This is a genomic window from Streptomyces sp. RLA123, from assembly GCF_056270165.1.
The window spans coordinates 8,061,359-8,176,701 of the sequence record NZ_JBWDOR010000003.1; the positions used below are offsets into that span (position 1 = coordinate 8,061,359).

General features: G+C 69.9%; 98 protein-coding genes and 5 pseudogenes (1 of these 103 cut by a window edge). 63 read left to right on the plus strand and 40 right to left on the minus strand.

Annotation, left to right across the window (positions count from 1 at the left end; genetic code table 11):
- Window positions 1-113 precede the first annotated feature (113 nt).
- Entirely contained in the window at window positions 114-977 is an 864-nt protein-coding gene (locus tag RV983_RS36915) for an LLM class flavin-dependent oxidoreductase (protein ID WP_475990067.1), read from the plus strand.
- A 35-nt stretch (window positions 978-1,012) separates the two neighbouring features.
- Here the strand turns inward: RV983_RS36915 and RV983_RS36920 are convergent, their stop codons facing one another.
- The gene (locus tag RV983_RS36920; RefSeq protein ID WP_475990068.1) at window positions 1,013-2,056 is read right to left on the minus strand and encodes a LacI family DNA-binding transcriptional regulator; all 1,044 of its coding nucleotides are present in this window, start codon (window positions 2,054-2,056) and stop codon (window positions 1,013-1,015) included.
- Between the two features lie 235 nt (window positions 2,057-2,291).
- Entirely contained in the window at window positions 2,292-3,416 is a 1,125-nt protein-coding gene (locus tag RV983_RS36925; RefSeq protein ID WP_475990570.1) for a Gfo/Idh/MocA family protein, read from the minus strand.
- Between the two features lie 394 nt (window positions 3,417-3,810).
- On the opposite strand from RV983_RS36925, the gene RV983_RS36930 reads away from it, so the two are divergent.
- The 6 genes from RV983_RS36930 to RV983_RS36955 all read left to right on the plus strand — a co-directional run bounded on the left by RV983_RS36930 (window position 3,811) and on the right by RV983_RS36955 (window position 10,182).
- The gene (locus RV983_RS36930) at window positions 3,811-5,244 is read left to right on the plus strand and encodes an aldehyde dehydrogenase family protein (RefSeq protein ID WP_475990069.1); all 1,434 of its coding nucleotides are present in this window, start codon (window positions 3,811-3,813) and stop codon (window positions 5,242-5,244) included.
- Between the two features lie 77 nt (window positions 5,245-5,321).
- A complete protein-coding gene (locus RV983_RS36935) occupies window positions 5,322-6,638 on the plus strand; it encodes an ABC transporter substrate-binding protein (protein WP_475990070.1) in 1,317 nt (438 codons plus the stop codon).
- A 37-nt stretch (window positions 6,639-6,675) separates the two neighbouring features.
- Window positions 6,676-7,671, plus strand: coding sequence for a carbohydrate ABC transporter permease (locus RV983_RS36940; protein WP_475990071.1), 996 nt, complete (start codon window positions 6,676-6,678; stop codon window positions 7,669-7,671).
- Window positions 7,668-8,564, plus strand: coding sequence for a carbohydrate ABC transporter permease (locus RV983_RS36945; RefSeq protein WP_475990072.1), 897 nt, complete (start codon window positions 7,668-7,670; stop codon window positions 8,562-8,564). The genes RV983_RS36940 and RV983_RS36945 overlap by 4 nt, the downstream gene beginning before the upstream one ends.
- On the plus strand, window positions 8,564-9,541 hold the full coding sequence (locus RV983_RS36950) for an aldo/keto reductase (protein WP_475990073.1): 978 nt from the start codon (window positions 8,564-8,566) through the stop codon (window positions 9,539-9,541). The genes RV983_RS36945 and RV983_RS36950 overlap by 1 nt, the downstream gene beginning before the upstream one ends.
- Window positions 9,538-10,182 carry a ThuA domain-containing protein gene (locus tag RV983_RS36955; RefSeq protein WP_475990074.1) on the plus strand — a complete coding sequence of 215 codons (645 nt, stop codon included), beginning with the start codon at window positions 9,538-9,540 and terminating at the stop codon, window positions 10,180-10,182. The genes RV983_RS36950 and RV983_RS36955 overlap by 4 nt, the downstream gene beginning before the upstream one ends.
- Before the next feature lie 171 nt (window positions 10,183-10,353).
- Here the strand turns inward: RV983_RS36955 and RV983_RS36960 are convergent, their stop codons facing one another.
- Together RV983_RS36960 and RV983_RS36965 are read right to left on the minus strand one after the other, a co-directional pair.
- The gene (locus RV983_RS36960) at window positions 10,354-11,238 is read right to left on the minus strand and encodes an SDR family oxidoreductase (protein ID WP_475990075.1); all 885 of its coding nucleotides are present in this window, start codon (window positions 11,236-11,238) and stop codon (window positions 10,354-10,356) included.
- A 135-nt stretch (window positions 11,239-11,373) separates the two neighbouring features.
- Complete coding sequence (locus tag RV983_RS36965) at window positions 11,374-12,243, minus strand: winged helix-turn-helix transcriptional regulator (RefSeq protein WP_475990076.1); 870 nt, start codon at window positions 12,241-12,243, stop codon at window positions 11,374-11,376.
- Window positions 12,244-12,332: 89 nt separating this feature from the next.
- Between RV983_RS36965 and eno the strand changes: the two genes are divergently transcribed.
- The 4 genes from eno to RV983_RS36985 all read left to right on the plus strand — a co-directional run bounded on the left by eno (window position 12,333) and on the right by RV983_RS36985 (window position 16,975).
- Entirely contained in the window at window positions 12,333-13,616 is a 1,284-nt protein-coding gene (eno, locus tag RV983_RS36970) for a phosphopyruvate hydratase (protein WP_475990077.1), read from the plus strand.
- A gap of 148 nt (window positions 13,617-13,764) precedes the next feature.
- Window positions 13,765-14,721: an NAD(P)-dependent oxidoreductase gene (locus RV983_RS36975; protein ID WP_475990078.1), complete on the plus strand. Its 957-nt coding sequence runs from the start codon at window positions 13,765-13,767 to the stop codon at window positions 14,719-14,721.
- 16 nt (window positions 14,722-14,737) lie between these two features.
- On the plus strand, window positions 14,738-14,866 hold the full coding sequence (locus RV983_RS36980; RefSeq protein ID WP_475990079.1) for a hypothetical protein: 129 nt from the start codon (window positions 14,738-14,740) through the stop codon (window positions 14,864-14,866).
- A gap of 1,257 nt (window positions 14,867-16,123) precedes the next feature.
- Entirely contained in the window at window positions 16,124-16,975 is an 852-nt protein-coding gene (locus RV983_RS36985) for a D-alanyl-D-alanine carboxypeptidase family protein (protein ID WP_475990080.1), read from the plus strand.
- Between the two features lie 63 nt (window positions 16,976-17,038).
- Here the strand turns inward: RV983_RS36985 and RV983_RS36990 are convergent, their stop codons facing one another.
- The 3 genes from RV983_RS36990 to RV983_RS37000 all read right to left on the minus strand — a co-directional run bounded on the left by RV983_RS36990 (window position 17,039) and on the right by RV983_RS37000 (window position 20,125).
- On the minus strand, window positions 17,039-18,202 hold the full coding sequence (locus tag RV983_RS36990) for an XdhC family protein (RefSeq protein ID WP_475990081.1): 1,164 nt from the start codon (window positions 18,200-18,202) through the stop codon (window positions 17,039-17,041).
- 8 nt (window positions 18,203-18,210) lie between these two features.
- Window positions 18,211-18,960: an SRPBCC family protein gene (locus tag RV983_RS36995; protein WP_475990082.1), complete on the minus strand. Its 750-nt coding sequence runs from the start codon at window positions 18,958-18,960 to the stop codon at window positions 18,211-18,213.
- 205 nt (window positions 18,961-19,165) lie between these two features.
- On the minus strand, window positions 19,166-20,125 hold the full coding sequence (locus tag RV983_RS37000; RefSeq protein WP_475990083.1) for a LysR family transcriptional regulator: 960 nt from the start codon (window positions 20,123-20,125) through the stop codon (window positions 19,166-19,168).
- Between the two features lie 171 nt (window positions 20,126-20,296).
- Here RV983_RS37000 and RV983_RS37005 point away from each other — a divergent pair, with 171 nt between their 5' ends.
- The 6 genes from RV983_RS37005 to RV983_RS37030 are packed head-to-tail and all read left to right on the plus strand — an operon-like array spanning window position 20,297 to window position 27,118.
- Window positions 20,297-21,184, plus strand: coding sequence for an FAD binding domain-containing protein (locus RV983_RS37005; RefSeq protein ID WP_475990084.1), 888 nt, complete (start codon window positions 20,297-20,299; stop codon window positions 21,182-21,184).
- Between the two features lie 5 nt (window positions 21,185-21,189).
- Entirely contained in the window at window positions 21,190-21,681 is a 492-nt protein-coding gene (locus RV983_RS37010) for a (2Fe-2S)-binding protein (protein ID WP_475990571.1), read from the plus strand.
- The gene (locus RV983_RS37015; protein ID WP_475990085.1) at window positions 21,678-24,053 is read left to right on the plus strand and encodes an aerobic carbon-monoxide dehydrogenase large subunit; all 2,376 of its coding nucleotides are present in this window, start codon (window positions 21,678-21,680) and stop codon (window positions 24,051-24,053) included. The genes RV983_RS37010 and RV983_RS37015 overlap by 4 nt, the downstream gene beginning before the upstream one ends.
- The gene (locus RV983_RS37020) at window positions 24,050-24,988 is read left to right on the plus strand and encodes an XdhC family protein (RefSeq protein ID WP_475990086.1); all 939 of its coding nucleotides are present in this window, start codon (window positions 24,050-24,052) and stop codon (window positions 24,986-24,988) included. Before RV983_RS37015 ends, RV983_RS37020 begins: the two co-directional genes overlap by 4 nt.
- Complete coding sequence (locus RV983_RS37025) at window positions 24,985-25,887, plus strand: AAA family ATPase (RefSeq protein WP_475990087.1); 903 nt, start codon at window positions 24,985-24,987, stop codon at window positions 25,885-25,887. The genes RV983_RS37020 and RV983_RS37025 overlap by 4 nt, the downstream gene beginning before the upstream one ends.
- The gene (locus RV983_RS37030) at window positions 25,877-27,118 is read left to right on the plus strand and encodes a vWA domain-containing protein (RefSeq protein ID WP_475990088.1); all 1,242 of its coding nucleotides are present in this window, start codon (window positions 25,877-25,879) and stop codon (window positions 27,116-27,118) included. Before RV983_RS37025 ends, RV983_RS37030 begins: the two co-directional genes overlap by 11 nt.
- A gap of 158 nt (window positions 27,119-27,276) precedes the next feature.
- Here the strand turns inward: RV983_RS37030 and RV983_RS37035 are convergent, their stop codons facing one another.
- A complete protein-coding gene (locus RV983_RS37035; protein ID WP_475990089.1) occupies window positions 27,277-29,499 on the minus strand; it encodes a M48 family metallopeptidase in 2,223 nt (740 codons plus the stop codon).
- A 98-nt stretch (window positions 29,500-29,597) separates the two neighbouring features.
- Window positions 29,598-30,209, minus strand: coding sequence for a hypothetical protein (locus tag RV983_RS37040; RefSeq protein ID WP_475990090.1), 612 nt, complete (start codon window positions 30,207-30,209; stop codon window positions 29,598-29,600).
- A 396-nt stretch (window positions 30,210-30,605) separates the two neighbouring features.
- On the opposite strand from RV983_RS37040, the gene RV983_RS37045 reads away from it, so the two are divergent.
- Window positions 30,606-34,361, plus strand: a complete 3,756-nt coding sequence (locus tag RV983_RS37045; RefSeq protein WP_475990091.1) for a S8 family serine peptidase — start codon at window positions 30,606-30,608, stop codon at window positions 34,359-34,361.
- 232 nt (window positions 34,362-34,593) lie between these two features.
- On the opposite strand, the gene RV983_RS37050 is transcribed toward RV983_RS37045, so the two are convergent.
- The gene (locus RV983_RS37050) at window positions 34,594-37,485 is read right to left on the minus strand and encodes a S8 family serine peptidase (RefSeq protein WP_475990092.1); all 2,892 of its coding nucleotides are present in this window, start codon (window positions 37,483-37,485) and stop codon (window positions 34,594-34,596) included.
- A gap of 270 nt (window positions 37,486-37,755) precedes the next feature.
- A complete protein-coding gene (locus RV983_RS37055; RefSeq protein ID WP_475990093.1) occupies window positions 37,756-40,116 on the minus strand; it encodes a M4 family metallopeptidase in 2,361 nt (786 codons plus the stop codon).
- Between the two features lie 631 nt (window positions 40,117-40,747).
- Between RV983_RS37055 and RV983_RS37060 the strand changes: the two genes are divergently transcribed.
- Window positions 40,748-41,839, plus strand: coding sequence for a MerR family transcriptional regulator (locus RV983_RS37060; protein WP_475990094.1), 1,092 nt, complete (start codon window positions 40,748-40,750; stop codon window positions 41,837-41,839).
- 130 nt (window positions 41,840-41,969) lie between these two features.
- On the opposite strand, the gene phoU is transcribed toward RV983_RS37060, so the two are convergent.
- Entirely contained in the window at window positions 41,970-42,653 is a 684-nt protein-coding gene (gene phoU / locus RV983_RS37065; RefSeq protein WP_475990095.1) for a phosphate signaling complex protein PhoU, read from the minus strand.
- A gap of 582 nt (window positions 42,654-43,235) precedes the next feature.
- Between phoU and RV983_RS37070 the strand changes: the two genes are divergently transcribed.
- Both RV983_RS37070 and RV983_RS37075 read left to right on the plus strand, forming a co-directional pair.
- A complete protein-coding gene (locus RV983_RS37070; RefSeq protein WP_475990096.1) occupies window positions 43,236-43,769 on the plus strand; it encodes a DinB family protein in 534 nt (177 codons plus the stop codon).
- 204 nt (window positions 43,770-43,973) lie between these two features.
- Window positions 43,974-44,618 carry a dihydrofolate reductase family protein gene (locus RV983_RS37075; RefSeq protein WP_475990097.1) on the plus strand — a complete coding sequence of 215 codons (645 nt, stop codon included), beginning with the start codon at window positions 43,974-43,976 and terminating at the stop codon, window positions 44,616-44,618.
- 209 nt (window positions 44,619-44,827) lie between these two features.
- Here RV983_RS37075 and RV983_RS37080 read toward each other — a convergent pair whose 3' ends face one another.
- Window positions 44,828-45,349 (minus strand): LUD domain-containing protein, encoded by a 522-nt coding sequence (locus tag RV983_RS37080; RefSeq protein ID WP_475990098.1) that lies wholly within the window; start codon window positions 45,347-45,349, stop codon window positions 44,828-44,830.
- Between the two features lie 77 nt (window positions 45,350-45,426).
- Here RV983_RS37080 and RV983_RS37085 point away from each other — a divergent pair.
- Together RV983_RS37085 and RV983_RS37090 are read left to right on the plus strand one after the other, a co-directional pair.
- Window positions 45,427-46,288: pseudogene (locus RV983_RS37085) on the plus strand (sigma-70 family RNA polymerase sigma factor); the annotation flags it as partial.
- 298 nt (window positions 46,289-46,586) lie between these two features.
- Entirely contained in the window at window positions 46,587-47,375 is a 789-nt protein-coding gene (locus RV983_RS37090; protein WP_475990099.1) for a hypothetical protein, read from the plus strand.
- A 28-nt stretch (window positions 47,376-47,403) separates the two neighbouring features.
- On the opposite strand, the gene RV983_RS37095 is transcribed toward RV983_RS37090, so the two are convergent.
- A complete protein-coding gene (locus RV983_RS37095) occupies window positions 47,404-48,282 on the minus strand; it encodes a GNAT family N-acetyltransferase (RefSeq protein ID WP_475990100.1) in 879 nt (292 codons plus the stop codon).
- 187 nt (window positions 48,283-48,469) lie between these two features.
- Window positions 48,470-49,345, minus strand: coding sequence for an IS5 family transposase (locus RV983_RS37100; RefSeq protein WP_475990101.1), 876 nt, complete (start codon window positions 49,343-49,345; stop codon window positions 48,470-48,472).
- Window positions 49,346-49,619: 274 nt separating this feature from the next.
- On the opposite strand from RV983_RS37100, the gene RV983_RS37105 reads away from it, so the two are divergent.
- The 4 genes from RV983_RS37105 (at window position 49,620) to RV983_RS37120 (ending at window position 52,092) form a co-directional block, all read left to right on the plus strand.
- Window positions 49,620-50,045 (plus strand): hypothetical protein, encoded by a 426-nt coding sequence (locus RV983_RS37105; RefSeq protein WP_475990102.1) that lies wholly within the window; start codon window positions 49,620-49,622, stop codon window positions 50,043-50,045.
- Window positions 50,042-50,938, plus strand: coding sequence for a hypothetical protein (locus tag RV983_RS37110; protein ID WP_475990103.1), 897 nt, complete (start codon window positions 50,042-50,044; stop codon window positions 50,936-50,938). Before RV983_RS37105 ends, RV983_RS37110 begins: the two co-directional genes overlap by 4 nt.
- A 108-nt stretch (window positions 50,939-51,046) precedes the next feature.
- Window positions 51,047-51,904 carry a hypothetical protein gene (locus tag RV983_RS37115; RefSeq protein WP_475990104.1) on the plus strand — a complete coding sequence of 286 codons (858 nt, stop codon included), beginning with the start codon at window positions 51,047-51,049 and terminating at the stop codon, window positions 51,902-51,904.
- Between the two features lie 20 nt (window positions 51,905-51,924).
- Window positions 51,925-52,092 (plus strand): hypothetical protein, encoded by a 168-nt coding sequence (locus tag RV983_RS37120; protein WP_475990105.1) that lies wholly within the window; start codon window positions 51,925-51,927, stop codon window positions 52,090-52,092.
- Window positions 52,093-52,309: 217 nt separating this feature from the next.
- Here the strand turns inward: RV983_RS37120 and RV983_RS37125 are convergent, their stop codons facing one another.
- Both RV983_RS37125 and RV983_RS37130 read right to left on the minus strand, forming a co-directional pair.
- On the minus strand, window positions 52,310-52,636 hold the full coding sequence (locus tag RV983_RS37125) for a hypothetical protein (protein WP_475990590.1): 327 nt from the start codon (window positions 52,634-52,636) through the stop codon (window positions 52,310-52,312).
- Between the two features lie 103 nt (window positions 52,637-52,739).
- A pseudogene (locus RV983_RS37130) lies at window positions 52,740-53,189 on the minus strand (S8 family serine peptidase); the annotation flags it as partial.
- Between the two features lie 797 nt (window positions 53,190-53,986).
- On the opposite strand from RV983_RS37130, the gene RV983_RS37135 reads away from it, so the two are divergent.
- Complete coding sequence (locus tag RV983_RS37135; RefSeq protein WP_475990106.1) at window positions 53,987-58,114, plus strand: carboxypeptidase regulatory-like domain-containing protein; 4,128 nt, start codon at window positions 53,987-53,989, stop codon at window positions 58,112-58,114.
- A 558-nt stretch (window positions 58,115-58,672) separates the two neighbouring features.
- Window positions 58,673-59,164, plus strand: coding sequence for a hypothetical protein (locus tag RV983_RS37140; RefSeq protein ID WP_475990107.1), 492 nt, complete (start codon window positions 58,673-58,675; stop codon window positions 59,162-59,164).
- Window positions 59,165-59,455: 291 nt separating this feature from the next.
- Here the strand turns inward: RV983_RS37140 and RV983_RS37145 are convergent, their stop codons facing one another.
- Complete coding sequence (locus RV983_RS37145; protein WP_475990108.1) at window positions 59,456-60,772, minus strand: XRE family transcriptional regulator; 1,317 nt, start codon at window positions 60,770-60,772, stop codon at window positions 59,456-59,458.
- A gap of 408 nt (window positions 60,773-61,180) precedes the next feature.
- Between RV983_RS37145 and RV983_RS37150 the strand changes: the two genes are divergently transcribed.
- Window positions 61,181-61,945: a 2-keto-4-pentenoate hydratase gene (locus RV983_RS37150; protein ID WP_475990109.1), complete on the plus strand. Its 765-nt coding sequence runs from the start codon at window positions 61,181-61,183 to the stop codon at window positions 61,943-61,945.
- Window positions 61,946-62,013: 68 nt separating this feature from the next.
- Here the strand turns inward: RV983_RS37150 and RV983_RS37155 are convergent, their stop codons facing one another.
- On the minus strand, window positions 62,014-63,252 hold the full coding sequence (locus tag RV983_RS37155) for a hypothetical protein (RefSeq protein ID WP_475990110.1): 1,239 nt from the start codon (window positions 63,250-63,252) through the stop codon (window positions 62,014-62,016).
- 1,116 nt (window positions 63,253-64,368) lie between these two features.
- Here RV983_RS37155 and RV983_RS37160 point away from each other — a divergent pair.
- The 3 genes and pseudogenes from RV983_RS37160 to RV983_RS37170 all read left to right on the plus strand — a co-directional run bounded on the left by RV983_RS37160 (window position 64,369) and on the right by RV983_RS37170 (window position 67,276).
- Window positions 64,369-65,218, plus strand: a pseudogene (locus RV983_RS37160) (IS5 family transposase).
- Window positions 65,215-65,619, plus strand: a complete 405-nt coding sequence (locus RV983_RS37165) for a hypothetical protein (protein ID WP_475990111.1) — start codon at window positions 65,215-65,217, stop codon at window positions 65,617-65,619. The pseudogene RV983_RS37160 and the gene RV983_RS37165 overlap by 4 nt, the downstream one beginning before the upstream one ends.
- 124 nt (window positions 65,620-65,743) lie before the next feature.
- Window positions 65,744-67,276 (plus strand): ISL3 family transposase, encoded by a 1,533-nt coding sequence (locus RV983_RS37170; RefSeq protein ID WP_475990112.1) that lies wholly within the window; start codon window positions 65,744-65,746, stop codon window positions 67,274-67,276.
- 211 nt (window positions 67,277-67,487) lie between these two features.
- On the opposite strand, the gene RV983_RS37175 is transcribed toward RV983_RS37170, so the two are convergent.
- Entirely contained in the window at window positions 67,488-68,252 is a 765-nt protein-coding gene (locus RV983_RS37175; RefSeq protein WP_475990113.1) for an alpha/beta fold hydrolase, read from the minus strand.
- A gap of 636 nt (window positions 68,253-68,888) precedes the next feature.
- Between RV983_RS37175 and RV983_RS37180 the strand changes: the two genes are divergently transcribed.
- Window positions 68,889-69,380, plus strand: coding sequence for a DUF4265 domain-containing protein (locus RV983_RS37180; RefSeq protein ID WP_475990114.1), 492 nt, complete (start codon window positions 68,889-68,891; stop codon window positions 69,378-69,380).
- Window positions 69,381-69,411: 31 nt separating this feature from the next.
- Here the strand turns inward: RV983_RS37180 and RV983_RS37185 are convergent, their stop codons facing one another.
- The 3 genes from RV983_RS37185 to RV983_RS37195 form a co-directional block, all read right to left on the minus strand.
- Window positions 69,412-71,043, minus strand: a complete 1,632-nt coding sequence (locus RV983_RS37185; protein ID WP_475990115.1) for an ISL3 family transposase — start codon at window positions 71,041-71,043, stop codon at window positions 69,412-69,414.
- A gap of 169 nt (window positions 71,044-71,212) precedes the next feature.
- The gene (locus tag RV983_RS37190) at window positions 71,213-71,539 is read right to left on the minus strand and encodes a hypothetical protein (RefSeq protein WP_475990116.1); all 327 of its coding nucleotides are present in this window, start codon (window positions 71,537-71,539) and stop codon (window positions 71,213-71,215) included.
- 396 nt (window positions 71,540-71,935) lie between these two features.
- Complete coding sequence (locus RV983_RS37195) at window positions 71,936-72,058, minus strand: hypothetical protein (protein ID WP_475990117.1); 123 nt, start codon at window positions 72,056-72,058, stop codon at window positions 71,936-71,938.
- A 186-nt stretch (window positions 72,059-72,244) separates the two neighbouring features.
- Between RV983_RS37195 and RV983_RS37200 the strand changes: the two genes are divergently transcribed.
- A complete protein-coding gene (locus RV983_RS37200; RefSeq protein ID WP_475990572.1) occupies window positions 72,245-72,496 on the plus strand; it encodes an ATP-binding protein in 252 nt (83 codons plus the stop codon).
- Between the two features lie 17 nt (window positions 72,497-72,513).
- On the opposite strand, the gene RV983_RS37205 is transcribed toward RV983_RS37200, so the two are convergent.
- Window positions 72,514-73,119 carry a hypothetical protein gene (locus RV983_RS37205; RefSeq protein WP_475990118.1) on the minus strand — a complete coding sequence of 202 codons (606 nt, stop codon included), beginning with the start codon at window positions 73,117-73,119 and terminating at the stop codon, window positions 72,514-72,516.
- A gap of 115 nt (window positions 73,120-73,234) precedes the next feature.
- Here RV983_RS37205 and RV983_RS37210 point away from each other — a divergent pair.
- Both RV983_RS37210 and RV983_RS37215 read left to right on the plus strand, forming a co-directional pair.
- Window positions 73,235-74,487, plus strand: a protein-coding gene (locus tag RV983_RS37210) for an IS3 family transposase (protein ID WP_475985030.1) whose coding sequence is annotated in 2 segments (ribosomal slippage) — window positions 73,235-73,517 and window positions 73,517-74,487 — 1,254 coding nt in all. Because the reading frame shifts where the segments join, the coding sequence is not laid out codon by codon here.
- Window positions 74,488-75,167: 680 nt separating this feature from the next.
- Complete coding sequence (locus RV983_RS37215) at window positions 75,168-75,320, plus strand: hypothetical protein (RefSeq protein ID WP_475990119.1); 153 nt, start codon at window positions 75,168-75,170, stop codon at window positions 75,318-75,320.
- Window positions 75,321-75,488: 168 nt separating this feature from the next.
- Here RV983_RS37215 and RV983_RS37220 read toward each other — a convergent pair whose 3' ends face one another.
- Both RV983_RS37220 and RV983_RS37225 read right to left on the minus strand, forming a co-directional pair.
- A complete protein-coding gene (locus tag RV983_RS37220) occupies window positions 75,489-75,686 on the minus strand; it encodes a hypothetical protein (RefSeq protein ID WP_475990120.1) in 198 nt (65 codons plus the stop codon).
- 95 nt (window positions 75,687-75,781) lie between these two features.
- Window positions 75,782-77,101, minus strand: coding sequence for a helix-turn-helix domain-containing protein (locus RV983_RS37225; protein WP_475990121.1), 1,320 nt, complete (start codon window positions 77,099-77,101; stop codon window positions 75,782-75,784).
- 237 nt (window positions 77,102-77,338) lie between these two features.
- Between RV983_RS37225 and RV983_RS37230 the strand changes: the two genes are divergently transcribed.
- The 3 genes from RV983_RS37230 (at window position 77,339) to RV983_RS37240 (ending at window position 79,505) form a co-directional block, all read left to right on the plus strand.
- Window positions 77,339-77,860, plus strand: a complete 522-nt coding sequence (locus tag RV983_RS37230; protein WP_475990122.1) for a hypothetical protein — start codon at window positions 77,339-77,341, stop codon at window positions 77,858-77,860.
- A gap of 132 nt (window positions 77,861-77,992) precedes the next feature.
- On the plus strand, window positions 77,993-79,093 hold the full coding sequence (locus RV983_RS37235; RefSeq protein WP_475990123.1) for a GMC family oxidoreductase: 1,101 nt from the start codon (window positions 77,993-77,995) through the stop codon (window positions 79,091-79,093).
- 139 nt (window positions 79,094-79,232) lie between these two features.
- A complete protein-coding gene (locus tag RV983_RS37240) occupies window positions 79,233-79,505 on the plus strand; it encodes a DUF3253 domain-containing protein (protein WP_475990124.1) in 273 nt (90 codons plus the stop codon).
- Window positions 79,506-79,712: 207 nt separating this feature from the next.
- On the opposite strand, the gene RV983_RS37245 is transcribed toward RV983_RS37240, so the two are convergent.
- Window positions 79,713-81,014 (minus strand): amidohydrolase family protein, encoded by a 1,302-nt coding sequence (locus RV983_RS37245; protein WP_475990125.1) that lies wholly within the window; start codon window positions 81,012-81,014, stop codon window positions 79,713-79,715.
- A gap of 341 nt (window positions 81,015-81,355) precedes the next feature.
- Between RV983_RS37245 and RV983_RS37250 the strand changes: the two genes are divergently transcribed.
- A complete protein-coding gene (locus tag RV983_RS37250; RefSeq protein WP_475990126.1) occupies window positions 81,356-81,544 on the plus strand; it encodes a hypothetical protein in 189 nt (62 codons plus the stop codon).
- Window positions 81,545-81,706: 162 nt separating this feature from the next.
- Here the strand turns inward: RV983_RS37250 and RV983_RS37255 are convergent, their stop codons facing one another.
- From RV983_RS37255 to RV983_RS37270, 4 genes are all read right to left on the minus strand, one after another.
- Window positions 81,707-82,267 (minus strand): hypothetical protein, encoded by a 561-nt coding sequence (locus RV983_RS37255; protein WP_475990127.1) that lies wholly within the window; start codon window positions 82,265-82,267, stop codon window positions 81,707-81,709.
- Between the two features lie 35 nt (window positions 82,268-82,302).
- The gene (locus RV983_RS37260; protein ID WP_475990128.1) at window positions 82,303-82,749 is read right to left on the minus strand and encodes a hypothetical protein; all 447 of its coding nucleotides are present in this window, start codon (window positions 82,747-82,749) and stop codon (window positions 82,303-82,305) included.
- A gap of 203 nt (window positions 82,750-82,952) precedes the next feature.
- Entirely contained in the window at window positions 82,953-83,462 is a 510-nt protein-coding gene (locus RV983_RS37265; protein WP_475990129.1) for a GNAT family N-acetyltransferase, read from the minus strand.
- Between the two features lie 293 nt (window positions 83,463-83,755).
- The gene (locus RV983_RS37270) at window positions 83,756-84,406 is read right to left on the minus strand and encodes a hemerythrin domain-containing protein (protein ID WP_475990130.1); all 651 of its coding nucleotides are present in this window, start codon (window positions 84,404-84,406) and stop codon (window positions 83,756-83,758) included.
- A gap of 73 nt (window positions 84,407-84,479) precedes the next feature.
- Between RV983_RS37270 and RV983_RS37275 the strand changes: the two genes are divergently transcribed.
- From RV983_RS37275 to RV983_RS37285, 3 genes are all read left to right on the plus strand, one after another.
- Window positions 84,480-85,103 (plus strand): TetR/AcrR family transcriptional regulator, encoded by a 624-nt coding sequence (locus RV983_RS37275; protein WP_475990131.1) that lies wholly within the window; start codon window positions 84,480-84,482, stop codon window positions 85,101-85,103.
- 594 nt (window positions 85,104-85,697) lie between these two features.
- On the plus strand, window positions 85,698-86,444 hold the full coding sequence (locus RV983_RS37280; RefSeq protein ID WP_475990132.1) for an SDR family oxidoreductase: 747 nt from the start codon (window positions 85,698-85,700) through the stop codon (window positions 86,442-86,444).
- Between the two features lie 23 nt (window positions 86,445-86,467).
- Window positions 86,468-86,704, plus strand: coding sequence for a hypothetical protein (locus RV983_RS37285; RefSeq protein ID WP_475990133.1), 237 nt, complete (start codon window positions 86,468-86,470; stop codon window positions 86,702-86,704).
- A gap of 554 nt (window positions 86,705-87,258) precedes the next feature.
- On the opposite strand, the gene RV983_RS37290 is transcribed toward RV983_RS37285, so the two are convergent.
- Both RV983_RS37290 and RV983_RS37295 read right to left on the minus strand, forming a co-directional pair.
- Complete coding sequence (locus RV983_RS37290) at window positions 87,259-87,972, minus strand: hypothetical protein (protein WP_475990134.1); 714 nt, start codon at window positions 87,970-87,972, stop codon at window positions 87,259-87,261.
- A gap of 166 nt (window positions 87,973-88,138) precedes the next feature.
- Window positions 88,139-88,939, minus strand: a complete 801-nt coding sequence (locus RV983_RS37295) for an alpha/beta fold hydrolase (protein ID WP_475990135.1) — start codon at window positions 88,937-88,939, stop codon at window positions 88,139-88,141.
- Between the two features lie 676 nt (window positions 88,940-89,615).
- Between RV983_RS37295 and RV983_RS37300 the strand changes: the two genes are divergently transcribed.
- Both RV983_RS37300 and RV983_RS37305 read left to right on the plus strand, forming a co-directional pair.
- The gene (locus RV983_RS37300; protein ID WP_475990136.1) at window positions 89,616-90,065 is read left to right on the plus strand and encodes a MarR family winged helix-turn-helix transcriptional regulator; all 450 of its coding nucleotides are present in this window, start codon (window positions 89,616-89,618) and stop codon (window positions 90,063-90,065) included.
- 475 nt (window positions 90,066-90,540) lie between these two features.
- Window positions 90,541-91,527 (plus strand): nitrilase-related carbon-nitrogen hydrolase, encoded by a 987-nt coding sequence (locus RV983_RS37305; RefSeq protein ID WP_475990137.1) that lies wholly within the window; start codon window positions 90,541-90,543, stop codon window positions 91,525-91,527.
- A 376-nt stretch (window positions 91,528-91,903) separates the two neighbouring features.
- On the opposite strand, the gene RV983_RS37310 is transcribed toward RV983_RS37305, so the two are convergent.
- A complete protein-coding gene (locus tag RV983_RS37310) occupies window positions 91,904-92,506 on the minus strand; it encodes a CGNR zinc finger domain-containing protein (RefSeq protein WP_475990138.1) in 603 nt (200 codons plus the stop codon).
- Between the two features lie 715 nt (window positions 92,507-93,221).
- Between RV983_RS37310 and RV983_RS37315 the strand changes: the two genes are divergently transcribed.
- The 5 genes from RV983_RS37315 to tatC all read left to right on the plus strand — a co-directional run bounded on the left by RV983_RS37315 (window position 93,222) and on the right by tatC (window position 96,936).
- Window positions 93,222-93,695 (plus strand): VOC family protein, encoded by a 474-nt coding sequence (locus RV983_RS37315; RefSeq protein ID WP_475990139.1) that lies wholly within the window; start codon window positions 93,222-93,224, stop codon window positions 93,693-93,695.
- A gap of 127 nt (window positions 93,696-93,822) precedes the next feature.
- Window positions 93,823-94,947: an alpha/beta fold hydrolase gene (locus RV983_RS37320; RefSeq protein WP_475990140.1), complete on the plus strand. Its 1,125-nt coding sequence runs from the start codon at window positions 93,823-93,825 to the stop codon at window positions 94,945-94,947.
- A gap of 280 nt (window positions 94,948-95,227) precedes the next feature.
- Window positions 95,228-95,644 (plus strand): Sec-independent protein translocase subunit TatB, encoded by a 417-nt coding sequence (locus RV983_RS37325; protein WP_475990141.1) that lies wholly within the window; start codon window positions 95,228-95,230, stop codon window positions 95,642-95,644.
- Window positions 95,645-95,783: 139 nt separating this feature from the next.
- Window positions 95,784-96,080 (plus strand): Sec-independent protein translocase subunit TatA, encoded by a 297-nt coding sequence (gene tatA, locus RV983_RS37330; RefSeq protein WP_475990142.1) that lies wholly within the window; start codon window positions 95,784-95,786, stop codon window positions 96,078-96,080.
- A 10-nt stretch (window positions 96,081-96,090) separates the two neighbouring features.
- On the plus strand, window positions 96,091-96,936 hold the full coding sequence (tatC, locus tag RV983_RS37335; protein ID WP_475990143.1) for a twin-arginine translocase subunit TatC: 846 nt from the start codon (window positions 96,091-96,093) through the stop codon (window positions 96,934-96,936).
- A 203-nt stretch (window positions 96,937-97,139) separates the two neighbouring features.
- On the opposite strand, the gene RV983_RS37340 is transcribed toward tatC, so the two are convergent.
- The 5 genes from RV983_RS37340 to RV983_RS37360 all read right to left on the minus strand — a co-directional run bounded on the left by RV983_RS37340 (window position 97,140) and on the right by RV983_RS37360 (window position 104,203).
- Complete coding sequence (locus RV983_RS37340) at window positions 97,140-100,511, minus strand: S8 family peptidase (RefSeq protein ID WP_475990144.1); 3,372 nt, start codon at window positions 100,509-100,511, stop codon at window positions 97,140-97,142.
- A gap of 534 nt (window positions 100,512-101,045) precedes the next feature.
- Entirely contained in the window at window positions 101,046-101,264 is a 219-nt protein-coding gene (locus RV983_RS37345; protein WP_475990145.1) for a hypothetical protein, read from the minus strand.
- Window positions 101,261-102,628, minus strand: a complete 1,368-nt coding sequence (locus RV983_RS37350) for a hypothetical protein (RefSeq protein ID WP_475990146.1) — start codon at window positions 102,626-102,628, stop codon at window positions 101,261-101,263. The genes RV983_RS37345 and RV983_RS37350 overlap by 4 nt, the downstream gene beginning before the upstream one ends.
- An 80-nt stretch (window positions 102,629-102,708) precedes the next feature.
- A complete protein-coding gene (locus RV983_RS37355) occupies window positions 102,709-103,167 on the minus strand; it encodes a hypothetical protein (RefSeq protein ID WP_475990147.1) in 459 nt (152 codons plus the stop codon).
- Window positions 103,168-103,627: 460 nt separating this feature from the next.
- Window positions 103,628-104,203 carry a DinB family protein gene (locus RV983_RS37360; protein ID WP_475990148.1) on the minus strand — a complete coding sequence of 192 codons (576 nt, stop codon included), beginning with the start codon at window positions 104,201-104,203 and terminating at the stop codon, window positions 103,628-103,630.
- A gap of 714 nt (window positions 104,204-104,917) precedes the next feature.
- Between RV983_RS37360 and RV983_RS37365 the strand changes: the two genes are divergently transcribed.
- The 8 genes and pseudogenes from RV983_RS37365 to RV983_RS37400 form a co-directional block, all read left to right on the plus strand.
- The gene (locus tag RV983_RS37365) at window positions 104,918-106,858 is read left to right on the plus strand and encodes a GTP-binding protein (protein ID WP_475990573.1); all 1,941 of its coding nucleotides are present in this window, start codon (window positions 104,918-104,920) and stop codon (window positions 106,856-106,858) included.
- Window positions 106,859-107,345: 487 nt separating this feature from the next.
- The gene (locus tag RV983_RS37370) at window positions 107,346-107,729 is read left to right on the plus strand and encodes a VOC family protein (RefSeq protein WP_475990149.1); all 384 of its coding nucleotides are present in this window, start codon (window positions 107,346-107,348) and stop codon (window positions 107,727-107,729) included.
- Between the two features lie 684 nt (window positions 107,730-108,413).
- Window positions 108,414-109,004, plus strand: a complete 591-nt coding sequence (locus RV983_RS37375) for an RNA polymerase sigma factor (protein WP_475990150.1) — start codon at window positions 108,414-108,416, stop codon at window positions 109,002-109,004.
- 26 nt (window positions 109,005-109,030) lie between these two features.
- A complete protein-coding gene (locus tag RV983_RS37380; RefSeq protein ID WP_475990151.1) occupies window positions 109,031-109,348 on the plus strand; it encodes a hypothetical protein in 318 nt (105 codons plus the stop codon).
- Between the two features lie 5 nt (window positions 109,349-109,353).
- A complete protein-coding gene (locus tag RV983_RS37385; protein ID WP_475990152.1) occupies window positions 109,354-109,806 on the plus strand; it encodes a hypothetical protein in 453 nt (150 codons plus the stop codon).
- 404 nt (window positions 109,807-110,210) lie between these two features.
- Window positions 110,211-110,528 (plus strand): hypothetical protein, encoded by a 318-nt coding sequence (locus RV983_RS37390; RefSeq protein WP_475990153.1) that lies wholly within the window; start codon window positions 110,211-110,213, stop codon window positions 110,526-110,528.
- Window positions 110,525-110,896, plus strand: a complete 372-nt coding sequence (locus RV983_RS37395; protein WP_475990154.1) for a fic family toxin-antitoxin system, toxin component — start codon at window positions 110,525-110,527, stop codon at window positions 110,894-110,896. The genes RV983_RS37390 and RV983_RS37395 overlap by 4 nt, the downstream gene beginning before the upstream one ends.
- Window positions 110,897-111,455: 559 nt before the next feature.
- Window positions 111,456-111,596 (plus strand): annotated as a pseudogene (locus tag RV983_RS37400) (MerR family transcriptional regulator); the annotation flags it as partial.
- 360 nt (window positions 111,597-111,956) lie between these two features.
- Here the strand turns inward: RV983_RS37400 and RV983_RS37405 are convergent.
- Entirely contained in the window at window positions 111,957-112,526 is a 570-nt protein-coding gene (locus tag RV983_RS37405; protein WP_475990155.1) for a TIGR03086 family metal-binding protein, read from the minus strand.
- Between the two features lie 76 nt (window positions 112,527-112,602).
- On the opposite strand from RV983_RS37405, the pseudogene RV983_RS37410 reads away from it, so the two are divergent.
- The 4 genes and pseudogenes from RV983_RS37410 to RV983_RS37425 all read left to right on the plus strand — a co-directional run.
- Window positions 112,603-112,794: pseudogene (locus RV983_RS37410) on the plus strand (hemolysin III family protein); the annotation flags it as partial.
- Between the two features lie 446 nt (window positions 112,795-113,240).
- Window positions 113,241-113,444, plus strand: coding sequence for a cold-shock protein (locus RV983_RS37415; RefSeq protein WP_475990156.1), 204 nt, complete (start codon window positions 113,241-113,243; stop codon window positions 113,442-113,444).
- 312 nt (window positions 113,445-113,756) lie between these two features.
- Window positions 113,757-115,271, plus strand: a complete 1,515-nt coding sequence (locus RV983_RS37420; RefSeq protein WP_475990157.1) for a DEAD/DEAH box helicase — start codon at window positions 113,757-113,759, stop codon at window positions 115,269-115,271.
- 46 nt (window positions 115,272-115,317) lie between these two features.
- Window positions 115,318-115,343, plus strand: partial view of a CBS domain-containing protein gene (locus tag RV983_RS37425; RefSeq protein WP_475990158.1) — the 5' portion only. Its footprint extends 379 nt past the window's final position; only the first 26 of its 405 coding nucleotides appear in the window; the start codon lies at window positions 115,318-115,320; its stop codon lies beyond the right edge, outside the window.

Below are 115,343 nucleotides of genomic sequence, written 5' to 3' on the forward strand. Positions count from 1 at the left end.
TGCTCACCCGTCAACAGCCGTACCGATGCGCAGGCCGTCGAGAGCGTCGACCGGAGCACACCCGGACCCAAATCCGATTGCCCCGTTCGCGGCCGCCTGGGCATCCTGCGGAGATGCGCTTCTCGATCAACATCCCCAACTTCGGTGACTTCGCCGACCCCCGCAACGTCGCGGCAGTGGCGGCTGCCGCCGAACAGGCGGGCTGGGACGGCCTCTTCGTGTGGGACCACGTACTGCACCGGCGGCATCAGGGGCATCCCTTCGGTGATCCCTGGATGCTTCTGACCGCCGCCGCGCTGGCGACCTCCCGGATCCGGCTGGGCGCGCTGCTGACGCCGGTCCCTCGGTATCGTCCGCAGCAGCTTGCCCGCCAGGTGGCGACCCTGGACCACCTCAGTGGGGGCCGGGTGATTTTCGCCGCCGGCCTGGGAGGCCCGGTCGAGGACGAATACGGCAGCTTCGGGGACGCCGCCGGGCCGCGCCTCCTTGCCGAGCGCCTTGATGAAGGGCTGGAGGTTCTGGGGCGCTTCTGGTCCGGTGAGCCGGTGGACCACCACGGCAGGCACTACGAGGTACGTGACGTGACGCTGCTGCCCGCCACCATGCAGCAGCCCGGTCCGCCGGTGTGGATCGGCGGGTTCTGGCCGCGCCGGGCGCCCATGCGGCGGGCGGCGCGGTGGGACGGTGCGGTGCCGCTGTTCGAGACGGCCCGGCACGGGCAGGTGCCGGATGTGGCGGACGTACAGGAACTGGTCAGCTTCGTGCGAAAGCACCGTACGGCCGGGCTCGAGCGCCCCTTCGAGTTCGTGATCGGCGGTGCCACGTCCCCGGACGCGGCGAAGGCCAGGGACGTGATCGGCCCACTGCACGACGCGGGTGTCACCTGGTGGGACGAGCGGATGATCCAGAGCGATCCGGACCTGCACCGCCTGCACCCGGTGCTGCGGCGCATCGAGGCCGGGCCCCCGATGGTCTGACACCGCCTTCACGGTCCTCACCCCCTTCACCGTCCTCACCCGCGCGGTCGCGGGGGCTTCGTGCTCGCCCGCAGGATCACCCGCCCCGCCACCCGGGTGACCGACTGATCCCGGGCGTCCGAAGCCAGAGTCATCTCGATCGCGCGCCGGCCCATCTCGCGCAGGGGCAGCCCGACCGTGGTCAGGCCGGGGTCGTGGTCACGCAGCGTCGGAATGTCGTCGAAGCCGGCGACCAGGACGTCGCGCGGTGTCCGCAGACCGGCGTCCCGGAAGGCGGCCATCGCGCCCAGCGCCATCACGTCGTTGACGGCGAAGACGCAGGCGCCCCACCGGCGCTCCGGGCGGATCGAGGCGATGACCTGCTGCGCCGCCTCGTAACCGCCGTCCCGGGTGAACTCGCCCGGCACCACCGCCACCGGTCTGTGGCCCGCGCGACGTAGTTCCCGGACGAAGCCATTGGTGCGCTCGACGGCCGTCGCCAGCTTCTGCGGGCCGGACAGGACGACGAAGGCGGTGGTGCCCTGCGCGAGGAGGGCCTGGGCCAGCGCCGCCGCCCCGGCGCGGTTCTCGGGTGTGACGGTGTGCGTGCCGGGCAGTCGTTGGCCGATGACGGAGATCCTCCCGCCGAGGCCCCGGTAGCGGTCGAGAAGGACCGTCAACCGCTGCTGGTCGCGCAGCCCGTCGTCGGTGTGCAGCCGCGAACCGGCCAGGATGATGGCATCGGTGCGGTGGCTGAGGAACGCCTCGACCGCCCGGATCTCCTGCTCGGTGCTGCGCAACGTGGTCGTGAGCAGCACTTGACGGTCGCGCTGCGAAGCCTCGGCCTGCACTCCCGAGGCGATGGTCGAGAAGTACGGGTCGGCGATGTCGTGGACGACCAGCCCCACCAGACCCGTCTGGGCGCCGGCCAGGGCCCGCGCCTGGGCGTTGGAGACGTAGCCGAGCTCCGCCGCCGCATGGCGGACCGCCTCGGCGACCGCGGGGGAGGGCCTGCGGCTGGAGCCGTTGAGCACGCGGGAGGCCGTCGCCTGCGAGACGCCCGCGCGGATGGCTACGTCGGTGAGGGTCACCCCGGCCACGAGTTCACCCTTTCGTGTTGGTCGTTCCACTGGTCGGTCGAGGTGGCGCCTCGACTGTCCGCATCCTGCCACCGTCCGCGGGTCCCACCGTCGTCGGTGGACCAGCCGGGCGGCGCCGGGTCAGGTCCCTGCGGCCAGTCGGCGGCTCGCGCAAGCCGTCAGGTCCCGGCCCCGCAGACCTGCCGCCCGGCGTGTCCTTCGCCGCCGGGCAGCACCGGCGGCGTCCGGTCCGTGGTCACAGGGCGACCTCCGGGACCTGCATCCGGCGCCCCTCGGTGGACGAACGCAAGGCCAGTTCGGCGAGCTGCACGCCCCGTGCCGCGGAGCGCAGGTCGTGGCGGTGCGGGCGGCCGGCCGACACGTCGCGCAGGAACTCCTCCCACTGCAGCTTGAACCCGTTGTCCAGTTCGGCGTTGGCCGGCACGTCGAGCCACTGGTCGCGGAACGGCTCGGTGACCGGGAGATCGGGGTTCCACACCGGCCTCGGGGTGTGCGAGCGGTGTTGTGCCACGCACCCGCGCAGGCCCGCGACCGCCGAGCCGTGGGTGCCGTCGATCTGGAACTCGACGAGTTCGTCCCGGTGCACGCGCACGGCCCAGGAGGAGTTGATCTGCGCGATGACGCCGCCGTCGATCTCGAAGATGCCGTACACCGCGTCATCGGCGGTGGCCCGGTATTCGCGGCCCTGCTCGTCCCAGCGGACCGGGATGTGCGTGGCGGTCCTGGCGGTGACCGACCGGACCGGTCCCAGCAGGTTCTCCAGGACGTAGCTCCAGTGGCAGTACATGTCGACGGTCACCCCGCCGCCGTCCTCGCCGCGGTAGTTCCACGACGGCCGCTGCGCCTCCTGCACGTCTCCCTCGAAGACCCAGTAGCCGAACTCGCCGCGCAACGACAGGATGCGCCCGAAGAAGCCCTCGTCGATCAGCCGGCGCAGCTTGACCAGGCCCGGCAGGTAGAGCTTGTCGTGCACCACGCCGGTCACGAGGCCGGAGTCACGGGCCAGCGCGGCCAGTTCGACCGCCTGCTCCAGTGTCGGGGCGAGCGGCTTCTCCACGAAGACGTGCTTGCCCGCGGCGATCGCGGCGCGCAGCGCCGCCGGGCGCTCCGCGGTCACCTGCGCGTCGAAGTAGACCTCGATGGAGGGGTCCTTGAGCACCTCCGCCAGGTCGGTGCTCCACCGCTGCACCTGGTGGCGCCGGGCGATCTCACGCAGGCGCCCCTCGTTGCGTCCGACGAGCACCGGCTCCACCTGACGGCGCCTGCCGTCGGGCAGCAACACGCCGCCCTGGTCCCGGATCTCCAGAATCGAGCGGGTGAGGTGCTGTCGGTAACCCATGCGGCCCGTCACGCCGTTCATGGCGATGTGCAGAGTGTCCGAGGCCGATGTCGATGCCACTGTGCCTCCGCGAGCGTTGGAATGCGTATTCCCACCGTAGATTTCCGGTGTTTCCACCGTCAAGGGAGGCCGCTCCCGACGGGGCGCAATCGACCCTGTGTTCGTCCCTCCGGTGATGCGTCGAGGCCGAGTCGGGCGGGAGTCGAGCCGGGGATCTCCCGCCCGGTCCCGATCGGGGCACCGAGAAGACAGCTTTCGTCGCTCTTGCGTCATTCGTTCCGTACCGGTTTCGCGGATCCCGATCCTGCCCTTGACACCGGCCGAAGGGGGCTCCTACTTTCGCCGGAAAGCGCATTCCCAACCCGCGAACGTAACGCCGGACCCACGCACGAAACACACGTACAGGGGTGCTCCGATGAGTCATGCGCAGACCACGGCGGTGGACTACACCGCCGAGGTGTTCATCGACGGCCGGTTCGAACCTCCCGCGTCCGACTGGCTTCCCGTCCTCGACAAGGGATCCGGAGCGGCGTTCGGCCGCTACGGCAACGCGTCCGCGGCGCAGGTCGACCGCGCGGTCGCCGCGGCGAAACGGGCGCAGCCGGCGTGGGCGGAGACCGACGCCAACACCCGGTGCGCCCTGCTCCGGGCGTTCGCCGCCGAGCTGGAGTACCGCCACGACGAGCTGATCGACCTCATCATCAGAGAGACGGGCGGCACGGCCGAGAAAGCCGACGAAGAGCTGGGCCAGGCCGTCAGCCAGCTCCTCAACTCCGCCACCCAGCTCACCGAGAACGCCGGCTCGATCCTTCCCCCGTACAAGGGCGGCAAGATCTCCCTGTCGCGCGCGGTGCCGCTGGGCGTCATCGGCCTCATCGTCCCGTGGAACTATCCGATGAGCCTGGCGATGCGGGCTCTGGCACCGGGCTTGGCCTACGGCAACGCGGTCGTTCTCAAGCCCGCGGAGCTCACCCCGGTCGCCGGCGGTCAGGTGCTCGCCGAGGCGGCCCGCGCCGCCGGCATACCGGAGGGCGTCCTCGCCGTGCTGCCCGGGGACGGGCCGGACACCGGCAGCGCGCTCTACCGGCACCCGGGGCTGGACCTGATCCACTTCACCGGATCCTTCGAGGTCGGCCGCGCGATCACGGACTTCGCCGCCCGGACGGGCACAGCGGTCGTGACCGAACTCGGCGGGGACAACGCCTTCGTCGTGCTCGACGACGCGGACATCGACCAGGCGGCCAGTTGCGCGGTCTGGACATCGCTGTGGTACCAGGGCCAGACGTGCATCAGCGCGGGGCGGCACATCGTGCACCGGGAGGTGGCCGACGCCTTCACCGAGGCGGTCGTGGAGCGGGTGCGCAAGCTCCGCGTCGGTGACCCGCTGCGCGACGAAGTCGACCTCGGTCCGGTCATCAGCGCCGTCCAACTGGCCCGTTTCCACGACGGGCTCGTCGAGCCGTCCGTCGCGGCCGGGGCGAAGGTCGCGGTGGGCGGCACCTACGACGGGCAGTTCTACCAGCCGACCGTGCTGACGGATGTCACACCGCAGATGCCCATCTTCCGCGAGGAGACCTTCGGGCCCGTCATGCCGATCACCGTGGTGGACTCCGAGGCCGAGGCCCTCGACCTCGTCAACCGCCACCGGACCCTGATGAACTCGGTCTTCACCGGCGACCCGCTGCGGGGTCTCGCCTTCGCCGAACGGGTCGCCTGCAACGAGGTACACGTCAACGACGGCTACGCCCGTCACGGTGGCGAGGGACAGCTCGCCGCGTTCACCCGCCGGCAGTGGGTCGGCCTGCAGACAGCACCGGTGTCCTACCCGGCCTGGGCGCAGGGCAGTTAGCCCCTGACCGGGGCACGGGACACCAGGACCACCAGGACACCGGACCAGGCAACCTCACCGTCAAAGGAGACACCGAAGTGCTCGGGGGCTATTTCAAGAGAGCGGCAGTACTCGGCCTGGCAGCCACCACGGCCCTGACCACCCTGGCCGCCTGCGGCTCGTCGAAGGACTCGTCCAACGGGAAGAGCGACGGGCCCGTCACGCTGACCTACGTCAACTGGGACGGCGGCATGCAGGACGTGGTGGACGAGTGGAACCGGCTGAACCCGAAGGTGCAGGTGAAGCTCAGCAAGCCGTCCGGCACGGGCTACACGCTGTACAACAAGCTGATCACGAACAACCGGGCCGGCACCAACCCGGACATCACCGAGGTCGAGTACCAGGCGCTGCCCGCCCTGATCGCGAACAAGGTGGTGGTGCCGATCGACGACTACGTGGGTGACATCTCGGGCGACTTCGACAAGGCCTCCCTCGCCCAGGTGCAGTTCGAGGGCAAGACCTACGGCGTTCCCCAGAACATCTGCCCGATGGTCTTCTTCTACCGCAAGGACATCTTCGACCGGCTCGGCCTCAAGGCGCCGGCCACCTGGGACGAGTACGCGGCCGCCGCCCAGACCATCCACAAGCACAACCCCAAGCAGTTCATCGGCAACTTCACGGCGGCCGACGCGGGTTGGTTCGCGGGCCTGGCCCAGCAGGCGGGGGCCGACTGGTGGACGGCCTCGGGCGGCAAGTGGACCGTCGCCATCGACGACGCGCCCACCAAGAAGGTCGCCGACTACTGGGGCGACCTGGTCCAAAAGGGCCTGGTCAGTCCGGAGCCGAACTGGTCCCCGCAGTGGAACACCGACATGAACAACGGCAGCCTGGTCGGCTGGGTCAGCGCGCAGTGGGCGCCCAACCAGTTCCCCGGGATCGCCAAGGCCACCGCAGGCAAGTGGGTCGCCGCGCCGCTGCCCGCCTGGGCACCGGGCGACAAGACCGTCGGCATCTGGGGCGGTGAGACCGAGGCGGTGACCGCGAACTCCAAGCACCCCGCCGAGGCCGCGAAGTTCGTCAAGTGGATGAACTCCTCCGCCGGCGGCGCGAAGATCCTCATCGACAAGGTCAACGCGTTCCCCGCCTCCAAGGCGAACCAGCAGTCGGACGCGCTCAAGACACCGCCGCCGTTCATGTCCGACCAGCCGGACTACTACACCCTGATGGCCGAGCAGGCGGCCAACGTGCGCACCTTCCAGATCTGGGGGCCGAACGCCAACGTCACCTTCGACAGCTACTCCAACGCCTTCGCCTCCGCGCTGCAGAACAAGACGTCGTTGTCCGCGGCGCTGACCGCGATGCAGAAGGCGACAGTCGACGACATGAAGCAACGCGGCTTCGACGTCACCGGCTGACCGGCCACCCAGCCCCACACGACAGGAGGACGGGTTCATGAGTGCCATCGAGGACCAGGCGGGTCCGCGGCCCACACCCGGCACACCGCCCCCGGGCACGGGTCCCCGCCGGCTCCCCGGTGGCCTCACCCCGGCGTTGCGCTCCCGGCCCCGGGGGCGACGGCGCACCCTGCTGCCGCAGTTCCTGCTCGCACCCGCGGTGGTGCTGTTCCTGCTGTTCACCGTCGCCCCCGGCGTCTACGCCCTCTACCTCAGCTTCCTCAAGCCGCAGATCGGCGGCGGCCTGCTCGGCAACGAGAACCCGCACGATGTCTTCGCGGGCCTGGAGAACTACCGGGCCACCCTCGCGGACTCCGAGTTCTGGCACAGCATCCTGCGGATGCTGATGGTCGCGGGCGTCGGCGTACCCGCCACGATCTTCTTCGCCACCCTGTTCGCCCTCTGCCTCGACGCGAAACGGGCCCGGCTGGTCGGCATCGCACGGCTGGCCATCTTCCTGCCGTACGCCGTACCGGGCGTCATCGCCTCGCTGCTGTGGGGCTTCATGTACCTGCCGGCGACCAGCCCGATCGGCGGCGACCACATCGACTACTTCGGCTCCGCGGAGGTGTTCTTCTCGGTCGCCAACGTGGCGGTGTGGGGCGTACTCGGCTTCAACATGGTGGTGCTGTACACCACGCTGCGCAGCCTGCCGCGCGAACTGTTCGAAGCCGCCGAGATCGACGGCGCGAGCGAGCTGCAGATCGCGCTGCGCATCAAGCTGCCGCTGCTCGCCCCCACCATGACACTGGTGACGGTGTTCTCGCTGATCGGCGCACTGCAGCTGTTCAACGAACCGACCACCCTGAAGCCCATCGCCAACGCGATCAGCTCGACCTGGGTGCCGCTGATGCGCGTCTACACCGACGCCTTCGTCAACAACGACATCCACCGCGGAGCGGCCACCTCGTTCCTGCTCATCATCATGACCGTCACGGCCACCGCCGTCGCCAGCCTGCTCCTGCGCAGGATGTCCCGAAGGAGTGAGCGATGACCGCCGTCACCACCGGGGCCGGGCCCGAATCGGCGGCAGCACGCCGGCGGACGCCCTCCGGTCCCGTCAACCTGGTCCCCACGATCATCCTGGCCCTCGGCGCCCTGTACTGCGTGCTGCCCGTGCTGTGGATCGTGATCGCGTCCACCAAGACCAACGACGAACTGTTCTCCACGCCGCCGTTCCAGCCCGCGTTCAACGGCGGCTTCGTCTCCAACGTCGAGGCGCTGTTCACGTACAACGACGGCATCTTCGCGCGCTGGGCACTCAACTCCGTGATCTACGCCTTCGGCGGTGCCGCGCTGTCGACGGCCATCTGCGGCTGCGCCGGGTACGCGCTGGGCAAGTACCGCTTCCGCGGCAGCGTCTGGACGTTCCGGATCATCGTGGCCGCGGTCCTGCTGCCCCAGATCATGCTGGCCATTCCCCAGTTCCTGATGCTGGCGAAGGTCGGACTGACCAACAACTACGCGGCGGTCATCCTTCCGCAGCTGGTCAGCCCGTTCGCCATCTACCTCTGCAAGATCTACGCGGAGGCCTCCGTCAGCGACGAGATCATCGAGGCGGCCCGCGTGGACGGGGGCTCGGAGTGGCGCATCTTCCTGTCCATCGGCACCCGTCTCATGGCCCCGGCCCTGGTGACCGTGTTCCTCCTGCAGTTCATCGCCATCTGGAACAACTTCCTGCTGCCGTTCGTCATGCTCAACACCGACCGCCTCTACCCGCTCACCGAGGGACTGTACGGACTGCTGATCATCACCGGAGGCCAGGCCGCGCAGTACTCCATCGTCATCATCGGGGTGCTGCTGTCGATCATTCCGCTGGCCCTGCTGTTCCTGTCGTTGCAGCGCTACTGGCGGGTCGACCTGCTCTCCGGGGGAGTGAAGGCCTGATGCGTCACGGTGCCGGCCCCCGGCCCGCGGTGGCGACACTGCCCCGCCTGGGCTTCGGAGCGGCGGCCATCGCACAGCCGCCCGTACCGACCGGTCAGGCCATGGAGTGTCTCGACGCGGCATGGGACAGCGGATTCCGCTACTACGACACCGCCCCGATGTACGGCGACGGGCGCTCGGAACTGCTCCTGGGCCAGATGCTCCGGGGCCGGCCGCGGGACGCGTACCTGCTGAGCACCAAGGTGGGCCGGCTGGTGCGGCCCGAACACCCGGACACGGCGCGCACCGGCGCGGGCTGGATCTTCGACTTCAGCCACGACGGAGTCCGCACCTCCCTCGAGGAGAGCCTGCGGCGGCTGGGCGTCGACCGGGTGGACCTGGTCTTCATCCACGATCCCGATCACCACTGGGAACAAGCCCTGGACGGCGCATGGCCCGCCCTCGCGCAGCTACGGGACGAAGGGGTGATCGGCGCGGTGGGCGTCGGCATGACCCAGGCACCCATGCTGGCCCGCTTCATCCGGGAAACCGACATCGACGTGGTGCTCGCGGCCGGCGTCTACACCCTGCTCGACACTCAGGCCCGCCTCGAACTGCTGCCCGCGGCCGAGCGCCGGGGCGTCAGGGTCGTCGCGGCCCAGGCCATGCACGGCGGACTGATCGACAAAGTGGCTCATCCGCAGTTCCGCTACCGGCCGGTGACCGAGGAGATCCGGGCGACGGTGGCGCGGATCGCGCGGATCTGCCACGAGCACGGGGTGCCGACCGCCGCCGCCGCTCTCCAGTTCCCGCTGGGACACCCGGAGGTGGCCTGCGTCCTCACCGGCCCCGCCTCGCAGGACCAGCTGCGGGACAACCTCGACTGGGCGACGACCGAGGTCCCGCCGGCCGTATGGAGACGGCTGCGCGAGGAAGGCCTGCTGCCGCCGGTCCCCGTTCCCGCCTCGGCCGCGCCAAGCCCCTGGAGCCTTCCGTGATCCGCATCGTCATCCTCTCCGGCGTGCCCGCGGTCGACGACCCCTGGCACGACTTCACGGCGACATCGCAGGCCATCGCGGACTGTCTGGACGAGCTGGGCCGGACGTGCAGGGTGGAGAGCACCGGCCGGTCCGACCGCGCGGGCCTGAGCGACGCCGACCTGCTGATCGTCAACAGCGGGCTGGGGTCGCCCCCTGGACCGGAGACCGAACCGCCGGCGGCGCTCCTCGACTACCTGGCCTCCGACCGCCCGGTCCTCGGCGTACACACCGCGGCCAACACCTTCGGCGCGGTGCCCGCGTGGACGGAGCGCCTCGGGGTGCGCTGGGTGGAGGGTGTGTCGATGCACCCGCCGATCGGCCGCGAGCGACTGACCCCGGCGGCCGGACCCGTGCTGGCAGGCCTCGGCGAGATCGCGGTCCATGACGAGCTCTACAGCCACCTGGACCTGCTGCGGCCGGCGCACGCGCTCCTGTCGCACACTCTCGACGGCCGCGCCCACCCCCTGGTGCTCGCCCGGGAGGAGGGCCGGCAGCGAACCGTCTACGACGCCCTCGGCCACGGCGCCGAGTCCTACGAGTCGCCCGCCCGCCGCGAACTGCTGCGCCGCGAGGTCCGCTGGCTGCTGGGCTCGGGCTGAGCCGCGCGGATCGGCCCAGCGGTTCGGCAGGTCGGCCCGGTCACGCCGGGTGCTCCGCGAGGCGGTCGACCAGGTGGAGCCGAAGTACGTACCGCTCGTGCAGCGTCTGGCATGCGCAGTGCCCGCATGCCACGCGGCGCCGGGCCGCGCGAAGCGGTGCGGCCCCCGTCGCTACGGCCCCATCGTGAGGGGCGCTGTGGACGCGACGGCGTCCGCGGACGCCGCCGGCGGCTGGTCCGTGCCGGTGATGAAAGCGCGTGCGGCCGCGAGTTCTTCGCGTGTGGCGTCCTCGATCATGTCGAGGAAGGCGTAGGCGTCGGGGCCGATCGGCACGCGCAGTGGCGTCGTGTCGGCTGCGACCAGCCGCAGGACGTGGGCGGCGAAGGTCTCGGGGTCGCTGAGGGTGGGGTTGTCGTCCATGCCGCGCAGGCCCGTTCGGGTCCCGTCCGTGCTCTGCGCGTACGCCGGGATGCAGGTGGCGGCGTCGGCCACGGATGTGCCGTAGCGGGTGGCGAACCCTCCCGGCTCCACCGCGGTCACCCGGATCCCGAACGGTGCCACCTCCGCGGCGAGTGCCTGGCTCATGCCCTCCAGCGCGTACTTGCCCGCCACGTACGCGGACAGGCCGGGAAATCCCATCCGGCCCGCCAAGGATGAGACGTTCACGATGTGGCCGGACCCCCGGCGGCGCATCTGTGGCAGGACCAGGCGCGTGAGGCGCCACGGGGCTACCGTCAGCACGTCGAGCTGGGCGCGCAGCTCGTCGTCGGAGATCTCCTCCAGCGCCCCGAGCAGGCCCGTTCCGGCGTTGTTGACGAGCACGTCGACCCCGCCGAAGTGCTCGACGGCGTGGGCCACCGCGGCTTCGCATTGCCCCGGGTCGCACACGTCGAGAACCGCGGTCGTCACCCGGTCCGGGTACCGGGCCGTCAGATCCTCCAGAGCGGCGGGCCGGCGGGCCGTTGCGACCACCAGGTCACCGGCTTCCGCGGCAGCGCCCGCCAGAGCCCGCCCAAGTCCCGAAGAACACCCCGTCACCAGCCATCGCCGCGTCATACGCCCCCCTTGTCACGGTCCTTGTCGCGGCCGGAACCGAGCCGCCCCCGCGTCGATCCTGACAGGCGAAGGCGGCTCGCAGCAGGAGCGCACGGAAGCGAAAGCGGCGCATGCCCGCGCGGCGCGGTCCGGCCTTCAGGCGTGATCGGCCGCGACCGCCGTGGCGAGGCGCCGGGCCTCGTCCACCGCGTGCGGGATGTCGTCGACGGGGAAGAGGACGTGCCGTACGGTCCGCTCCCGGTCCAGGACGAGGACGCTGCGCTTGAGGCGCGGCCTCCCGGCGGCGTGGAAGGTGGGCAGGCGCAGGGCCGCCGCCAGGTGCAGACGGGAGTCCGACAGGAGCGGATACGGCACCGATTCGGACCGGGCGAAGGCGGCCTGCTCGTGGGGGAGCTGGGTGCTGACGCCGTGGACGGCGGCGCCTGCCTCCCGGAAGGCGGGCCAGGCGTCGCGGAACAGCCGGTTCTCCAGGGTGCAGCCGGCCGCTCCGGGCAGCGGTTCCTCCCACTGCACCCCGGTGCCGGGGTAGGTGAACAGGACGGTCGCGGCGGCGTCGGGGGCGACCGCGTCGAGCGGTGCCCCGTCGCTGCCGGGCAGTTCCAGCCCAGCGGCCAGCCGGGTGCCGGTCAGGGAATGCACGCGGGCGTGCTCCGCGCTGTCCTCGGCCGCCGTCGCGGTGAGGCTTCCGTCACCCAGCACCCAGCGGTCGCCCCAGTCCTGCATCGCCACCAGCAGCGGGAGCAGCCCGAGGCCCGCGTCCGTCAGCAGGTACTCGTACCGGACCGGGCGGCGCTGGTAGAGGCTGCGACGCAGGACGCCGTTCGCGACGAGCCGTCCGAGCCGTTCGGTGAGGACCTTGCGGGACAGGCCCAGTTCCGCGGCGAGGGCGTCGAAACGTACGTGCCCGCGGGCGATCTCCCGCAGGACCAGGACGTTCCACCAGTCACCCATGACCACGGCGGCCTGGGCGATCCCGCAGGCCGCGTCGGCGTTGTGCATCTTCATGGCCCCATAGTAAGTTCCCTCCGGGAACTCACTTTGTTTCGGTGGGGAACTTATTAGGGATCGAACGATCGAACGTGAGGAGCTGCACCATGACCGCCATCACCCGCGTCCTCGGGCGCGAGATCATCGACAGCCGGGGCAACCCCACCGTCGAGGTGGACGTCGAACTGTCGGACGGATCGCTCGGCCGTGCCGCCGTACCCTCCGGGGCGTCGACCGGCGCCCGGGAGGCCGTGGAACTGCGGGACGAGGATCCCGGCCGCTTCCACGGCAAGGGAGTGCGCCGGGCCGTGGACGCCGTCAACGAGACGATCGCGGACACCGTGACGGGTCTCGACGCGGAGAACCAGGCCGCTGTCGACGCGGCGCTGATCGAACTGGACGGCACCCCCAACAAGGCCCGGCTCGGGGCGAATGCCACCCTCGGTGTCTCGCTCGCCGTGGCCAAGGCCGCCGCGGCCGCTCACCGCCTGCCGCTGTACCGGTACGTCGGCGGCGTGGACGCACGACTGCTGCCCGTGCCGATGATGAACATCATCAACGGCGGCGCGCACGCCGACAACCCGCTGGACTTCCAGGAGTTCATGATCGCCCCGATCGGAGCGGCCACCTTCGCCGAAGCCGTACGCATGGGCTCCGAGGTCTTCCACACCCTGCGCCGCGACCTCATCGCCGCCGGCCACAACACCGGCGTCGGTGACGAAGGCGGATTCGCCCCGAACCTGCGCTCCGCCGACGAAGCCCTGGACTTCGTCGTGCGTGCCGTCGAGCGCACCGGCTACAAGCCCGGCGAGGACATCACCGTCGTCATGGACCCCGCCACCTCGGAGTTCTACCGGGACGGGATCTACGACTACACGGGTGAGGGCCTGCGCCGCACGCGCGAGCAGCACGTGGACTACCTGGCCGGACTCGTCGCACGCCACCCGGTGGCCTCGATCGAGGACGCGATGGCCGAGGACGACCTCGACGGCTGGCGGCTGCTCATGGCCCGGCTCGGCGACCGCTGCCAGCTCACCGGCGACGACGTGTTCTGCACCAACGAGACCCTGCTGCGCGAGGGCATCGACAACGGGGTGGCCAACTCGATCCTGGTGAAGGTCAACCAGATCGGCACCCTCACCGAGACCCTGGCCACCGTCGGCACCGCACACCGGGCGGGCTACACGGTGGTGATGTCACACCGCTCGGGGGAGACCGAGGACACCACGATCGCCGACCTCGCCGTCGCCACCGGCTGCGGCCAGATCAAGACCGGATCGATGTCCCGCTCCGACCGGACCGCCAAGTACAACCAGCTCATCCGCATCGAGGAGGAACTGGGGTCCCAGGCCCGGTACGCGGGGCGGGAGGCCCTCGGTCTGCGCCGGTAGGGCCGGACCGGACGTCGCCGGGGCGGGACGTGTGTCGCTCGGTACCCCTGACCGTTCCGTGCACCGGCACCTCACGTTGCCGGCGGCCGGACCGCGGTGATGCCGACGCGCGAGCACGGTGCCGGTACGGCCGGGATAGCATCCGCCTGTGTCGACGGTCTGCCTTTTCGGTGTTGGGCGCATGGGCGCACCCATGTGCGGCAATCTCGTCCGCGCGGGACACGAGGTGCGGGCCTTCGACGTCCGGCCCGAACGCCGGGAAGCGGTCCTGACATGCGGGGCCGAGTGGCCCGGTTCCGCCCTCGCCGCGGCGAGGGGAGCGGATGTCCTTCTCACCGTGCTGCCAGGACCGGCCGAGGTCGCGGAGGCGATCGAGGACAGCGTGCTGGAGGTGTTGGCGCCGGGTGCCGTATGGATCGACATGAGCAGCAACACCCCGACAGCGGCGGCTCCTTGCCGGGAGCGGGCGGTTGCTCAGGGACTCGGATTTCTCGAGGCGCCCATCGGCGGATCCCCCGAGGACGCCGCGGCGGGACGGCTGCGGCTCTTCGTCGGCGGGGAGGCCGCGCTCCTCGACCGTCATCGCGCGGTGCTGTCCGCGGTGGCCGACCGCGTCACCCACATCGGTGGATTCGGCACCGGCTACACCGCCAAACTGCTGGTGAACCTCCTGTGGTTCGGCCAGGCGGCGGCCACCGCCGAGGCGCTTCTGCTGGGTGATCGTGCCGGCATAGACCTGGGCGTACTCACTGAGGTCCTGGCCGAGAGCCCGGCCTCGACCGCGTTCATCCGGAAGGATCTGCCGGCTCTTCTCGCCGGCGACTACCTCACCAGCTTCGGCCTGGACCACATCCGTGACCAACTCGCCGCGGTGACGGCCATGGCGGCGCGGTTCGGTACGCCGCACCCCATCGCCGAGACCGTTCGTCGCCTCCACGAGGAGGCACTTGACCACTACGGCCCCGCCGACGGCGAGCTGCTCGCGGTGGCGCTGCTCGAGGCGAAGGCCGGCACACTGCTGCGCCACCCGGCTCAGCAGCCCCAGGTCAGCGAACCCCCGGGTCACTCCTCCGTTGTCGGGGCAGAACGCGAAGTGCTCGGCTGACACCCGGAGGGCTTCCGTGACAGTCGCCGGAGGCGGCCGCCGCGCTGAGACACAGCTCGGCGAAACCGACGCCGACGACACGTGGTCCGTCGTGCGCAGTGGCCGCAAGACGCCCGGCCGCGTCGCGTTGTCGCCGTTCGCCTGATGGCGCTTGAACACGGCCTTGCGGATGGTGACCGTGTTTCCGTGGTCGTCCTTGCCGGTGCGGAGGAAGCAGTTCCGACCTCGCATGTGCGGGCGCTCGCCGGCATCGGCTATCGCTCTGTCAGGCGTCGGTGCCACCAGCCGGCCCCGAACCTGACGGGCGCCGTGGGATCCGGCAGTGTCCGCCGCTCGAATTCCTCGTCGAGTGGCGTGACGATCCGCCGAAGCTCACGGCGGGCGCGCGAAGGCAAGGCCTCCACGATCGCTTCGACGTTGTCCCGACCGGACAGCGGATCGTGGCACGGACAATTCGCGAGTGGCACATAGAGCCGGCGCCCTGGGCGCCGGAGGAACTGCTCGAACTCGTTGAGGGATTCATGCAGGAAACCTGGCCAGAACCGCTCTGCCTCCAGGCGCCGGACAGCACCCTGAGCGCTACGGCCAAGTCCCGATATCTGACTGAACCGGTGGGAATCACCCCGGCCCAACCGCTTCTGGGCGCGCACCGCGCCGGGCGACCTACGCGGCATCGCCCTTTCGGATCAGAGTCATAGAGTCATCATGCCACGCGGACAGACACTGCCCGACGTGAAGTCGGAGGCATGGGCTGACCAACGGCAGCCTCACCAGTAGACGCAGACATGGCGAGTGCTGACTCGCCACTGAATCCGTGGCGTCTGTGCGAACTCCCCATGGGCTAAACCGCACAGCGCCCCGCACCGGCCTGGAGCAACGCGCCGCGCGGCGCCACCACCGTCAGGCATTGCCGCCACACCCGCCAACGCCGGCGACGGCCTGGTAGCGCCATCGCCGGCATCAACTCCTTCGCTATGGCTCCACCGACGCATCTGGCATGGGCGGCGGCAACGTCGACACGCCCCGGCGGCGGCGACCAAGGGCCCCGCCCCCCTCGTGGGCTACGGCTTCCGGCGGCAGGCCACCCCGCGGATGTGCGCGCAGCCCGTCCTACGGCCCGTCGGCATCTGCTTTTCTGCCGGACCACCGCGGCCCGCCCGGGAGGAGCCGGATTGCGGGCCGGTATCGCGCCGCAGCCCGCGGACTCCCACCCCCTCGGAGGATGGATCCGCCAATGCGATGGAACCGCAGAGGACCGAAGAATTTTCGGCGGGACGTACATCTGTTTGCCCCTCTCGGGTGTCCTATGGGTCGGCGGCGTCGTCATGCCGTCAACCCGTAGGGAAATTTGGGGGTATACGCTTTGAAAAGCGGTATAAAAATTACATCTCGGGTGGCTGTGGTGGCCATCACCGCGGGAGGGGTGGTGTCCGCCGGAGCTCTCACGGCCCCGGCCCAGGCTGCGACTCTCCCGGTGCCCGCGATCACCGCCAAGGGCGGTTTCGTGATGAACAACGGGACAGGCAAGACCCTCTTCACGAAGTCCGCCGACACCCGTCGTTCCACCGGCTCGACGACCAAGATCATGACGGCGCGCGTCGTGCTCGCCCAGTCGCATCTGAATCTCGACGCCAAGGTCACGGTCCAGAAGGCGTACAGCGACTACATCGTCGCCAAGGGTGCCTCCTCGGCGCACCTGATCGTCGGCGACAAGCTGACCGTCCGTCAGCTGCTGTACGCGATGATGCTCCCGTCCGGCTGCGACGCGGCCTACGCCCTCGCCGACAAGTTCGGCACCGGCACCTCGCGGGCGGCACGGGTCAAGTCGTTCATCGGCAAGATGAACTCGACGGCCAAGACCCTGGGTCTGAAGAACACCCACTTCGACTCGTTCGACGGCATCGGGAACGGGGCGAACTACTCGACGCCCCGCGACCTGACCAAGCTCGCCAGCAACGCGATGAAGTACTCGACCTTCCGCGGCGTCGTGAAGACGAAGTCGACCAAGCAGAAGGTGACCACGAAGAGTGGCGGCTACCGCTACATGTCGTGGTCCAACACCAACACGCTGCTGGGCAGCTACGCCGGAGCCATCGGGGTCAAGACCGGCTCCGGCACCGCCGCCAAGTACTGCCTGGTCTTCGCCGCGACCCGGAACGGCAAGACGGTCATCGGTACCGTTCTCGCTTCCTCCTCGGCGACCACCCGTGCGACGGACGCGACGAAGATGATGAACTACGCCTTCAAGAAGTAGGCACGTCCGGTATGACGACGGGTCTGCCCACGGCCGCGCGGTCGTGGGCAGACCCGTCGTCGTTCACCGTTCGGCGGGCACTTCGCTCTCCGGCACCGGGCCCGGGAGCGGACCGCCGCCGGCCGCCACAGGGGCCCGGTGGGCGGCCGTGTGGATCGGCCCCTCGGTAGCGCGGAGCGGGCCGCCGCTGCCGCCGCGGCGCCCCGCGATGATCTCGGCGGCGATAGAGACGGCCGTCTCCTGCGGAGTCAGCGCACCGATGTCCAGGCCGATCGGCGAGGAGAGCCCGGCGAGTTCGTCCGGCGTCAGGCCCGCCCGGCGCAGGCGTTCGAGACGGTCCTCGTGCGTGCGGCGGGAGCCCATCGCCCCGACGAAGCCCAGCGCGGGCAGCCGGAGGGCCACCTCCAGCAGCGGTACGTCGAACTTCGGGTCGTGGGTGAGCACGGCGACCATGGTGCGGGTGTCGGTCCGCCCCGCTGCGGCCTCGGCGGCGAGGTAGCGGTGCGGCCAGTCGACGACCACCTCATGGGCGCCGGGGAAGCGGGCCGCCGTGGTGAACACCGGACGCGCGTCGCAGACCGTCACCCGGTGGCCGAGCAGGGCACCCTGGCGGGCGAGGGCGGCCGCGAAGTCCGTGGCGCCGAAGACGAGCAACCGCGGCGGCGGCGCGAACGACCGCACGAACACCCGCCGTTCCCCATACCTCCGCAGACCGTTGGCGCCGTGCGCCAGCAACGCGCGGACGTCCGCCGCGACGGCGGCATCGAGCTCCGCGTCACCGAGCCCGCCGGCCCGGTCCTCGGGACGTACGACCAGCCGGGCGCCGGTGCCCGGACCGGAGACGGTGGTGGCCACGGCGACGGGCCGGCCGGACGCCAGGTCGTCCATGATCCCGGGGAGTTCGGGGAAGGTGGCCGCGGAAACCGGCTCCACGAACACCTCGATCGTGCCGCCGCAGGTCAGCCCCACGGCGAACGCCTCGTCGTCGCTGATCCCGTACCGCTCCGACTGCGCGGTGCCCGTACGCAGCACCTCTCGCGCCACCTCGTACACCGCCGCCTCGACGCAACCGCCCGACACGCTCCCGGCGACCTCGCCGGAGGCCGACACGGCCATCACGGCACCCGGCGGCCGCGGGGCGCTGCGGTACGCGGCCACCACGGTGGCCAGCCCGATGGTGCCGCCCTCGGTGTACCACGCCCGCAGAGGGCCGATCAGCTCACGCATCGCGCTCCCTACCGGGTGAGCCAGACGACGAGGACGACGAGCACGGCGAGCCCCACGACCAGCGGCACGACGCGTTTGACCACCGCGCCCCGGGCGACGCCCAGCAGGTCCAGCGGCTCGGGTTCGGCGGCGGGCCGCTCCGGGGCGGCCTGTACGGCGGCGGGCGCGGCGGGTCCCTGCGGCGCGGCGGTGTCGCTCGCCCCGGAAGTGTCCGGGGAAGGTTCGGCGCCGCGCTCCACGACCGGGTCCTCGTCCGGTGCCCCGCCGGCCGCCGCGCCGGAGGCGGGCGCACCGACCGCTGCGGGCGACCGTTCCGCGGCCAGTTGCCGCTCCAGCGCGTCCACGAACTGTGCCAGCAGTCTCCGGCTGATCTCCTCGATCATCCCCTTGCCGAACTGGGCGACCTTGCCGGTGATGGTGAGCCGGGTCTCCACGGTGACGGCGGTCGCCGTCCCGCCGTCGGCGACCAGCCTGGCCGTGATCCGTGCGTCGGCGTTGCCCTGGCCCCGGGTGTCCCGGCCGCGGGCCCGCAGCACGGCGGTGCGGCCCTCCTCGTCCAGTTCCTCGAACTCGGCGACGCCCTTGTACTGGATGGTCATCGGGCCCACCTTCACCCTGACCACGCCGTTGTACGCGTCGCCGTCCCGGCCGGTCAGCTGGGCGCCGGGCATGCACGGCGCGATCCGCTCGACGTCGGTGAGCAGTTCCCACGCCTCGGCCGGCGGCAGACTCACTCGGAACGCGTTGGTGAAGTCCATCGCGGCAAGCCTCTCTTCCGGATCCTCTGGATTTTCCGGATCCTCCGGAGTTCGGGTGTCACGTATGCCGGTGGCCCGGCCGTCCGGTCGTCAGTCCTCGGCTGCTCCGCCCGGTCCGGCGACGGGTGCCCATACCTTCGGCCCGCGGCCCCGGTGCGTCAACGCGCAGTTCAGCGTTCACTTAAGAGCCCTGGGGCAGGTGGGCTCAGCTCCACAACGTGACGTGGACGGGCGGCCGGAACTCCGTCAGCGGCACGCCGATGGACCGGGCGAGCATGGCCTGGGTGGCGGCGGGCGTGGTGACGAAGCGGCACAGGGCGGCGGCGACCGCGGAACGGCGGTCGGCGGCCAGGGTGCTCGCGTACAGCATGCCGTTGACGGGCATCCCGACGACGTCGAGGACCACCAGATTGCCCCGCCTCAGGTCGTCGCGGACGGCGTGCAGCAGCGCGACCGTCACCCCGTCGCCCGCGGCCACGGCGTTGAGGGCGGCCGTGACGCTGGGAAACGCCGTCGCCCTGGCCGGATCGACGCCGATCCGCGCCAGGAACACGCCCGCGAGGGTGTCGGGATCCATGCCGGCCGGGCCGAAGAGCCACGGCTCCGGCGCGAGCAGGGTGGGCGGCAGCGCGCTCCGCCGGCTCAGAGGGTGGTCCGGCGCCGCCACGACGACGAGCTGGAAACGGAGGAACGGCACCGACTCGATCGAGGGGTGCGGTGCGGGCGCGGGCCCGATGGTGACGTCGGCCCTGCGGTCCCGGAGAAGTTCGCCGAACACCCCCACGGGTACGGCGAGGGTGTCGGCGTCCAGGTCGGGCTGCCGCCGCCCGAAGGCGGCGAGCAGGGCCGGGAGCACCTGCTCGGCCCCGGTCTCGGTGGAGGCGACCCGTAACTGGGCCGTACCCGTGCCGGCCTGCCGCACCCGGTGCCGGGTCTCCTCGGCCAGGCCGACGATCTCGGCGGCGCCCGCCGCGAGCCGCTGCCCTCCCGGGGTGAGGCTGATGCCGCCCGCCGCGCGGATGAAGAGGACGTCGCCCAGCTCCCGGCGGAGCGCCGCGACCGCGCCCGACACCGCCGGCTCGGTGACGTTCAGGGATGCGGCCGCGGCTTTGACCGAGCCCAGACGGGCCACCGCGACGAAGGCCCGGAGCTGCGTAAGCGTCATGGGAGGTATTACATCTGTTCGAGCGTCAACTGTTCCCCCTCCGGATTAACCATTCTCTTCAGACGCCGTTGACCGCTCTCCCGCGCGGGTCCAGGGTTCCCCCACATCGACCCGTCGTCGACCCACGAGACCGGTGACGACCCGGTCCGTCCGGCAGGGAGGGAGGGTGCCGTGCAGGTACCCGCTTCGTTCGAGTACCAACGGGCACGGAGCGTCGAAGAGGCCCTGGAGCTGCTGGGACGCCATGGCGAGGAGGCCAGGGTCCTCGCCGGGGGGCACAGCCTGCTCCCGATGATGAAGCTGCGTCTGGCCGGGCCGGAGGTGCTGGTCGACATCAACGACCTCACCGAACTCGACCACATCGACGAGGTCGGCGGCGAACTGCGGATCGGTGCCCTCACCCGGCACCGGACCCTGCTGGAGTCGCCGCTGATCGGCCGGTACTTCCCGATCGTCCACGACGCCGAGCGGGTGATCGCCGACCCGCCGGTGCGCAACCGGGGCACCATCGGCGGTTCGCTGTGCCAGGCCGACCCGTCGGAGGACCTGTCGGCGGTGTGCGCGGCCCTGCACGCGGTCGCCGTGATCCGCGGGCCCGGCGGCGAACGGACCGTCCCGATGGCCGAGTTCCACCGGGGGCCGTACGAGACCGCGGTCGGCGCGGGAGAGATGCTGACGCAGGTGCGGTTCCCGGTCCGGACCGGGGCCGGCAGCGCGTACGAGAAGCTGGAGCGCAAGTCCGGCGACTGGGCGGTGGCGGCCTCCGGCGTCGCGCTCACCCTGAGGGACGGGCGCATGACGCACGTGGGGGTGGGGCTGGCCGCCGTCGGAGCAGACGGGCTGCACGCGGTGGCCGTGCAGGACCTCCTGGAGGGCCGCGCGCCCTCGCCCGAGCTCTTCGAGGAGGCCGGACGCGTGGCGTCGGCGAACTGCTCGCCGGTCACCGACAGCCGCGGGGCGGCCGAGTACAAGCGGCATCTGGCCGGCGAACTGACCAGGCGGGCCCTGCGGCGCGCCGTCGAGCGGGCCGGCGCGCCCACGGCTCCCGAGGAGGGGTGACGCACGTGCGGATCACCGTCAACGTCAACGGCGAGGACCACACCCGGGACGTGGAGGCCCGCCACCTGCTGGTCCGCTTCCTCCGCGACGACCTGGAGCTGACCGGGACGCACTGGGGCTGCGACACCAGCAACTGCGGCACCTGCGTGGTGCTGATGGACGGCGAACCCGTCAAGAGCTGCACGGTCCTGGCCGCCATGGCGGAGGGACACGAGATCCGTACCGTCGAGGGCCTGGCGGACAAGGACGGGCTGGACCCCGTGCAGCAGGGATTCATCGAGGAGCACGGGCTGCAGTGCGGCTTCTGCACCCCGGGGATGATGCTCAGCGGCCGCGCGCTGCTGGACCGCAACCCCGACCCTTCCGAGCAGGAGATCCGCGAGGCCATCTCGGGGCAGCTGTGCCGCTGCACCGGATACCTCAACATCGTCAAGGCCATCAGGTGGGCCGCCGAGGACGAGTCCGGCCGGCGCGAGGAAGCGGGGACCCAGGCATGACCACCGTCGAGGAACCGGCCGCCGCCGCCGAGGAGCGGCCCATCGGCTACGGCAGGCTCAAGCGCAAGGAGGACCCGCGCTTCGTGCGCGGCAAGGGCCGGTACGTGGACGATGTGAAGCTGCCGGGCATGCTGCACGGCGCGGTGCTGCGCAGCCCGTTCGCGCACGCCCGGATCGTGTCGGTCGACACCTCCGCCGCCGAGGCGCACCCGAAGGTCCGGGCGGTGATCACCGGCGAGACGCTGGCCGGACTGGGGCTGGCGTGGATGCCGACGCTGTCGATGGACACCCAGGCCGTGCTGGCCACCGACAAGGTGCGCTTCCAGGGCCAGGAGGTCGCCTTCGTCGTCGCCGAGGACCACTACGCGGCGCGGGACGCGATCGAGCTGATCGACGTCGAGTACGAGCCGCTCGACCCCGTCATCGACGCCCGCCGCGCCCTCGACCCCGGCGCTCCGGTCATCCGCGACGACCTGGAGGGCCGCACCGGCAACCACATCTTCGACTGGGAGGCCGGCGACCGGGCCGCCACCGACGAGGTCTTCGCCCGGGCCGACGTGGTCGTCGAGCAGACCATGCTCTACCCGCGCGTGCATCCCGCGCCACTGGAGACCTGCGGCGCGGTGGCCTCGATGGACCCCGTCGACGGCAAGTTGACGCTCTGGACCACCACCCAGGCGCCGCACGCCCACCGCACGCTCTACGCGATGGTGGCGGGGCTGCCCGAGCACAAGATCCGGGTCATCGCCCCCGACATCGGCGGCGGCTTCGGCAACAAGGTCGGCATCTACCCCGGTTACGTGTGCGCGGTCGTCGGCTCGATCGTCACGGGCAAGCCGGTCAAGTGGGTGGAGGACCGCTCGGAGAACCTGATGAGCACGTCCTTCGCCCGTGACTACCACATGACGGGCGAGATCGCGGCGACGCGCGAGGGCCGCATCCTGGGCGTGCGGGTCAAGGTCCTCGCCGACCACGGCGCGTTCAACTCCACCGCCCAGCCGACGAAGTACCCGGCGGGTTTCTTCCACATCTTCACCGGTTCGTACGACATCGAGGCCGCGCACTGCGAGGTCACCGGCGTCTACACCAACAAGGCCCCGGGCGGCGTCGCCTACGCGTGCTCCTTCCGCGTCACCGAGGCGGTGTACCTGATCGAGCGCATGGTGGACTGCCTCGCGGCCGAACTGCGCACCGATCCCGCGGAGCTGCGGATGCGCAATCTGCTGCGGCCCGAGCAGTTCCCGTACCAGAACAGGACCGGGTGGGAGTACGACTCCGGCGACTACCCGGCGTGCCTGCGCAAGGCCATGGACATGGCCGGCTACGAGGAGCTGCGGCGCGAGCAGGCCGAGAAGCGCGAGCGCGGCGAACTCATGGGCATCGGGCTGTCCTTCTTCACCGAGACGGTCGGCGCCGGGCCGCGCAAGCACATGGACATCCTGGGCCTGGGCATGGCCGACGGCTGCGAACTGCGCGTCCACCCCACCGGGAAGGCGGTGGTGCGGCTCAGCGTGCAGACCCAGGGGCAGGGGCACGAGACGACGTTCGCGCAGATCGTCGCCGAGGAACTGGGCATCCCGCCCGAGGACATCGACGTCGTCCACGGCGACACCGACCAGACACCCTTCGGGCTGGGCACCTACGGTTCCCGCTCGACCCCGGTGTCGGGCGCCGCCGCTGCGCTGGTGGCGCGGAAGGTGCGGGACAAAGCGCGGATCATCGCCGGGGCGATGATGGAGGTGTCCCCAGACGACCTGGAGTGGGAGAAGGGCCACTGGTCGGTCAAGGGCGATCCGTCGATGACCCGGACGATCCAGGAGATCGCCCTGGCCGCGCACGGCGCGCTGGAGCTGCCGGAGGGGGTGGAGGGCCACCTGGAGGCGACCACCGTCTACAACCCGCCCAACCTGACGTTTCCGTTCGGCGCGTACATCTGCGTGGTGGACGTCGACCCGGGGACGGGCGCGGTGAAGGTGCGGCGCTTCGTCGCGGTGGACGACTGCGGAACGCGCATCAACCCCATGATCATCGAGGGGCAGGTGCACGGCGGCCTGGCGGACGGCGTCGGCATGGCGCTGATGGAGTTCATCGGCTTCGACGAGGACGGCAACTGCCTGTCGGGCTCCTTCATGGACTATCTGCTGCCGACCGCGCTGGAGGTCCCCGCCTGGGAACTGGGCCACACCGTCACCCCGTCGCCCCACCACCCCATCGGGGCCAAGGGAATCGGCGAGTCCGCCACCGTCGGCTCGCCCCCGGCGGTGGTCAACGCGGTGCTCGACGCCATCGGGGTGCGCCACGCCGACATGCCGCTGACCCCCGGCCGGGTCTGGCAGGCGATGCGGCACGGCGAGGTGGAGGCACCGCAGTGAGCGGCACAACGGTGCTCGAGGCGAGGATCGCCGAACTCACCACCCGGCACGTCCCGTTCGTCCGCGCGACCGTGGTGCGCGCCCGCCGCCCGGCGAGCGCGCGCCCCGGGGACACCGCGGTGGTGCTGGAGGACGGCCGCATCGAGGGCTTCGTCGGCGGCGTCTGCGCGGAGGCCACCGTCCGCGCGCAGGCGCTGCGCACCCTCGCCAGCGGCGAGGCACTCCTGCTGCGGATCTCCCCGGAGGCGCCGGAGGACGGCGCTTCGGGACAGCCGCAGGCCGACGAGGGCGCGCTGAGCCTGCGCAACCCGTGCCTGTCGGGTGGCGAACTGGAGATCTTCCTGGAGCCGAGACGCCCCGATCCGCGCGTCCTCGTGCTGGGCGCGACTCCGATCGCCCGCGCTCTCGTCGGGTTCGGACCGGCGCTGGGCTACGAGGTCGCCGGGCCGCCCGGCGACCGGTTCACCGAGGAGGCGCTCACCGGGGTGCGGGCGGTCGTGGTGGCCTCCCACGGCCGCGACGAGGACGCGGCGCTGGCGGCCGCCGTCCGCGCGGGAGTCCCGTACGTGGGGCTGGTGGCCAGCCCCCGGCGCGGGGCCGCGGTCGTGGCGGGCCTGGAACTGTCGCGGGAGGAGCGGGACCGGATCCGCACCCCCGCCGGCCTGTGGATCGGAGCGCGCACGCCGGGCGAGGTGGCGCTGTCGATCCTCGCCGAGATCGTCGCCTCGGTGCGCGGGCCGGCCGCCCCTCAGGAGGCTGCCGTGGCACCGGAACCCTCAGTGCCCACGGCCAAGGACCCGGTGTGCGGGATGACCGTGGCCGCCACCACGGACACCCCGCACACCGACCTCGGCGGGGTGCGCCGCTGGTTCTGCTGCGAGGGCTGCCGCACGGCGTTCGAGGCCGCGCCGGACCGCTACGCGGAGGCGCGGTGAACAATTTCACCGAGGCGCGCGTCCCGGACACCGGCAGTCTGCGGCGGGCCCTGGACGAGCGGGGATATCTCGCCGACCCCGGGCTCGTCACGGCGCTCTTCCTCGCACTGCGGCTGCCGCAGCCCCTGCTGCTGGAGGGCGAGGCGGGCGTCGGCAAGACCGAGGCGGCCAAGGCTCTCGCCGGGGTCCTGGGCGGACCACTGGTGCGCCTGCAGTGCCATGACGGCCTCGACGCGGCCGAGGCGCTGTACGAGTGGAATCACGCGCGCCAGCTGCTGGGCATCCGCCTCGCGGAGGCGCGCGGCGAACACCTCGCCGAGACCGACCTGTTCACCGAGGAGTACCTGCTCCGCCGTCCGGTGCTGACCGCGCTCACCCATCCGGGCCCGGAGCCCGCCGTACTGCTGATCGACGAGATCGACCGCGCCGACGACGACTTCGAGGCGTTCCTGCTGGAGGTGCTGGCCGAGGCCGCCGTCACCATCCCGGAGATCGGCACGATACGCGCCGCGGTGCCGCCCGTCGTGGTGCTCACCTCGAACCGGACCCGGGACCTGCACGACGCGCTCAAGCGGCGGTGCCTGTACCACTGGATCGACTACCCGGAGCCCGAGCGGCTGGTGCGGATCGTGCGCCGCCGCGTGCCCGGCACGTCCGCCGGTCTGGCGGACGCGGTGTCGGCGGCGGTGCGGCGGCTTCGCGCACCGGAGATCCAGAAACCGCCGGGCATCTCCGAGAGCATCGACTGGCTCTCGGCACTCGCCCTGCTCGGTGTGCGCACCTTGGACGCGCAGGCCGCGGGGGAGACCCTGGGCACGCTCCTGAAGTACCGGGAGGACCAGGACCTGGTGCGGACACGCGGACTGGACTGGCTGGTCGGCAGCGGCCGTGACGCCTGAGGCCCGCGCGACGGGACTCCCGGCCTTCGACAGCGCCGAGTTCGGCGGCCGGCTCGGCGCGGCCCTGCGGCGTGCCGGCGTCCCGGTCACCCCCGACCGGGCGGTGTGCTTCCTGCGGGCGCTGCGTCTGGTGCCGCCGGTCGACCGCGAGACGCTGTACTGGACGGCGCGACTGGCGTTCGTCACCGACCGGGAGCAGGTCCCGCCCTTCGAGCGGGTCTTCGGCACCGTCTTCGGCGGCCCCGGCAGGCCGGCCCCTGCCCAGCCCGACCGAGCCCCCTCCCTCCCGCCGCCCCACGCCGCGCAGGACGCGCGCGTCCCGTCCCGCGGCGTCCCTGCGACACCCGGCACGACACCCGCCGGTGCCTCCGGGGCCCGCGCGCACGGCACCGAGGGCGACGGCCGTACCGACCGGCCGACCGGAGTGCTGCCCACCCTCGGCAGCATCGCCGAGACCCTGGCCCACAAGGACTTCGCCGCCCTCGAGCCGGGCGAACTGGCCGCCTTGGACCGCCTGATGGAACTCATCGTGCTGCGCACTCCGCTGCGCCGCACCCGGCGCCGCGACGCCGACCCGCACGGCCCGCGCGTGGACCCGCGCCGCACGCTGCGGGCGATCCGCTCGACGGGCCTGGAGCCGGTACGACTCGCCCGGTCCCGCAACCGCTCCCGGCGCAGGCCGCTGGTGCTGCTGTGCGACATCTCCGGCTCGATGGAGCCGTACGCCCGCGCATACCTCCGGCTCTTCCCGCGAGCGGCGGCCGTGGGCGTGGCCGCCGAGGTCTTCGTCTTCGCCACCCGCCTGACCCGGCTCACCCCGACGCTCCGGCACGCCGGCCGGCACGGGGTGGACGCGGCGCTGCGCCGCGCCGGCACGGCCGCGCCCGACTGGTCGGGCGGCACACGCATCGGGCACGCGCTGGCCGAGTTCAACCGCCACTTCGGGCGCCGAGGGATGGCCCGCGGAGCGATCGTCGTGGTCTTCTCCGACGGCTGGGAGGGCGAGGACCCGGCCGCCGTGGGCCGCGAGACCGCGAGGCTGCGCAGGCTCGCCCACCGCGTCGTATGGGTCAACCCCCGTAAGGCGGCCCCTGGTTATCTCCCCCTGGCGGCCGGTATGGCCGCGGCCCTCCCGCATTGCGACGCCTTCGTGAGCGGCCACGACTTCACGGCCCTCGCCGAACTGGCGGAGGCGATCGGCGGGACGGACACCGGCCGGAAGCACGTATGACGCCCCGCATCACCGCCACGCTGCGGCACACCGCAAAAGGCAGGCGCACAGCGCGTCCGGGCGGCGTGCCACGCCGGGCGTGAGGCGGCGCACAGCGTCACTTGGACGGACGGGGCGACCAACCGTGTCCGCGGCAGGGTTCCGGCGCTGGGGGCCGGTCACCGCGTACGGGGCGGGCCCGGGTGGGCCGCGGGGCCGGGGTGGCGGACTGGGCCCGGTTTCCGGACGCTGTCGTGGAAGGCTGCCCAGGCGGGCAGGAGCAGAAGGGCGAGGGCAACCGTCCAGGCCGTGATCGTCGGCGTGATGAATGCCATCCCGGACAGGAGGTCCTCCTGGCATGCCGGGTGGCTGATGCCCCAGCGTACGCAGGCGAAGTGGTCGCGTGAGGTGAACGCGGCCAAGGGAACCAGCAGCCCGGCGCCGAGCACGGCGAGCACTCCGTGGAGGGCGCGCAGGTCGTTGAGTGCGGTGCGTCGTGCCACGAAGAATCCGGCGGCAAGTTGCAGCAGCATAGCGACGGGCACCGTGTAGAGGGTGAAGACCGAACCGAGCCACTGGATCGGCCACGGGAAGACCAGGGCACTGACCACGTGCACCGTCCAGAGCGCGAACCCCGCGCGCGCGCCGAACACGATACCGCTCACCAACGCGCGGACGGGACGCAGGCGCTGCGGGGCGAGGAGCGCCGCAGACGCCTCCGCGGTCGGGGACCACAGCAGGAACCGTCCGGGTCCCGCGGTGGGCGCGTCGTCCTTGCCGCGGTGGAGGATCCGTGCCCAGAACGGCGCGGCCAGAGGTATCGCGGCGATCGCGGCGACCACCGCGATGACCGCCGGCGGAGGTGGGAGGACGACGGCCATGGAGAACACGTAGCCGAGGTAGTCCAGCGGCGTCGGCAGCAAGTTCAGCGGACTCGGCATGGTCAGCAGCCAGAAGCCCGGTTCCCCCATGGGACGGACGCGTCCGAGCCAGATGCCCAGCAGAGCCACAGCGGCCGCGCAACAGCCCACGATCGGTGCGTACGGACGGCGGGCGGCCATCACGACCGGTGCCCACACGCGGGCGGTCACCGCGTTCCACCGTACGAATCCGTAACCGGAGGCGGCAAAGAGCACCCACAAGGCCACCTGCACCGCAAGGGAGTCGTCGATACCCAGGGCCAAGGCTGTGCGGTGTTCCTCGTCCCCGAACGTGCCCAGGGCGAGGCCGCAGCCCACGGCCAGCCCGGTGGAGTGGACTCCGGCCCACCTGGTGTGGTTCAGATGCGCGGCCAGCGTCGCGCGCCAGATGCCCGCGGCCACGCTGCCGCCCAGCAGGACGGCGGGGACGAGGGCGTGCAGTACGTTGTCGCGGTCGGTCAGACCGATCGCGTCGCCGGTCCACTGCGCCACCGGCAGATAGACCAGGGAGCAGGACAGCGCCAGCCCGAAGGCGTCCCAGGGGGAGAAGCGGAACAGCAGGCTGGTGTCGCTGAGCGCGGCCAGCCGTTTCGCGGCGGAAGGATGTGTGCGGCGGCGCAGCAGCCGTCGGCGGGGCGCGGTCCGTTCGTAGCCGTGCTGCGCGGCGAGCAGGCGCCGCAGGGAGTGGGCGCCACGCGTCCACATCGCGACCCGGGCGTCCGCGTACAGCTCGCGGCTGCGCAGTACCGCGCCGACGGCATGGGCGACCGTGACCGCGAGAGCGCACTGGGCGGTGATGAGCAGCGCCTGGAAGATCACACTGCTGGGCAGCAGCAGCCAGCCCACCAGCAGGGCGAAGGGCGCCGTCACAGCCATCGGGACCGCCACCGCGAAGAGGAACAGCCGGTGGCAGATGAGGGTGAGGAAAGCGATGTCGACATCGCGATTGCGCAAGTGCGCCAGTTCGTGCAGGACGATCGCGCGGAACCCTTCGGGATCGATCTCGTGCAGGCGCAGCAGGCCGCCGCTGAGCATCACGTATCGCCGGCCGACTCTTCCGAAGGCGAGTCCGTTGGGACGCTGGTCCCGCAGGTCGATGACGAACCGCATCGTGCACCGCAGTTCGGCGAGGGCTGTCAGTTCGGTGAGCGTGTGCTGGATGCCCGGGTACACGTCGGGCCGGAAGGGCCGCAGTCGGCGGCGGCGCAGCCGGTAGACCGGCAGCAACCAGTAGGTGATGCCGACGGCCAGCCACAACGCGGCGAAGGCCGCCAACTCCACGGTGCTTCCGCTGCCGCCGATGTCCGTCGTCTCGCAGTGGCGGGCGAACGCCTCCGGATCGGACGCGGCCTCGGGAAAGTTCTTCGACGCGCAGTCGAGAACCTTGCTGAGGGAGTCCGCACTGCCGCCGCCCAGCGTGAAATACGCCGTGGTAGTGGCGAGCGAGCCGAGCTCCGTCGCCATCGCCACCGACGTGCTCATGATCAGCAATGCGAAGCGCAGGGACGTGCCGGAGGGTAAACGGAACGGGTGCTGCACCCCCGCGGAGCGGTCGGCCCCCACCCCGCTCGAAACCCCTGTCACGAGGGGTCGTCCTCCGCCCCGCCACTGCTCCCGGACTGACCGGCGCCTCCCGGAGCCCTTGCCTCCCGGCCGGCGACGACCCCGCCCAGAACTGCGTCGGCGAGGAGTCGTGCCTGGTCCGGCGACAGGCCCAGCCTGACCGCGTTGTCGTAGGCGACGCTCCGCAGCAGTTCCGGGTCCCAGGGCTCCTGTCCCACCGGCGCCGCGGACCGGGCGGCGCCCGGTGCGGCGTACGGATTGTCCGCGGCGCCGGCCGGACCGCCGACGGCGTCATCGGCCGGGGCGCCGTCCGTCCGGTCCTCCTGCTGCTCCCCGCGCCTGCGCCACCAGCCCCGTCTGTGGGCCTCGCGCAAGCGGTCGGTGGCGATGCTTCCGACGACCGATGTCGCGACGGGCAAGGCGAAGAGCGTCCACGAGCCCACGGCGAGAGCGTCGATCCCGATGCCCAGCGGCTCAGCACGTGCCTCCCATGACGCCCGCACCGGATCCTCGAAGAAGGCGTCAGCCGTCTCCTCGAAGAACGCCAGTTCCTGTGGAGCCAGCCATCGCACGGCCTCACGGGCCAGCTCCCGAGTCCGCTCCCTCTCGCTGCCTTGCAACGCACTCACCAGCGGGCCCCGTCCCCTTCGTCGTCACTGCGTCAACGGGAGTATTCCCCCAACTCTCCCTGCTCGCCAGGCGTGGGGAGTTCGGGCGGATGCCCGGACGTGCCGTGGCGGAGTCAGGTTCGCGGGGAGCCTGCACGCAGTTGTCGGACGCCGCGGGAGGCTTCGTCGCCGGTGCGTGGTCCGACCCTCCCCGTTCCATGGGCCGACCGGCACGGCTTCCCGGACAGCGCGCGCCTCAGGCCACGCGAGGTGTTGAACACTGCAGCGTAATAGGAGAGTTGACAGAAATGAAAGATCTGTACATGAGTTTGTCGAAGGTGATCAAATCTCGGTCGACCATCAACTATGGGAGGTGTCGTGCGGCCACCAGTTGCGCGAAGAACGGGAATAGCGGTCATGGGCATCACAACTGCCCTCGTCGCCGCCTTGACAACGCCCACACAGGCGCTGGGGGCGCCGTCCGGACCGCCGTCCGGATCCGTACAACCGGCCGGCCGGCCGACGGAACATGCCGCGACGGTCACGCTGATCACGGGCGACAAGGTGACCGTGACGGCCGGGCCGGCCGGAGCGCCCGCCTCGGTGAGCGTGCAACGCCCGCCCGGGGCCGCGGGATCGGTCCGGGTGCTCGCCGACGGCGCCGACACCTATGTCTATCCCGATGAGGTCATGCCCTACGTCGCGTCGGACCGACTCGACAAACGGCTCTTCAACGTCACGCAACTGGTGGCCCAGGGATACGACGACGCCCACACCCGCGAACTCCCGCTCATCGTCAGTCACCTGAAGTCGGCGGCCGCCAAGCGGTCCCTCACCGGGCTGCCCGGGCTCACGACCAGAGCCGCCCTCCCGTCGGTCGACGGGGAAGCGGTACTCGCCGGACGGTCACGGGCGGCGGACTTCTGGTCGGCGCTCACCGGCACCGGCAGCAAGTCCGGTTCACCTCGGAAGGACCGCGCCTCCGCCGGGCAGGGCGCTTCGGGCGGGCCGTCCTTCGCGTTCGGCGTGGACAGGGTCTGGCTCGACGGCAAGGCCGAGGCGTTCCTCGCCGACACCACCGCGCACATCGGTGCCCCGAAGGCCTGGGCCGGGGGAACCACCGGCACCGGGGTCCGGGTGGCCGTGCTGGACACCGGCGCGGACACCGAACACCCCGATCTCGTGCACCGCGTGGTCGCCACCGAGAGTTTTGTCCCCGACGAGGACGTCACCGACCGGGAAGGCCACGGCACGCACACGGCCTCGACCGTGGCCGGCACCGGCGCCGCCTCGGGCGGCACGGAACGGGGTGTCGCCCCTTCCGCCGACCTGCTGGTGGGCAAGGTGCTCGACAACGGCGGCGTCGGACAGGAGTCCTGGATCATCGCCGGCATGGAGTGGGCGGCGCGGACCGAGCACGCCAAGGTCATCAACATGAGCCTCGGCAACCGGTACCTCACCGACCAGTCGGACCCGATGAGCCAGAGCCTGAACGCTCTCAGCGCCGAGACCGGCGCACTCTTCGTCGTCGCCGCCGGAAACGCGGGACCGACCCCGTACAGCCTGTCGGCACCGGGGACGGCCGACGCCGCTCTGACCGTGGGCGTGGTCGACACCTCCGACCGACTCGACCCGCGGTCCAGCTCCGGGCCACGCGGGCTCGACGACGGCCTCAAACCCGACCTCACCGGCCCGGGCATCAATGTGCTGGCGGCCCGCTCCCAGTACGCGGACACGGGCGAGGGCTACTACCAGACCATGAGCGGCACTTCCATGGCCGCCCCCCACGTGGCCGGCGCGGCCGTCCTGCTGGCGCAGAAGCACCCCGACTGGACGGGGCAGCAGATCAAGGACGCCCTGATGAGCTCCAGCGTGCGGACGCCCGCCTACACCCCGTACCGCGCGGGCACCGGCCGGGTCGACGTGGCAGCCGCCTACGACGCCGGGATCATCGCCACCGGGTCGGTGGACGCCGGACTCGTCCCGTGGTCGCGCTCCGGGACCCAGCCGGTCGAACGGCGGATCGTCTACACCAACTCCTCGGACCACCCGGTCGCGCTGGATCTGTCCGTCGATCCGGGCGACTCGGCGGCCGGGGTGTTCGCGCTCGCCGCGAACCGCCTCGAGGTGCCGGCGCACGGGTCCTCACAGATCGGCCTCGCCGCGGACCCGAAGGGCCTGGCCGCGGGCCAGTACTCCGGCCAGGTCCTCGCCCGTGACGACAGCGGCGCCGTCCTCGCGCACACAGCCGTGGGCGTCAGCGTCGAACCGGAGCGCTACAACCTCACCGTGCGCATGAAGGACCGCTCCGGCAAGCCCATGGGCGGCTTCGTCGAGATCCGCAGCACCAAGGGATCGTCCTTCGCCGAGGTGCCCGAGGACGGGACGCTGACCCAGCGCCTGGCCCCCGGCCCCTACACGGTCCTGACCTTCGCCGAGGTGGAAGGCACCCACGGCCCCCACTCCCTCGGGGTCGCGCTGCTCGCCGCGCCGGAGGTCGATCTCACGACGGACCGGGAGGTGCGACTCGACGCCTCGCGGGCACGCCAGGTACGGGCGATCACGCCCAAACCCAGCGCCATCGTCAGCAGCAGGCTAGAGATCTACCGGTCCTTCACCTCGGACAAGCCCACCGCCGGGGACGGCGGCCTGGTCGAGTCGGTCTTCCCCGACGCCCGGTTCGACAGCCTGTGGGTGCTTCCCACCGCCGACGACCCGGTGAAGAAGGGCAGCTTCGTCTTCACCACCAGGCTCCGCGCCCAGCAGACGCCGCTGACCATCGGCTACGACGACCGCACACTCGACGACGCCCTCGTGCAGCGCGGATCACAGCCGCTCCCGGAGGGCAACACGCGCTTCGACACCGTCTACGCAGGGACCGGCACCGCCTCCGAGTACGCGGGCCTGCAGGCCCGGGGCCGGGCCGTCGTTGTACGCGGCAGCAGCGAGGTGCCGCCCACCGAGCAGACGGCGGCGGCGCACGAGGCCGGCGCGGCTGTGCTCCTCGTCGTCAACGACGGCGTGGGCAGGAAGGACGACTGGTACGGCGACCCCGACAACGCCACAGCCGGGCCGCTCCCGGTGGCGTCGGTGACCCAGGATGAGGGCGAGGCCCTCATCCGGGACATCGCGGCCTCCCGCAAGCAGCGACTGAGGCTGGCGATCGAGGCCCATCCCGCGCCGGAGTACCTGTACGACCTCGTCGACTACCACTCCGGGAGTGTTCCCGAGGACCCGTCGCTCGTCGCCGACCAAAGTGCCCTCGCGCGCGTCGACCTCGACTTCGCCCAGCCGCCGGGGAAGCGCGCCACCGAGACGCGGGTCGACTACCCGCCGTACCTGTGGGGCGCCGCCAGCCAGACGTCCGGGGACTCGGTCGCCCCCGGCGAGCGCACCGACTGGGTGTCCGCCGGAGGCGGCGTCAGATGGCAGCAGTTCGCCTACCTGCCCGGCTGGATGGGGTCGGGCAACCTGCCGACGGCGTACCGGCCCGGCAGCAAGCAGGACGAGAGCTGGCTCGGCCCCGTCGTCCGCCCGCGCCTGCTCGACGGCGACGTCCCCGTCCGCGACGAGACGTCCCTCTCGCTTCATGTCGGCGGCTTCGGCGACTCCGGTACGGCGCACACCGGCAGCGCCGAGTACGGAACCGCGATGTCCCAGACCGTCGAGCTCTACCAGGGCGAACGGCAGCTGCTCCGTACCGACAGCTCCTACGTGTACGCCTACGACCTGGCACCCGAGACGCTCCCGTACCGGCTGGTCACCGACACCACCGGGGACACCGGGCTCAGCCCCTACTCCACCGCCACACACACCGAATGGAGATTCACCTCGGGCGCCACTGCCACCGGCACCGTTCCGCTGGCCCAACTGGACTACGCGGCGGACCTGGACGCCTCCGGCCGTGCGCAGCGCACGGCGGACCTCACCATCACCCCCACGCTGCCGGGCATCGCCACCGGTAACGACGCCGTCACCGGCGCCGGGCTGGAGGTCTCCTACGACGACGGCGCCACATGGCACCGACAGGACCTCAAGGAGAAGAAGGGGACCTGGCAGGCGTCCCTGCGTGCCCCCACCGGAGCCGCCTTCGTCTCGATCCGGGTGACCGCCGCACAGCGGACGGGCAACTCGGTGACGCAGACCGTCATCCGGGCCTTCGGCCTCACATGAGATGAGCGGAGGCCGGAGCCGGATGCACCGGCCCCGGCCTCGCGCTACGGGGAGCATGCCGACGACGGGGTGAGAACACACCTGATCCGCGCGCCCGCCGGTTCGTCACGAAGACGATCACCCGGTCCGGGCTGTCGGTAAGAGGACTGCGCGGGCTACGCGGCGGGGCCGGCCTTCTGTGGGAAGGCCGGCCCCGGCTCGGCGCGGGCTGGTCAGCCCGTTGTTCCGCGGATCAGCGGGAACTGATCAGCAGGCCGGGTACGACGGTTCGTCCGGTGGTGAACTCGGTGTACGCCCATTGCTCGACGTCGGGCTGCGGGCCCACCGGGTTCAGCGTCACCTGTGAGGAGCCGCCCCGCTTCACACGGGACGGCGTGGTCAACGTGGCGTTGCGCCGGTCGGCGTGCTGGGGCAGGACGGTCACCCCGAGCCGGTAGGGGACGTCGGAGGAGGTTGCCGTCTGGGCGTGCACGTAGGCGGTGTAGACGCCGGGTTCCGGGAAGAACCGGGCGCTGCGCTCGCTGCTGTGCCACGACGCCCAGCTGCGATCGATCAGTTTGCCGTCCTTGTAGAGGTAGAGGTCCAGGTTCGTGCCGGGGTCGTCCGAGGCCGTCTGCACGATCAGTCCCGCCGTGCCGCGCGGCACGACGATCCTCGTACCTTGTGTGCCCACCCCGCCGGGGGAGAAGACGCCGCCGCTGACGGAGGTCGTGAGCCTGTGGTCCGTCCAGTTCACCGGTGCGTATCCGGTGGTGCGGCCGGCGAGCGGCCCGGTGAAGCCCGGTTCGAGGAATGCCTGACCCTGGCCGCCGGTGCGGCCGAACTCTATCCCGGTGTCGTCGTACGGTCGCGGTGTGAAGCCCCACGGCCGGCCGGCGACGGTCAGCCGCACCCGGTGCCTGGCACTGGCGAAGGTGAGGGAACCGGTGGTGTAGCGGTCCCAGGTGGCGGTGCCACGCTCCAGCGTGATGGTCACCCTTGCGGTGGCGCCGGGCTTCACCGAGATCGTCCGCGGGCTGACGGTCACCCTCATCCCGGGGAGACCGTCGACGCGCGCCGTGTACGTCTCGGTGCGCGCGCCGACGTTGGTCAGCCGCCGCGTGAGCCGTACCGGCTTGGTTCCGTCGTACTCGCGCAACGCGATCGACGGCAGGTTGATGTCCTTCCCGTCCGGAGTCGCCGCGGATGCGAAGCCGGTCAGTTCGGCCGCTGACGGCTCGACCACCAGGCCGGGGTCGTCCGCGGACGAGGGGCGGGGCAGGCCGGAGCCCTGCTGCAGCGGGCTGGTCGTGCCCCGGGTGTCGGCGGCGGTGGTGCGCAAAGCCGAGGCGGTCGCGCCGGGTGACCACTTCGGGTGCCGGGCGCGCAGCACCGCGGCCATGCCGGCCACGTGCGGGGCCGCCATCGAGGTGCCCGAGTACGCGTCGAACAGCCGTCCGCCGGCCATCGGTGACACCGCGGCGACCACATCGATCCCGTCCGCGACGAGGTCGGGCTTCTGCAGTCCGGTGTGCACCTGGTCCGGGCCGTAGGACGAGAGGCCGGCCACGCTCGGCAGGCCCACGAGGCTGCTGCCGTCCCCGCCCGCGACCAGCGCCGCGGTGCCGTCAGTACGGTGCGCCCAGAGGTAGTTGAAGAGTTTTCCCGCCTGTTCCGCGCTCCACAGGTAGACGGTCGGGAAGTCGTAGATCACGTTGAGCCGCACATTGCCGGTCGACTGGAACAGCACCACGCCGACACCGCCGGCGGCCTTGACCGCGTCGACCGCGTCGACCGAGTTGATGAAGTCGCAGGCCACGATCCGGCCCTTGACCTTGGCGGGGTCGAGGCTACCGGGCCAGCAGTACTGCGCGCCGTCGTCGAGTGATCCGGCCTGGTCGGCGAAGACGACCGGTGTGCTGCGGCCTGACGGCAGCCCGTCCATCGACGTGCCGACGATGCGGGTGCCGTCGCCGAGGCGCACGGTCGCCTCGTGGGACCGCTCCACCGTCGCACCTACCGTGGTGACCCAGGGTTCGGCGTTGCTGATCATCCCGGACATGCCGTCATTGCCGGCCGATGCCGCAACGAAGACCCCGGCGAGGTACGCGTTGAGGAAGGCGTCCCCGATCGGGCTGTTCGGCTGATAGTCCCCCATCGCCGAGCCGATCGAGTAGTTGATCACCTGGACGCCGTCGGACACCGCCGCGTCGATCGCCGCGACAATGTCGGCGTCCGTGCCCGAGCCGCCCCAAAGTGCCTTGTACACGGCGATCCGTGCGTCGGGCGCCACCCCGGCGATCGCGCCGTAGTCGTGCCCGAGCACCATCGCGTGCTTGACGGGCAGACCGGCCGCGGTCGAGGCGGTGTGGGTGCCGTGTCCGTTCATGTCGCGCGCCGAGAGGACCTCGCCCTCGGGCAGCGAGCCGAAGGCGCCGAGCCACCCATCGGCGAAGTACCGAGCCCCGACGATCTTGCCGTTGCAGGCGGTGGCAGGGAAGCCCTCGCCGGTCTGGCAGGTGCCGTGCCAGCCCTTGGGCGGCGACATGCTGGCTGCGAAGGAGGCGCTCTCCGGCCAGATCCCGGTGTCGATCACGCCGACGACCACGTTGGAGCCCCGGACCGGTTTGGTCTGCGCGGCCACCTGCGTCGTCGCCTCTGCGGTGTGCTGCGCCTGCGGGGCCAGGGTCGTTGCGGCGTCGGCCTTCACAAGACGGGCCGGGGTCACCGCAGCAACTCGCGGGTCCTTGGCCAGCCTCCCGGCCAGAGCGTCGGTCAGCTTGGCGGCGAAACCGTTGAAGGCGGTCGTGTACGTCCGCTGCGCCTGCACCTTGAAGTCGGCGAGCACGTCGCGCTGCGCCGTACCCAGGTGCCGCCGGTACTTCTCGGCCGCGGCCGAATGAGGCTGGAGTTCCTGCCCGGCCGCCGGCCTCGTCGCCGCCAGACCCTCGACGCCGCCGGCGTACGAGGTGACGGGCGCTTCCCGCAGCCGTACGACGTACTGCCCGTCAATGGCCTTGGGCTGGGCATCGGAGTGCAGGGCCGCACCGCCCGTGAGGGTGGCCCGGGAGTGATCGTACTGACCCAGCCTCAGGTCCGGCAGAGGAGTGCCGGGCTGCGCCGCGGCGGGCCCGGTGCTTCCCAAGCCGGCGAATATGGTGGCGAAGACGGTGACTGCCGACGCCGCGGCCAGTCTGTGTCGGTGTCTTTGTCCAAGGCTCGTGCGCGTGGCCACGAGTCTCCTCTCATGGAGTGAACGGTGTGAAGGACCGTCACACCCGGCCCCGGCTGGTCAGGGCGAGATCACGCCGAGGGCCGTCCGGGGCGGATACGACGGGGAGCGAGCAGGCTCCCGGTACGGCAGCGCGGTACCCGGCGGACCGGACACCGCGCTGCCGTGACCGTGCGTGGGGCGTCAGAAGGTCAGGCTCCAGCGATCGAGGTAGCCGGGGTCGACGGTGAAGATGCCGGGAGTGTTGTCCGTGACGCGCAGCTTCCAGGTGCCGTTGGCGGGGACCGCCGAGGCGTCCACGGTGTACGTCACGTGCAGCTGGCCCTCACCGGTGTCCCAGTACCAGGGCTTCACCGGGATCTCCGTGCCGTTCTCGCTCACCAGGGTGACGACCTGGCCGCCGATCCAGGGGTGGTAGAGGTCGACGGTCACCTTCAGGTCGGCGGGTGCCTTGCCCTTGCGGCCGGAGACGATCAGCGGGGACTCGATCGTCTTCCAGTTGGGGATGTCGAAGCGTGCGGGGTTGACGAAGAAGCGACCGCCGGAGGCCAGGACGGGCCAGTCGAAGCGCACCGTGCGCTTGGCCTTGTGCTGGGCCGTGTTCTCGACGGTGACGGCCGTCTTGTAGGTGCCCGCCTTCTTCGGCGTGCCGCTGATCAGGCCGGTGCGCTCGTTGATGGACAGGCCCTTGGGCAACTTGTGCGCGGAGTAGGCCAGCCGCCCGGGACGGGAGCCCACCGCCTCGATCTGACGGCTCATCGGCTGTCCGACGGCCACGGGACGGGTCGAGGGCGTCACGATGGCGACGTGGTTGACGTAGCGGGCGCCGACGTTGACCGCCGCCCAGGCGTTGCCGACGGCCTCGTAGGTGTCGCTGCCCTGCCCGAAGAGGTCGGCAGCCGCCTGGAGGGTGGCGGTGCGGGCACCGGCGTAGTCCGTGCTGCTGGTCATGTACGTGGTCAGGGCCCGATACCAGACCGCGCTCGCATTGCCGATGCCGATCGGGGCGATCGGCAGGCCGTCGTAGGTGGGGCTGTCGTAGGCGACGCCGTTGATCGTCTTCTTCCCGCTGCCCTCGGAGAGCAGGTAGAAGAAGTGGTTCGCCACGCCGGAGCTGAAGTGCGGGTCGAGCTTCCTCGTCTCGGGGCTCCAGTAGTCCTGCGAGGTGCCCTTGGCGGAGGCGTCCTTGGAGGGCTGGTCCATGTAGCGCAGGGGCTTGCCGGTGCCACGGACGTCGGCGAGCTCGCCGAGCGTGTAGTCGGGCACGTCGGCGGGGTTGTCCGCGAAGAACTCGACGGCCGTGCCCATGATGTCGCTGGTCGCCTCGTTGAGGCCGCCGGACTCCCCGGTGTAGGTGAGGTTGGCGGTGGCGAAGGTGACGCCGTGGGTCATCTCGTGGGCGGCGATGTCGAGTTCGGTCAGCGGGTGGGTGTTCTCGCGTCCGTCGCCGTACGTCATGCAGAAGCAGCCGTCGTCCCAGAAGGCATTGGCGTAGTTGTCGCCGTAGTGCACCCGGGAGAAGGCTCCGACACCGTTGTCGGCGATGCCGTTACGGCCGAAGCGCTCCTTGTAGAAGTCCCAGGTCTCTCGCTGGCCGTAGGCGGCGTCCACGGCGGCCGTCTGGCGGTCGGCGGTCGTGCCGTCGCCCCAGATGTCGTCGTCGTCCGTGACCAGGTTGCCGATGCCGCCGACGCCGGTCAGGTCGTACGTCGTGTGCCCGCCGCGTTCCGGGTCGGTCAGTTCGAAGACGCCGCCGTTGTTCTTGGTCCCGATCTGCACCTGGCCGCTGTACTGGCTGTTGCCCGTGCCGGAGTGGATCTCTTCCGCGCGCTGCAACCGCGCCCCGGTCGCCGCGTCCGTGACGACGCTCAGCCGGCTCGGGGTCCCGTCGTCCTGCACGCCGGTGACGAAGGACTGCCAGGCCAGCGTCGGCTTGCCGGCGCCGGCCCATACGACGAGGCGGGGCGCGTTGTCGGCGGACGCGTCCCGGGTCCTCTCGCTCTTCGCGGCGGACAGGGCGGACTTCTTCGCGGCCGCCGCGGTGACGGTGGCCTTGGTGGTCGGCACGGCGATCGTCGCGTCCGACGCCTTGGTGACGGTGCGGGTGTCGCCGTTCTGATGGACGACCAGGTCGCCGCCGATGACGGGCAGGCCGGCGTAGGTCCGCTCGTACCGGGTGTGAACGGTCCCGTCGGCGTCCTTGGTCACGTTCCTGGGTATCAGCTGTTCCTGCTTGCCCAGGTGGAGTGAGCGAGCGGTCGCGGCGCGGGCGTTGTTCGCCGCCTTGAGCAGCTTGCCGCGCTGTGCGGAGGAGAGCGTGGCGGTGTGTGCCCCCGCCCGGGGTTCCGCGGCGATCCTCCGCGGCGCCGGCTCGTCGCCGGCGGGCGCGGCGGCGGCACCGGTGACGGGGAGCACGGGGAGGAGAACCGCGGCCAGGGCGAGGGCGGCGGTCGCCGCGACACGGCCGCGTATGCGGTGTGCGGGGCGGGAAGATGAGGGTCTCGGCGGCGAAGTGTCGCCGCTGACCGAGGGGTTGTTCGTCACTCGTCTGGCTCCTTGTGCACGGCCGCGTCAACGGCCGCGGGGAGTCGGGAACACGGGGGCCGGATGGGGCCCCGTGAGATGACGTGCGATAGGTGGTTCGCGCGACGTGGTGGATCGTTGCAGCAGGGACGTTCGATGTCACCACTGCGGAGATCAATGTCCGAAAGCCGGTCGGCTCTCCGCAGCGGCAGACGCCGGACTGTCGCCGGTCACAAGCGGGTTTACAGAGCAGTAACGCCGTGCCAATACTTGACGACGGCGAATTCCAGCCACGGCGGCGCGGGCCAGATATCGCTTGAATCCTGGGGTTCTGCCGTAAATTCCCTGATCAGGGCCATGAGGCGTACCGCACGGTACCGAAAGTTTCGCGCCAGGTGTTCCAGGGTCCCTGTCGACTGCGGTCATGGTGCGCATGCACTCCGACCCCGGTGTCGCCGCCCGCGGCGGCATGCTCGGCAGCAACGAGAGTGCACGAGGTGCAGCACCACTGCCGACCTGCGACGGGGAAGCAGCGCGACGCCGGAGCAGGACCCCGGACAGGATGAGCGGAACTCCTGGTTGACCTTGACCCTGGGGGAGCGCACAGCATCGGTGGGGCCGGGCGATGAGCCCGGCATGAGGAGGAGCGAACATGGGGTTGCAGACCATCGGGACGTTCGCGAAGGCGTCCCGGCTGTCGCCGAAGGCGTTGCGCCTCTACGACGAGCTCGGTCTGCTGCCCCCCGCACGCGTCGACCCGGTGACCGGTTACCGCCTCTACGCCCCCGAACAACTGGACCAGGCCCGGCTGGTCGCCTGGCTCCGGAGGCTCGGGATGCCTCTCGCCCGCATCCAGCGGGTCTGCACGCTGGAGGCAGGTGAAGCGGCTCAAGAGGTCCGTGCGTTCTGGGCCCAGGCCGAAGCCGACACCGCCGCGCGCCGGGACCTCGCTTCCTTCCTCATCGACCACCTGTCATGGAAGGACCCCGCCATGTCTTCTGCCGCCCAGCCCCTGGCAATCCGTTACGCCGCACTTTCCGACACGGGCCTGGTCCGTGAGAGCAACCAGGACATCGCCTATGCCGGGCCCCGCCTGCTCGCCGTCGCCGACGGCTTCGGCAGCGAAGGAGCCCCCGCAAGCGCTGCCGCGATCGACGCGCTCAAGCGCCTCGAAACCGGCAGTGTCCCGGCAGGCGATCTGCTCAACATCCTTGAGGACGCCGTCGAACAGGCCCAACAGGCCGTGAACGGCGTCACCGGACCCGACGCGTCTCCTGAAGAAGCCGGCACCACACTCACCGCGATGCTCTGGACCGGCGCACAACTGGCCCTCGTCCACATCGGCGACTCCCGCGTCTACCTTCTGCGTGACGGAGAGCTGTTCCAGATCACCCACGATCACACCATGGTGCAGTCGATGGTCGACGAAGGACGCCTCAGCCCGGAGGAGGCCGTCTCCCACCCCCAGCGGTCCCTGTTGATCCGGGCCATGGGCCGAGGCGCCGACGCAACCCCCGACATGCGCCTGCACGACGCCCGGCGGGAGGACCGCTACCTGCTGTGCTCCGACGGCCTGTCGACCGTCGTGCCGACCGACGAGATCCACCGGGTGCTCTCCGGGACCAGCGAACCCGAGCAGGCGGTCCGCGAACTCGTCGCGCTTGCCAACGGCCTTGGCGGGCCGGACAACGTCAGCTGCGTGGTCGCGGACGTCACGGCACCCGCCGGCGCGACATCGGGGTGAATCATCGTGCAGCCTGCGGTTGAGCGGGGGACCGACGGCCGGCCTGTCCCGCTCACCCGCAGGCACCGCACGTGACCTTCCGCGGGCACCCCGCCCCGTTCATGACGTTCGGGGCGGGGTGCCGCCGGAGTCAGGGCTGGTTGATGGGTGATACCTCGGGCGGGGTGAGGCTGTCGGCGTGTTCGCCGGTGACGAGATAGACGACGCGGTTGGCCACGGCGACGGCGTGGTCGGCGAAGCGTTCGTAGTAGCGGCCGGCGAGCGTGACGTCGACGGCGGTCTCCACGCCGTGCCTCCAGCGTTCGTCCAGCAGGTGCTGGAACAGCGTGCGGTGGAGGGTGTCGATGCGGTCGTCGTCCTGTTCCATGGTCAGGGCCGTGTCGACGTCCCGGGTGGCCAGGACGTCGGCGGTCTTGGCCATGAGGCGCTGTGCCAACTGGCCCATTTCCAGGATCGTGCTGTGCAGGTCGTCCGGGACGGCCCGCTCGGGAGCGCGGAGCTGGGCCAGTTTGGCCACGTGTTTGGCCAGGTCGCCGGAGCGCTCCAGGTCCGCGCTCATGCGCAGCGACGTCACGACGATCCGCAGGTCGGTCGCTACCGGTTGCTGGCGGGCGAGCAGAGCGATGGCCCGGTCCTCCAGCGCGTGCTGCAGGGCGTTGATCTCCTCGTCGCCCGCGATGACGCGCTGGGCGAGTGCCAGGTCGCCGTCCAGCAGGGCAGTTGTGGCCTGTCCCATGGCGGAACCGACCAGCTGGGCCATGTCGACCAGGCTCGTACCGATCGCGTCGAGTTCCTCGTGATAAGCGTCGCGCATTGCGTCCCCTCCCGTACCGGCAACCAGCCAATTCCCCCGTCGGCGGTCAGCTTTGCACAAGACGGTGAACGGCGCTCCGCCGGCGCGGTCGGCGGCCGCCGAGTGACCCGGTGTCGCGCGTACGGCTCGTGCCGCTCGTTCTCCTGCTGCGAGCGCGCCTTCGATGTGCCCCGCGTGGTCGGTCGACGTCTCGGTGGATGCCCAGGGGAGTCGGCCGTTGAGCGCCGGGTGCTCGAAAAGGATCCGCACCGCGGGCCTCGCTCGTCAGGGGGCGGTGGGGGACGTGGGCGAGGTCAGCGATCCCGCCGGGGAAGCCTACGGTGGCAGGCATGTCACGGTACCCATCGCCTGGGGTGCCCCTTCTGATCGGCTGGCGAGGCATCACCCTGACGTATCTTCACATCACTTCCAGGCGGGCCCGGCCCGGCCCGGCCCGCCGCCGCCGGCGCCGAGGCATGGCCGCCGAGCGGCCTGTGTCCGCTCCGCTCTGCACCGCCCCGCGCAATACCCGGGTGAACAGGGCGCGGGCAACCGAACGGTCCACGTCCCCCTACCCGCCCCTCCCGACCGACAGGTGGAGTCATGCGTGATCCCCAAGCCCTGCTCCGCGAGTACGACCGTGCCCGCGCCTACACCGACGACCTCTGGAAGGACCTCACCCCGGACGAGGTGACCTGGCGCCCGCACGAGAACTCCAGCGCCATCGGCTGGCATCTCGGCCACCAGGCCCACGTCGCCCACTTCATGATCCGCAACCTCACCGCCGCCGAGCCAGGCCCCGACCCGGAACTGGAAGGGCTCATGGACTCGGCCAACCCGGAGAAGTTCCGCGGCGCACTGCCCACCGTCGAGCGGCTCACCGCGTTCCGCGACACCGTCGCCGAACGGGTCCATGCCCGCATCGGCGACATCGCCGCGGGAAACGTCGGAGCCCCCGCCCAGCTGGCCATCGTCGCCCACCACCTGCTGACCGTGCTGATCAACCACGAATACCAGCACGACCAGTGGATCAGCGAGGTCCGTGCCGAGAACCTGGGCCACGCGCTCCCGCCGGACCCCGTCGCGGACTGCCTCAGCCGCGTCGACGGCTATCTCGTGTGCGACCCCTACGCCTGACCACCCACCGCGTCCGGGGACGACCCGATCAGGAGCACGACATGGCCGGCGCCACCCTCGACTTCATTGGTCGGGCGGGGCCGGCTCCCGACGCGTCGATGAAAAAAGTGCCGAGCCGATGTCGATCCGGGGACGTCCCGTTCGACGTGATGGTGTGCGGCGCTTCGCCGCACGGTGGCGCGACAGGACCTGGTGAGGAAAGACGTGGATCAACTGCTGAGAGTCATGAACTTCAACGTCTCGAGTGACGGAATCGGTGCCGGCGAGGACCAGAGTCTGGAGAGGCCCTTCGGTTGTGACCATGCCGAAAGGCTGTTCGGCTGGGCCGGAGCCACGGCCAGCTGGCCGAATCGCACAGACCCCGGTGGGAGCCGAGGCCTGGACGACTACTTCACGCGCGACTTCGCACGCAACATCGGTGCCGAGATCATGGGCCGTAACAAGTTCGGGCCGCAGCGCGGGCCCTGGCACGACCATCAGTGGCGCGGCTGGTGGGGAGAGGAGCCCCCGTTCCGCACGCCGGTGTTCGTCATGACCCACCACAAGCGTCCTTCGTTCACGCTGTCCGACACCACGTTCCACTTCGTCGACGGGGAGCCGGCCGCGATCCTGGAACAGGCGCGCGAGGCGGCGCAGGGCAAGGATGTACGGCTCGGCGGCGGGGTCACCACGGTCCGGCAGTTCCTTGATGCCGACCTCGTCGACACCCTCCATGTGGCCGTCGCGCCGGTGAGGCTCGGATCCGGGCTGCGGCTGTGGGAGTCCCCCGATGAGCTGCTGGACCGCTTCCACCTGGAGGTCGTGCCCAGTCCGAGCGGCGTGACGCACCACCTGTTCTGGCGAAGGTGACACCAGGGCCCGTCCGCTTCAGGCGGCGACTGCGCGAAGGGCATCCGCTCAGGGATGCCCTTCGCGCTGCGGTCGTGCCTCGCGCGGGCGGGCGCCGGGCGGGGGCGACCCGGTACGGCAAGCCCGCAGTCCACCGCGAAGCCACCGTCCGGATCACCGCCACCCATGCACGGCTGCGAGCCCATGAGCCGGACCGGCCCCGGGCCGGGTCAGTATCCGATGGCCTCGCGCAGCAGCAGCACCGTGCCGCGCCCTGGACGGGGCTCCGCGTTGAGGACGAGCAGGCGGTTGACGGCGCTGGGCATGCCGTACACCGCCTGGGCGCGGGCGCTCTCCAGCGGGAGGGCGTGCTCCTGAACGCGGCGCAGGGCTGTGTCCAGGTCGGGCACCACCTTCTGCGCGCCGACGATCCAGACCGCGTGGGCGGCGCCTCCCGCGTTGGCGGGGATCTGGCTGCCGCTGCCCGAGGCGAGAACGAGTGAACCGGTCTCGGTGACCGCGGCGACGCTGTTGACGACGAAGTCGGGGCAGGCGACCAGCCTTCGGATCTCGTCGGCTCCGGTGGCACGGTCCATGGCCAGGACGCGGGGCCTGATGGCGTCGTACCGGCCGCCGGCTCCGTTGATGTCCTCGTCGATACCGGAGAGCCGGAGGGTCTCGCTGTCCTCTCTCCGTCTTGCCGTCGTCCTTGCCGGTACGACAACGCGGCCCTTCGGAATGTGAGGCGGCACGTCGGCCTGACATTCCGGTGCGCTGTTCTGTCGTAGCGGGTAGGGGCACAGGAGCGAGCGAGGGAGACGGCCGGACGATGACCACCACAGCCGAGCCGGGCGACGATCGGAACGATCCGGGCCTCGGCGCGATCATGAGCGAGCGACGCCGGCTGATCAACCTCGCCTATCGACTCCTGGGGTCCCTTGCCGACGCCGAGGACGTCGTGCAGGAGACGTACACCCGTTGGTACGCCATGTCCGCACACGAGCAGCAGGCCATCGAGTCGCCCGGTGCGTGGCTGATGACCGTCGCCAGCCGCATCTGCCTGAATCTGCTCGGCTCGGCGCGGGTCAGGCGGGAGACGTACGTGGGCGACTGGATCCCGGAACCGCTGCCCGAGCCCACGGAGTGGATCACCGGGCGCTCCGGCACGGGCGGGATCGACCCGGCCGATCGGGTCACCCTCGATGAGTCGGTGACGATGGCCTTCCTGGTCGTCCTCGATGCGATGACCCCGGCCGAGCGCGTCGCGTTCGTCCTGCACGACGTCTTCCGCTACCCCTTCGGAGAGGTCGCCGAGATCGTCGGCCGGACTCCGGCGGCATGTCGCCAACTGGCCTCCTCCGCCCGGCGCCGCATCCGCACCGCGCAGACCCCGGCGGGCCCGAGCGCTGATCGGCCTGCTCGACCCCGACGCCACCGCGACCGCCGACGGCGGCGGGCTGGCCGTCACCCACGTGCACCCGATCGTCGGCGGTGAGCAGATCGCGCGCGCCTACGCGGAGATCGCCCGTGTGTCGGGCCACCGCACGACGTTCCTGGAGTACACGGTCAACGGCCTGCCCGGCCTGGTGGCGCAGCAGGACGGCGACATCGCGACCGTGTTCGCGTTCGAGATCGCGGGGGACCGGATCAGGCGCATCTGGGCGGTGCGAAACCCCGAGAAGCTCCTGCCGCCGGCTGGTCACCGGGCCGAGCCTGCCCTTTCGTCGGATGGACTGTTGGTGACGGTCGTCAACAAGGGCGGCTACACGAAGGAGTACGACTTTGCCGAGCTGCCGGTAGCCGGCCCGATGCGGGGTTCGCTGGCCATGGCGCTCGCCGCCCAGTCCCGTGGCTGGACTAGCCACAGATCGGCCGATACTTACTGGGGCAAGGTGAGGCTGTTCGCCGCGTTCGTCTCCGGGCTGGACTGCCCACCGGATGAACTGGACGGTCTGACCGTCGCCACAATGCAGAGCTGGCGGGGCGCACATGCGCACCGCCGGCGGCAAGAACACGCTGAGCCTGGTCCGATTGCTGCTGCTGCGTGATCTGCGGCTGGCCGATGGGCCGGTGGCGGAGGAACTGGCCCGCCGGATTCCCCAACCGAGGCCGGGCAAGGAGTCCTATGAGGAGGCCGAGCGGGACCGGGTGGTGCTGACCGCTCAGCGTCAGTTCCGGTCTGCTTGGTTGAGGATTCGGGAGAACACCGCTGCCCTGGAGCGCTGGCGGGCCGGTGACCTGGTCGAGGGCAGTCGTGAATGGCGGACAGGGGAGGTGCTTGATCACCTCGCCCGCACGGGGGACGTCCCCCGAACAGTCACATCGAGCGGGCGCAAAGCGGCGACGCATCGCCGCCTTCTGGGAGGAAGGAGGCCGGAGAAGACGTGGGGCAGGCTCTATCTGACCCGCAGTGAGCTCACTGCGCTGGGGGTTCTGCTGACGCTCCGGTTTGGGTGGAACTTGTCCGTCTACGACCGCATGCCGACGCCGGAGACGGCGCCGTCGGTCGGTGAGACGGCTTCGGTGACCTATCAGGTCCAGATCGAAAAGCGCAGGGCAGGTGGCGGGCGGTGGTTCTCTACGGAGAACATCACCGACTCCGGAGCCGATTCCCCCGGAAGGCTGATCACCCAGGCTTTGGAGGCCACCGCTCACGGGCGAGCGCTGGCCAGCCGTCTGGCACCCGGAACCGATCTACTGATGGTCCATCGTGCCTTCCGTCCCGTGCAAAAGCATCTAGGGCGTGTATCGAAAGCACGGACAGGCCGGGCGGGGTGATGCCCCGGTCCGGCCCGCCCGCTCTCTGCTAGAGGTCGAGCTGATGCTGATGCGTCGTGTGCGTGGGTGTGTAGCCGAGACCGTCGTTGATCCGTCGCATGTGCGCGTTGCTGTCGGCGGTGTCGGTCAGGAGGCCATCGAGGTTCGGATAGTCCCTATGGGCTTGCCGGATCGACTCGGCCTTCATCCATCGGCCGAGGCCGTGACCACGGTGCTGGGGCAGCACGCCCGTGCCGTAGTGCTGGCCGTCACCTGCGCCGTTGCCGGGGATGACGAGTTCGGTGAACCCGGCGATCGAGCTGTTTGAGGCGTCGATGGCGACGACGGTGTGCAGGTGGTCGCCGCGCTGTTCGACGGCCTTCGCCGCAGCCCGCACGCGGTCCACGTCCCAGGCCACCGTGCCGTACTCGGCGTCGTCCATGGGCATGTCGTCCATGGCGCGGCGTGAGGCGGCGAACGTCCGGGCGAGTTCGTCGGGGACGGTTCCCTGCCATGACGTCAGCCGGTAGCCGGGGTGCGGACGCTCGACGATTCCGGCGAGGACGGTGGTGTCCACGTCGGCCATCGCCAGGCGGGTGTACCTGAAGGTGAGGACCTTCCGGAAGCCGCGTGCCGCCAGGAAGTGGTCGCCGGGCGATCCGGCTTCGGCCTGCGCTACGACGCGGCGTCGGGCGTTGTCCCGGGCGGTGGCCACGGCGGTGTCGAGGAGCCGGGAGCCGACGCCCTTGCGGCGCTCCGCGGGATGAACGCGGAGGTCGAGCTCGGCGAGGTGCTCTTGTCCGCCGTCGAGCAGGCGCAAGAAGGCGGTCCCGGCAGGGATGGAGTCCGCGTCCGAGGCCAGCCAGGCGAGGCGCCGGCCGTGCGGCCCGTGAGCAGGGTCGGTCAGTGGGGTGATGCGAAGGGACAAGGTGTCTCCGTCGAGAGGAGGTGGCAAGGGTCAGTACGCGAGCTCAACTCCTGGGCACTCGTGCGCATGTGCTCCACACCTCCTGGTCGACAGCGCCAGCCTGCACCGATGCGGACGGCTGGGCGAACCTAGCTGGCCGCCGGCCCCCTGGGCAACGGATTAACGAATAGGCGGTGCGGGTTTGTCGTCACAGCCACTCGTTGATGGCCGCGACGAGGACGGTCGCCTCATAGCGGACCGCGAGCTTGTCGTATCTCGTGGCCACGGCACGATGCCTTTTGAGACGATTGATGCCACATTCGACCGCATGCCGAGCCTTGTAGTCCTCGGCGTCGAACTTGGGCGGCCGGCCGCCGCGAGCGCCGAGTCTCTTACGGTTGCGAGCCTGGTCGACCTTGCCCGGGATGGTGCAGCGAATGCCACGTCGGCGCAGGTAGGCGCGGTTTCTGCGGGAGGCGTACGCCTTGTCGGCCCGCACGCGATCGGGGCGGACGCGTGGCCGGCCCGGTCCGATGCGGGGCACGCGAACCTTCTCCAGTACCCGTTCGAACTGCGGCGAGTCTCCACGCTGCCCGGCCGTCACCACGATCGACATGGGCTTCTGCCCCTGCTCGACGGCCAGGTGCAGCTTGGTGGTGAACCCGCCGCGCGAACGCCCCAGCCCGTGATCACCAGGCTCGGCAAAGACACCACCCGGTGACTCCTTCTGCAGGTCACCCCGCTTCCGGGCCCCGGCCGCATGCTGATGGGCACGGCACACCGTGGAGTCGACGCTCAGGTCCCACGTGATCGCACCTTTCGCGTCAGCCAGGGACTGAAGCTGGGTGAGGACCCGGTGCCAGGTGCCATCCCGTTGCCACCGGCGGAACAGGTCGTAGATCCGGCCCCACGGCCCGCACTCGACGGGCACGTCCCGCCATGGAACACCGGTCCGGACCCGGAACCGTATGCCGTCGATCAACTGCCGCCGAGACCAGACAGGCGGCCGACCTGCCTTCACGCCCTTCGGTAGCAACGGCTCCAGCGCCGCCCACTGTTTGTCCGTGAGATCTCCCCGCCCCATGAACGGTGATCATGCACCGCCTCAAGATCCACTTTCGACACACGGCCTAGACCTGGACCGGCCCGCCCCGGTGGGCCCCCTGGCTTTCGGGGTCTCCGGTGGGATGGGCGGGCAGTGGGGCCTTCAGCATGGGCTGGGCGGCTCACCGTTTCAGCGTTCACGCCGCACGATGGTGACCGACGCTGGCCGTCCCCTGCAGCACACACAGGGCACCCACGAAAGCGTCTACGTGTTGCCCGACGGCCCGGTCCAGCGCGCTTCTCGGGACGTCTTCGTGGCTGGAGCACAAGAGGCCCTGGAACAGGCCCGCGCCACTGTTTTTGCCGGGAGGATCTCCAACGAGCCCGACCCACAGCATCAGGAGACCGCGACGGTGGCCTGCGAGGACGAGGAGAGCAGTCCCTGGCCGGCTCCCGAGGGCGGCTGCGGGACGGACTTCCTGCTTTGCCTGGCCTGCCCCAACGCTTACGTCCACCCCGGCCACCATCCCCGGCTCGCCCTTCTGCACCGGCAGGTCCTGAGCCTGCAATCCGTCTTGGACGGCCAGGCCTTCCGCGAACGCTGGAGCGACCACCTGCTGCGACTGGAGGATCTGCGCGACAAGGTCGGCCGGGCCGCCTGGAAGGCGGCCCTGGCCCGCGTCAGCGAGGCCGATCGTGCCATTGTCCAACTCCTCGTGAAGAAGGAACTCACCTCGTGACCAGCCTTGCCATCGAGCACGATCCGTACATCCTGCCCCTGCCCGGCCCGGATAGCCCCGTGGTGCTGCCGCAGTGGATCAGCTCCGGCAACAGGCATCCGAACTCCCGCTACCGAGATCCCATTTGGTCGCTGGCCCCGCTGATCGACAACCCTGGCTCCAGCCTCGCGGCCATCCGCTGGAAGCACTGCCCGGAGCCCTTGCTCGGGCAGATGAAACTGACGGCCTGGACAATGATCAACGGTCGGCTCCGGCCCACCTACCTGCAAAGCCGAGGGGCCGGAGCCCGAGGGCGGGGAGCCGCCTTGAGCATGCGCGACACTTTCCACGCATGGATGCATCTGGCCCGATGGCTGCACGAGCGCCGCATCACCGACTTCGCCGGCTGCACCGAGGATGTGTGGCGGGCATACATTTCCGAGCGCTGGGACCGCAGTGTCTCCCGGTCCCGTGCGGAGATGATCTGCTCCCATTTCTCGGACCTATGGGCTTTTGATCAACTCAGTGCCCACCCCGCGGGTGTCGTCCAGCCTCCGTGGACCACCGAGGGCATCGACGATTTCCTCCCCGCAGGCGACGGCTCGGCACGCGGAGAGAACAGCACCGAGCCGTTGGACCCGCAGGTCCTTGGCCCTCTGCTGGTCTGGGCGATCCGGTTCGTCGACGACTTCGCCGACGACATCCTGACGGCCTGGGCTGAGCAGGGCCGTCTGATGACCGTGGCCGCCGCGAACAAGGCCAGCCGCGAGAGCATGGCAGCCCTTGCGGACTTCCTCCTGCCTCGCATCCGGTCGGGCGCCCCGCTGCCCGCCGTCCGGACGCACGGCCGACTCGGGCTGGCCTGCACCTATGTCTCTGCCCTCACCGGCGCAAGCCTTAAGCAGGCCGACTAATTCAGCCGAAAGCACCAGCTCACGGCTATGGTCAACGAACGGCCGGGCCCGTGTCCTCTGCAAGTGCCGGTCACCGGGAGAATTGGAGGCAAGCCCTGGCGCGAGCACATGGACTTCGACGACGCTGCCGAGTTGATGCGGCATCTCGGCACGGCCGCAGCGATCGTATGTCTCTATCTGACAGGTATGCGTCCACAGGAGGTCCAGGGCCTGCGGACCGGCTGCTGCCCTGACCCCGAGCCCACTGCCGGCGGCTCGCCAGGCCGCCATCTGATCCGCAGCCGACATTACAAAAACGTGGCCGATGACGACGGCAACCACATCTCCGCAGGTGAAGAACGCGAGATTCCTTGGGTCGCCATCACCCCCGTCGTCCACGCCATCCGTGTCCTGGAACGCATGGTCCCTGCGGGGGAACTCCTCCTCAGCTCAACTCACCACGATCTCAGCGGTCATCGCAACAACCACGGAGCTTTGAAAGGCCGGAAGCTGAACCTTCGGATCGAAGACTTCGTGGCCTGGGCCAACCGCGAGGCCGAAGCCCTGCAGCTGCCCGGGCAGGTCATCCCTGAAGATCCACATGGCGCGATCGGGCTCGTCCGGTTCCGAAGGACTCTGGCCTGGCTTGTCGCACGCCGCCCGGGCGGACTGATCGCCCTCGCGATCCAGTACGGGCATATGAGAACCGTTCTGGACACGGGGACCTCCAGCGGCTACGGATCCCGCAGCCGTGGCGGGATCCACTCCGTTCTCGACATCGAGACCGCACTCGCAGCAGCCGACACCGCGGCGAAGCTCCGCGAGCGGGCCGCCGCCGGGGAGAAGGTCTCCGGCCCAGCCGCCCGCCGGGCCCTGGCCGCCGCCGCGACGACCCCGCGGTTCGGGGGCCGCATCGTCCCCATGACGTTCGCGAAGAAGGCCACCGCCTTCCTCGCGCGGGACGGCCTGGTTCTAACAGACAGATAGCGGCACGGCTCTTCGTGTCGGTGCGGACAGTCGAGACGCACGTGCAGAACATCCGCGTGACCCTGGGCCTGAAAACCCGCGCGCATGTTGCGGCGTGGGCGACTCACGCGGCCAAGCCGTACGGCAATCCGCGCTCCGAGCCGGCGAGGGGCCTGAGCGGCAAACGCTGGAACCTGGCCTTGGAGTGACCTCCGCCCGCCGAAGTCGTCGACGGCCGCCGGCCGGTGGCGGAGCCGGCCATCGGCGAGCTGCTGGAAGCCCTGCCATTCGACGTGGGCGGCCTGCCCGGCTACGCCGGAGCGCTCTTCGACCTCTACCAGCAGCGAGCACACCTCCCGCGCCGCGCCCGCGGCGCAGGCCGCCGGAAAGGTCGACGGGGGATGCCGCCGGCCGCCATGCTCGCACCTACCTGAACATCGCCGCCCCCTTGAGCAGGCCGAACGTGAACTTCCGATTCTCTGGCACCGAGTTGTCCCCATCGAGCCCCGCCATGTCGAAGCGCGTGTCGAGCAGCGGCAGCGGACGCTCGCCACCCGTGTGCTCCGAGCGGAACCGCAAGGTGTCCGTGACGTGCGTGCCCAGCGTCCGCTCCGGGGTGTCGCGGTGGGCGGACGCGGTGAGTTCGTACCACCGGCCACGCGCGGGCACGTCGAAGACACCCTGCCCCGGCTCGCCGTCGCGGGCGAGTACCTTGCCCGAGCCGTCGCGCAGGGACCCACCCCCGTCGAACACATTGCCGATCAGCGACTGGGCCCCGGGTGCTGCCCTTGTACCTGCCCTGTGAGGCGGCACCACTTCCGGCGACGGTCGAGGCGACGTGCGTGCCGTGGCCGTTGAGGTCGGTGGCGCTCTCGTCCCAGGAGAAGTTCTTCTCCGCGACCACCTTGTTCTTCAGGTCGGGATGGGTGGGGTCATACCCGGTGTCCAGCACCGCGACCTTCACACCCTTGCCGTCGAGACCCTTCCGGCAGGCGAAGGGCGCGCCGATCACGGCGGCGGACCGGTCCAGGCTCGCCTCGACCTTGGCGTCGAGCCAGAGCTTCCCGACCGCGGCAGTGCGTGACGTCCCGCCCGCGGCGGCGAGGAAACTGCGCCAGGCCGCGGCAGCCTCGGACTTGCGTACCGTACGGGCGGTCAATCCCAGGGAGGGAAACGTGTCCCGCTGCACGGAACCGCGCAGTGCGGGTCCGGCCTGCGCCGTCGTGATCAGGGGAATGGAGGACCGGGCCGCGTCGTCGTACCCCTGCGCGGCCAGCGCTGTGACGTCGACGAGCTGCCGGTCCACCCGATCGTCGGCGAGAGCCTGCGTGGCGTCGACCGGGATGACATATTCGTGGTCGTTGATCCTGGCCCGGGTGAAGGCGATGCGGCTTCCGGCCCTGTCCGGGGGTCACCCCGCTGACCTGAAAGGCCACTCCCGCTGCCGGTGAAGCCGACCCGGTCACCGTTGATCAGTGTGACGGCGTGCTGGGCGGGTGCCGCGGCAGGCGGCGCCGCGGAGTACTCGCGCCCCGGGCTCGGGGTCAGGATGGGCTGCCGCCGGCAGCCCGGTGGCGACCAGCGCCGCGGTGATGGCCGCGAGCACGGCCGCGGTCCTCGATTTGGATCTCGTCCCCTGTACCAACTCCCTAAAGGCCTTGCCATGAACGAGCAACAGCCTCTTCAAGTCAGGAGTTGATGTTGTGGCAGATGGTGGACCTGGCGAAAAGGTGCCATGGCACATCTGCGACAGCCGCTGCCACGGACTTCTCCACCCGATCATGGTCACATCGTCAGGCTGGCAGCGGCCGGCACGCCTCGTGCATCCCTACACCTGAGGCGCGAAGTGGCTTTTGTCTCGAACGGCAGACAGCCGTGTCCGCTGAGCGGACTCGGAATCTCGACTATGTGACGGGTACAGGGCCTTCCAAGCAGCGCGGGTAAGGCAGTTGAATACGCCAGCGGTCCGATCGGGCCGCGATCGGGCGGGGACGTCGTCATCCCCCGGTCATCTTCGGTTTCGGGAGAAACTCCTTGCGTACAGCCCGTCTCAGACCGAGCGGTGGACGTGCAGGGCGGGCCGCCACTGCGGTCGCCGGCCTCATGTCGGCAGCACTTGCCCTCATCGGACTCCAACTGCCCACCGCAGCCCCGGCGGTCGCCGCGCCCTCCGGAAAGGCAGCGGCCGCGGTCGTCCGGCAGTGCGGCGACCCCAAGCCCGGGGAGTTCGCCTGTATGGCGATGCGCCGCACGGACGTGGCCGCCCGCAAGGGTGTTCAGCCGCTCTCCGCCACGCCGGTCGGTTTCGGCGCCGGCGACCTGCAGAGCGCGTACGCACTGCCCGCTGACGGGGGCGCCGGCCAGACCGTCGCGATCGTGGACGCTTTCGACGCCCCGACCGTCGAAGCCGACCTGGCGGTCTACCGCCAGCAGTACGGTCTGCCCGCGTGCACCACGGCCAACGGCTGCTTCACCAAGGTCGACCAGCGCGGCGGCATGAACTACCCGGCCGCCGACCCCGGCTGGGCCGGCGAGATATCCCTCGACGTGGACATGGTGTCCGCCGCCGCCCCCAACGCCCACATCCTGCTGATCGAGGCGGACAGCCCGGGCTTCGCCGATCTTGGTGCCGCGGTGGACAAGGCGGTCGCGCTCGGCGCGAAATACGTCTCCAACTCCTACGGCACCTTCTACGACAGCACTCCGGGCAGCGGCGAGGACCCGTCGGAACTCACCGCCATGGACCCCTACTACAACCACCCGGGCGTCGCGGTCGTCGCGTCCTCCGGTGACAGCAGTTACGGCGTCTCCTATCCGGCGGCCTCTCAGTACGTCACTTCCGTCGGTGGTACCGCCCTGGCCAAGGACTCCGGTAGCAGCCGCGGCTGGAGCGAGTCGGTGTGGCACGGCCCCAGCGGCGGTGGCCCCGGTTCGGGCTGCTCGCTCTACGAGCCCAAGCCCGCATTCCAGACCGACACGGCATGCGCGAACCGCACCGTAGCCGACGTCTCCGCGGTCGCAGACCCGGCGACCGGCGTCTCGGTCTACCAGACCTACGGCGGCGACGGCTGGTCGGTCTTCGGCGGAACGAGCGCATCAGCCCCGCTCATCGCCGGCACCTACGCGGACGCCGGCACCCCGGCCGCGGGAACGTACCCCAATTCCTACCCGTACGCCCAGGCCGGCTCGCTCAACGACGTGACCGCAGGCAGCAACGGCACCTGCGCCCCCGCGCTGTTGTGCACCGCGGGGCCCGGCTACGACGGTCCCACCGGGCTCGGCACTCCCCACGGCATCAACGCCTTCCGCACCGGCCCGCACGGCGTGATCAGTGGCACGGTCACCGACCGTGTCACGGGCAGTCCGATCGCCGGAGCGACCGTCAAGGCCGGTGACAACACCGCCATCTCGAACGCGTCCGGCGCGTACCGGCTGGACATCCCGGCCGGCACCTACGACATGTCCGCGAGCGTGTACGGCTACGCCACCGGCCGTGCCGCCGGCGTCGTCCTGGCCGACGGCGGTACCATCGCCGAGTCCTTCAGCCTCGACGCCCTGCCCACGCAGACGGTCTCCGGCAAGGTCACGGACGGCTCCGGCCACGGCTGGCCGCTCTACGCGAAGATCACCGCCGACCGTGTGCCCGGCGGACCGGTCTTCACCGACCCCGCCACCGGCGCCTACTCCTTGAAGCTCCCGCAAGGTGCCTCGTACACCTTGCACGTCACCGCCAACTACCCCGGCTACCAGGCCGTCGACAAGACCATTGAGGTCGCGACCGCCGACAAGAAGCTGAACATCGCCGTACCCGTGGACTCGGACGCCGCCCGGGCGCCGGGCTACGCCGTGCACCTGCACGGGCCGACACAGGCCTTCGATTCCGCCACCGGGCCCACCGACGGCTGGAGCGTGGCCAACGCCGACGGCACCGACGGCGGCTGGACCTTCGACAACCCGGGCAGCCGCGACAACCACACCGGCGGCAGCGGCGGCTTCGCGATCGTCGACAGCGACTTCAGCGGCATCCAGACGCAGGACTCCTCGTTGGTGTCGCCGTCGTACGATCTCAGCTCGGCGACCACCCCCATCCTGGCCTTCGACACCGACTACGCGGGCTGGGCGGGCAACACGGCGGACGTGGACGTCTCGTCCGACGGCGGCACCACCTGGACCACGCTGTGGGAGAAGAGTTCGCTCTGGGTACCCGGTCCGGCTCACGTCCAACTGCCGCTCGACGCCTACGCGGGCAAGAGCGACGTCCGGGTGCGCTTCCACTACACGACCACTGACTGGGGGATGTGGTGGCAGCTCGACGACGTCTTCCTCGGGCAGCGCACCTACGACCCGGTGCCTGGCGCACTCCTCGTCGGCCACGTGACGGACGCCAACACCCACGCGGGCGTCAACGGCGCCACCGTCACCAGCACCGACGCACCGGTACCCGGTGACCACACCACCAGCACGGCCACGCCCGACGACCCGCAGGTCGGCGACGGCTTCTACTGGATGTTCTCGCACCTGACGGGCAAGCATCCGATGGCCGCCGCGCTGTCCCACTACACCACGGCCACCGACACCGTGGACATCACCCCGGACGCCACGGTCAAGCACGACCTCCCGCTCAAGGCGGGCCGGCTCAAGCTGACCCCGTCCTCCCTCGCCAAGAACGTGGCCTGGGGCAAGAGCGCCGGCCAGACCGTGACGGTCACCAACGACGGCACCGCACCGGCCACCCTCAACCTCACCGAGAAGAGCGGGGGATTCACCGTACAGCGGGCAGTCGCCCTGCGGCAGCGGACGGGTGCCCCGCTGCACCTGGTCAAGGGCTCCTACTCGCCACTGCGGCTCACCTCGTCCGCAGCCGAATCCAAGGCCGGCCAGGCCCACGCGACGGCCCGCGCCATGGGCACTCCGGGCACCGCCTGGCAGCCCGTCGCCGACCTGCCCACAGCGACCGGCGACAACGCGGTCGACACCTATCAGGGCACCGTCTACTCCGCGTTCGGCTCCACCGGAGGCCATGGCACCGCGGATCTGTACGCGTACAACGGCAGTTGGACCAAGCTCGCCTCCGCCGCCGACCCCCGCGACGCCCCGGTCCACGGCGTCATCGACGGCAAGATCTACGCGGCGGGTGGCTGGGGCTCCGCCGGCAGCCCGGACGGCAAGCTGGAGATCTACGACATCACCACCAACACCTGGAGCACGGGCGCCGGCATGCCCAAGCCGTACGCCGGCGCCGGCAGCGCGGTACTCGACGGGAAGCTGTACTCGGTCGGCGGCTGCTTCACCATCGGCTGCGGCTCCACGGACGTCTCCGTCTACGACCCGGACACCGACACCTGGTCGATGGCGGCCCCCTACCCACAGCCCGTGGCCTGGGAGTCCTGCGGCGCGGTTACGGACAAGCTCTACTGCTCCGGCGGCGAGGCCCAGCACGCGACCACCAAGCACGCCTACGTGTACGACCCCGCCACCGACACCTGGTCGCCCGTCGCGGACCAGCCGACCGACGCCTGGGGCGCGGCCTACGCCTCGGCCAACGGCATGCTCCTGATCCGGGGCGGCTCCGTCAACAACGGCACCGCGCTGACCAACCAGGTGTGGGCCTACGAGCCGAACGAGAACACCTGGACCGCCCTGCCCAACGCCAACACCTCGGTCTACCGCGGCGGTGGCAGCCTGGGCTTCTACGCGATCGGCGGTCTCACCAGCGCGGGCACTCCGGTCAAGACCTCCGAGGTCCTGCCCGGCTACGACCAGGAACGTGCCGCCGACGTCACTTGGCTCTCCGAGAGCGCGAACAAGGTGACCGTCCAGCCGGGCACCTCCACAACGGTCACGGTCACCCTCGACGCCTCCGTGCCCGAGATCACCCAGCCCGGCACGTACACCGCCTCGCTGATCCCGCGCAGCGACACCCCGTACCGGCTCGACCCGGTCGGCGTCGCACTGACCGTGAAGCCGCCCACCACCTGGGGCAAGATCGGCGGCACGGTGACGGCGGCCGGGGGCGGCCCGATCGCGGGCGCGACCGTGCAGGTCTCCACCTGGGCCACGCACTACACGCTCAAGACCGCCGCGGACGGCAGCTACGCGCTGTGGCTCGACGCTCGCAACAACCCGCTCCAGGTCATCGCCGCCAAGGACGGCTACCAGCCGCTCGCGGTCACGGTGAAGATCAAGAAGGGAGCGACGACGGTCCACAACTTCACCCTGCTGACGAGCTGACCGCGCCCGTGCTCTGACGCACACTCGAGACGTCCCCGCCACCGGTGCCACCCGGCGGCGGGGACGTTTCCTTCCCGCCGCCGGAACCTGCCTCTTCCAGCCGAAGGACGCGCATCAGGCCATCGGTGACGACCCGTACGTACCTTGCGCCCGGTGCGGACGACCACGCGCGGTGAGGGCGCCTGCGGGCGCGGGTCCTGGCCATGAGGCTGTCGGACAGCGAGGAGCTCCGCTCGGCGCACACCGCGCCGGCAGATCACCTCGGCTTCGGATGGAATTCCGGTGGATGCGGCGAGTCACGTCCATCATCGCCTCCGGGGCCGCTGACCCGCGGCCCGTCGGTCGACTTCCCGGCCCGGGTGGTGGGTGTGTGGTCCCGGGAGCAGACCGTGACCTCGAATGACATCACCACGGCAGACCTCCTCGCTGCTGCCGCTACGCTCCTCCAGGACTTCCGCGCAGGCAGCGGGCTGCTCACACCGGTTCCGAAGGACTCTGGCCTGGCTTGTCGCACGCCGCCCGGGCGGACTGATCGCCCTCGCGATCCAGTACGGGCATATGAGAACCGTTCTGGACACGCGGACCTCCAGCGGCTACGGATCCCGCAGCCGTGGCGGGATCCACTCCGTTCTCGACATCGAGACCGCACTCGCAGCAGCCGACACCGCGGCGAAGCTCCGCGAGCGGGCCGCCGCCGGGGAGAAGGTCTCCGGCCCAGCCGCCCGCCGGGCCCTGGCCGCCGCCGCGACGACCCCGCGGTTCGGGGGCCGCATCGTCCCCATGACGTTCGCGAAGAAGGCCACCGCCTTCCTCGCGCGGGACGGCCTGGTTCTGTTCGATAATCCGGACACATTCCTGATCTGCGTGTTCAAGCGCGAGAACGCGCTATGCGAACCGGACCCGGGCGCCACCGCTCCGCGGCAGTACGACTGCCGGCCCGGCTGCGGCAACACGGTCCGCACCGACACCCACGCCCGCCAGCTGCCGGAGCGGGCCGACGGCCGCCTCGCCGAGGCCCTCGCCGGGAAGGGAGTGGTCCCCCTGCACTGACCCCCACTCCCAGGAACACCGCTGGCCACAGGCATGGATTTCTGATGGCCACCAGCCGGGACACCCAACGACCACCCACCTGGGCATCTCAATGACCGTTGACACCACGCTGCTGGATATCGGCGGCTGCCTGGGCGTGATCCTCATGGGCGTCGCGGTAGCACTCGTAGCGGCGGCTCTGCAGACGACCGGCCCTGCTCCGTAGGCCCAAACACCCCCATGCGGCTGGCGATTGCCGACACGAGGAGACCGCGAGCACTGGAGCCCGCAGCAAACGGGCATGGCGTCGCATCAGCTTGCGGCAAGTTGGAGCAGTTCGGGTACGCCTTCGGCATCGCGGTAGGTGCGGAAAGCGGGGACGAGGTCTTGAACGAGCTGGACGCAGCGCGGCGCGCCGATGCGGCGGGCGAGCTGGAGGGATTCGCGGGCGGCGACCGCGGCAAGTTCGGGTTCGCGCAGGTTGAGGTGGCTCTCGGCCTGGTAGGCGAGGAAAACCCCATATGTCTTGGCTCTGGCGGCGGGCAGCAGCGCCTGCCCCTCGCCGATGAGGCGGTGGGCGCGGGCGGTATCGCCGAGGTCGAGCAACGTCTGCCCGGAGTCGACAGCGAGATCGGCCTCGGAGAGCCAGGCGCACCAGGCGGGCCGCTCACCTCCGGAAGCGGCGTCCAGCAGCCACTCGGCCGCGTTCAGGCACTGCAGGGCAGCGCGACGTTCGCCTTGCGCAGCATGCGTCCGGGCGAGGCGCAGGTTCAGCAAGGACCGGGCGGCGGGATGGTCGGTGCGGCTGATGGCGTGTTCGAGGATTCCGACCGCAGTGACGTGTTCCCGACGCCAGGCGGCCTGGTAGGCCAGGTCGCCAAGGAGGGCAGCGCCCATGTCGCGGTCGCCGCCGGCGTGGGCACTGTGCAGGCCGGCTACCCAGAATCGCGCAGCTGCCGGATGGTCGGCGGTGTCGAACCTGTGCCAGGCGACGGTCTGCGCCAAAGCCGCGGCCAAGGCATGCAGGCGCAGGCCCACCCGCTGGGGGTAGCGGCCGTTCTCGAGCAGGTTGGTCACGGTCGCCAAATGGGCGTGGAGCAGCGCGGGGATGTGCTGGCGCTGCTCGGTGGGCAGGGCGTTCAGCCCTGCGCTCGACTCCTCCAGCATGGCTACGAGTTCATCGCCGACGGGCTGCCCGGACGGCGCCTCACGCAGCGCGCGGGTGTCACCGGTTGCCCAGCTGGCCGCGAGGGCGGTGAGCGCGGCGCCGGAGACGGACAGGAAGATGCGTCGTTCCATGGCAGTACCCAAAGCCTCTCGGAGGGCGGGAACGGTGCTGTAGGGGCCGAGCGGAATCACGCCCGAACTGGTTCCGTGCAGCCAATCCGGCCAGGTTCCTGCGTCGATAACACTCGCGGGGATGCCCAGAGCTGCGGCGATGTAGGTCTGGGAGTCACGGTCCGGGATGACGTTGTTGACCTCCCACTTGCGAATGCGTTGCTTGTCCACGCCCGTCCGCAGGCCGCGCCGGCGGGCTTCCTCGTGCATCAGGCGCACCAGGTCGACGCGGGTCATGCCGCGTGCTGCCCGGGCGAAGGCCAGGGGGTGGTCGCAGGTGTGCTCGTCCACGACGAAATCCAATCACCGGACGTGACATCAGCGTAGGCGGGAGATAGGGCGGGACTTCCGGGGGACTCCCGGTAGTTCCTCGACGGACCCGCACAGTTGACCGAAAATCGAACTCAAAGTTGCAGGAGCGGTCTCAGTGACGAGGAAGAAAGACCCCGCTCCCGTTTCCCAACCCGGAAATTGACGACTCAACGAATTGCGTGTGGCAGGACATCTTTTTGCGTCCTTCACTTTAGACGACTCCCGCCAACTCGCCTGCTCGTCGCCGTTACAGACAGACCTCAACACTGGCTCGAAGCGCGGCTGAACAGCGACTCGCCCGACTGCGAGCGCTCGGCCGCTGTCTTCTCGACGGGGCCCCCCTTGACCCGCAGCCTTCCTCTTCACTCCAACATCCGGGAGGAATTCATGGACCGACCGCAACGACAGTGGGTCACCGATGCGGCGGACGCCCTGCTGGGCGCGGAGCGGCTGCGGCTGCCGCTGCCTCCTTTGACGAGCAGGCGCCCGGACTTGAGCCTTGAGGACGCCTACGCGATCCAGGCTGCTGCTGTGGCGCGCCGTGTCGCCTGCGGGGCCCGCGTGGTGGGCCACAAGGTCGGGGTGACGTCGCTGGCCATGCAGCAGCAGATGGGCGTCGATGAGCCGGATTCCGGGGTCCTGCTGGACCACATGATGCTGCCCGACGGGAGCTGTCTACTGCGGGAGGACTTCATGTCTCCGCGGGTGGAGGCAGAGATCGCGTTCCGTCTCGGCCGGGAGCTGCCGGGGCCGGAGGTCACCGTGCACGCCGTGCGCGATGCGGTGTCGGAGGCCTTCCTGGCTCTGGAGGTGATCGACACCCGTTACCCGGACTGGCGGATCTCCCTGGCCGACAGCATCGCAGACAACGCCTCCTGCGCGAGGGTCGTCACGGGAAGCATGATCGCTATCGACCCCCTCTGGGACCTGCGCGCTGAGCACCTGGTGGTGAGCATCGACGGTACGCCCGTCGCCGAAGGAGACGGCAGCGCCGTCCTCGGCGACCCGTTCCATCCGGTCATCTGGCTGGCCCAGAGGCTCCACGGCCTGGGTAACCGTTTGCGCGCAGGGGATGTGGTCCTGGCCGGCGCGGTCCACGCGAGTATCCCGCTGACCGCAGGCAGCGAAGTCACGGTCACCTCCCATCATTGACAAATCAGGGTGAAGATGGCATTTCTTCCCTGCTCCCTCGTACTGGCTGAGGGATGACACCTTGCCGATCACGGTCGGGGTAGGGAGGCAGCTGACTTCGAAGCTTGCCGAGCCGTGCCGCGAGAGCAGTTCCCGCACCCGGTACGGCCTCGCCTGATGCTGGTCAGGGTCAGCGTGATTTCCGTGCTGCAGGAGCAGCGGCAGCGCCACCGGTCGGTTGTTTTCCCCGGGTAGGGCTCCAGCGGTTCGTATCCGACTGCGCGCGCCTCCGCGGCGGCGCTTGAGGGCTCGGTGCGGCCACCGTTGCGGGGGCACTTCTTGCAGCCGACCGTTCCCGATCGGACGGAGGAGAGGCGCATCGTGACCTCGTTCCCGCACGAACATCGGCATCGCCACGGGTCCGTGGTGCGGCCGGGGTAGGGCTCCAGCGGTTCGAACCCTGCCTCGCGGATCTCGGCGGAGGCATGCTCGTCGATTGCGGAGTTGAAGGCGCAGAACCGGCAGCCGGTCGAGCCGCCGTTGACGTTGGAGTACGTGGGAGTGGTCTCGTGATTGCATGTTGTGCATCGGCACCGCCACGGCATTGCACTGCCGGGGTACGGCTCCAGCGGCTCGAGCCCGGCAGCCCGCATCACCTTGACGGCCTTGGGCGCGTTGACGGCAGCACGTTTGGCCTGGGTCTCTTTCGCCCGGCAGATGCGACAGCGTTGGCCCGCGTTGCGGACGGCGTTGAAGGTCGGCCGGCCCTCGTGGCCGCAGGTCGTGCAGCGTGAGGGCCAGGTCGCATTCGTGCGGCCGGGATAGGGTACGAGCGGTTCGTATCCGCAGGCCCGCATCTCCGCGACCGCGGCGTCCGCGTCAAACAGGACCGCGGCCCGGGGCCGGCTGCCGACTCGCGGAGCGTAGGGCGCAGCCGTACTGCGGGTTTCCTCTTCAACCATCACCCACACTTCTGCCGCCGTGACGCGGTCTGCAGGGCACGTCTCGCTCCAGCCGTTCGGCATGACCTCCTTGGTCAGGAAGGGGCATAGACCAGCCCCGCGCAGCCGGTCCAGTACCGCCTGCTCCACGTCGTAGGCGGCCGCGCCAGTGGCGTAGTCACGAGCCCGGTACAACTGCCAACCCTGCCGCTTGTGCTGAATGAGGCGAGAGTTGTAGCCGGTGCAGGCACCGATGCCGACCTTCATAGCGTTCCAGTCCTGATGCGTGATCACGTACACCTTCGCCGGCCCGGCCAGGTCGATGCCGTGGGTAGCGCACAACCGGCACCCCCTGCCGGTACGGACACCGGTCAGCCGCAGATGCACCTCGTGGCCGTTGGGCAGCGGCAGAGCCAGCGCTTGTCGCTACCCGGATAGGACTCCAGCGGTTCGAACCCGTGCCCGCGCATCTCGTCCGCGCACGTTTTCGGGTCCAGCGGTGCGCTTCCCGCACAGTGCCCGCACCGGTGTCCGCGCCCCTTCACACCCGAGTACGCGGGCGTGGACTCCTTCCCACACGCGCTGCAGCGGCAACGCCAGCCCACAGAGGACCCGAGGTAAGGCTCCAGCGGCTCGAAACCGTGCGCCAACATGAGGGCGACGGCCTCGTCCGAGTTCGTACGACGGGCGGCGGCCCGCTGCCGGTACCCCTCGGCCCGGCATCTGAGACACGGGTCGTAGCCCTGGCGCACGCTGGACGCCTTCACGCGGACTTCTTCGCCGCACGCCACATGACGGCAGTGCCAGGGCGCCGAAGCGGAGTCGTATGGCTCCAAAGGCTCGTAGCCGGCCGCGCGCATCAAGGCTTCGGCCTGGGCCGCCTGAGCCCGACGCTGCTGCTCGCCGCGGGCCTTGTGGTTGCACGCGGCGCAGCCCGACGCCGTCCCAGCCGTGATCAGTTTGCGAATGTACGACAGTCGAGGAGTGCCCAAATGCCCGCACGTGGTGCAGCGGCAGCGCCAGGGGGTCCCGCTGTTGGGGTACGGCTCGAGCGGTTCGAGCCCGACCGACCGCATGTCGGCCTCGGCTCGCTCGGCTCCGCCTGCACGCTCCTGGAAGATGACCCGACGGCTCTCCTTCGCGCACTCCTTGCACCCCACTCGGCCGCCACCGATGCACTCCGGCCTCGGCGTGACGATGTTCCCGCAAGCGAGGTGCCGGCAGCGCCACGGCATTCCGCTGCCGGGGTAGGGCTCCAGCGGGTCAAACCCTGCCGCCAGCATCGCGGCGGTGTGCTTCACCGCGGCGGCCTCGTGACGCCGACGCCCTGCTTCGGCATAGCCGCATGTGGGGCAGCCTGACGCCCCTGCGCGGAGCCGGTAAAGGATCACCTCGACCTCAGAGGGCGGTTCGTGAATGTTTGAGAGGTTCTGTCGTCGCCTGATGGTGTGGGTGCGAGCGGAATCCGCTGGTCCGCAGCCGGTCGCCTGCTGGGGTGGTGGGGTGAGTGAACGCACGCCGTACCTGAGCGACTTATCGGACGAGCAGTGGTCTCTGATCGAGCCGGTCATCACGGCCTGGAAGGACCGGCATCGCTCGGTCAGCGGCCACCAGGGCGCCTACGCGATGCGGGAGATCGTGAACGCGATCCTCTACCAGAGCCGGACCGGCTGCCAGTGGGCCTACCTACCGCACGATCTGCCGCCGAAGAGCGCGACGTACTACTACTTCGCCGCCTGGCGCGACGTCGGTACCGAACGCGTCATCCATGAACTCCTGCGCTGCCAGGTCCGTGAGAAAGCCCGCCGATTAGAGGACCCGACCCTGGTGGGTGCTGGACACGCAGAGCGTCCACGTCGCTGCAGGGGTCCCCGCCTCCACGACCGGCCGGGACGCCGCGAAACGGGTGGCGGGCCGCAAGCGAGGCCTGGCCGTGGACGTGCTCGGCCTGGTCATCGCCGTCACCGTCCTTGCCGCGAGCGCCCACGACAACGCCGCGGGCATCATCCTGCTGGACCAGGTCGCCGAGCACGCTGGCGGCACCGTCCGCAAAGCCCTGGTAGACCAGGGCTTCAAGAACCAGGTTGTTATGCACGGCGCCGGCCTGGGGATTGACGTCGAGATCGTCGAACGCAACCCGCAGGACAAGGGGTTCGTCCCGCAACCGAAGCGGTGGAGGGTCGAGCAGACCTACGGGATCCTGATATTGCACCGGCGCCTGGTCCGCGACTACGAGCACCGCCCGGCCTCGTCCGCATCCCGCGTGTACTGGGCCATGACCCACGTCATGGTCCGCCGCCTCACCAACGCGAACACCCTCACCTGGCGCGACCCACAGGATGTGACCACGTGAGCATCCAGCCCCTGCTCGAAGCACTGGATGTCCAGGAAGACGCGGCCCGGGCCATGGCCGACGACCTCCGCACCCAGATCGACGAACTGCAGGCCCGGCTACGGGAGGTCGACACCCACCTCGAACACCTCGCGATCACCCGGAAGACCGTCACCGCCCTCGCCGACCGGATCACCGCCCGAGCCGACTCGCCGGACCTGCCCGAGCACCCGGACTACCCCCGCATCCTCGCCGTCTTCAACGAGGCCACCGGCCCCCTTCGGGCCCGCGACGTCTGCGAAGCCCTCGACCACGAACTGCTGCCGAAGAACATCGAAGGCACCCGCGCCAAGCTGAAACGACTCGTCAAACTCGAACTCCTCACCGAGGTCGACACCGGCAGCTTCGCCAGGAAGCAGTAGTCGACTGAAGCCCTGCGACCAGCAGTCCTGCCCCATCCTCACCGGGAAAGGGAGTGTCTAATTAACGGCCCTGTCTCACATTCGGTGGTGACGGAGAGTTGTGAGGCTCGTTGACCTTCATGTGATGGATGTCAACGAGCTTGTGCAGTTGGTGTTTTCGGGTCTGTCTCCGCTGGTCATGGAGGATGTGGCCGACGAGGGTGAGCGGATCGTGGTGCGGGCCCGGACGCCGCTGGACACCGCGGTCTGCCAGGTGTGCGGGGCCTCGTCGGGGCGGGTGCACGGCTATCACTGGCGGACGGTGGCCGACGTTCCGGTCGACGGGCGACGGGTGGTGGTCCGTGTGCGGGTGCGGCGTCTGGTGTGTCCCACGCGAGGCTGCCGCCACACCTTCCGCGAACAGGTGCCCGGGGTGCTGGAGCGATACCAGCGACGCACCGCCCGGCTGACCAGGCAGGTCAAGGCCGTGGTCAAAGAGTTAGCGGGCCGGGCGGGATCACGTCTGCTGACGATACTCGCGGTGGGCCTGTCCCGTCACACGGCCCTGCGCACCCTGCTGCGCATCCCGTTGCCCACCGGGCGGACGCCTCGTGTGATCGGCATCGACGATTTCGCCCTGCGCCGGCGGCACCGCTACGCCACCGTGGTGATCGACGCCGAGACCCATGAGCGGATCGACGTACTCCCGGACCGCACGGCCGACACGCTGGAAGCATGGCTGCGCGAACATCCGGGCATCGAGGTCGTCTGCCGCGACGGCTCAGCCACCTACGCCGAGGCCATCCGCCGCGCACTGCCCGACGCGGTCCAAGTCGCGGACAGGTGGCATCTGTGGCACAACCTGTGCGAAGCCGCCCTCAGCGAGGTAAAGGCGCACAGCACCTGCTGGGCCACCGTACTGGACGCACCCATCTACGACGGGCCACGCGCCCGAACCACCCTGGAACGCTGGCACCAGGTCCATGACCTGCTCAATCAGGGCGTTGGCCTGCTCGAATGCGCCCGCCGTCTGCAATTGGCCCTGAACACCGTCAAACGCTACGCACGAGCCGACCGGCCCGAGCGGATTCTCCGCGTCCCCAAATACCGCGCGAGCCTCGTCGACCCCTACCGTGAGCACCTGCGCAAACGCCGGGCTGAGGACCCCGCCGTCCCCGTCAAGCACCTCTTCGAAGAGATCAAGGCCCTCGGCTACACCGGCTGCCTCAACCTCCTGCACAAGTACATCAACCAGGGCCGCGCGGACGCAGACCGCAGCCACATCTCCCCGCGCCGGCTCGCCCGGATGCTCCTCACCAGGCCCGACAACCTCAAGACCGAACATCACGACCTCCTGGCGCGACTCACCGCCGCCTGCCCCGAGATGACCCAACTGGCCGCCGCTATCGGAAACTTCGCCCAGCTGCTGACGCCCCGCGAAGAAAACGCCGACGGGCTCTCGCGCTGGATCGACCAGGTCCGCACAACCGATCTGCCCCATCTGCACTCCTTCGCCCGGGGCCTGGACCGAGACAGGGACGCAGTGATCGCCGCGCTCACGCTTCCGTACAGCAACGGCCCCACCGAGGGCGTCAACACCAAAACCAAGCGGATCGCACGCCAGATGCACGGACGAGCAGGCTTCACCCTACTTCGCCACCGCATCCTCCTCGGGTAGCAGCACACTCCGTCACCACCGAATGTGAGACAGGGCCTAATTAACGGCGGATCTGCTGATCATGGAGACGCCAAGTGAGTGAGATGACGTTCGAGTACGAGCACGAGCCCGTGGTCGAGCCGGTTGGGGCTGCCACGTCGGACGAGCAGTTGATCGCGATGCTGGTCGACCGGGCCCGGAGTGACGGACATGGGCGTAGCTCTTCTGCGGATCAGCCCGGATCGGACAGAAAATCCTCGACAGCGGCGGCGAACTGAGCCGGAGCATCGTGGTGCACGACATGACCGGCAGGCAACTCGGCGCGACGGACCTTGCCGGCGCGACGGGTGATCATTTCGCTGGCATGGGCGGCCGCCAGTTCATCGCTGCGTGTTCCGCGGATCAGCAGAGTGGGGCAGGCCACCGCCGTCCAGTCCTGCCAGTGGTCACCATTGAGTGCCTTCTGGGACGCCACCGTGTGCTCGATGTCGAACGAGAATCCCCAGCCGCCCTCCGACCGACGGAAGGAACACTCCAGATACGGAGCCGTCGAGCCCAGCGCGGCCACCAGATCCTGGCGCGACGGCGCATGGCGGGGCAGGCGCAAGGTGAATGACCAGTCACTGTCCACCACCGCGCCGATGTCCTCGACGATCAGCGCACGGACCCGATCGGGCTGCCGGGCAGCGTACTGGTATGCGTTCACTCCGCCGAGCGAGTGGCCCAGCACCGCCACCGGCCCGATGCCCAGATGCCGATGGAAGGCAGCGACATCAGCGACGTAGTCGTCCCGCTCGTAACGCTGAGCACGATCGGACTCGCCGTGACCGCGTTGATCGAGCGCGATCACCCTCCACCGCGGCGCCAACGCCTCAGCCAAAGGCACGAACGCCGACGCCTCGTTGTAGTGTCCATGCAGGGCGAGAAGCGGAGTACCCGGGCCACCGAAGTCCAGGTACGACAGTTTCCGTCCGCCGACTACGAAGAACTCACGCATGACACGGATGCTATGCGGCAACACTGACACCCCATGGCTGACCAGCAGCCGACAGAGACCAGAACCGCCTTCCTCTCGGTCAGAACGAGCTACACCCAACGGACATCGCCTCACGAACCGCCCTCTCATGGCCATTGGGGCAGCGACAGCGCCAGGGGACACCGCCAGCTCCCGGGTAAGGTTCCAGCGGCTGGAACCCCCGAGATCGAATCTCCCCTTCGGGTCCGGCAAAGGTCATGAACTGGGCCCTCTCTCCCCCCGCCTGTCGGGGATCCGTAGCGGGCGCGGTGGGTGTAAGTCCTGTGCAACGGCTGCTGTCGCAGCCGCAAAGATCACCGCGAAGGCTCAGGACGCTATCGCGTTGATGAAGGCGGCAGGGTTCGAGCCGCTGGAGCCCTACCCCGGCAGTGCCCGTCGGTGGCGCTGTCGCTGCGGCACATGCGGCCAGGAGTCAACGCCCACGTACAGCAACGTACGGGGCGGAACTGGCTGTCGCCACTGGTGATGCCGATCTCGAATTTTGGCTCTGACCGGAGTTTCGTGAAGTGGCCTGTAGCCGCTTGTCGCGACCCCACTCACGCTGAGGTCATTCGGGCACGGCATCATGGCGATGAAGAGTGATCGAGAGGGCATTACATGACCAAGTTCATCGTCCATGACGAACCGGTTGGTCGGGCCGAGACCAACTACATCGCTCAAGCCGACCTGGCGCCGTTCGGGCTGGACGATCAGGTGGAACAGCTGTGGCTGAAGCCCCTCGACGACGGCACCTTCTCCGTCGCCTGCATCCCGTTCCAAACGTACGGACTTGCTCTCGGCGACCGTGTACGCCTGTCAGCGAACGACCAGGTCAGCGAGGTCATGGGGTCCTCTTCGCATCGTGTCCTGCGGATGCTTCTCATGCCCGTCCCAGACCCGAAGCAGTTGACGGAAACGACAGATCGGATCCGGAGCGAAATCGATGCCGCCGGTCTGCTGAGCGAGTGGAGCGGTGACCGCCACGTCGCCGTCGATATTCCGCCTGAGGTGAAGCCCTCGAAGCTGTTCGTCATCATGCAACACGAGGTGTCCGAGGGCCGGGCCTTCTGGGAGTGGGCTGACGCCATGCCATTTTCCACCCACCGCTGAGCCGGCGAGCTGGACCTGGAGGACGCCCTCTTCACGACTTCGTGAGGATCCGAGTTCGGAGAAGCGTGAACGATGCACGGCCGTACATGGCCCTCTTCAGTGTTTTGACCCTGTTGACGTGACCTTCGACGACGCCTGAGCTCCAGTGGAGGGTGAGGCCGGCGGTGACGGCGTCGAGGTCCTGACGGAGGAACCCAGCGAAGCCGCTCATCGGTTTCGGGGCGCCTTGCTCGGCCTGGCGGATCCATTCGAGGAGGAAGGATCCGCGCCGGTTGCGGACCAGGTCAGTGAAGGCTCGTGCCAGGTCACAGGCCCGGGTGATGTCGGGACAGGCGAGCCGGACTTCCAGCAGTCGTTCCTCCTGCTGGTCGGTGAGGCTCTCGCGAGGGCGCATGATCCAGCCGGTGATCTTCCGTGGGCTGGGGATATCGGCCCGCACGGGTTCGGCGTTGCCTGCGCGCAGGGCGGCAAGGTGTTTGCGGACGACTTGGCGGCTGCCGCGGTAGCCGCGTTCTCGGATTTCGAGGAAGAGGCGGCTGCCGCTGACCTGGCCGAGCGACTCAGTGAAGCGAGTATTGAGATACGGCTTGAACGGCTCCAGAACGCCTGCCGGGCGTCGCTCGTGGGCGGAAGAGAGGAGCTGTTCGAGGTCGGTGTCACGGAAGCGCCGCACGGTTTTGCGGTCGAGCTTCAGGCGCCGGGCAATGGCACTGATGGTCCAGCCGGCGGCCACGAGGCGGTGGATGTCCGCGTGCCGGTGACGGGTCCGCTCGATGATCTGTGTCCGAGGCAGCTCCTGAAGTGGCAGGTCCATCAGTGGTGGCGCATCGGGAAGCTGGGCGGTCTCTTCGTCGGCGCGTTTGCGCAGGCAGGAGCGGTGTTGGTGGCAAGTCTTCTCGACCGCTGCAGCCAGGTTCTGGAGCAGGTGCCAGCGGTCCGCGACTTCCTGGGCATGAGGTGCCGCTTCCTTGACCGCGCGAGTGTAGGCGGATGCCCGGTCGCGGCAGATGATCTCGGCGCCAGGGTGTTCGCGCAGCCAGGAGGCAAAGGTCTCCGAGGTGCGGTCGGGCAGGACATCTACGACCTGGCCGGCTTCAACGTCAACGAGGAGGGTTCCGTAGGTACGGCCCTTGCGGAAGGCGAACTCGTCGACGCCGAGGACTCGCGGGGCCCGCTCCGCCACCGGTGGCGGAGCGAGCAGCTTAAGGAGCTGGCTGCGGCCCGCGGCGAGAGACAACTTGCGGCACAGCCGCTCACCGGGACGGCCACCAAGCTCGACAGCGACCGCGTGAAGCCACCGCTTCAAACCGAGACTGGAGCGTCGATAGCGTTCACTCAGCCCGCTGACCTGCTCGACGAACGTCTTCTTGCGACAGGAGGAACGGTCACAGAAGAAGCGCCGCACCCGCAGCCTGACCCTCAGCTCTCGCCCCGTCAGTGGCCGTTCTGCCAGACTGCGTTCATACGAGGAGTGCACGCGTCGGGCTCGCGCTCGGCAGCCAGGGCACCGTGGGACCGGGCCGCAGGCCACCGCAACCACGATCACAGTCTCCGCGGTGAAGTCCACCCGCTCCAACCGCACATCGATTTCCGGGAACAACACATCTTCAAGCGAACCAACCCCCACAACCGAGAGATCCCCTGGCGAAACGTTCCCGCACACACCTCGCTGACCTGGAGATTCACGAAACTCCGGTCAGAGCCCGAATTTTCCCCAGGGATGCTCTTTGCCCCAGTTGGTTCACGGAGTGAACCAACTGGGGCGTGTGGGGAGCGGAAAGCAGAAGGACTCACCGATCATGCGGTCGGTGAGTCCTTCGGTGTGGGGCGAGTCAGTGCGGGATGAAGCCCTCTGATTGGTCGAGATGGAATGGCGAGCCGGAGCTCTCCGGGGTCCATCCGTGGGCGCGAGCGGTGCGAATGCTGTCGGCAACGTCGGAGGGCAGGACAGGGTTGGCTTGCGTGCCGAACCAGTTGCTTGTGTGTGGCTGGTTGGTCGTGATCACCAGTGTCGTGCCGGGAGTATCGGCGTGTTCGACCGCGTAGGTAAGGGGGGACCAGACCATTCCCTGGTCGTAGGTGGGCCTTCCGCGAAGCCTCCATCGGTAGGTGGTGCCGTCGACGGTGATGGTCCGCGACCCCTTCTTCCCCAGTGCCATGCCCACATCCTTTCTCAGGGCCACGGTAGTGAATGGCCACTGGCCATGTCCCGCGGGTTTCCGATGCCCCGGGTTCAGCCTCTGCGCATCGGGATGACGTCAGGGCTTGCCGGCGGGATGGTGGGACGGGCGGCCTCGGGGGTGGCAAGCAGGGCGACGATGGTGATCGGCTTGTCGCAGTGAGGGCAGTTTCGCGTTGCGGTCGGTGTCAGCGCCGTGGGCTCGGGCGACGGCAGCCCGGTTGGTTCTGTCTCAAGAATGTCTTTGGCGTCGTCGCGCTCGCGTCGGCGGCGGCGGGCTGCTTCAGCTTTGCACCGTGGTGAACAGTAGGTATGGCGGGTCGCTGCCTGTGGGTTGACCTGGAACTGGGCCCAGCAGATCGGGCAGTCTCGGAGTTCAGCCAGCACGTCCGGTCACCCCTTTGCGAAGGTTGTCGGAGTGAGCCTGGTGCGATCGGAGTCGGTAGGACGGGCCGTCGATGCCGACCACCGCGGCCCGGTGCAGGAGGCGGTCGAGCATCGCGGCAGCGACGGTGGCGTCGCCAAAGGCGCCGGAACATGTGCGCTTTGGCGATACCGACGTTGGTTGTGAGGATCGTGCTCGACTTCAGATACCTCTGGTTGATCACCTGGAATAGGGCCGAGGCCCCGTCGCCGGGTAGCGGGAGGTAGCCGAGCTCATCAATCTATGCGGATATCCGCATAGATCGACGAGTTCGGGTATCTGAACCTGGACAAGAAGGGCGCGAAGCTCCTGTTCCAGATTTTCACCGAGCGTGAGGAATGCAAGGCGACCGCGGTGGCCACAAACTCCCCGTTTGCCGAGTCGGACAAGACCTTCGGCGACCCGCGTCTCTGCGCGGCTATCGCCGACCGCATCACCTTCCGCTGCACCCTCATCCAGACCGGCACCGAGTCCTACCGGTTCCGCGTCACCGAAGCAGAACGACGCAACTGAAGGGGCCGTTCGCCCGGTCAGTCCCGGCTCGAAAGAGGGGTCCGCAGTTCCACGCGAAGCCGGATCGAAGTGTCGATGGACAGCCCGAGGCTGGCGAGCCGCAGATCCTTCGAGTATGTCGCGATGAGGTCGAGATCCCGCAGCTGGCGTTGGAGCTCGGCAATGGTTGCCTCGTCGAGGTCGGGTAGGTCCTCTTCCTGCTCGGCGAGGTACTCAAGGTGCTCGTCCACAGCGTCCACGGCCCGCCGACTGGCCCAGACCGCGAAGTCACGGCACTCGAACAGGTAGGCGTGCGCGGCATAAAGCGTCGCGGCCGCCGCGTTGTCGTCCGCATCCTCGGGACCGTCCTGCCCATCGTTGTGGCAGTACTCGCTGAGCATGTACTCGGCCACACCGCGTTTCACGGCCGTGAAGGCGGTCGAGTCCCCGAGGGAGCCCTCCCACACGGAGTTCAGCAGGGGCCGCAGGCTCATCGTGAACGGTGCCCGATCCTCCTCGGGCAGTGCTTCATGCCAGCTCATGAGCCGTTCAGCGGCGCCGGCTGCGAAGACTCCGCGCTCACTCGACGACATGGCCGTCAGGCGCTCCTCCACCGACGCCGACAACTCCTGCCACGTGTTCAAACCGAGCCACCCCCGAGTCGCGATACCGGCAAGCTCACGCCCGCCTCGGGGATCATCGCACCCATTGAACCGTTCCGGGTTCGGTAGGGACTCGATCGTTTGAGAGGATCGAGTCATGGCACGTCCTTCCCAGTATCCGCTTGAGCTGCGCCGTCGTGCGGTGCGCATGGTCGCCGAGGTGCGGCCCGACTACGACACCGAGTGGGCCGCGATGAAAGCGGTCGCCCAGAAGCTGGGCATCGGCACGACCGAGACGCTGCGCAAGTGGGTCCGGCAGGACCAGATCGATACCGGCATCCGGCCGGGCACGACGACGGAGGAATCGGCCGAGCTGAAGCGGCTGAAGAAGGAAAACGCCGAGCTGAAGCGGGCCAACGACATTCTCAAAGCCGCGGCGTCTTTCTTCGCGGCCGAGCTCGACCGGCCACACACACGCTCGTAGCGTTCATCGACGAGCACCGGGACCGCTTCGGCGGTGTCGAGCCGATCTGCCGCGTGCTGACCGAGCACGACTGCAAGATCGCCCCCTCCACCTACTACGCCCACCACAAACGCCGGGCCATGCCGTCCGCCAGGACCGTGCGGGACGCCGAACTGAAGGAACAGATCAGCAAGGCCTTCGAGGCCAACTACCGCGTCCACGGAGCGAGGAAGATATGGCGCGAGCTGAACCGGCAGGGCCATCACGTGGCCCGCTGCACCGTTGAACGCCTGATGCGCGAGCTCGGCATCGCCGGAGCGGTCCGCGGCAAACGCGTCATCACCACGCTGCCCGGCGGGCAGGCCGAGCGGGCCCCGGACCTGGTGGATCGCGACTTCGTCGCCGGCGCCCCGAACCGCTGCTGGGTCGCGGACTTCACCCACGTGAAGACCTGGGCCGGTGTCGTCTACGTCGCCTTCGTCGTGGACACTTTCTCCCGCCGGATCGTCGGCTGGTCGGCGGCCACCGTGAAGGAGACAGTGTTCGTGCTGGACGCCCTGGAAATGGCGATCTGGCAACGCGACCGCGAGCAAAACCCCATCCAACCGGGAGAGTTGATTCACCACTCGGACGCCGGGTCGCAGTACACGAGTTTCCGGCTCGCCGAGCACATGGACGCCGCCGGCATCGCCGCCTCGATCGGATCGGTCGGCGACGCCTACGACAACGCCCTGATGGAGAGCACGATCGGCCTGTTCAAGACAGAGCTCATCAAGCCCCGACGACCCTGGAAGACGCTGTCCGACGTCGAACTCGCCACCGCCGAGTACATCGACTGGTACAACCACCGACGGCTCCACGGTGAGATAGGCCACGTCCCACCCGTCGAATACGAGAAGAACCACTACCGCACAACCACGAAACCCCAGGTCACAACCAACATCTGAGATCTCTACCGAACCCGGAACGGTTCAGTGTGTCTCGTGTCTGGTCGAGGCCCAGAACCGCTGGCCGGCGAGTATGCGCCCCAGCCTCCGGGCCGTGTAGCCGCTGAGGGGCCTGCCCACCCGCCCGCGGCCATGATCGGAGTGAGAGCTCCCTGACGTCCTACTCACGGCACGGGTGCGACTTACACGCAAGGAATCTGTCCTCGCCCAGCGGTTGCATCGTTGGCACGATTAACGCCGTGGGCCAGGGCCACTTCGACACCATCCAAGGGAGCCCGAACTGCGGGGAGTTCTGCACCGGCAGGTGACCAACAGCGCGACCACGTCCGCGCTAGAGAGACGCCACCCCTGAGCTATCACGGGGCTGCGGTCCCGACACGGCCTCGAAGTCACCCATTGGAGGCAGCACAAGCTCTCTCACCAGGCCTGCCACACCGGCCCGACCCATGATGAGAGTGGAGCTCGCCCGGTGCGCCTTCGCACGCTGCCCGGGCGGGCCGCTCCCCGGGCAGTCATCCGCTACGTCCCACGCACGTTAGTGCGCTCACAATCGCGCGTGCCGCCGTAGGGGACGCCCCACAGAACCCGCAGGCCAGGAGAGGGGACGCTACTCCCGCTGCCCGTAAGAATCTCGCCGTCCGCGCCTAGGCTGCGAGACAGCCGAGCAACCGGGAGTCAACGTGGACGCGAGCTACCTGAAGCATCCGGTGATCAACGAGATCGTCACGGCCCTGGTGGCGGAGCAAGACCTTGACGACATCTTCGCTCGGCTCGCCCGGGAAACCGCGGGGATCCAGGACATCGACGCCCTTCTCGGTGAGGTGGCCTCGTGAGCGGGCGGGGGCGCAAGGCGCTCCGTCCCTGGCGGATCGGCTGAGGCGGGATCCGGCCCGGAGTCTCTCGTGCCACGCAGGGCAGCCCCGACGCGTGTGGCGCGGGTGTGGCGGTCAGGGCGTGGGAGCCGCTTCGTCGCGGTGGATGCCTGCCGCGGTTCTTCCTCCTCACATCCGCTCAGGACCCCTGGCGGCCGCGGCAGGCAATTTCACTTCCCAGGGGTCGACGGCATAGTGCAGGGCCATGCCGTGCGCGAGGCAGAGCCGCAGGGCGCCCGTCTCGTTGCCGCCGGCACGGGGGAGTGGTCGGTGGAGGTGGCGGGGGTCCGGTGCGGCGCGGGTGCCGAGGGCGGCGGCGGCCTTCATGTCGGTCGACTGTTTCGCTTCACCTGGCCGGCCGGTATCCGGGCCGCCTCCTCTGCTTGCGCGTCAGGCCCTGTCGTCCGGCCGGGATCCCTTGCTCAGCCCGTGAGGGGGGTCCACCCCTGGCGCGCGTACCAGTAGCGCGGCAGGCCCTTGATGCCGCTGGTGCGGAACGCGAGGCCGTGGTCGTCGATGCGCTCGGTGCCGGTGCGGCCCTGCGAGGACCAGTCGAGCTCCAGATACCAGCGGCAGTCGCAGCCCGCGGTTCGGGCGTCGACCAGCAGCACCTCGGGATCCTTCGAGGACACCTGGTAGGGCATGCGCATCGCCGGGGTGCTGGTTCCGTTCTCACTGCCCTGGACCGAGCGGGCGATCGGTCGGTCCATGTCCAGATCTACGGCGAACGAGCGGGGATCCATGTCGCTGCCGCAGCCTTGGCCTGTGGAGTAGACGGTGCCCTTCACCGGGGCGGACCGACCCACGACGCGGACCCGCAGCGCTTCCAGGACGACGGCCGCGTCCGTCCGCCCCTGCACGGAGATGCTCACGAGTGTCTGGCCGCCGTGCACCGCGCCCTGCGTACGCGCCCATGGGCCGGCGTCCTGTGGGGCCGGAGGTGGCGGCACCTGCTGGGGTGCCTTGTCGATCACGTAGTCGTGATTGCAACCGAGCTCCCAGAGCTGGGAGTTCGCGGTCCAGGTGAGGGGCGGGGCGGCGGGGACGGCCCGGGCGGAGGGGTTCATGGACGGACTCGGCGAGCGGCCGCCCGCGGCGGGTGCCGACGGTGCCGGGGAGTCGTACTGTGCGCCCGCGGTACCGGAGTGCCCGGACGGCAGGACGGACAGGCCGCCCAGGGCGGCGATCGCCGCGGTCACGACAGCTGCGGTGACCGCTGGGCGGCGCCTGTACCAGGGCTTTCGCGCGTCGGGGCGGGACGCCGCGTCGTGCTCGCGCGATGAGTCGGCAAGGCCGTCCGCAGGGGTTCGCCGGGGACCGGGCGGGGGGCCGGACGTTGCCGCGGGCACCAAGTCGTCGGTCGTGGTGGAGATCGAGTCCGCGGCCACCGCGGACACAGGCTCGGCCGCCCCATCGGCCAGGGAGTCCTCGCTGCCCGCCGGGCGGGCTCCGGCGTTTTCCGGTGCGGACTCGGCCGCCGTCCGGGCCCGTTGTCGTGCCGCCACCGCCAGGACCCACCGCCGGTGCAGCTCGATCCGTTCGGCCGCACTGGCCTCGCACAGCGCGGCGAACCGTTCCACGGAGGCGAAGCCGAGCGGCACGGCATCCCCCGCGCAGTACCGGTGCAGCGTCGAGGCGTTCATGTTCAGGCGGCGCGCGAGTGCCGCGTAACTGCGGTCCGTGCGGCCTTTCAGACGCCGCAGCAGAGCCGCGAACTCCTCAACCTCGTCCTGGGACTGCACCGCTTCCCCCCTGCCCGGCGTCCCAGGACGGCATCCCAGGCACTCCCTATAAGGAGAGGTCAAAATGCCTGGGACGGTTCCACCGTTGCGGATGGGGCGCGGTCCGTTGTGCCCGGACCGCGGGGGCGTCGACGCTCTTGGTGTCGCCGGGGCCGCCCCCGCACCACGAAGGTCGAGCAGGCCGCCCCGCACACGGCGACGCACATTCGAGCCCATCGGAATCGGGGAAGCACACTGATGAACAGCAACACGACAGCCCGCAGGCACGTCCGCCGCACCGTTCTGATCGCCGGCCTTGTCGCCGCCGTGGCCCTGCCGTTGGGGCTCACCGCGTCGGCCCAGGGCTCCGTCCCCGTCCCCGCGAAGGCGTCCGCCGTCGCGCCGCGGTCGGTCAGCGGCACGCCCGGCCAAGCCGTGACCCGGGCCGCCGACTTCTACGGCGCGTACATCGACGCCAAGGGCGACTACGAGGACCCGGACGGCACGTTGGCCACGGCGCTGCGCAAGCACTACCTGACGTCCGACTTCGCCCAGCGGCTGGCGACCTGGGAGGAGGAGAACGGGGCGGACGGCGTCCTGCGTGCCCAGAACGTCCCGGCGCGTTGGACGGTGACCGACAGCGGTGCGGTGGGCAACGGCCATGAGGTGATCGTCACGCTGACCTTCGGCAGCGGCGGGACGACGCAGAAGTCCAAGCTCTACGTGCTGCTGGAGCGGTACGACCACATCGCCGACATCGAAACCACGAGCAGCCGCTGACGGCGGAGCCGCGCCGCCCGGTCCCGACCAGGCCGGGACAGAACACCGGGCCGGGGCCCCGGAGCCCTCGATTTCAGGGGGCTCCGGGGCCCCAGCGGCGCCCCCGACTGCTCAGCCGGTCGGGTGGCCTTCGTGCGCTCTCCGCTACGCCATCCGGTCCGGCTCCGGTCCGGGATCGTCGACCGGGACGCCGCCGGACGTCGCGACCAGGTCGACATCCAGGGCGCTCAGCGACCGGAGCAGGGGACCGAGGGTGGGAGCCGCGCCGCGGGCGGTACTGAGGCTGACGAGCACTCGGGGCCAGCCGCTCCCCGGACCTACCTCACCCCCGCCCTCGCCAGGCCCAATCTCCACATCGTCACCGAAGCAGTCGCCCACCGGCTGCTGTTCGACGGCGACCGATGCACCGGGATCGAGTACGGCGCAGGCGGCCGCACGCACACCGTGACGGCGACACGCGAGGTGGTTCTCACGGCAGGGGCCGTCGGATCCGCCCAGTTGCTGCTGCGTTCCGGAATCGGTCCGGAAGGCGACCTCGCACAGGCGCAGATCGACGTCTTTCATCCGCTGCCGGGCGTGGGCCGCAACCTCCACGACCACCCGCGGGCCAACCTCGTGTACCGCGCGCAGCGCCAGGTGCCCGTGCCGCGCAACAACCACGGGGAGATCCTGGGCCTCCTGCGCAGCACACCGGAGCTCGACGGGCCGGACCTGCAGCTCGTCTTCATCGACCTCCCGCTTCCCAACCCGGTCGCCCCCGTGCGGAACGGCTTCACCATCGGCGTCTCACCGATGCGGCCGGTCAGCCGCGGCAGCCTCCGCGTCACCTCGGCCGACCCGTACGCGGCACCGGTGCTGGACCCCAACTACTTCGCCGAGGAACAGGACGTGAGGACGGTCCTGTCCGGGATCAGGACGGCCCGCGAGATCGCCGGGTCCTCGCCGCTCGCCGAATGGGGCATCGAAGAGGTGAGTCCCGGCCTCGACACCGCCGACGACCAGTCGCTCGGCAGCTTCGCCAAGAAGCACTTCGGCTCCTGCTGCCATCCGGTCGGTACCTGCGCCATGGGTGAGGACGAGACGTCCGTGGTGGACTCCGAGTTGCGCGTCCGCGGGCTCGAAGGACTGCGGGTCGCGGACGGTTCGGTCATCCCGTCGATCCCGTCCAACAACACCAACGCCACCGTCTACGCCATCGCCGAACGAGCGGCCGACTTCCTGCGCCGGCCCTGACGCCACAGGAGTTGCCGGCCGGTCCTCCCGATCGCAACGGCCGCGAGAGCAGAGGCGCCGGCCGTGTGCCCGGTCCCTGACAGGACGTCCTCCCCTCGTGCGGAGAGCGCCCCCGCATCGTCTTTGCGACACTGGGGGAGTGCCGCACCACGAACAGCAGACGGACCGGCGCCTGGAGCGGGCCATTCTGGAACTGCTTGACCGTCGTGCCCCGACCGCGACGATTTGCCCTTCTGACGCCGCCCGAGCGGTGTACGAAGGGGATGACGACGGCTGGCGCGCGCTGATGGAACCGGCCCGGCGCGCGGCGCAGCGACTGGTCACGGCCGGTGAGGTGGAAATCACACAGGGCGGCCGCCCGGTCGAGCCGGCCAGGGCCCGCGGCCCCATCCGGATCCGCCGCTCCCGCTGACGGGTGGAGCGCCCGCGCCCGTGGTTCCGCGGCGAGGATCGTGAGCGCTACGCGGGGGAGTTCCGCAGTCGGCCTGGAGCAGGCCGACCATCCCGTCCGGGACGGAAGGTGCTCCCCGGCCGGCGCCCCCGCAAGGACGGTTCGGGTGAGCTCATCAAGGATGCGCCAGGCTCCATTTCGCCGGCCTCCGCCGCGTCCGGTGCGGTGTCAGCCGGCCTTGTCCGGGTCGAAGCCGTACCGGCGTTCGCGGACGGCCGCCACGGCCTTGGCGACCCGGGCGTCGAAGGCGTCGAGTTCCTCCGCCTCGGCCGCGTCGGCGACGAACACACGTCGGTCGCACGGGACGCCTGCCCGCCAGATCCGTTCGATGGCCCGGGTCGCAGTGACGTCGGTCAGCGGGTCGCCGGATACGAGCACGAGGTCCGCGCGCTGACCAGGTGCGACGAGCCCGCGGTCGGCGAGGTTGAACACCCGTGCCGGAGCGGCGGTCGCGGCGTTCAGCGCCTGAGCGGGTGTCATACCGCAGCGGCCGAGCAGTTCCAGCTCCCGGTGCAGACTCGCTCCGAACACGGTTCCCGGGTTCGGGGCGTCGGTGCCGGCCAGGATCGTGACGTCCGCGTCGACCAGGCGCCCGACATTGTCCTCGGCACGGGAATAGGGCGGCATGCGCTGCCCGCGCCTCCCTGATGCGCCGGAGGTCAGCCGCCGGGCCTGTGCGTCCCCGAGTCTCCCCGCGAGTCGCGGGTCTCCGGCCACAGCGGCCCTGCCCGGTTCGCCCAAGACGTTCTCGAGGGTTGCCAGTGTCGGACCGACCGCGATTCCTGCCTCGGCGATCCGCGCGGCCAGCGCTCGGTCCAGTTCGCCGTCCACGGGCACATGCGCAATGACGTCGATGCCCGCGGACACGACCTGGCGCATCCCGGCCACGGAGTGGATGTGCGCGACGACCACGAGTCCGCGACTGTGTGCTGCCCGGGTCAACGCGGTGATCGTGTCCAGGTCCAAGGACGGCGTCGTCCATGGACCCGCTGTGCCCGAAGGGCCGAAGATCTTCACGTAGTCCGAGCCCTCGGCGACCCGGTCCGCGACGAACCGCTCGGCCTGTTCCGGGCCGGTCAAGGTCGGGAACGGGGCGTACATCATCGAGGGATGCCCGCCCGGCGCGGTGGCACCGATCCCCGCGGAACGCACGTCGGCCACGTCCGACCGAGCGCCGGCCTGCTGCTTGGCCACGGCCATCACGTCGGCCTGGCTGAACATGTCCAGTGCAGTGGTCACACCGAAGGTGAGCCCTTGTGCCAGAGCGCCGGGCACGAGGTGGATGTGCGAGTCGATCAGCCCCGGCAGGATGGTGCCGCCCCCCGCGTCGATCACCTCGTCGCCGTCCTGGACAGCGGGACCGGTGGCGCATTCGGTGACGATGCCGTCGGTGAACCTGACCGACGTCCAGTCCCGCAGTCGGGTGCCGTCAAAGACCCTGGCGTTGACGATCGCCGTTGCTTTGGGCACGAGACCCCTCCCGAACGGATGCGCTTGACGGTGAGGGGCGGGACGCTAGAGCGTCACGCGACATCAGGTCAACTCGCCGCCCGGTGGCGGGGGGGGGAGTCGCCCCACCGGCATGGCCGGCGACCTGGACCCGGCCGCGGCTTGGAGGAGCCCACCACGGCGGGCATCTCGCCGGCGTTTACCGCGACGGTGGACGAATGATGCCGGTCTCTGACCCTGCTGAGGTTGGGCGGATGGCTGGAGGTAGCGTCGGGGATGCCGGGTGCGGAGCCGGTGCCGGTGGGTTGCGGGACGTGGGCGGTGTGGTCTTGGGGGCGAGTGGCATGCCGGTCATACGGTTGATGGCAGCGGTGCTGGGCACGTGGGCTGCGCTGGTTGTGCTCTTCGTCGCGCCATCGGTGCTGCCGGAGCAGTGGCGCTACTACATCTATTCGCCGGCGAGCGCAGGCCTGTGGATGCTGACGATGCTTGTCGCGCCCTTCGTGGTCTGCGCTTTCACATGGCGCTGGATCATGACAGGCAGCAGGTGATCTTGCGCTCTCCCCACGGTTCTGCCGGTGGCACAGAGTCTCGCAAGCGGCCCGGCCGCTGGAAGCAACGCGGTCGGCTCCGACGCGGGCCGAACCGACGGCGTGGGGAAGCGGGCCTGCTCGGACAGCACCCGAAGAGGACGCCTGCCGGCCCGGTGCCGCTCACCGCGTGGCGACGTCCTTGACCGAGGTCGGCCCGAGCTGCTTGGCGGTGGCGTATTCCGGCATGGTCATGGGTTTGTCGAAGAGGAAGAACGACTGGTTCGTGCCCACGGTGAATTCCATGTAGGCGTTGGTGGTGGCGTCGAAGCCGTAGTAGGCGTTGCAGGTGGAGCCCGTGGTGTAGGTGCCGTCCATGCCGGGCTGGGCGAGGACCGCGACGCCGTTGGAGGTGGATTCGACCCGCTCGGTCGGGGTGAGCATCTTGCAGCGAGGCACCGGCAGGCCCTTCATGATGAAGTACCCGTACTCGCCTTTGGCGTTCTGGATGTAGACGTAGGAGAGTTTGCCCCGCTTCCCCCATGTCTCGACCCACTGGTTGATCGCTTCGCGGGTCGGCGAGTACTCCATGCGGCCGGCCGGCTGCTGGGCCACGAGGTGGTCGTAGCTGTCCTGTTTGGCCCGGTTCTCCTTGTCCTGGCTGGAGTCGGTGCAGGACGTCAGGGCGAGGCCTGCGACGAGCGCGACGAGTGCGGCCAGGAGGATGCGTGCGAGGTTCTTCATGCGGAGCTGCCCTCTTCCCTGGGTGAGACGGGGGTTCAGTTGGTGCACGTCGTGTGCTTGGCCGCTGCATCGAGCCGGTAGGGCAGATCCTTGTCGCGGAAGGGCGCGCGGTGTTCCTGGGCCGCCTTGGAGTTGTAGGCGTTGACCGACTCGATCCGTGTGACCTTCAGCGCGGTGATCGACTGGTCGATCTGCGCCTGGCGCGTCGGCGATGCGGTGTTGCGCTCCTCCTGGAGCACTTGGATCGCTCCTTCGGCGTTCTGCACGGCCTCGCACAGGTCGAAGAATTCCTCGTACGTGGTCTGACGGAAGGTGCCCGAGCCGACCGTGTTGCCGCGCTCGCCGGCCTCGCCGCGGAACGGGGCGGTGATCCATCCCGCGCCGCCGAAGGCGAACACCCCGATCACGTACAGCACCGCCAGGCCGATGACCCAGCCGACGGCCCAAGTCCCTAACCGTGCCCCCTCGCGTACCCGCCCCATGCCATCCCCCTTCGCAGGTGGTTCCGCGGCGTCGGAACCACCTTCCGTAAGGGAGGACACGGCGTCCGGTGAAACGGTTCCGCCGGTCCGGGGGAGGGGTCGCCTGCGCGGCCGGAGCCGCCGCCCCATACGATCGTGCTGACATTCGGTCAACGGGCGGACTCCTGAACGCGTTCGGGTGGAGTCGGGGCCTGGCGGTCGTGTCAGGTCAGGTCCGTCCTCGGGTCCACTGCCCAGTGGTTGGTGGTGAAGGTGCGCCCGGCGAAGGTCACGTCGGCCTGCGAGACGAAGCGGAAGCCGACCGAGCGGCAGATACCGTTCGAAGCGGCGTTGTCGGTTGCCGGGAAGGCGTGCACGACTCCCCAGCGGTCCGCGTCCCGGGCCTGCTCCAAGAGGGCGCGGACGGCACGCTTGCCCAGCCCCTGCCCTTGGAACTGAGGAAGCACCATCCAGCCGATCTCGGAGATCGGGCCGTCGTCGGTGGTGTGGGACCAGAGGGTAACCGTCCCCGCCACCACTTCGGGGGTGGCCGGATCAGGGACGATCATCTTGTACCAGGCAAGGTCGGCAGCCGCCTGCTCGGCATCCCGGCGAACCTTGGCCGCCATCTCCTCGCGCGGTTGGGGGCCGCCGAGGTCGGCCATCATGACCGGATCGCATCGCATCGCAACATAGGCACCGACATCGTGCGGTGAGACGTCGCGCAACCTCACGGGCTCCTCCTCGTGTTGAGGCAGGAGCATCGCACAGCATCGGTCACGCACACTCCGGACGTCCGCACTGCCGGGGCGGGGCGGGGCGGGGCACAGCCTGATCCGTGTTCTGAGTCGACGGCAGCCGCTGGGGACCAGGCCGGTCGACATGACGCCCGGGGCGTTGGGGGCACGGTCCGCCCGGGAGGTGCACCGCCGTTGGGACGTGGTGCCCGGGATGTCCCGAGGAGGACCTGCCGGCCGTCCCGCTTGGGATCGCCGGAATCAGTGCATGGTGCGTGCGCGGGGCGATGTCATGAGGCGGAGCCGCGCAGGCTTGCGAGGTCGGCCTCTGCCTGCTGGCGCATGGCGGGCAGGAGCGGCAGTACGGGCTCCGGCAGGCCCGCCATCATGAGCTCGACCTCGTCGGGCGCGCCTACCTGGTAGATGAAGCCGATCATGAGGTGTGCGGCGACGGGTGGCGCGGTGGTGATCACCCGGCGGGAGAGCTCCACCCAGTACTCGGGGGTGACGTGCTCGCGCAGTGCGGGGAAGAGGACGGGCTCTTCGTGGGCCAGGTGGCTGTGCACCGTGTCACGCACCGAGACGGCCGCCTCGTGAAGGGCGGCCCTGGCCCCGGCGGGGTCGGGGTGATCCTCGGTCAGCGCGACGGCGGCGAGCCGGTCGAGGTCGTCCTCGAGGCGCTCGTGTTCCACGCTCAACTCTTTGAGCGCGTCCGCGGCGGACGGCGCTGTCGCGACGATCTGCGGCCAGAGGTCCTCGTCCTCCGTCTCGTGGTGGTGGCGCAGGTTCAGCACGAGGAAGTCACGCAGTTGGGCCAGCGTGCTCAGGGGCGCGGAGGGGCGGACGGCGGCTTCTGCGAGCAGGGTGGTGGCCGCGCGGTGGACGTCGTGGGCAAGACGGGTCTCGATGACGGCCATGGGCTCTTCGGGAGAATCGGTCATGCAGTGAAACGTATTCAATATAGGAGCCTATTGTCAATATAGTCACTTGTAGTGAAGGGCGTATACTGCGCCTGTGACCAGCCGGAAGTACCACTCACCCCTGCGCACCCATACGGCGACCGCCACTCGGGAAGCGATCCTCAGCAATGCCCATGAGCTCTTCTTGGCCAAGGGGTATCCGCGCGTGACGATCGGGGAGATCGCGGAGGCGGCGAAGGTCGCGGTGCCCACGGTGTACAGCACCATGGGGAACAAGCCGAAGATCCTGACGGCCTTGCTGGAGCCGGCCCTCACCGATCCGGCCATCGCCGACTCCCTTGCCGCGGTCTGCGCGAGCGACGACCCGCGTGCCGTGATCGAGCTGACCGCGGAAGGCACCCGGCTCACCCACGAACGTCACTGGGAACTCGTCTACGGGCTCTTCTACCGCAACCCGCCAGGAGAGCCGGCCGTCAAGGCGGTTCTGGACAGGGGAGCCGACGACTACGTCCACGCGCTGACCCGCGTGGCCGACCGCCTGGTGGCACTCGAATCACTCGCCGCCGACGTCGGCAACTCCGAGGTTGTCGACGTGCTCTGGTTCCACCTCGGCCCGCACGCCTGGATCACTCTCGTCGGTGAACGCGGCTGGTCCTTCGACCGCGCCCAGGCCTGGATCGCCCAGGCCGCCTGCAGGGCACTGCTCCAGGACTCCTGAACCGGGAGGCGCCGGACCGGATGCCGACCCGACGCCCAACTCCCCTTAGCGCGTTGTCTCCTGGCCCCCGATCCCAATCGGAGGCGAAGCGCGCGGCACGGCTCCAGCAGACCCCGAGCCCGGTGCCCAGGCTGATACGGACACTCGTGGAGAACGGCGCCGGCCGCCTCCTGGCGATCGCTGAGCAGGGACTCGCCGACAGGGACGAGATCTCGTGTCGCGGCAGCGCGTCAGTCGCTCGCCGGCAAAGACCCGAAGCCCGGTGGCGAACGACATCGTCGAGCATCCGATGACCGGCAGTAGCCCGGCCGGAGCCTCGGTAACCGCATAGGGTCCGCAAGGGCCGTGTGCCCGACGGTCCGGCGTACCCGCTCGCAGGGCACGCTGCATGCGTCGGTGAACATGCGCCGTCGTAGATCTGCGATCAGGATTGGGATGTGGTAAATCAAGCCTCGGCGGTGTGCGGAGTGGTGCCCCCCGCCGTTGCCCCGCAATGCCCAAGGGGAACGATCGCTCCTTCGGACGCCGGCGTTCTGGACCGCAGACGGGACGGGGCCGCCGGGGCCTCGCACAGGAACGAGAGGCGAGCACGCCATGAGCGAGGCAGAGCAAGGCGCGGGCCGTGTGGTCATCGTCACCGGCGGTACGCGCGGCATGGGCCGGGAGACGGCGGGTTATCTCGCCCGGAACGGCTACCAGGTCGTCGTGAACTACGCCGGGAACGAGGCGCAGGCGAACGAAACCGTCGCGGAGATCACCGCCGGCGGTGGGACGGCCGTGGCGAAACGCGCGGACGTCGCGGACGAGGTCGCGGTCGCTGCCATGTTCGACGAAGTGGAGTCCGAGTTCGGCGGAGTCGACGTCGTGGTCCACGCGGCAGGGGTCATGCCGGTCGGCCCGATGGTCGACTTCGACCTCACCCAGCTCGACCGGCTGCTGCGCGTCAACATCCGCGGCACCTACGTGGTGAACCAGCAAGCCGCGAAACGGCTTCGCTCCGGCGGCGCCATCATCAACTTCTCCAGCTCCATCACCAAGTTCAGCAGGCCCGGCTACAGCGCTTACGCGGCGACCAAGGGCGCGGTCCAGGCCATGGCGCTGATCCTCGCGCGCGAACTGCGGGGGCGGGACATCACCGTCAACGTGGTGGCCCCCGGCCCCATCGCCACGCCGCTGTTCTTCGAGGGAAAGAGCCAGGAGGTGATCGACCGCATCTCCGCCGAACCGCCGCTCGGGCGCCTCGGCGAGCCGGACGACGTCTCCGGGACGGTCGCCTTCCTCGCCGGCCCCGGCCGCTGGATCAACGGCCAGACCCTCTTCATCAACGGCGGGGCGATCTGACGCCGTCCCCGGCAGCCGGACTGATGGACCGGATCGCCCAGCGGATGGCCGAGCTGGAACCCCCGGACGCGGACGTCGCGGACGTCGCCGCGGCCGTCGTGCGCGTCGTCGGCATGCCCAAGGGCAAGCGCCCGTTCAGGGTGGAGATCGACCCCACCGACGACGGTTCCCACGCCGTGAACGAAGTGGCCGACCACATTCGAGCCGAGTTCATCCGCCGGCTGAACCTCGGCGACCTGCTCCATCCCACGAACACCTGAGACTCCGCGAAACCCCGCGACCGACACCCCGAGCCCCCAACTGCTGGGCGCGCCGCCTCGCCCCGGGCGTGGGCGGCTTCTGCTGCGTAGCCCTGATCCCAGAACTGCGGACCCAGCCGCCAGCAGGCGGACACCTCGGGCATCACCCGGAGGCGCGGCGGCAACGGTGATCGGCGCGGCGGCCGACGCCGCCCGCCGTCCGCTCCGGGCGGGCAGTAGCGGCATGGTCCGAGCGTCGGACTCGGCGAACGGACCGTCAACCGACGGGAACTGACCGGCGGTTACCGGCGCCTGCGATATACGCGGACCCGTACGTCCTTCTCCCTGCACATGAGGAGTCCCTGGTGAAGGCCGTCCATCACCCGCTGCGCCGGGCCCGACGTCATCGAGCTCATTGACGCCGAGGAGCCGCTTCCCGGTCCCGGCGAGGTCGGTATCACCGTGACGCATGCCGCTGTCGGCCTCGTGAGCGCTGGAGGCAGGTCCACGAGCTGCTCGATGCAGGGGCAAGGCCGCTGGAATGTCGCGGCGGCTGGGGCTGGTGCGGATTGCCGTCAGATGAAGAGGGCACTCTCGATGTCGATGGTGACGAGTTCCAGGTCCCGGTATACCGTGCCGTCCTCGCCCCGCCGGAAGACGCGCCGTGTGGTCGGGACCATGATCCCGTCGAATTCCTTGTATCCGCCGACGTAGTGGGCGGCAGGCCCGGCGTTGATGACCTCCGGCGTGTAATCATGCCTGCGCAGCAGCCCGTTGGAGTCGAAGTAGAACACCTGATCACGGCAGTGTGTCGCAATGTGGCCCGGGAAACCGACCCTCAGACGCCTCCACGTATCGCCCTGCTCCATGACCGGTGACAGTTCCGTGGTCTCGAAGCCCGGAGAGGTGAAGGTGAACGGGGATGTCATGTAGGTCCACATGGCGTATCCGGCAAAGTAGGCGACGTGCAGCTCGTCCCAGGGTGCACTGACGTCGGCGGGGAACGAAGCGCGAGGGTCGAGCCGTTCGGTGGTCACTTCCCCCGTGGTGGTCTCCAATGCCGCGCGCTGGGCGGTGAAGGATGTCCGCAAGTGGGGTGCGGTGAAGGGATAGTGGCTTGCGTGCTGCCGGCGCAGGTCGAGCCGGACCGCTGAATGGCTCAGAATTCCCTCCTGCCCCTTCAAGCGCCACAGCGAACCGCCGGCTCGGAAGTGCACGGTGGCCGTGCTGAACTTGTTGTAGCGCTCCAGGCCGCCATGGGCTTCGATGGCGGTGGTGGTGAGGTTCATGGCAGATCTCCCTGGCTGATGAGGCGTGATCGAAAAGGTGTGATTGTTGAGGCGCGGCGGCTCTCGCGCCGGTTATCGGCATCGCTCTGATGCTGTACGGGGCAACGACCCGCTGTGGTCGGCCGGATACGTTCGCGGACGCGATCGCGGGCTTCCCGGTGAACCTTTACGGGCGAGCCCCGGAGGTGGCGGCGCTGCAGGGGGCCAGGAAGGTGGTGAGTGCCGCCAGCACCTCCTGAGGGGCCTCCTCGGCGACCCAATGGCCGCTGCCGGGGATGACCAGGGACCGCACGTCGTCGGCCGTGAGCCGCATCGTGGTCGCGACTCCCTCTCCGACGCTCTTCGCTCCGCCGATCGCGAGGACGGGGATGGCCAGAGGTCGCTTCACGCGGTCGGCGTTCTGCGCGAGGGTGGTGTCGAGGTCGCGGTACCAGCCGAAACTGCCGCCCAAGGCGTGGCGGTGAACGGTGAGGGACTGTACGTAGTACCGGATGGCGTGGTCGGGCAGTTTCCGGGCGGCCTTGGTGTCGAGCTGCCAGCCGAAGTAGAGGTCCTCCCGGCCGGCGACGAGGAGTTCGTTCAGCTCGTCGAGCCGGTTGAAGGGGAAGTGCCAGAGCATGTTGTTGGCGCCGGCCGGGCCGAGCAAGGGGGGTGAAGGCGTCACCCCGGGCATGACGGCTTCCGCCACGGCTAGGCGGTCGACCCGCTGGGGATGGTCGGCCGCGAGCGCATAAGCGATCGGCATCCCGGTGTCGTGGCCGGCGACGGCGAACCGATCGTGGCCGAGGGTATCCATCAGCGCGGCCAGATCGTTTGCCAGCGTGGCGGTGTCGTAACCGTCGCGCGGCTTGTCGGTCAGCCCGACGCCCCGCTGGTCGACGGCGATGACCGTGTAGCGCGAGGCCAGGGCCGGCATGATCATGCGCCACGCGTACCAGTTCTGCGGCCATCCGTGGATCAGGAGCAAGGGGGGCCCTTCACCACCGACGACCGCATGCTGACGTATTCCACCGGCCTGGATGAGCCGGCTGGTGAACGTCCCCTCGAACCCCGTGGGTAGTCCGGGGACGCCGGATACGGATCCGAATCCCTGCGGCGCCCGCCGTGCGACGGCCGTGGCCGGTGCCGCAGAAGCGCCGGCGAGCGCCATACCGGCGGCGACTGCGGCAGCCCCGCCGACGAAGGCGCGGCGGGAAACCCGGGGCGGGGCCGGGTGGGACGGCGGCCGCACGGCAGGACTGGTCCGGCCGGGCGGCTCCGTGGCTGACGTGGCCATGGCTAGATCCTCTCGGGATGCACTCGAGCCGCGCAGGTGCGGCGTGGCGTTGGGGCGTCCGTGTCGAACGCGGAGATGGGGGCTCGGGTTCTGCCTCGGATGGGGCCGATGGACCGGCGGAGCGGGCCGGTGTCCGTGTCGTGCGGCCCGCGGGTGCGACCCGGCTGGGCGGCTGCTCGGTACTCCGGTTGCGCGCTTCGACCATGCCGGCGCCCGGTGTACCGAAGGGGCACTATTCAGAGCATATGCTCCTAGTGGTGGAAGCGTGAGGGCTTGTGTCGCGGGTCACCTCGACTTGCGAGGTGGAGGGGGTTCTTCCATTTAAGAGCAAGTGCTCGCATAATGACGGTGAGGGCTGGAGGAGAAGATGGCGACTGCGGTGTCGAAGGCGGACCTGTGCAACAACCTTGCGTTGCGCAAGGCGTCGCGGTATCTCGGGGCGACGTACGACAAGGCCCTGGCCTCGGTGGGGCTGCGGGCGACGCAGTTCAGCATCCTCCAGCAGCTCAGCATTCACGAGGAGATGACGATCACCCGCCTCGCCGACGTGATCGCGATGGACCGCACGACGATGGCGTCCAACCTCAAGCCGCTCGCCCGCGAGGGACTGGTCACCGTGGAACCGTCGACGACCGACCGCCGTGCGCGGATTGTGGCGCTCACGCCCGACGGCCTTGCCCGGATGAAAGCGGCGCTCCCGAAGTGGGAGGGCGTGCAAGCCGAGTTCGAGGAGAAGTTCGGCGCCGAGGAAGCGGCCCGGATGCGCGCCTCCCTCGAGGCCGTCCTCGACACCGGCTTCGATCCCTGGGCCGAGTAGACGCAACGCCTGCAGCACCCGCGCGGACGTCACGAAGTGCGACCGTGCGCACGTGTGCTCGTCGCATGCTCCTCCTCCGTGCCGAATGCGCCCTCGGCGGTCGGCGCGCATGCCCACCCACGGGGTAATCGCCGTCCAGGGCGCGGCGGCGCTGCTGTGGGCCGGCGTTGCCCGGGGGTTGATGAAGCGATGCGGCGATGCGGTTTCGAGCCGGGCGAGGGCTTGCCTTCCATTAAATAGGAGCATATGCTCTTAATTCTGATGGGGTCGTGATCGACCCCATCAACCCTGAGGCGCCGGGAACGTCCAACGGTGCAAGAGCGGCGCAGACCCAGGAAGGCAGTCAGCGCGGTCCAGCGCTCTCCCGCTGGTCAGGCCTTGCACAGAAGTCGGTGTCCTCACCCGCCGGTACCCCCCTTTGGCCATTTGCAGTGCCAGGAACGCGCTGACCGCGCTTGTGAAAAGGAGTCGCATCATGACCGTTGTGAAGGCAGCCGCCGTGCAGATCAGCCCCGTTCTGTACAGCCGGGCAGGCACGGTGGGGAAGGTGGTGGAGAAGATCCGGGAGCTGGGGCAGCAGGGTGTTCAGTTTGCGGTCTTCCCGGAAACCGTCATCCCCTACTACCCCTATTTCTCCTTCGTGCAGCCGGCCTACACCATGGCCAAGGAGCACCTGCGGCTGATGGAGGAGGCGGTGACCGTGCCGTCGGCGGACACCGTTGCGATCGGCGCAGCGGCCCGCGAAGCCGGCATGGTCGTTTCGATCGGCGTCAATGAACGTGATGGCGGCTCTCTCTACAACACGCAGTTGCTGTTCGATGCCGATGGCACGCTGATCCAGCGCCGTCGGAAGATCACGCCCACCTACCATGAGCGGATGATCTGGGGTCAGGGAGACGGCTCCGGTCTGCGCGCGGTGGACAGCGCCGTCGGCCGCATCGGCCAGCTGGCCTGCTGGGAGCACTACCAGCCGCTCGCCCGTTACGCCTTGATCGCTGACGGCGAGCAGATCCACGCCGCCATGTTCCCCGGGGCCTTCGGCGGCCCGCTGTTCGCCGGTCAGATGGAGGTCGCGATCCGGCAGCACGCCTTGGAATCCGCGGCTTTCGTGGTGAATGCCACCGCATGGATCGACGCGGATCAGCAGGCGCAGCTCGCAGCGGACACGGGTGCCCCGGCCGGCGTCTTCTCCCAGGGATTCTTCACCGCCGTCGTCGACCCCGAGGGCAGCATCATCGGCGAGCCGCTCACCTCCGGTGAGGGGGAGGTGATCGTCGATCTGGACCTGGCGCTGATCGACCGGCGCAAGCGCCTGATGGACGCCCGGGGCCACTACAGCCGTCCCGAGTTCCTCAGTCTGCAGATCGACCGGACTGCGACCGCGCCCCTGTTCGACCGCGGCGCCTACCTTCCGGCTCAGGCCGTTCGCGCGCTCGACGACGACCACGCCTTCGAGGCCTGAGTCCTCCCCTCCGGCACGGGACCTCTGACCCTGATCGGTCAGAGGTTCCCTGCTTGAGCGAGGGCTCCGTCCTATCGGCGATTTTTCGGCCGTGGGGCGGTCGTTCGTTCGGCGAGGAGACCATGCCGGTAGCCGCACGGGAACGTTCGCACTCTCCACCGGGCAGTGGCGGACGCCGACTCTGTGACGACGGCTGAGCGGACCGGGGCCGGGCACGTGTCTGCGCGGGAGCCGGCGCCCCCTCGGGCGTGGGGACTGACACTCCGCCACCTCGAGTGGGGGAGGTGCCGCCGGTGGGAGTCCGGGCCTGCACCACAGTTGAGGCGCCTGTGACCGGCGCGCGTCCACAACTCAACCGGCAGTATCACGCCGGTCGTCAGAGGTCCGCGTCGGACGCCAGCTCCTTCTTCCGTTGCCTGTAGGCGCGCATGGACGCCTGAGAACCGCACTTCGGGCCGCAGTACGCGCCAGAGCTGTTTCGCGTCCGGTCGAAGAAGCAGAAGTGGCAGGGCTGGTTCCGGCATGCCCGCACTCTGTCCCACATGCCTGCGATCGCGAGCTGGGTGATGCCGGCCAAGACCGAGCCGAAGAGGCCGGGGACACCGGTCTGCCCGGTCGTCAACGTTGCCCCCGAGGAGGTGACGACTGTCATCAGCGGATACCTGGAGGCGATCCCGCGCAGATAATCCTCTGTCCGCGCGAGCACCTCCGGCGTGATGTCCTGGTCTCCGGCGTGAGCGAGCAACACGGTGATCAAAGCATCGCGAAACTCCCGGGCGCTGGTCGCGTCGGCGTCTGTGACGAGGGTGGCCGGCACGTCCATGCCGCGTTCCCGCAGCCACGCCCGCATGGTGGTCGCGTTCTCGAAGCGCTCCGCGAGCCGGTGAGGCCCTGCGGTGTGCGTGTTGACGAATTGCAGCACTGCATCGGCCCCTGGCGGCTGCGTCATCGGATTGCGCTCCGTGGTGGACGAGGGCATGGCCGGCGGCCTCCTTGCAGAGTGGAAGGACGACCTGAAGATGTTAGGCACAAAACCGGAACAATGGCAACTTTGTCTGGTGAAGTGGATCACCTCGCAGGTGGCGTCGGGTACGTCACGGCAGTGCGTCCCGCGCAGTGGTGTGTGCCGCCTCTCGCTCTTGCCCGTGGACGCGGCGCTTGGACAGGACTGGTGCTGACGGCAGGGGCGGGAGGTCGCGAAGTGGCCACCGCTGCTTTCCGGCCCGTCATGGGGGTGTTTCTCCCCGTAGGAGCGGTACGGGTGGGGAAACCCTGGCCGAATGGGATGCCCGTCACTGCCGGAGCAGGTTGCGTGTTGCGGTCTATTCTCTTACGGTCATAACCATATTGAAGTGTGAGCCGCTCGGAAGGCACGCCCCATGCGCTGCGGTGAACGGGCGGTGCGCTCCCGGGGGTGACCGGCGCGGAACGGTTTCGCGGTCGGCGTCCTTGTGCGGCCCCCACAGCGACCGTCCCTTCTGCCGGGATCCGGGTGTCACGAAGAACCGCCGGAGATCCGCCGGAGATCCGCCGGAGATGGGGCGTAGCTCGCGGCTCACGCGTCATGCCTCCATCCTCCAGATCGCCTCGACCATCCGCTGGGCCCGCAAGGCAATGTGCCTCCCTGGGCTCCCGGGGCAACCGGTTTCTCACGCCTGTGAGATCCGCCGACATCAAGAAGGAACGACCTCCACATGGACATGAAGCTCGAACTCACCGTGCTGCCCGTATCCGACGTCGATCGGGCCAAGGCCTTCTACGAACAGGTGGGATTCCGCCTGGACCTCGACAAGGCTGCCGGCGAGCACTGGCGCGCAGTGCACTTCACGCCGCCGGGCTCCGGAGCGTCGATCATGTTCGGCACAGGCCTGACTTCCGCCGAGCCGGGCTCGGCCCAGGGCCTCTACCTTGTCGTCGCCGACATCCATGAGGCCCACGCGGAACTCTCCCGTCGCGGCATCCAGGTCAGCGACGTGTTCCACGACGCCGGCGGACTGCTGTACCACGGCCATGAGGATGGGCAGATCACCCACGGCCTCGACGGTCAGCGCCGACTGCCCGGCCTGCACCCGGAGCGCGCCTCGTACGGCTCCTTCCTGACCTTCAGTGACCCCGACGGGAACGGCTGGGTCCTCCAGGAGATCACGCAGCGCTTCCCCGGCCGCTGACAGGACGGCCGCCGAGGCAGACCCGTGAGCGGGCGCCTCGGACGCGGCGCATCGCACCCACATATGAGCACATGCGCGTAGTCCGGATGTGCGCCGACGCTCGAACAGCACCAGAAAGAGAAACCCGATGAACACCTCACCCGCGGAGCCGTCCGGCCAGGACGACCCCGGCACCGCCCGATCCGCCTCCCACCGCGCCCCGCGGCGCGGATTCTCGCGACGCACCTTCGTCGGCGGCGCCGCCGCCGCCTCTGCCGCCGCCGCAGGCATATCGCTGGGGAGCGGGCTCATGCCGGCCTCGGCCACCGCCCCCCGGCGTATGCCGAAGGGCTTCGGCACGGTCGACGCGGCGCCGCACCTGCCGGCAGGGTTCACCAAGACGTTCACCAGCCGGTTCGTGCAGGCCAACGGGATTCGGCAGCACGTGGTCACCGGAGGTGACGGGCCGCCGCTGCTCCTGGTGCACGGCTGGCCGGAGAACTGGTACGCCTGGCGCATGGTCATGCCGGAACTGGCCCGCCACTACACGGTCATCGCCGTCGACCAGCGCGGCATCGGCCTGACCGGCAAACCCAAGGGCGGGTACGACACGGCTACCCTCGCCAAGGACCTGGTCGCCCTCATGGACGCCCTCGGCCACGAGCGCTTCGCCGTGGCCGGCCACGACACGGGCATGATCATCGGCTATGCCCTGGCGGCGGACCACCCGGAGCGGGTCGCCCGCGTCGCCCTCCTGGAGGTCCCGGGGCCCCCGGCGCGAAAGGCGTCACCGCGCCTGTTCGGCACCGAGGGCGAGAACAACCGTCTGTGGCACCTCGCCTTCAACCGGGTCAACCACCCGCTGACCGAGAAGCTGGTCATGGGCCGAGAAGAGATCTTCTTCGGCTACGAGTTCGACATTCAGGGCGGACAGAAGCTGCCCGCCTACGCACGCGAGTACTACTTCCAGCTCCTCTCCGACCCCGAGACCCTGCGCGGCAGCTTCGGCCTCTACCGGGCGTGGGATGCCACCCTGGACCAGAACGACAAGCGCGTCGAGAAGAAGCTGACCATGCCGGTCCTGGCGATCGGCGGCGCGGAAAGTTACGGCGACCATGTCGCGGGCGCCATGATGCCGCTGGCGGACGACGTCCAAGGCGTGGTCATCCCGGGCGCCGGTCACTGGCTCGCCGAGCAGGCTCCCGAGGAGCTTCTCACTGAACTGACAGGCTTCTTGGCCCCCTACCGCCGTGCCACCGGTCCGTCCCGCTGACCCGTACGGAACCTTCCGCCACGCCCTTGCGGGAGGAACGCGCTCGACTGCGGTCCTGCCGTGAGTGATGCCGCGGCCACGGCCCTCGGGCGTACGTGGAGATCGTGCGCACCGATTCGCCGATTCAGCGCGGGACTCCTCCAACAGGCCCCTCCTGCCCGCCGGGGCTCCGGCGGGCAGGGTCGGGGCGCGCATCCGTACGCCGACACGACATGGCTCACGTATCCGACCCGCCGCCCTGTTGGAGCGGCAACCGCAAGATCACAGACGGGAGTCATGGATGTTCTCCGATATCGGCCCGCTCGAAGTGGTGACGCTCGTCGTACTGGCGGTCATATTGGTGGGTCCGGACAGGCTTCCCAAGATGGTGTCCGATACCGTCCGCACGCTGCGCAAGCTCCGTGAGCTCTCACAAAGTGCTCAGGCGAGCATTCGAGAAGAGCTCCCGCCCGAGTTCAAGGAACTGGCCTTCGAGAACCTCAGCCCGAAGGCCTTCATGACCGGGAGCCTTCTCGCCGGCCAAGGCCTGGATCCGGGCGATCTCCTCGCCGACCCGGACTCTCCAAGCGGGCCGAGCGCCGGCGCCGCGCCATCGAAACACCTGCGGAATCCCGCAGTGACCTCCGATCACCGGCCCCACGCCGACGGCCAGGGGCACCCCCGCAGCCGTCACGCCGTCAGCGACGACGGCTCGTAACAGGCGCAGCGCCGCCCAGCGGCAGCCGGCCCGGTCCACGCCCTCACGCGCACCGCACATGCGCCCGGCAGCCCAGCGCCGTGTCACCACCGCACGGGAACGCCGTTCCCGTGCCCCCAATCCTCGAAAGGACGCACCCATGTTCGGCAGGCTCGGAGCACCCGAGATCATCCTCATCCTCGTCGTCGTCCTGCTTCTCTTCGGCGCCAAACGGCTTCCCGACATGGCCCGATCCTTCGGGCAGTCCCTGAGGATCCTCCGGAGCGAGAGCAAGGCCATGCGCAAGGACGACACGGACGAGGCGCCCGTGGTCACCGAGGGGAATGCGCTACCCACCGCTGGCCGGCTCCGGGATGACGAACCGTCGACACAGCCATATGCGGCCCGTGCCACCCATGAAGACAGGACTGCCCATGGCCCCCTCCGCACCACATGACGTCAGACAGATGCCCCTTCGAGAGCACCTGCGCGAGCTGCGCAACCGCCTGATCAAGGCTGTCGGAGCGATCCTGCTCGTCACGGTCGTCGCGGCCCTGTTCTACCAGGACCTCATCGGATTCCTCATCGACCCTCTGCCCGGCTGCGCTCCCGGCCGGCCGGCCGGAGCCGGCGCGCCGGGTCACTGCGGGGTGATCGCGCTCAACGGTCTGCTCTCGCCCTTCAGCCTCGCGTTGAAGGTGGCGCTCACCACCGGAGTCGTCGCCGCGAGCCCGGTGTGGCTGTACCAGCTGTGGGCCTTCCTGGCACCCGGTCTGCACCGTCACGAGAAGAAGTACACCCTGGCCTTCCTCGGAGCCGGCATCCCCTTGTTCCTGATCGGTGCCGCCGTCGCGTACTGGACCCTCCCGACGACAGCCCGGGTGCTGATCTCCTTCACCCCGGACCACGCCACCAACATCCTGCCCGTCGACGACTTCCTCGACCTGGCCACCCGCATGGTCGTCGTCTTCGGCCTCTCCTTCGAACTCCCCGTCCTTCTCGTGCTGCTGAACCTCGGAGGCGTGATCAGCGCCCGGCGGATGACCGGATGGTGGCGGGGCATGCTCATGGGCATCGCCGCCTTCGCCGCCCTTGCCACCCCCAGCACGGACCCGATCAGCATGCTGCTCCTGGCCATACCCATCGCGGTGCTGTACCTGGCGGCCTGCGCGGTGGCCTGGTACCACGACCGTCGCCGGGAGCGCACCGACACCACCGGTCCGGGCTCGATCCCGGACACCGAGGCATCCGTACTCGATCTCAGTCCATCGCCCATCGAGGCCCCCGACACCGTCACCGCCGGCCGGCCGTGAGCACGGCCCCGCGGCCAGGGCGAGCGCGGTGGTCGCCGCGGTACGGCCGCGTGCGCGGTGGTGCGCGGCGGGAGGCGAGGGTACGGGAAAGGCCCCCGGCGGGGGCCTTTCCGGTCGGTGCGCCGGTCCGCGAACCGGGGAGGTCCGCGGACCGGAACCGCGGAGGACGCGAGCCCTGGACCGCGGTTCCGGCCCGGCGCGGACTACTTCGTCAGGTAGGCGTCGACGATCGTCTCGTCGACGGTGTTGCCCTGCTTGTCCACGGCCTGGGCCTTGAACGAGACGCTGCCGCCGGCCTTGGGGTTGGTGACCTGGACCCGGCCGTCGCACACGCTGAGCTTCCGCCAGTTGGCTCCCTTGTCGTAGGAGGCCCACACGCTCAGGGACTTGAGGTTCCTGCCCGCGGCGGTGCCGTGGACGGTGACGGGGACCCACACCTTCGCCCGGCCCTTGCCCGTGCTGTCGAGGGACAGGGCGGGGGTGAAGCGCACGACGGAGGTCGGGAGCTTGGTGATCCCCGGGGCGAACTCGGAGGAGAACGTCCAGCTCGTGGTCGTGCTCGTGGAGACGTCGGCGACCGTGCCGCGCTTGACCGAGACGGTCAGCCGGTAGTCGGCCCGCTCGTTCTCCGCGATGTAGAAGACGTCCATCGGGTAGATGCTGGAGTTGACGAGCTCACCGTTGCGGTACAGGGACGTCCGCGCGCTCTCGATCGGCGAGTTGTTGTTGCTGATGTTCCCTTCGCTGTCCGAGAAGAGCGGAAGCCGCCCGTCGATCGCCTCGTCGGCCCGGAGCAGTCCGGCGCCCTCCGGGAGATCCGGTCCGAAGACACCGACGTTGAACACGTGCTGGTAGGAGCGCCCGGGCTTGAACGTCCTCGGGAGAGCGTCGTAGCTGGACTCGTACGAGTCGTTCGCGTCGACCTGCATGAAGCCCAGCTGCCACGAGTTGTTGCCCGAGAGCAGGTGCAGAGTGCCGGTGTAGGGCAGGGCGTGCACGGTGCCGAGACCGGCACCACCCTCGGTGCCCGGCGTGATGAATCCGAACTTGCCCTTCGCCGGCGCTCCGAGCCTCGCCTCGACCTTGGCGAACTCCTGGGCCTTGGCGTGGTGGGTGAAGCCGGTGAGGTACCTGTCACCCGTCGGCTGGTACACCAGGTGGTACTCGTCGTGCCCGTTGACGCCGGTGGAGAAGGTGGTCATGAGCTGCTGGGTCAGCCGGTCGCCATCGGCCGCCTTCGGGCCGAGGTGGGCGGTGCGGTACTTCGCGAGGGAGCTGGTGAAGACCCCGTAGCGGGTGCCGAATCCGTCGGGCAGCTCGATGCCCGCGCTGAAGAAGCCGAGGGCCGGCTGGGCGGAACGGTCGGGGACGGTGATGTCGAGCGCCTTGGCGGTGCGCGCGTCCACCGTCACCACGGTGTCCTTGGTGACGTCGAGGTTGGGCTGGTTGAACCAGTCACCGCCCTGGTCGTACGAACCCTCCGGGTCGACCCGGACCATGCTGTTGAGGAAGTACCGGCCCTTGGGGACGCGCACCGAGTGCGTGTCGCCGTTCAGCACGGTGTTGGCGCCCTTGGCGAGTCCTGACAGGCCCTGCAACTGGGCGTCCCAGGCGGGGGCGGGTGCGGGCTTGCCCTTGCGGTCGAGCGTCTTCACCGTGACGGTGTACATCTCCGACTCGCGGTCCACGGCCAGCGCGGTGCCGACGGTCTGCCCGTCGCCGGTGGCCGTGATCCGTCCCGTGAAGGCACCGGTCGTGTCACCGCCGAGGCGGGTGTCGGCGGCGACCTTCACGGTCGCCTCGCCGTGCGCCGGGACGGTGACCTGCTCGTCCGCCGTGAACATCCCGTCGGGTGCCGCGCTTCCGTCCGGCCCGGTGGCGTCCACGGTCAGCTTCAGGGTGACCGGGGAGTCACCCGAGTTGCGATACGTGAGGTCCTTGGTGAGCGGCTGGTCGTCGGTGTGCGGCCACTGCGCGACACCGAACGAGAGCGACGGCTCGCCGGCGACGACGGTCTGCTTGATCGCCTTCCGCAGGTCGACCCGGCCCGAGCCCTGCTCGAAGGCCGTGTACCCGCCGGGCGTGGTCGAGGAGACCAGCGCGTCCTTGATGTCGTCGCCGGTCCAGTCGGGGTGCTCCTGGGCGAGGATGGCGGCGGCGCCCGCGACGTGCGGGGTGGCCATGGAAGTGCCGTTGAGGGCGATGTAGCCGTCGGCTACGGAAGGGGCGACACCGGCCAGGTAGCTGTCATGCGCGGCCGCGGCTCCGATGGCCACACCGGGCGCCGTCAGATCCGGCTTGATGCCACCGTCACCGACGCGCGGGCCGGTGCTGGAGAACGGGGCCAGCTTGTCCTGCTTGTCCACCGCGCCGACGGTGAGGGCGGCGTCGGCGCTGCCCGGCGAGCCGACCGTTCCGGCTCCCTGCTCGCCGTTGTTGCCCGCCGCGATGACGAAGAGGGTTCCACTCTCGGCCGACAGCCTGTTGACGGCCTCCTCCGCCGGATCGATCTCCGGGGAGTCATAGGTGCCGAGGCTGAGGTTGACCACGTCCGCCTTCTCGGCGACGGCCCACTCCATACCCGCGATGATCTGGGACAGGCTGCCGCTGCCGCTGTCCCCGAGCACCTTGCCGTTGAGGATGCGGGCCCCCGGCGCCACACCCTTGTACTTGCCACCGGACTTGGCTCCGGTGCCGGCCGTAATGGAGGCGACATGTGTGCCGTGACCGAAGTGGTCCTCCGTGTCCGGCGAGTCGGAGAAGTTCTGCTCGGCAACGACCTGTCCGGCCAGATCGGGGTGAGTGGTGTCGACACCCGTGTCCAGGACGGCGATGCGCGTACCGGTGCCGTCGAAACCGGCCGCCCACGCCTCGGGGCCGCCGATCTGGGGAACGCTCTTGTCCAGGCTCGCCTGGACGACGCTGTCCAGCCACACCGAGGCGATTCCAGGCGCCACGCTGCGTTCCGCGGCGCCGGCCGTCCCGTCGGTGACCGCCGACCACAACTCGGCGGTGCCGTTCACGGGCGCGGCGATGGCGTCGGCATTGACACTCGGCAGCGTGCGCCTGACTTCGGCACCGGCGGTGGAGCGCAGGGCCGAGCGGGCCGACGGACGGGCCGCGTCGTACATGACGATGAGCCGCAGGTCGCGGCGCTGGGCGTAGGCCGGGGTGCTCAGTGTGGTGATGTCGAACAGGCGCCGGTCCACCCGGCCGCTCTGGACGAGGGTCCGGGCGTCATCGGGCACGGCGTAGGTGTGGCCGTCGCGGGTCTCCACCCGGATGGGTATGTCCTCCCGGCCCTTGGCGGGACGCGCGGCGACGATATCGCCCTTCGCGTTCACCGCGATCCGGTCACCGGTGATCAGTGGGATCCACAGGTGCACGCCCGGTCCGGCCGGAGTCCCCTTGATCTCGGGGCCCGTTCCGAAGGTCGAGGCCGAGGACGGTGTGGCCGACGATGCCGTCCCGGTCGGGGTGGCGAGTGCCAGGGACGCCGACGGGGTAGCGGCGACCAGCAGCATGCTGATTCCCAGGACCATGCCGATCGCAGGTCTCTTGGACGTGAAGTTCACGGTTTCCTCTCGCTCATTCACTCCGCGCCAACGCGTGGGTTTCACGGTGGGCTTGGGGTGCGCCGCACAGCGAAGCACCACTTCCGGCAGGGTGTCAACGGGTTGATCTTGGATAGCGGGATGGTGGCCAGGTGGCCAACTGTTAATCCACTGACGGCATTACCGCACTTTTCCGCCTCAACCCGCTCGCTGTCCGGCAAGACAGGCACAGACCGCTTCCCACCTGCGGTGATGCCGTCGGATAGTGGCGGCCGGCTACCCGTGCGCGACGGTCGAAAGCCCTCATCCCGCCCTCGTGGGGGAAATTCGGCTGATTGCGCGGTTTCCCGTCGGTCCATTCGTTCGGCGGAATTCGAAGGCCATTCGGCGAACTCGCGCCCTGAGAGTGACGTGTTCGGACTGCCGCGTCACGATTCAACGTAAATGCGGGCGGGACCGCTCGGGACGCCGGCGCCGACGCGCAGAGGCGAGTGGGGCTGTGCCGGCTGCGCGGTTGATAGCGAATCGCTGCTGGTCAGGCCCGTCGGGTGGGTTTCAGGCACGCCCGGCCCGTGCTCGCCAGAAGGCGAGGTTGCGACGAGTGAACCAGGCGAGCGGGTGCGCGGACCCCAATGCCTCCGTGCAGCCGCCCAGGGTCTGCTCCAGCTCCGCCACCGCACCTGCTGCGTTGCCGCCCAGCCCGCGCCAGCAGGCCGCGATGCGGCGGATCGACAGTGTGCTCTCCGCGTCCCTCGGCGCCCTGTGCTCGCTCAACAGGGACTCCCACAAGCCGGCCATTGCGGGGCGGGGTCGAGCAGGCCGGCGTCCTTGAGCGCCGTTCCGGCTCGGGTCAGCACCGGGTGACCGCCGTTGAGCCAGAAATGCTCGTCGGCCCAGCCACGCAGGGCTGTCGCGGCCGCGAAGAACACCTGGTTGCCCACGGGGTCATTGCGCGCGTCCGGCCACGCTTCCACCAGGGCGTCGCCTGCCGCGCGCTCACCTGTGTCGGGCGTGTCGGGCCTCGAGAGGATCCAATCGTTCGGCGTGGTCCTGTCCCGCTCGTCGAGGACGGTGATCTCCGCGTACTCCAGGAGGACGCGCCGCATCCAGGGGTCCAGCCGGAGCATCCGATGCGCGTCGATCGTGACGAGGCCCAAGCGGTGTGCCTGGGCCAGTGCGCTGCGGACGTCGTTCGCGTCGACGGTTCTGCCCTGGCCGGCAGTGAGGTGCCGCGCGACGGCCGAGGTCCCGAAGAACGCCAGGGGAATGGCGCCACCGTCCACCAGCGAGGCCAGGTCCAGCACCGGACGGGTCAGCCCGCTCGCGAGGTCGAGCAGCAACGAACACGTGGCCACTGCCGGGATGTGGAACGCGAAGCCGGGCCGCAGCGGCATGTAGCTGTTCGCGAGTGACCTGTGCCGAGGGGCGACCTGCTCGTAGCGAGCCGCCCACACGCGATGGTATTCGGCGTACGTCGTGTCGCGGCTCGCCACGTAGTTCGCGGCGTGCGCCAGCAAGAGGGGGAATTGTTCCAGCTCACTCGCGAGTTCTGCCGCACCTTCGGTCCGATGTGGACTTCCGGCTTGCCGTTCGTGGAGGTACTCCACGGCTTCCTGGTCGTCGAACCCATCAACGAACGCCACGTGCACGTGCTCGCCGAACGCATCGACGTCCTCGAGGCTGGTGGTCACCACGGTCCGCCCCGATGCGTGCCGGGGCGGCCACAGGTCACGCAGGTCGTCCGCCGTGGACAGGCCGTCGAACACGATCAGCCACGGTCGGGATGTCTCGGCCAACCAGGTCAGAAAGCGTTTGACCCCTTCGTCGCCAGCGGCTTCTTCGCTCAGCGCCTTGGCGGCAGCGAGGTAGCCGAGCCGGATCGCGTCCCGCGATCCGGCGGTGATCCACACCAGCAGGTCGAGTTCACCGTCGGCCCACAGCCGTTCGGCGTGCCCAACGGCCAGCTGGGTCTTCCCCACACCGCTGTATCCGGCCAGCACCACCGTCCCACCGGCGTCCAAGTCCGCCGCGACGGCCCGTTCCCGGAAGCATTCAGCCGCCCGCGGCACCGCTCCGACCCGCTGGGGCCAGCTCGCCGCCGGCAGCGACGGCGGCGGCGCCGTGAACTGCTGGTGCACGGTGACGATGATGTCGCGGCCGGCCTCGATGTCGCGAAACCCCAGTGAGGGTGCCGCGAATGGGGCCGGACCGGCCGCTGTCAAGGGTGGGCGGGGGAGTCACCTCCGTCGACCTGGATGCCCTCGATGACGATGCCGCCCCGCGTCCTCACGTGATCGAGGTCGACGCCGGTCCCGACGCCGCGCACCTTCACGTTGACGATCCTGATGAGCTCGGCATCGACGTCGTTCAGGTCGACACCGACCGCCCTCGCAGCGGCCGCATCGTGCTCACGCACGGCCCTGACCACCTCGTGCGCCGCCCCGAGTACCTCGGCGTCCTCGCCGACGCCGGCGTCGGCGAGCTCCTCCCGCAACGACGCCTGCCCGGCCTCCGAGTCGGTCTGCCGCTCCACCGCGCCGATCTCGACCCCGTGCCGCTGCACGATCAGGTTCTTCAACCCCAGGTACGCATCGCGCACTGCGGACTGCGCCTGCTCCTTCAGCCCGGCCGCCGCACCGGCCACCAGCGCCGCGACGACAAGCGACACAGGATCCATTGCTCGGACCGCCCCCTTTGTTGCTCGGACACCCAAAAACCTATACCCGATCGCCATCACGCTTCCCCGTACCTTCGACGGGCAGTGGTCGGTGACATCCCGTCAGTGCGAGCTGAGCGGCGTCAGGGCCAGGCCGGATGGACAAGAAGGCCATGGCCGGCACCGCAAGCCAGCGAAGCCAACGGGCCGTCCTCATCGCCACCATGAACGGCATCGGTGCACCGGCCGGTTCGACCGGACCTACAGGGAGCTGACCTCGCGGGCGTGGCGAAGTGCGCCCCGACGGCGGCCAACGGGCAAACGCTGAGGGGGCGCGACCGGTCGCTTTCCCGGTTCGGTCACGCACCTGAAGGCGCGCAGGAAGCTGCCAGGGGTCGGGTGGTAGTTTTTCCGGCTGATGCAGCGGGTGGAGTGCTTGGCCGACGGGATGCGCTGCTGCCCGGCCGGCGGATCCGGGTGCTCATATTCGGCGCGGTACGGCTCCGTCCTGCCAGCGGTAAAGGTCGCGCAGCAGGGAAATCTCGGCGCCGTGATGGATCAGCTCCCTGTTGACGTGCAGGACGATGCCCTCCATGGGAAACCGCTCGGGACCCACCGTGGGCGGATTCTCCAGGTCAGCGTCCGAGAGCTTGCGGACCCCCGCGTTCCATCTCCCATACATCTCATCGAGCTGTACGAGCGCCTCGTCAGCCGTCCCCGCGTAGGCGAATGTCTGGGAGTCGACGTCCTGGCCGCCGAAGTGCCATCCGACCCGATAGCCCAGGCAGGAGACGATGACGTGCGCCAGCCGCCAGGCAATCGTGGTCACCGGCGCCGGCGCCGGCGCCGGCGCCGGGTCAGGGGACGAGGAGTCCATCGTCCATTCTCCCGAGCCTGCCGACATCGGTGCGGCCGACGTGCCACGTGGGCGGATGCTCCAGCAGCCACGCACCGGCTCCCAGAAGTACTCCTCATCGGCAAGACCGTGCAGCCGCGGCCGCAGGTTCTTGTGCCAGTGCCGGTCCAGCTGGTCCGCGATTCGCTCGCTTCTTGTCATTTCCGCACACTACATACGGAGGCCTGGTTGCGACTCTCGCGGACGCCGTCGCCGGCCATGGGCCGCGAGAGCGTACCGCACCGGGAGATGACGCTGGGGCTGATGTGTCCTTCGGGCCCGCCGCAGCGAGCGGCAGTTCGACATGAACAACCCGGCTGGCCGGGTTGGGTTCAATGACCCCAAATATGACAGCCTCAACTGATGACATGACGGATGATCGGACCGCAGACTCCCGCCCGACATCAGCATGAGTATCCCGCGCGAGCGCCACGCCAGAGCCTCCGACCTGCATGTTCGAAGATGGCGAAGACTCAGTGAGCAGTCCAACGCGTCCCAATGCGCCCGGTCGGCACGTGCCGAGTTCCTGGCCGCCCGGCAGCCGCTCCGGCCGACCTGCCACACGGAGTCGACGGACCGGAAACGGCACCCCCAACTCCATCCGCCGCGTCGCGCACAAGGACCCAACACGGCGTAATTCGGTTGCGCCCCCGAGCTCGCCTGCTGCATCGTGCGACGAGTAATCCCGTGGCCCCGCAAGGAGACATCACATGCGCCGACTCTCCGAGTTCCCTCCGAAGGTCTTCCTCACCTCTTCAGAGAACCGGATTGTCAGTGCACACGGAACCTCACGCATCAACGGGCGCCGGCACCCACGCGCACCCCGTCTCCTCACCGACCGCGGCTGACTCCCTCAACCTGGGCATCCTCGCCCATGTGGACGCGGGCAAGACGAGCCTCACCGAACGGCTCCTGCACTTCGCCGGTGTCGTCGACGAGATCGGCAGCGTCGACGCGGGCAGCACCCACACCGACAGCCTCGCACTGGAACGCCGGCGCGGGATCACCATCAAGTCCGCCGTCGTGTCGTTCGCGCTCGAGGGCCGCACGGTCAACCTCATCGACACCCCCGGGCACCCCGACTTCATCGCTGAAGTGGAGCGGGTCCTCGGCGTGCTCGACGGTGCCGTGCTGGTGGTGTCGGCCGTCGAGGGCGTCCAGGCGCAGACCCGTGTCCTGATGCGCACTCTGCGGCGCCTGCGCATTCCGACCCTGATCTTCGTCAACAAGATCGACCGCAGGGGAGCCGAGGACACCGACCTCCTTCGCTCCCTCGGCGACCGGCTCACCCCCGCCCTCGCACCCCTGGGAACGGTGTGTGACGCCGGCCTGCCTGTCGCCTCGTTCCATCCGTACACGGACGGGGACGCGGACTTCGCCGACCGCCTCGGCCAGTGCCTCGCAGACCAGGACGACACCGTGCTGGCGGCGTACCTGGACGCTCTGCCGCACCCCCTGCCATCCGCCCGACTGCACCAGGAACTCCTGCGTCAGACCCAACAGGCCCGGATCCACCCTGTGTTCTTCGGCTCGGCCATCACGGGCGCCGGGATCGACACCCTCGCCCGGGGCCTCAGAGTCCTGCTGCCGCGTGCCGGAGGCGCACCTGACGAACCGGCGTCGGGCACGGTCTTCAAGGTCGAGCGGGGTGCGTCCGGGCAACGGATCGCGTACGTCAGGCTGTTCGACGGTACGGTGCGGGAACGCGACCACGTGACCCTCCAACAAGGTCAGGGGAGGGCCCGCGAGGGCCGGGTGACCGGGCTGCGGGTGTTCGCAGAGGGCAAAGTCACCCGCACCGACGCTGTCCCGGCCGGGCGGATCGGTCAGTTGCTCGGCCTCACCGACGTACGCGTGGGAGACACTGTCGGCGCCCCCGGGCCGCGTACGTCGGCAGGCCGGCACTTCGCCCCGCCCACCCTGGAAACCGTCATCGAGCCGGTCCGGCCCACCGACCGCTCCGCCCTGCACGCCGCGCTCGTACAACTCGCAGAGCAGGACCCGCTGATCGGGCTGCGTCACGACGAGATCCGGCGCGAGGTCTCCGTCTCGCTGTACGGGGAGGTGCAGAAAGAGGTCATCGGGACGACACTCGCGGAGGAGTACGGAATCCCCGTCTCGTTCTCCGCGACGACCACCCTCCACCAGGAGAGCGTCGACGGCACCGGACAGGCATACGAAGCGATGGGGGAGGACGGAAACCCCTTCTTCGCGACCGTCGGACTGCGCGTGGAACCGGGCCGGGCGGGGAGCGGCGTGGATTACCGGCTCGGCGTCGAACTCGGCTCCATGCCCTACGCGTTCATGCGCGCGGTGGAGGACACCGTCCGGGAGACCCTCCGGCAGGGCCTGCACGGCTGGCAGGTGAGCGACTGCGCCGTCACGCTGACGCACTCCGGATACAGCTCCGTCATGAGCACCGCCGGAGACTTCCGCCGCCTCACTCCGCTGGTCCTGATGACGGCCCTGGACAGGGCCGGAACGACGGTACGCGAGCCGATGCACGACTTCCGCCTCGAAGTCCCCGCCGCAGCGCTCGGACAGATCCTGGTCCTCCTGGCCCGACTGCGTGCGGTGCCGCATGCACCGCGGGCCGAGCGGTACGGCTACCTGCTGACCGGGGAGATTCCGGCAACCTGCGTCCACGCGCTGGAACGCCGGCTCCCCGGTCTCACCGGCGGGGAGGGCTTGTGGGAGTCGTCCTTCGCACGCCACCTGCCGGTGACTGGCACTCGGCAGCCCCCGGCCCGGCCGCGCACCGACCACAACCCGCTGCACCGCAAGGAGTACCTGCTGCACGTCGTGCGCAGGGTCTGAAGTCCGCCCGCGCGCGGTCCTTCCCGGGTGGGGCGCGACGTCCGGAGGCCGGCCTCGGACGTCGTGTTCCCTTCCGGCATGCACACCGATCCACGGTCACGGTCACCGCAGTGCCCGCCACCCGCCGGCCCGGCCTCGGCGAAGACCTGCGGCGCGAGGTGACCCATGGGCGTCGTGAGGATCACCGACGATCGGGAGGAGTCGCGGGCGTTCTACAGGTTGTCGGCCGAGCACTGGATTCATCGGCGGGCAACGAACCCTGTTCGAACCGCCCGCCGTTCTCGCGATGGTGTTCAAGCTGGCCGAGTCCGGTCGGGCCCGCTGGCGGACCGTCATCGGAGCCCACCGGGCGCGCCTGGTGACTACGCGCGCCCGGTTCGAGTACGGCGTCCTGAATGAGCGGGAGGAGACTGCCGTCTGATCCGCTTCACGAGCCCGGTGCCACATGCTCGGTCGAGTGGGGGGGTTCATCAGGCAGGCTGGGTGGATGAGATCTCGCACTGGTGGCATGTGGTGGGGAACGACGATCGAGGCTCCGGATCCCGGCGGGCTGGCGAGGTTCTACGCCGACCTCCTTGGCTGGCACATCGGGCACGAGGAACCGGGCACGGCCATCGTCGCCGCTTCTCCGCAAGGTCCGTTCTTTGTGTTCCAGCAAGCGGAGGGCTATCGGCCACCGGTGTGGCCTCCGGTCGAGGGGGAACAGCGCCCGATGATGCACTTCGACTTCCAGGTAGGCGATCTGGACTCGGCGGTCAGCGAGGCGGTCGCCCTGGGCGCCACGGTGGCGGAGTTCCAGCCGCAGGACAACGTCCGGGTGCTCTTCGACCCGGCCGGCCACCCCTTCTGCCTGTGCTTCGACGAGGGATGAGCGGCTGGGGCAGCCCCGTTTGAGAGCCGGGGGCGGACACACTGCGCATGCCTCGCCGGCCCTCACGCCTCGCGCTGGGCCTGCGCGGTTGCGGCCATGGGTGGCGACCGGGCTGTGTGGGAAGGCGAGCGCCGCTCGATGACGCTGGCTTTGTCTACGACGAGTTCCACGGGCGCTGCCTGGATGGACTCAGGGGTCGGCACCACGCTGCCGGTGCCGGTGCCGGTGCCGGTGCCTGGGTCCAGGCGTACAGCCCTCGGGCGCCGACTCGATCGTGGACGGGGTGGCCAGGACGGATCCACCTCATTGTATTGGCCGTTGTCAGCCCGAGCGCTGCCCCTCCGATACGGGGGTGGCAGCCTCGCCCTCGCCCGGTGGGCGGTAGGAGGCGAGTTCGCCGGTTCGCTGGTGGCGGCGGACCAGCAGCCACCAGCCTGGGCGCAGTCGTAGTACCGCTCGCCCTGGCGCCCGCTTCGGCCGAGTGCCGCTGCCAAGCCTGTCGGGGGATCTCGTCACGAGGGTCTATGCCGAGACTCCCTGCCGCATGTCGGTCCCACAGAGCGCCTCATCGGCTCATCGGCTCATTGGCTCATCGGTCGAGGCGGCGCGGGGCGCGAACGCAACCCGCGTGGTGGGACAAGTACGGGGTGAGACCGTCGTCCGGCGGTCGGAGACGGAGATTCCGTGGAATCGGAACACGACGCGTACGGCGACCGTGACAGTGACGCCCAACTGACCATGGCCGCAGACGATCCGGCGGCGTTCACGCCCCTGGTGGAAACCTACTCCGCGGCCCTGCACGGCTACTTCGCGCGGCGGACACCCGTCGCCGCGGACGATCTGCTGGCCGAAGCGTGGCTGCAGGCGTTCGCCGCGCGGCGCACGTTCGACGCCTCGCGCGGATCGGCTCGGGGATGGCTGTTCGGGGTGGCCCGCAACGTCCTCGCGGGCCACGTACGGCGGGCGGCGCGAACGGAGGTCCCGCCGGGGGTACAGGTCACCGACCCGTGGCAGGCGGTGGACCAGCGCCTGGACGCGGCGGCGCTGGCGCCCGTACAGCGAGCCGCGCTGGCAGAACTGCCGGCGGTGGAGCGGGAAGTGTTGCTGCTGGTCAGCTGGGAGCAACTGACGCGCGCCGAGGCGGCCGCCGCCGTGGGCATCCCGACCGGGACGGCCCGTTCGCGGCTGCACCGGGCCCGAGGCCGATTGCGCGAGCGGCTCGCGGCGTCCCCCCTCGTGGGACGGGGCCTGGCCGTGACAGGTGACCTGGCATGAGTACGTACGACATGGAGGAGACGGACATGACCGAGCGGCAGGCGCTGTTGGACTTCCCCGGCGCCGAGGCGCTGCAGGCGGCGGGCCGGGTCGAGCCTTTGTCGGCGCATGCGCTGGCCCGGGCGCTGACGGCTGTCGAGGGGGCCGTGCAGGAGGAGGCGGGGAAGGTCCCGCGGGAGGACGCCGTGGTGACGCCGTTCCGGAGGCGCCGCCGCGTCCTCGCCGTCGTCGCTGCAGCCTCGGTTGCGGCCGGCATTGCGGTGACCTGCGCGAACACGGGAGGGGTGCGGGATCCGCGGGCACGCGGCAGGGGACGCAGGCGGAGTCCGCGGCGGTCTTCCTGAACGATATGGCCGAGGTCGCCGCCACCCAGCCGGCGGTCTCGGGGGAGTACTGGAAGGTCCGCACCAGGACCGGCACCGCCTACATCTCGCGGTCCATGGAACTGACCTACACCGGCACCGGCGAGACCGCCCTCAAGCGCCACTTCCCCGGTTGGCAGCTCGGTTCCAAGAAACTGGACTGGAACGGCCTGGACAGCCTGACCACCGACCCGGCGTTGCTGCGCCGAGTCATCCTGAGCACGAAGAAGGGCCCCTGGGAGGAGGACGCGGGCACGGTGGGGTTCGAGCAGGCGAGCATTCTGCTCAGCAGCGCCCCTGCCCGCCCGGAACTGCGCGCCGGTCTGTTCAAGGCGCTGTCGACGCTGCGGGGCGTGACGAACGTCGCACCGTCAAGGACGCCGCCGGGCGCAGTGGCAGGGGGCTGGTCTTCCACGGGGGCGTCGGCACCACTGAGGTGATCATCGACCCGAAGACCAGCACCCTCCTGGAACTCGACACCCCATGGAAGGGCGACAGGAGCGACCGGCGGGTGACGGTCCTGTCGGCCGGTCCGACCGACACGATCGGCTGACGGACGGCGTGGCCGCGGCGCACGGCCCCGAGCGGGACTGTGTGCCGCGGCCACGGCAGACCCTTGCGGCCCGCGGACTGCGTCGGCCGGCCCCCGCTTGACGATGCCCTGCTCCGGCAGATCCGCACGCGGTCCATCAGGTCTGCGGGCGCCCCGCGACGCCCCGCTGTAGCCGGCCCAGCTCGGCGCGCTGCCAGCGCGGCGGGGCGGGGGCGCCGAACGGGACCGGCAAGCCGGCCGCCGGACGGCTGCCCCTCCTTGATGGGTGCCACCAGTGGTAGCATTGCCACCATGAAGCCATCATCCGAGAAGAAGGCGATGAGCCTCCGGTTCCCCGACTCGGAGCAGTACGACGCTATCGCCGCGGCCGCGAAGGCCGCCGACATGAGCCTGCAGGAGTACGTGCTGTCCGCCGCCTATGACCGCGCCACGGCGGTTGAACGGGTCTTCCTCGACGCCGCTCGGCAGGCCTCGGAGTACACCCGTGAGGCCTTCGCCGAGATCGGCGACGACCGGCCCGACACGGACCGGCGCGCTGCGGCCCAGTCCGCACGCCACCGCCTGGCGGAGCTGGACGGCGCCGAGGCCGGTCACGGGAACGCCGCGTGATCCACCGCATTGATGTGCCGTTCCTGCTGCACGTTGCCGAGCAGATCGACGGCGACCCGCAGGTGCACGAACTGGGGGTGCTGTACGCCGCGGTGGCCCGCGTCCACTCCAGCGCCATGGACCGCGACTGCTACGGCTCGGACCACCTCAAGGCGGCCGCGCTCCTGCACGAACTCGCCCGGATTCCCTGCCTGGAGCACTCGAACCTGCAGTTCGCATGGGTGAGCACGTTCGGGTTCCTGTCCCTGCAGGGCCACCGCCTGGAGTACCCGGCCAAGGAGGCCGCCGCTCTCGTCCGCGACACGGAGGCCGGCCGGGTCACCGTGGAGGAGATCGCCCTGACGCTGCGGGGCTGGACCGTCCGATAAGCCACCCCGGCGCGTATGTGCGCCGGCACGACGCCGTTCTGGCCCGCCGGGCCTGGAGAGTCACGCACTGGGATCCCGCCAATGAGCTCCGCAGGGCGGTCATCGTCGGTTTGGAACCAGTAGCTGTGGTTGCGTCTGGACGGCGACCGACATCTTGACCGTGCACCCGACGCGGGCGATCGTGCGACCGGACATGCCCGATCCGGAGGGCCGCCGCTGGTGTGACGGCAGCAGGTGGCGCTCCGCGCCGACGGAACCGCCCGGTGGCACCGCGGAGGGGTACGGGGGAGTGCCTGGCGTCGGCAAGGAGCCGTTGGCGCCGGTGTCGTATGCCGGCGCCCGCCGGGCCTCGGCTGACTCCCACGGGGAAGCCCGTGAGGCCGCCGAGCGCCAGGCCCGGAAGCCGGCTGAGCCGAAAGAGAGCCCTGTCCCAGTAGGCCCTGGCCGCTGAGATGGGCCGCTCCGCTGGGTCTTCCAAGTCGAGCGCGGCGTCCAGCCGATTGACCGCTTGGCGGTGCTCCAGGCCCTGGCGCCTGGCTGATGCCCTCGGAGCGCCGGTGCGGCCCGCGCCCGGGAACTCGTCGACCACGGGACCCCCATCGAGGCCGCCTGCCGCATCATCATCCTCGAAGACCAGCTCGAAGAAGCGCAGCGCATCAACGCCGAATACCGCCGCGCCGCGTCCGGGCCGGGTACCTGACCCGCAGTCCGGGGCGGCGTGCCGGGCCGCGCGTTCTTCCGCCGTCTCCAGAATATGAGGGCCTGATCGCCGAAGATGCTCAGCCACCGGCGCACGGGCGGGAGTCCCGGCCTGGCCCCGGCGCTGCGTCAGGCCCCTGCGTACGCCTTGCAGTTGATGCGTCTGTGGGCACTGCTGGCGGGCTGGCTACCGGGCAGGGCGCCGCGGCCCGGAGGGCGGGACGGGGCGCTCGGCGGCTGCGCTGAAGCCGAGGATGCGCGGCTGGCTGCACGCCGGCGTGTTCCCCTTCGTGCTGGTCGGCGTCATCGCGCCACGCTTCGACAGCTTGCGCCAGATGCGACCGGCATCACCGGTCGGTGACTACGCCCAGGCGGGATCACGGCCGGTCAGGCTGAGGACGCGGTCCAAGGTGGGTGCGTCGGCGGGCACCGCGACCTGCGGTCCGTACATGCCCATCTCCCGCCCCTGCTCCACGCCGGCGAACACCGTGTCATGCAGATGCGCCAGCAGGTCGGCGGGCAGTTTCAGCCGCTGCCCGGTTGCGACCGCCAGGTCCCAGCCGTGCACGGCAAGCTCGCCGACGATCATGTCGCCCATGACGGGCGCGGGCAGCTTGTGCGGCGTGCCCATGCTCGTCTCGCCCTCCCAGGCGCTCGGCGGCGCCCACGACGACGTGATGTCGTCCAGCAGGGCGAGCAGACGGCCGCGCCAGTTGCCGGCCGCCAGGTCCACATCGGACTCGGCGGTCGCCGGCTGCGGAATGGACTCCTTGCGGCCGCCGCCGGCGAGCGACGGGCCCCAGAACAGGAGGTGGTTGACCAGTGCCCGCACGTCGTACTCCGCGCACGGAGTCTTGTTGGCGAGCTGGTCGTCGGTGATGGTGCGGGCGACTGCGGCCATGGCCTCGGCAGCGTTGGATAGATGTGACATGGCAGCGACGCTAGGCGGCCCGGGCAGGAGGGGTATTGAACAAAGGCGACATGCACTCTGCCGTGTGGGGCGGGCCGACTTCGCGCGCACCGGCGGCGCGGCGATGGTCGTACTCGTCGTCGCCGGTGGCCTGCTGTGCACCGCGGGCGCCGTCGTGTACGGGCTCAAGCGTCCCTGACCCTCACCGGCCTGGTTCGGCTTCCGCGAGGTCTTCCACGCCCTTGCCGTCGCCGCCTTCACCGTGCACCGCACGGCCATCGTCCTGGCAGTCGCACGACAGTCGCACGACTGCCTCGCCGAGGCCCGGCTCCCACTCTCCTTCCCTGCTCAGCCGCCCCCGGCGGGGGTGGGTGGGGGGTGCGGCAGGCGTGATCCCTGAGAGTGGTGAACGGCAACCGCCCTCCTCAAGCCTGCGCTCCCGGCGGGCCAGAATCTATGACCGCGAGGCGAGGGTTTAGCGCGTGGTGCGGGGAGGGTATTACCCGCAATGAACAGAGGGAAGTTATTCAACGTACGCGGGCCGATACGGCGTGCTACTGTCGACCTCAGTTGCAGTCGCGGTTCCCAAAAACTTCAAGCGTCTCCGGCGAGATTTTCGCCCAGTGGAAGCGTTTTTATGTATCCGGTCATTTTCCGGGTGGGGCGTCATCGCGGCGACACGGTGTCCGTGCAGTGCGGATGCTGGTGTACTGCCTGCCCCGAAGGAGATCTGACATGGCGTCTGGCATCGTGAAGTGGTTCAACGCGGCAAGGGGTTTCGGCTTCATCGAGCAAGACCGCGGCGGCGCTGACGTGTTCGCCCACTTCTCGAACATCGCCGCCCAGGGCATTGGTGAGCTGCTCGAAGGCCAGAAGGTCACCTTCGACATCGAGCAGAGCCCTAAGGGCCCGACAGCCGAGAACATCGTTCCCGCCTGACGCTGACGCGCATTTTGTAGCTGGTCCCCGCATCCCCCGGGGTCCGGGCACCGGTTGCGGGCATTTCCCGCAGTGGTCTCACCTGTGGGACAACCCCTGCCCGCCGATACGCGCCTCTTCGGAGCTGCGCCCGTCGACGCCCTGGATGTCACGCCCACGTGACGTCACCGATTTCATCGCCTGCACCCGGCATTGAATTTGCCGCAGGCCAGATTCGTTATCGCATCCCATTCGGCCCGTTCTTGTGATTCCCCGCGCTGTTCTTCCGCTGCGGGAATTCCTTGATGCGTGCCGTATCAAGGAAGGTTCTGAATGAACCCCACACGTACGAACGACCGCTCCTCCCGCACCCGTCGCAGCACCGGTGGCCCCGCTTCCGGCTCCGCCGCTGGTGCGGTTCGGGGCAGCCGCTTCGGTTCGTCGGCCCCGAGCCGTTCCGGGGGTCCGAGCCGTTCGGGTGGTTACGGCCGCCGGCCCGGCGCGGTGCAGGGTGAGTTCGCGCTGCCGAAAACGATCACTCCCGCGCTGCCTGCCGTCGAGGCGTTCGCGGACCTCGCCATGCCCCGGGAGCTGCTGGCCGCGCTCACCGCGGAAGGGATGAGCGTTCCGTTCCCGATCCAGGGCGCGACGCTGCCGAACTCTCTGGCGGGCCGTGACGTCCTGGGCCGTGGCCGGACCGGTTCCGGTAAGACGCTGGCCTTCGGTCTGGCGCTGCTGGCCCGCACCGCCGGGCAGCGCGCCGAACCCCGCCAGCCGCTTGCCCTGATCCTCGTGCCGACACGTGAGCTGGCGCAGCAGGTGACCGATGCACTCACCCCCTACGCCCGCTCGGTGAAGCTGCGCCTGGCCACCGTCGTCGGCGGGATGCCGATCGGCAGGCAGGCGGGTGCGCTGCGCGGTGGCACCGAAGTCGTCGTGGCCACCCCCGGACGCCTCAAGGACCTCATCGACCGCGGCGACTGCCGGCTGAACCAGGTCGGCATCACCGTCCTGGACGAGGCCGACCAGATGGCCGACATGGGCTTCATGCCGCAGGTCACCGCTCTCCTGGACCAGGTACGCCCCGAGGGCCAGCGCATGCTGTTCTCCGCGACCTTGGACCGCAACGTCGACCTCCTGGTCCGCCGCTACCTCACCGACCCCGTCGTCCACTCCGTCGACCCGTCCGCCGGAGCGGTCACCACGATGGAACACCACGTGCTGCACGTGCACGGCACCGACAAGCACCGGATGACGACGGAGATCGCGGCGCGCGAGGGCCGGGTGATCATGTTCCTGGACACCAAGCACGCCGTGGACCGGCTCACCCAGGACCTCCTCGACAGCGGAGTACGGGCGGCCGGCCTGCACGGCGGGAAGTCACAGCCGCAGCGCACCCGCACCCTCGCCCAGTTCAAGACCGGGCACGTCACCGTGCTGGTCGCCACGAACGTCGCGGCACGCGGTATCCACGTCGACAACCTTGACCTCGTCGTCAACGTGGACCCGCCGACCGACCACAAGGACTACCTCCACCGCGGCGGGCGTACGGCCCGCGCGGGCGAGTCCGGCACCGTCGTCACCCTGGTCACCCCCAACCAGCGCCGCGACATGACCCGCCTCATGGCCGCCGCCGGCATCGTGCCCCAGACCACCCAGGTCCGCTCCGGCGAGGAAGCCCTCAACCGGATCACCGGCGCCCAGACCCCCTCCGGCATCCCCGTCACCATCACCGCGCCGGCGCCCGAGCGGCGCAAGCGCAGCGCGGCCTCCCGCGGTCGACGCAGTCCCGCTTCGGGTGCCCGGCGCGTGAGCGTGCGGCAGTCCGCCTTTGACGCGGCGGCCTGAACACCACGTGATCCGGAAGCTGACCCATCTGTGCAGGAGGCACCTTTTGACGCTGGTCCAGATGCAGCCCCG

Coding starts and splice junctions, on each gene's coding strand:
- RV983_RS36915 (WP_475990067.1), top strand. CDS start 114: ATGCGCTTCTCGATCAACATCCCCAACTTCGGTGACTTCGCCGACCCC.
- RV983_RS36925 (WP_475990570.1), bottom strand. CDS start 3,416: ATGAACGGCGTGACGGGCCGCATGGGTTACCGACAGCACCTCACCCGC.
- RV983_RS36930 (WP_475990069.1), top strand. CDS start 3,811: ATGAGTCATGCGCAGACCACGGCGGTGGACTACACCGCCGAGGTGTTC.
- RV983_RS36940 (WP_475990071.1), top strand. CDS start 6,676: ATGAGTGCCATCGAGGACCAGGCGGGTCCGCGGCCCACACCCGGCACA.
- RV983_RS36945 (WP_475990072.1), top strand. CDS start 7,668: ATGACCGCCGTCACCACCGGGGCCGGGCCCGAATCGGCGGCAGCACGC.
- RV983_RS36950 (WP_475990073.1), top strand. CDS start 8,564: ATGCGTCACGGTGCCGGCCCCCGGCCCGCGGTGGCGACACTGCCCCGC.
- RV983_RS36960 (WP_475990075.1), bottom strand. CDS start 11,238: ATGACGCGGCGATGGCTGGTGACGGGGTGTTCTTCGGGACTTGGGCGG.
- RV983_RS36965 (WP_475990076.1), bottom strand. CDS start 12,243: ATGAAGATGCACAACGCCGACGCGGCCTGCGGGATCGCCCAGGCCGCC.
- eno (WP_475990077.1), top strand. CDS start 12,333: ATGACCGCCATCACCCGCGTCCTCGGGCGCGAGATCATCGACAGCCGG.
- RV983_RS36990 (WP_475990081.1), bottom strand. CDS start 18,202: ATGCGTGAGCTGATCGGCCCTCTGCGGGCGTGGTACACCGAGGGCGGC.
- RV983_RS36995 (WP_475990082.1), bottom strand. CDS start 18,960: ATGGACTTCACCAACGCGTTCCGAGTGAGTCTGCCGCCGGCCGAGGCG.
- RV983_RS37000 (WP_475990083.1), bottom strand. CDS start 20,125: ATGACGCTTACGCAGCTCCGGGCCTTCGTCGCGGTGGCCCGTCTGGGC.
- RV983_RS37015 (WP_475990085.1), top strand. CDS start 21,678: ATGACCACCGTCGAGGAACCGGCCGCCGCCGCCGAGGAGCGGCCCATC.
- RV983_RS37035 (WP_475990089.1), bottom strand. CDS start 29,499: ATGAGCACGTCGGTGGCGATGGCGACGGAGCTCGGCTCGCTCGCCACT.
- RV983_RS37045 (WP_475990091.1), top strand. CDS start 30,606: ATGGGCATCACAACTGCCCTCGTCGCCGCCTTGACAACGCCCACACAG.
- RV983_RS37060 (WP_475990094.1), top strand. CDS start 40,748: ATGGGGTTGCAGACCATCGGGACGTTCGCGAAGGCGTCCCGGCTGTCG.
- phoU (WP_475990095.1), bottom strand. CDS start 42,653: ATGCGCGACGCTTATCACGAGGAACTCGACGCGATCGGTACGAGCCTG.
- RV983_RS37070 (WP_475990096.1), top strand. CDS start 43,236: ATGCGTGATCCCCAAGCCCTGCTCCGCGAGTACGACCGTGCCCGCGCC.
- RV983_RS37090 (WP_475990099.1), top strand. CDS start 46,587: ATGCGCACCGCCGGCGGCAAGAACACGCTGAGCCTGGTCCGATTGCTG.
- RV983_RS37100 (WP_475990101.1), bottom strand. CDS start 49,345: ATGGGGCGGGGAGATCTCACGGACAAACAGTGGGCGGCGCTGGAGCCG.
- RV983_RS37115 (WP_475990104.1), top strand. CDS start 51,047: ATGGACTTCGACGACGCTGCCGAGTTGATGCGGCATCTCGGCACGGCC.
- RV983_RS37135 (WP_475990106.1), top strand. CDS start 53,987: ATGTCGGCAGCACTTGCCCTCATCGGACTCCAACTGCCCACCGCAGCC.
- RV983_RS37140 (WP_475990107.1), top strand. CDS start 58,673: ATGAGAACCGTTCTGGACACGCGGACCTCCAGCGGCTACGGATCCCGC.
- RV983_RS37150 (WP_475990109.1), top strand. CDS start 61,181: ATGGACCGACCGCAACGACAGTGGGTCACCGATGCGGCGGACGCCCTG.
- RV983_RS37170 (WP_475990112.1), top strand. CDS start 65,744: ATGGATGTCAACGAGCTTGTGCAGTTGGTGTTTTCGGGTCTGTCTCCG.
- RV983_RS37175 (WP_475990113.1), bottom strand. CDS start 68,252: ATGCGTGAGTTCTTCGTAGTCGGCGGACGGAAACTGTCGTACCTGGAC.
- RV983_RS37180 (WP_475990114.1), top strand. CDS start 68,889: ATGACCAAGTTCATCGTCCATGACGAACCGGTTGGTCGGGCCGAGACC.
- RV983_RS37190 (WP_475990116.1), bottom strand. CDS start 71,539: ATGGCACTGGGGAAGAAGGGGTCGCGGACCATCACCGTCGACGGCACC.
- RV983_RS37195 (WP_475990117.1), bottom strand. CDS start 72,058: ATGCTCGACCGCCTCCTGCACCGGGCCGCGGTGGTCGGCATCGACGGC.
- RV983_RS37220 (WP_475990120.1), bottom strand. CDS start 75,686: ATGAAGGCCGCCGCCGCCCTCGGCACCCGCGCCGCACCGGACCCCCGC.
- RV983_RS37230 (WP_475990122.1), top strand. CDS start 77,339: ATGAACAGCAACACGACAGCCCGCAGGCACGTCCGCCGCACCGTTCTG.
- RV983_RS37250 (WP_475990126.1), top strand. CDS start 81,356: ATGGCAGCGGTGCTGGGCACGTGGGCTGCGCTGGTTGTGCTCTTCGTC.
- RV983_RS37255 (WP_475990127.1), bottom strand. CDS start 82,267: ATGAAGAACCTCGCACGCATCCTCCTGGCCGCACTCGTCGCGCTCGTC.
- RV983_RS37260 (WP_475990128.1), bottom strand. CDS start 82,749: ATGGGGCGGGTACGCGAGGGGGCACGGTTAGGGACTTGGGCCGTCGGC.
- RV983_RS37270 (WP_475990130.1), bottom strand. CDS start 84,406: ATGACCGATTCTCCCGAAGAGCCCATGGCCGTCATCGAGACCCGTCTT.
- RV983_RS37280 (WP_475990132.1), top strand. CDS start 85,698: ATGAGCGAGGCAGAGCAAGGCGCGGGCCGTGTGGTCATCGTCACCGGC.
- RV983_RS37285 (WP_475990133.1), top strand. CDS start 86,468: ATGGACCGGATCGCCCAGCGGATGGCCGAGCTGGAACCCCCGGACGCG.
- RV983_RS37290 (WP_475990134.1), bottom strand. CDS start 87,972: ATGAACCTCACCACCACCGCCATCGAAGCCCATGGCGGCCTGGAGCGC.
- RV983_RS37300 (WP_475990136.1), top strand. CDS start 89,616: ATGGCGACTGCGGTGTCGAAGGCGGACCTGTGCAACAACCTTGCGTTG.
- RV983_RS37305 (WP_475990137.1), top strand. CDS start 90,541: ATGACCGTTGTGAAGGCAGCCGCCGTGCAGATCAGCCCCGTTCTGTAC.
- RV983_RS37310 (WP_475990138.1), bottom strand. CDS start 92,506: ATGCCCTCGTCCACCACGGAGCGCAATCCGATGACGCAGCCGCCAGGG.
- RV983_RS37315 (WP_475990139.1), top strand. CDS start 93,222: ATGGACATGAAGCTCGAACTCACCGTGCTGCCCGTATCCGACGTCGAT.
- RV983_RS37320 (WP_475990140.1), top strand. CDS start 93,823: ATGAACACCTCACCCGCGGAGCCGTCCGGCCAGGACGACCCCGGCACC.
- RV983_RS37325 (WP_475990141.1), top strand. CDS start 95,228: ATGTTCTCCGATATCGGCCCGCTCGAAGTGGTGACGCTCGTCGTACTG.
- tatA (WP_475990142.1), top strand. CDS start 95,784: ATGTTCGGCAGGCTCGGAGCACCCGAGATCATCCTCATCCTCGTCGTC.
- tatC (WP_475990143.1), top strand. CDS start 96,091: ATGCCCCTTCGAGAGCACCTGCGCGAGCTGCGCAACCGCCTGATCAAG.
- RV983_RS37355 (WP_475990147.1), bottom strand. CDS start 103,167: ATGGATCCTGTGTCGCTTGTCGTCGCGGCGCTGGTGGCCGGTGCGGCG.
- RV983_RS37360 (WP_475990148.1), bottom strand. CDS start 104,203: ATGACAAGAAGCGAGCGAATCGCGGACCAGCTGGACCGGCACTGGCAC.
- RV983_RS37370 (WP_475990149.1), top strand. CDS start 107,346: ATGAGATCTCGCACTGGTGGCATGTGGTGGGGAACGACGATCGAGGCT.
- RV983_RS37380 (WP_475990151.1), top strand. CDS start 109,031: ATGACCGAGCGGCAGGCGCTGTTGGACTTCCCCGGCGCCGAGGCGCTG.
- RV983_RS37385 (WP_475990152.1), top strand. CDS start 109,354: ATGGCCGAGGTCGCCGCCACCCAGCCGGCGGTCTCGGGGGAGTACTGG.
- RV983_RS37390 (WP_475990153.1), top strand. CDS start 110,211: ATGAAGCCATCATCCGAGAAGAAGGCGATGAGCCTCCGGTTCCCCGAC.
- RV983_RS37405 (WP_475990155.1), bottom strand. CDS start 112,526: ATGTCACATCTATCCAACGCTGCCGAGGCCATGGCCGCAGTCGCCCGC.
- RV983_RS37415 (WP_475990156.1), top strand. CDS start 113,241: ATGGCGTCTGGCATCGTGAAGTGGTTCAACGCGGCAAGGGGTTTCGGC.
- RV983_RS37420 (WP_475990157.1), top strand. CDS start 113,757: ATGAACCCCACACGTACGAACGACCGCTCCTCCCGCACCCGTCGCAGC.